At 42.5% G+C, this 115,343-nt stretch carries 122 protein-coding genes, 1 tRNA gene and 4 pseudogenes (1 of these 127 running past the window's edge); 85 read left to right on the forward strand and 42 right to left on the reverse strand.

The window, feature by feature from the left end; all coding sequences use genetic code 11:
• The coding region (locus V7K36_RS04250; RefSeq protein WP_335113492.1) for a hypothetical protein at positions 1-181 on the forward strand (181 nt) is incomplete at its 5' end.
• Between the two features lie 385 nt (positions 182-566).
• Here V7K36_RS04250 and V7K36_RS04255 read toward each other — a convergent pair.
• Positions 567-2,324 carry an RluA family pseudouridine synthase gene (locus V7K36_RS04255; RefSeq protein ID WP_335113804.1) on the reverse strand — a complete coding sequence of 586 codons (1,758 nt, stop codon included), beginning with the start codon at positions 2,322-2,324 and terminating at the stop codon, positions 567-569.
• A 146-nt stretch (positions 2,325-2,470) separates the two neighbouring features.
• On the opposite strand from V7K36_RS04255, the gene V7K36_RS04260 reads away from it, so the two are divergent.
• Positions 2,471-3,499 (forward strand): AAA family ATPase, encoded by a 1,029-nt coding sequence (locus tag V7K36_RS04260; RefSeq protein WP_335113494.1) that lies wholly within the window; start codon positions 2,471-2,473, stop codon positions 3,497-3,499.
• A gap of 418 nt (positions 3,500-3,917) precedes the next feature.
• Here V7K36_RS04260 and V7K36_RS04265 read toward each other — a convergent pair whose 3' ends face one another.
• Both V7K36_RS04265 and V7K36_RS04270 read right to left on the reverse strand, forming a co-directional pair.
• On the reverse strand, positions 3,918-5,057 hold the full coding sequence (locus V7K36_RS04265) for a PepSY-associated TM helix domain-containing protein (RefSeq protein WP_335113496.1): 1,140 nt from the start codon (positions 5,055-5,057) through the stop codon (positions 3,918-3,920).
• A gap of 114 nt (positions 5,058-5,171) precedes the next feature.
• Positions 5,172-7,880, reverse strand: coding sequence for a TonB-dependent siderophore receptor (locus V7K36_RS04270; RefSeq protein WP_335113497.1), 2,709 nt, complete (start codon positions 7,878-7,880; stop codon positions 5,172-5,174).
• Between the two features lie 1,077 nt (positions 7,881-8,957).
• Here V7K36_RS04270 and pnuC point away from each other — a divergent pair.
• Together pnuC and V7K36_RS04280 are read left to right on the forward strand one after the other, a co-directional pair.
• Positions 8,958-9,545 (forward strand): nicotinamide riboside transporter PnuC, encoded by a 588-nt coding sequence (gene pnuC / locus V7K36_RS04275; RefSeq protein WP_335113499.1) that lies wholly within the window; start codon positions 8,958-8,960, stop codon positions 9,543-9,545.
• Positions 9,546-10,146: 601 nt separating this feature from the next.
• The gene (locus tag V7K36_RS04280) at positions 10,147-10,347 is read left to right on the forward strand and encodes a hypothetical protein (protein WP_334825686.1); all 201 of its coding nucleotides are present in this window, start codon (positions 10,147-10,149) and stop codon (positions 10,345-10,347) included.
• Positions 10,348-10,467: 120 nt separating this feature from the next.
• Here the strand turns inward: V7K36_RS04280 and glnA are convergent, their stop codons facing one another.
• A complete protein-coding gene (gene glnA / locus V7K36_RS04285; protein WP_335113501.1) occupies positions 10,468-11,892 on the reverse strand; it encodes a type I glutamate--ammonia ligase in 1,425 nt (474 codons plus the stop codon).
• Between the two features lie 358 nt (positions 11,893-12,250).
• Between glnA and apcB the strand changes: the two genes are divergently transcribed.
• A complete protein-coding gene (apcB, locus tag V7K36_RS04290) occupies positions 12,251-12,760 on the forward strand; it encodes an allophycocyanin subunit beta (RefSeq protein WP_334825682.1) in 510 nt (169 codons plus the stop codon).
• A gap of 212 nt (positions 12,761-12,972) precedes the next feature.
• On the opposite strand, the gene V7K36_RS04295 is transcribed toward apcB, so the two are convergent.
• The 3 genes from V7K36_RS04295 to V7K36_RS04305 all read right to left on the reverse strand — a co-directional run bounded on the left by V7K36_RS04295 (position 12,973) and on the right by V7K36_RS04305 (position 15,027).
• Complete coding sequence (locus V7K36_RS04295) at positions 12,973-13,149, reverse strand: hypothetical protein (protein ID WP_335113503.1); 177 nt, start codon at positions 13,147-13,149, stop codon at positions 12,973-12,975.
• A gap of 175 nt (positions 13,150-13,324) precedes the next feature.
• Positions 13,325-14,023, reverse strand: coding sequence for an aquaporin Z (gene aqpZ, locus V7K36_RS04300; protein WP_335113505.1), 699 nt, complete (start codon positions 14,021-14,023; stop codon positions 13,325-13,327).
• A gap of 356 nt (positions 14,024-14,379) precedes the next feature.
• Positions 14,380-15,027 carry a hypothetical protein gene (locus V7K36_RS04305; protein ID WP_335113507.1) on the reverse strand — a complete coding sequence of 216 codons (648 nt, stop codon included), beginning with the start codon at positions 15,025-15,027 and terminating at the stop codon, positions 14,380-14,382.
• Positions 15,028-15,829: 802 nt separating this feature from the next.
• Here V7K36_RS04305 and V7K36_RS04310 point away from each other — a divergent pair.
• Entirely contained in the window at positions 15,830-16,486 is a 657-nt protein-coding gene (locus tag V7K36_RS04310) for a hypothetical protein (RefSeq protein WP_335113509.1), read from the forward strand.
• A gap of 260 nt (positions 16,487-16,746) precedes the next feature.
• Here V7K36_RS04310 and V7K36_RS04315 read toward each other — a convergent pair whose 3' ends face one another.
• From V7K36_RS04315 to V7K36_RS04325, 3 genes and pseudogenes are all read right to left on the reverse strand, one after another.
• Positions 16,747-19,905 (reverse strand): MFS transporter, encoded by a 3,159-nt coding sequence (locus V7K36_RS04315; RefSeq protein WP_335113511.1) that lies wholly within the window; start codon positions 19,903-19,905, stop codon positions 16,747-16,749.
• Positions 19,906-20,123: 218 nt separating this feature from the next.
• Positions 20,124-20,486: pseudogene (locus V7K36_RS04320) on the reverse strand (hypothetical protein); the annotation flags it as partial.
• 21 nt (positions 20,487-20,507) lie between these two features.
• Positions 20,508-21,395: a DUF2382 domain-containing protein gene (locus V7K36_RS04325; protein WP_335113513.1), complete on the reverse strand. Its 888-nt coding sequence runs from the start codon at positions 21,393-21,395 to the stop codon at positions 20,508-20,510.
• A gap of 258 nt (positions 21,396-21,653) precedes the next feature.
• On the opposite strand from V7K36_RS04325, the gene V7K36_RS04330 reads away from it, so the two are divergent.
• The 3 genes from V7K36_RS04330 (at position 21,654) to V7K36_RS04340 (ending at position 23,518) form a co-directional block, all read left to right on the forward strand.
• The gene (locus tag V7K36_RS04330; RefSeq protein WP_335113515.1) at positions 21,654-21,950 is read left to right on the forward strand and encodes a CAAD domain-containing protein; all 297 of its coding nucleotides are present in this window, start codon (positions 21,654-21,656) and stop codon (positions 21,948-21,950) included.
• A gap of 314 nt (positions 21,951-22,264) precedes the next feature.
• A complete protein-coding gene (locus V7K36_RS04335) occupies positions 22,265-22,699 on the forward strand; it encodes a DUF29 family protein (RefSeq protein WP_335113517.1) in 435 nt (144 codons plus the stop codon).
• Complete coding sequence (locus V7K36_RS04340) at positions 22,700-23,518, forward strand: TlyA family RNA methyltransferase (RefSeq protein WP_335113519.1); 819 nt, start codon at positions 22,700-22,702, stop codon at positions 23,516-23,518. It abuts the gene before it with no gap.
• A 7-nt stretch (positions 23,519-23,525) separates the two neighbouring features.
• Here V7K36_RS04340 and V7K36_RS04345 read toward each other — a convergent pair whose 3' ends face one another.
• The 3 genes from V7K36_RS04345 to V7K36_RS04355 form a co-directional block, all read right to left on the reverse strand.
• Positions 23,526-24,062: a hypothetical protein gene (locus V7K36_RS04345; protein ID WP_335113521.1), complete on the reverse strand. Its 537-nt coding sequence runs from the start codon at positions 24,060-24,062 to the stop codon at positions 23,526-23,528.
• 8 nt (positions 24,063-24,070) lie between these two features.
• Positions 24,071-25,354: an AAA family ATPase gene (locus V7K36_RS04350; RefSeq protein ID WP_442948437.1), complete on the reverse strand. Its 1,284-nt coding sequence runs from the start codon at positions 25,352-25,354 to the stop codon at positions 24,071-24,073.
• Between the two features lie 230 nt (positions 25,355-25,584).
• Positions 25,585-27,186 carry an alkaline phosphatase D family protein gene (locus V7K36_RS04355; protein ID WP_335113525.1) on the reverse strand — a complete coding sequence of 534 codons (1,602 nt, stop codon included), beginning with the start codon at positions 27,184-27,186 and terminating at the stop codon, positions 25,585-25,587.
• 271 nt (positions 27,187-27,457) lie between these two features.
• Between V7K36_RS04355 and V7K36_RS04360 the strand changes: the two are divergent.
• Positions 27,458-28,831: pseudogene (locus tag V7K36_RS04360) on the forward strand (sensor histidine kinase).
• Between the two features lie 88 nt (positions 28,832-28,919).
• Here the strand turns inward: V7K36_RS04360 and V7K36_RS04365 are convergent.
• The 5 genes from V7K36_RS04365 to V7K36_RS04385 all read right to left on the reverse strand — a co-directional run bounded on the left by V7K36_RS04365 (position 28,920) and on the right by V7K36_RS04385 (position 31,837).
• Positions 28,920-30,023: an AI-2E family transporter gene (locus tag V7K36_RS04365; protein WP_335113527.1), complete on the reverse strand. Its 1,104-nt coding sequence runs from the start codon at positions 30,021-30,023 to the stop codon at positions 28,920-28,922.
• Positions 30,024-30,215: 192 nt separating this feature from the next.
• Positions 30,216-30,530 (reverse strand): aspartyl protease, encoded by a 315-nt coding sequence (locus V7K36_RS04370; protein WP_335113529.1) that lies wholly within the window; start codon positions 30,528-30,530, stop codon positions 30,216-30,218.
• A complete protein-coding gene (locus V7K36_RS04375; protein WP_335113531.1) occupies positions 30,515-30,832 on the reverse strand; it encodes a hypothetical protein in 318 nt (105 codons plus the stop codon). The genes V7K36_RS04370 and V7K36_RS04375 overlap by 16 nt, the downstream gene beginning before the upstream one ends.
• 82 nt (positions 30,833-30,914) lie before the next feature.
• On the reverse strand, positions 30,915-31,352 hold the full coding sequence (locus V7K36_RS04380) for an NUDIX hydrolase (RefSeq protein WP_335113533.1): 438 nt from the start codon (positions 31,350-31,352) through the stop codon (positions 30,915-30,917).
• A 35-nt stretch (positions 31,353-31,387) separates the two neighbouring features.
• Positions 31,388-31,837 carry a hypothetical protein gene (locus V7K36_RS04385; RefSeq protein ID WP_335113535.1) on the reverse strand — a complete coding sequence of 150 codons (450 nt, stop codon included), beginning with the start codon at positions 31,835-31,837 and terminating at the stop codon, positions 31,388-31,390.
• Between the two features lie 621 nt (positions 31,838-32,458).
• Between V7K36_RS04385 and V7K36_RS04390 the strand changes: the two genes are divergently transcribed.
• Positions 32,459-33,124 carry a hypothetical protein gene (locus V7K36_RS04390; protein WP_335113537.1) on the forward strand — a complete coding sequence of 222 codons (666 nt, stop codon included), beginning with the start codon at positions 32,459-32,461 and terminating at the stop codon, positions 33,122-33,124.
• 144 nt (positions 33,125-33,268) lie between these two features.
• On the opposite strand, the gene V7K36_RS04395 is transcribed toward V7K36_RS04390, so the two are convergent.
• The 3 genes from V7K36_RS04395 to folD form a co-directional block, all read right to left on the reverse strand.
• Positions 33,269-33,724, reverse strand: a complete 456-nt coding sequence (locus V7K36_RS04395; RefSeq protein WP_334825639.1) for a divergent PAP2 family protein — start codon at positions 33,722-33,724, stop codon at positions 33,269-33,271.
• Positions 33,725-34,000: 276 nt separating this feature from the next.
• Positions 34,001-34,933, reverse strand: coding sequence for a geranylgeranyl diphosphate synthase CrtE (crtE, locus tag V7K36_RS04400; RefSeq protein ID WP_335113539.1), 933 nt, complete (start codon positions 34,931-34,933; stop codon positions 34,001-34,003).
• A gap of 166 nt (positions 34,934-35,099) precedes the next feature.
• Positions 35,100-35,987, reverse strand: a complete 888-nt coding sequence (gene folD / locus V7K36_RS04405) for a bifunctional methylenetetrahydrofolate dehydrogenase/methenyltetrahydrofolate cyclohydrolase FolD (protein ID WP_335113541.1) — start codon at positions 35,985-35,987, stop codon at positions 35,100-35,102.
• 295 nt (positions 35,988-36,282) lie between these two features.
• Between folD and V7K36_RS04410 the strand changes: the two genes are divergently transcribed.
• Complete coding sequence (locus V7K36_RS04410) at positions 36,283-36,939, forward strand: pentapeptide repeat-containing protein (protein WP_335113543.1); 657 nt, start codon at positions 36,283-36,285, stop codon at positions 36,937-36,939.
• Positions 36,940-37,051: 112 nt separating this feature from the next.
• Here the strand turns inward: V7K36_RS04410 and V7K36_RS04415 are convergent, their stop codons facing one another.
• The 3 genes from V7K36_RS04415 to fraC all read right to left on the reverse strand — a co-directional run bounded on the left by V7K36_RS04415 (position 37,052) and on the right by fraC (position 39,553).
• Positions 37,052-37,831 carry an ABC transporter permease gene (locus V7K36_RS04415; protein ID WP_335113806.1) on the reverse strand — a complete coding sequence of 260 codons (780 nt, stop codon included), beginning with the start codon at positions 37,829-37,831 and terminating at the stop codon, positions 37,052-37,054.
• Positions 37,832-37,941: 110 nt separating this feature from the next.
• Entirely contained in the window at positions 37,942-38,949 is a 1,008-nt protein-coding gene (gene fraD, locus V7K36_RS04420) for a septal junction protein FraD (RefSeq protein ID WP_335113545.1), read from the reverse strand.
• Between the two features lie 64 nt (positions 38,950-39,013).
• Entirely contained in the window at positions 39,014-39,553 is a 540-nt protein-coding gene (gene fraC, locus V7K36_RS04425; RefSeq protein ID WP_335092682.1) for a filament integrity protein FraC, read from the reverse strand.
• A 223-nt stretch (positions 39,554-39,776) separates the two neighbouring features.
• On the opposite strand from fraC, the gene V7K36_RS04430 reads away from it, so the two are divergent.
• From V7K36_RS04430 to V7K36_RS04440, 3 genes are all read left to right on the forward strand, one after another.
• Positions 39,777-40,913, forward strand: coding sequence for a cob(I)yrinic acid a,c-diamide adenosyltransferase (locus tag V7K36_RS04430; protein WP_334825628.1), 1,137 nt, complete (start codon positions 39,777-39,779; stop codon positions 40,911-40,913).
• An 89-nt stretch (positions 40,914-41,002) separates the two neighbouring features.
• Complete coding sequence (locus V7K36_RS04435; protein WP_335113547.1) at positions 41,003-41,332, forward strand: type II toxin-antitoxin system RelE/ParE family toxin; 330 nt, start codon at positions 41,003-41,005, stop codon at positions 41,330-41,332.
• A complete protein-coding gene (locus V7K36_RS04440; RefSeq protein WP_335113549.1) occupies positions 41,325-42,431 on the forward strand; it encodes a HigA family addiction module antitoxin in 1,107 nt (368 codons plus the stop codon). The genes V7K36_RS04435 and V7K36_RS04440 overlap by 8 nt, the downstream gene beginning before the upstream one ends.
• Positions 42,432-42,968: 537 nt before the next feature.
• On the opposite strand, the gene V7K36_RS04445 is transcribed toward V7K36_RS04440, so the two are convergent.
• Positions 42,969-43,268 (reverse strand): microviridin/marinostatin family tricyclic proteinase inhibitor, encoded by a 300-nt coding sequence (locus V7K36_RS04445; protein WP_335113551.1) that lies wholly within the window; start codon positions 43,266-43,268, stop codon positions 42,969-42,971.
• Positions 43,269-43,628: 360 nt separating this feature from the next.
• Between V7K36_RS04445 and V7K36_RS04450 the strand changes: the two genes are divergently transcribed.
• Complete coding sequence (locus V7K36_RS04450; protein WP_335113553.1) at positions 43,629-43,964, forward strand: hypothetical protein; 336 nt, start codon at positions 43,629-43,631, stop codon at positions 43,962-43,964.
• A 170-nt stretch (positions 43,965-44,134) separates the two neighbouring features.
• Here V7K36_RS04450 and V7K36_RS04455 read toward each other — a convergent pair whose 3' ends face one another.
• From V7K36_RS04455 to V7K36_RS04470, 4 genes are all read right to left on the reverse strand, one after another.
• Entirely contained in the window at positions 44,135-45,139 is a 1,005-nt protein-coding gene (locus V7K36_RS04455) for a transaldolase (protein ID WP_335113555.1), read from the reverse strand.
• 148 nt (positions 45,140-45,287) lie between these two features.
• On the reverse strand, positions 45,288-46,718 hold the full coding sequence (pyk, locus tag V7K36_RS04460) for a pyruvate kinase (RefSeq protein WP_335113557.1): 1,431 nt from the start codon (positions 46,716-46,718) through the stop codon (positions 45,288-45,290).
• Positions 46,719-47,067: 349 nt separating this feature from the next.
• Complete coding sequence (gene gap, locus V7K36_RS04465; RefSeq protein ID WP_335113559.1) at positions 47,068-48,111, reverse strand: type I glyceraldehyde-3-phosphate dehydrogenase; 1,044 nt, start codon at positions 48,109-48,111, stop codon at positions 47,068-47,070.
• A 259-nt stretch (positions 48,112-48,370) separates the two neighbouring features.
• On the reverse strand, positions 48,371-49,414 hold the full coding sequence (locus V7K36_RS04470; RefSeq protein WP_335113561.1) for a DUF2891 domain-containing protein: 1,044 nt from the start codon (positions 49,412-49,414) through the stop codon (positions 48,371-48,373).
• 569 nt (positions 49,415-49,983) lie between these two features.
• Here V7K36_RS04470 and V7K36_RS04475 point away from each other — a divergent pair.
• Positions 49,984-50,361 (forward strand): nuclear transport factor 2 family protein, encoded by a 378-nt coding sequence (locus V7K36_RS04475; RefSeq protein ID WP_335113563.1) that lies wholly within the window; start codon positions 49,984-49,986, stop codon positions 50,359-50,361.
• A 111-nt stretch (positions 50,362-50,472) separates the two neighbouring features.
• Here the strand turns inward: V7K36_RS04475 and V7K36_RS04480 are convergent, their stop codons facing one another.
• Together V7K36_RS04480 and V7K36_RS04485 are read right to left on the reverse strand one after the other, a co-directional pair.
• The gene (locus V7K36_RS04480) at positions 50,473-52,071 is read right to left on the reverse strand and encodes a B12-binding domain-containing radical SAM protein (protein WP_335113565.1); all 1,599 of its coding nucleotides are present in this window, start codon (positions 52,069-52,071) and stop codon (positions 50,473-50,475) included.
• Positions 52,072-52,994: 923 nt separating this feature from the next.
• Positions 52,995-53,978, reverse strand: coding sequence for a CHAD domain-containing protein (locus V7K36_RS04485; RefSeq protein ID WP_335113567.1), 984 nt, complete (start codon positions 53,976-53,978; stop codon positions 52,995-52,997).
• A gap of 468 nt (positions 53,979-54,446) precedes the next feature.
• On the opposite strand from V7K36_RS04485, the gene V7K36_RS04490 reads away from it, so the two are divergent.
• Complete coding sequence (locus V7K36_RS04490) at positions 54,447-56,324, forward strand: serine/threonine-protein kinase (RefSeq protein WP_335113569.1); 1,878 nt, start codon at positions 54,447-54,449, stop codon at positions 56,322-56,324.
• Positions 56,325-56,334: 10 nt separating this feature from the next.
• On the opposite strand, the gene V7K36_RS04495 is transcribed toward V7K36_RS04490, so the two are convergent.
• Positions 56,335-56,634, reverse strand: coding sequence for a 30S ribosomal protein PSRP-3 (locus V7K36_RS04495; protein WP_334787598.1), 300 nt, complete (start codon positions 56,632-56,634; stop codon positions 56,335-56,337).
• Positions 56,635-56,821: 187 nt separating this feature from the next.
• On the opposite strand from V7K36_RS04495, the gene V7K36_RS04500 reads away from it, so the two are divergent.
• The 6 genes and pseudogenes from V7K36_RS04500 to V7K36_RS04525 all read left to right on the forward strand — a co-directional run bounded on the left by V7K36_RS04500 (position 56,822) and on the right by V7K36_RS04525 (position 61,944).
• The gene (locus V7K36_RS04500) at positions 56,822-57,295 is read left to right on the forward strand and encodes a DUF29 domain-containing protein (protein ID WP_335113571.1); all 474 of its coding nucleotides are present in this window, start codon (positions 56,822-56,824) and stop codon (positions 57,293-57,295) included.
• A 112-nt stretch (positions 57,296-57,407) separates the two neighbouring features.
• Positions 57,408-57,878 (forward strand): DUF29 domain-containing protein, encoded by a 471-nt coding sequence (locus V7K36_RS04505; protein WP_335113573.1) that lies wholly within the window; start codon positions 57,408-57,410, stop codon positions 57,876-57,878.
• A 44-nt stretch (positions 57,879-57,922) separates the two neighbouring features.
• Positions 57,923-58,726 carry a TIGR01548 family HAD-type hydrolase gene (locus V7K36_RS04510; RefSeq protein ID WP_335113575.1) on the forward strand — a complete coding sequence of 268 codons (804 nt, stop codon included), beginning with the start codon at positions 57,923-57,925 and terminating at the stop codon, positions 58,724-58,726.
• 85 nt (positions 58,727-58,811) lie between these two features.
• Positions 58,812-60,206, forward strand: coding sequence for a cytochrome P450 (locus V7K36_RS04515; protein WP_335113577.1), 1,395 nt, complete (start codon positions 58,812-58,814; stop codon positions 60,204-60,206).
• Between the two features lie 177 nt (positions 60,207-60,383).
• Positions 60,384-60,635, forward strand: a pseudogene (locus V7K36_RS04520) (IS982 family transposase); the annotation flags it as partial.
• Positions 60,636-60,837: 202 nt separating this feature from the next.
• Positions 60,838-61,944, forward strand: a complete 1,107-nt coding sequence (locus V7K36_RS04525) for a methyltransferase domain-containing protein (protein WP_335113581.1) — start codon at positions 60,838-60,840, stop codon at positions 61,942-61,944.
• Between the two features lie 733 nt (positions 61,945-62,677).
• Here the strand turns inward: V7K36_RS04525 and V7K36_RS04530 are convergent.
• From V7K36_RS04530 to ruvB, 4 genes are all read right to left on the reverse strand, one after another.
• Complete coding sequence (locus V7K36_RS04530) at positions 62,678-63,430, reverse strand: FkbM family methyltransferase (protein ID WP_335113583.1); 753 nt, start codon at positions 63,428-63,430, stop codon at positions 62,678-62,680.
• Positions 63,431-63,567: 137 nt separating this feature from the next.
• Positions 63,568-64,839: a glycosyltransferase gene (locus V7K36_RS04535; protein WP_335113585.1), complete on the reverse strand. Its 1,272-nt coding sequence runs from the start codon at positions 64,837-64,839 to the stop codon at positions 63,568-63,570.
• An 88-nt stretch (positions 64,840-64,927) separates the two neighbouring features.
• Complete coding sequence (locus tag V7K36_RS04540) at positions 64,928-65,731, reverse strand: tetratricopeptide repeat protein (RefSeq protein WP_334944728.1); 804 nt, start codon at positions 65,729-65,731, stop codon at positions 64,928-64,930.
• Positions 65,732-65,862: 131 nt separating this feature from the next.
• Complete coding sequence (gene ruvB / locus V7K36_RS04545) at positions 65,863-66,963, reverse strand: Holliday junction branch migration DNA helicase RuvB (RefSeq protein WP_335113587.1); 1,101 nt, start codon at positions 66,961-66,963, stop codon at positions 65,863-65,865.
• A gap of 214 nt (positions 66,964-67,177) precedes the next feature.
• On the opposite strand from ruvB, the gene hisF reads away from it, so the two are divergent.
• The 13 genes and pseudogenes from hisF (at position 67,178) to V7K36_RS04610 (ending at position 75,351) form a co-directional block, all read left to right on the forward strand.
• Entirely contained in the window at positions 67,178-67,951 is a 774-nt protein-coding gene (gene hisF / locus V7K36_RS04550; protein ID WP_335113589.1) for an imidazole glycerol phosphate synthase subunit HisF, read from the forward strand.
• Between the two features lie 99 nt (positions 67,952-68,050).
• The gene (locus V7K36_RS04555; protein ID WP_196518307.1) at positions 68,051-68,242 is read left to right on the forward strand and encodes a hypothetical protein; all 192 of its coding nucleotides are present in this window, start codon (positions 68,051-68,053) and stop codon (positions 68,240-68,242) included.
• A 98-nt stretch (positions 68,243-68,340) separates the two neighbouring features.
• Positions 68,341-68,413 (forward strand) — tRNA-Ala (locus V7K36_RS04560).
• Between the two features lie 124 nt (positions 68,414-68,537).
• Positions 68,538-68,705 (forward strand): annotated as a pseudogene (locus V7K36_RS04565) (Uma2 family endonuclease); the annotation flags it as partial.
• On the forward strand, positions 68,695-68,835 hold the full coding sequence (locus V7K36_RS04570; protein ID WP_335113591.1) for a hypothetical protein: 141 nt from the start codon (positions 68,695-68,697) through the stop codon (positions 68,833-68,835). The pseudogene V7K36_RS04565 and the gene V7K36_RS04570, both read left to right, overlap by 11 nt.
• Before the next feature lie 113 nt (positions 68,836-68,948).
• Entirely contained in the window at positions 68,949-69,695 is a 747-nt protein-coding gene (locus V7K36_RS04575) for a GDSL-type esterase/lipase family protein (RefSeq protein WP_335113593.1), read from the forward strand.
• Between the two features lie 27 nt (positions 69,696-69,722).
• A complete protein-coding gene (locus V7K36_RS04580) occupies positions 69,723-69,878 on the forward strand; it encodes a hypothetical protein (protein WP_335113595.1) in 156 nt (51 codons plus the stop codon).
• Positions 69,879-70,157: 279 nt separating this feature from the next.
• Entirely contained in the window at positions 70,158-70,592 is a 435-nt protein-coding gene (locus tag V7K36_RS04585) for a hypothetical protein (protein ID WP_335113597.1), read from the forward strand.
• Between the two features lie 294 nt (positions 70,593-70,886).
• The gene (locus tag V7K36_RS04590; RefSeq protein ID WP_442948436.1) at positions 70,887-71,132 is read left to right on the forward strand and encodes a cation:proton antiporter domain-containing protein; all 246 of its coding nucleotides are present in this window, start codon (positions 70,887-70,889) and stop codon (positions 71,130-71,132) included.
• A gap of 181 nt (positions 71,133-71,313) precedes the next feature.
• Complete coding sequence (locus V7K36_RS04595) at positions 71,314-73,524, forward strand: cation:proton antiporter (protein ID WP_335113599.1); 2,211 nt, start codon at positions 71,314-71,316, stop codon at positions 73,522-73,524.
• Between the two features lie 4 nt (positions 73,525-73,528).
• Positions 73,529-74,038 carry a hypothetical protein gene (locus V7K36_RS04600; RefSeq protein ID WP_335113601.1) on the forward strand — a complete coding sequence of 170 codons (510 nt, stop codon included), beginning with the start codon at positions 73,529-73,531 and terminating at the stop codon, positions 74,036-74,038.
• An 85-nt stretch (positions 74,039-74,123) separates the two neighbouring features.
• Positions 74,124-74,969 carry an AMIN domain-containing protein gene (locus V7K36_RS04605; RefSeq protein WP_335113603.1) on the forward strand — a complete coding sequence of 282 codons (846 nt, stop codon included), beginning with the start codon at positions 74,124-74,126 and terminating at the stop codon, positions 74,967-74,969.
• 202 nt (positions 74,970-75,171) lie between these two features.
• The gene (locus tag V7K36_RS04610; protein ID WP_335113605.1) at positions 75,172-75,351 is read left to right on the forward strand and encodes a hypothetical protein; all 180 of its coding nucleotides are present in this window, start codon (positions 75,172-75,174) and stop codon (positions 75,349-75,351) included.
• Between the two features lie 163 nt (positions 75,352-75,514).
• Here the strand turns inward: V7K36_RS04610 and V7K36_RS04615 are convergent, their stop codons facing one another.
• Positions 75,515-77,434 carry a transketolase C-terminal domain-containing protein gene (locus V7K36_RS04615; RefSeq protein ID WP_335113607.1) on the reverse strand — a complete coding sequence of 640 codons (1,920 nt, stop codon included), beginning with the start codon at positions 77,432-77,434 and terminating at the stop codon, positions 75,515-75,517.
• Positions 77,435-77,741: 307 nt separating this feature from the next.
• Between V7K36_RS04615 and V7K36_RS04620 the strand changes: the two genes are divergently transcribed.
• Complete coding sequence (locus tag V7K36_RS04620; protein WP_334998699.1) at positions 77,742-78,506, forward strand: DeoR/GlpR family DNA-binding transcription regulator; 765 nt, start codon at positions 77,742-77,744, stop codon at positions 78,504-78,506.
• Positions 78,493-78,645 carry a hypothetical protein gene (locus tag V7K36_RS04625; protein ID WP_335113609.1) on the forward strand — a complete coding sequence of 51 codons (153 nt, stop codon included), beginning with the start codon at positions 78,493-78,495 and terminating at the stop codon, positions 78,643-78,645. The genes V7K36_RS04620 and V7K36_RS04625 overlap by 14 nt, the downstream gene beginning before the upstream one ends.
• Here the strand turns inward: V7K36_RS04625 and V7K36_RS04630 are convergent.
• Positions 78,642-79,181 (reverse strand): DUF3172 domain-containing protein, encoded by a 540-nt coding sequence (locus V7K36_RS04630; protein ID WP_335113611.1) that lies wholly within the window; start codon positions 79,179-79,181, stop codon positions 78,642-78,644. The two genes, V7K36_RS04625 and V7K36_RS04630, sit on opposite strands and share 4 nt — an antisense overlap.
• Positions 79,182-79,774: 593 nt before the next feature.
• Here V7K36_RS04630 and V7K36_RS04635 point away from each other — a divergent pair.
• Positions 79,775-80,602 carry an ABC transporter permease gene (locus V7K36_RS04635; protein WP_335113613.1) on the forward strand — a complete coding sequence of 276 codons (828 nt, stop codon included), beginning with the start codon at positions 79,775-79,777 and terminating at the stop codon, positions 80,600-80,602.
• Between the two features lie 70 nt (positions 80,603-80,672).
• On the opposite strand, the gene V7K36_RS04640 is transcribed toward V7K36_RS04635, so the two are convergent.
• Complete coding sequence (locus tag V7K36_RS04640; protein WP_335113615.1) at positions 80,673-80,972, reverse strand: hypothetical protein; 300 nt, start codon at positions 80,970-80,972, stop codon at positions 80,673-80,675.
• A 276-nt stretch (positions 80,973-81,248) separates the two neighbouring features.
• Between V7K36_RS04640 and V7K36_RS04645 the strand changes: the two genes are divergently transcribed.
• Together V7K36_RS04645 and V7K36_RS04650 are read left to right on the forward strand one after the other, a co-directional pair.
• Positions 81,249-81,449 carry a hypothetical protein gene (locus V7K36_RS04645; RefSeq protein WP_335113617.1) on the forward strand — a complete coding sequence of 67 codons (201 nt, stop codon included), beginning with the start codon at positions 81,249-81,251 and terminating at the stop codon, positions 81,447-81,449.
• A gap of 35 nt (positions 81,450-81,484) precedes the next feature.
• Entirely contained in the window at positions 81,485-81,745 is a 261-nt protein-coding gene (locus tag V7K36_RS04650) for a GNAT family N-acetyltransferase (protein WP_335113618.1), read from the forward strand.
• A 35-nt stretch (positions 81,746-81,780) separates the two neighbouring features.
• Here V7K36_RS04650 and V7K36_RS04655 read toward each other — a convergent pair whose 3' ends face one another.
• Positions 81,781-82,257, reverse strand: coding sequence for an NAD(P)H-quinone oxidoreductase subunit N (locus tag V7K36_RS04655; protein ID WP_335113620.1), 477 nt, complete (start codon positions 82,255-82,257; stop codon positions 81,781-81,783).
• Positions 82,258-83,172: 915 nt separating this feature from the next.
• On the opposite strand from V7K36_RS04655, the gene rplC reads away from it, so the two are divergent.
• The 31 genes from rplC to prfA all read left to right on the forward strand — a co-directional run bounded on the left by rplC (position 83,173) and on the right by prfA (position 101,353).
• A complete protein-coding gene (rplC, locus tag V7K36_RS04660) occupies positions 83,173-83,805 on the forward strand; it encodes a 50S ribosomal protein L3 (protein ID WP_334825536.1) in 633 nt (210 codons plus the stop codon).
• Positions 83,806-83,955: 150 nt separating this feature from the next.
• Positions 83,956-84,594, forward strand: coding sequence for a 50S ribosomal protein L4 (gene rplD / locus V7K36_RS04665; protein ID WP_335113808.1), 639 nt, complete (start codon positions 83,956-83,958; stop codon positions 84,592-84,594).
• Positions 84,587-84,901, forward strand: a complete 315-nt coding sequence (locus V7K36_RS04670) for a 50S ribosomal protein L23 (RefSeq protein ID WP_179068331.1) — start codon at positions 84,587-84,589, stop codon at positions 84,899-84,901. The genes rplD and V7K36_RS04670 overlap by 8 nt, the downstream gene beginning before the upstream one ends.
• 106 nt (positions 84,902-85,007) lie before the next feature.
• On the forward strand, positions 85,008-85,871 hold the full coding sequence (gene rplB / locus V7K36_RS04675; RefSeq protein ID WP_335092732.1) for a 50S ribosomal protein L2: 864 nt from the start codon (positions 85,008-85,010) through the stop codon (positions 85,869-85,871).
• A gap of 143 nt (positions 85,872-86,014) precedes the next feature.
• Positions 86,015-86,293 carry a 30S ribosomal protein S19 gene (gene rpsS, locus V7K36_RS04680; protein WP_012410721.1) on the forward strand — a complete coding sequence of 93 codons (279 nt, stop codon included), beginning with the start codon at positions 86,015-86,017 and terminating at the stop codon, positions 86,291-86,293.
• A gap of 80 nt (positions 86,294-86,373) precedes the next feature.
• Positions 86,374-86,730, forward strand: coding sequence for a 50S ribosomal protein L22 (rplV, locus tag V7K36_RS04685; RefSeq protein ID WP_069070777.1), 357 nt, complete (start codon positions 86,374-86,376; stop codon positions 86,728-86,730).
• Positions 86,731-86,783: 53 nt separating this feature from the next.
• Positions 86,784-87,563, forward strand: a complete 780-nt coding sequence (rpsC, locus tag V7K36_RS04690; RefSeq protein WP_334825531.1) for a 30S ribosomal protein S3 — start codon at positions 86,784-86,786, stop codon at positions 87,561-87,563.
• Positions 87,564-87,636: 73 nt separating this feature from the next.
• Positions 87,637-88,062, forward strand: a complete 426-nt coding sequence (gene rplP, locus V7K36_RS04695) for a 50S ribosomal protein L16 (protein WP_273765839.1) — start codon at positions 87,637-87,639, stop codon at positions 88,060-88,062.
• Positions 88,063-88,065: 3 nt separating this feature from the next.
• Positions 88,066-88,293: a 50S ribosomal protein L29 gene (gene rpmC / locus V7K36_RS04700; RefSeq protein ID WP_300420121.1), complete on the forward strand. Its 228-nt coding sequence runs from the start codon at positions 88,066-88,068 to the stop codon at positions 88,291-88,293.
• 6 nt (positions 88,294-88,299) lie between these two features.
• Positions 88,300-88,548: a 30S ribosomal protein S17 gene (gene rpsQ, locus V7K36_RS04705; protein WP_100901244.1), complete on the forward strand. Its 249-nt coding sequence runs from the start codon at positions 88,300-88,302 to the stop codon at positions 88,546-88,548.
• 46 nt (positions 88,549-88,594) lie between these two features.
• Entirely contained in the window at positions 88,595-88,963 is a 369-nt protein-coding gene (gene rplN, locus V7K36_RS04710; protein WP_334825529.1) for a 50S ribosomal protein L14, read from the forward strand.
• Complete coding sequence (gene rplX, locus V7K36_RS04715; protein ID WP_196518358.1) at positions 88,963-89,316, forward strand: 50S ribosomal protein L24; 354 nt, start codon at positions 88,963-88,965, stop codon at positions 89,314-89,316. Before rplN ends, rplX begins: the two co-directional genes overlap by 1 nt.
• A 116-nt stretch (positions 89,317-89,432) precedes the next feature.
• Positions 89,433-89,993, forward strand: a complete 561-nt coding sequence (gene rplE, locus V7K36_RS04720) for a 50S ribosomal protein L5 (RefSeq protein ID WP_335113622.1) — start codon at positions 89,433-89,435, stop codon at positions 89,991-89,993.
• Between the two features lie 8 nt (positions 89,994-90,001).
• Positions 90,002-90,403: a 30S ribosomal protein S8 gene (rpsH, locus tag V7K36_RS04725; RefSeq protein WP_012410712.1), complete on the forward strand. Its 402-nt coding sequence runs from the start codon at positions 90,002-90,004 to the stop codon at positions 90,401-90,403.
• 79 nt (positions 90,404-90,482) lie between these two features.
• A complete protein-coding gene (rplF, locus tag V7K36_RS04730) occupies positions 90,483-91,031 on the forward strand; it encodes a 50S ribosomal protein L6 (RefSeq protein ID WP_292759691.1) in 549 nt (182 codons plus the stop codon).
• A 2-nt stretch (positions 91,032-91,033) separates the two neighbouring features.
• The gene (gene rplR / locus V7K36_RS04735; protein ID WP_334825525.1) at positions 91,034-91,396 is read left to right on the forward strand and encodes a 50S ribosomal protein L18; all 363 of its coding nucleotides are present in this window, start codon (positions 91,034-91,036) and stop codon (positions 91,394-91,396) included.
• Positions 91,397-91,502: 106 nt separating this feature from the next.
• On the forward strand, positions 91,503-92,030 hold the full coding sequence (gene rpsE, locus V7K36_RS04740) for a 30S ribosomal protein S5 (protein WP_069070766.1): 528 nt from the start codon (positions 91,503-91,505) through the stop codon (positions 92,028-92,030).
• A gap of 200 nt (positions 92,031-92,230) precedes the next feature.
• The gene (rplO, locus tag V7K36_RS04745) at positions 92,231-92,674 is read left to right on the forward strand and encodes a 50S ribosomal protein L15 (RefSeq protein ID WP_334825521.1); all 444 of its coding nucleotides are present in this window, start codon (positions 92,231-92,233) and stop codon (positions 92,672-92,674) included.
• A 74-nt stretch (positions 92,675-92,748) separates the two neighbouring features.
• Complete coding sequence (gene secY, locus V7K36_RS04750; RefSeq protein WP_335113624.1) at positions 92,749-94,062, forward strand: preprotein translocase subunit SecY; 1,314 nt, start codon at positions 92,749-92,751, stop codon at positions 94,060-94,062.
• A complete protein-coding gene (locus V7K36_RS04755) occupies positions 94,062-94,616 on the forward strand; it encodes an adenylate kinase (RefSeq protein ID WP_334825517.1) in 555 nt (184 codons plus the stop codon). The genes secY and V7K36_RS04755 overlap by 1 nt, the downstream gene beginning before the upstream one ends.
• 177 nt (positions 94,617-94,793) lie before the next feature.
• Positions 94,794-95,018: a translation initiation factor IF-1 gene (gene infA, locus V7K36_RS04760; protein WP_006276978.1), complete on the forward strand. Its 225-nt coding sequence runs from the start codon at positions 94,794-94,796 to the stop codon at positions 95,016-95,018.
• 117 nt (positions 95,019-95,135) lie between these two features.
• The gene (gene rpmJ, locus V7K36_RS04765; RefSeq protein WP_015129703.1) at positions 95,136-95,249 is read left to right on the forward strand and encodes a 50S ribosomal protein L36; all 114 of its coding nucleotides are present in this window, start codon (positions 95,136-95,138) and stop codon (positions 95,247-95,249) included.
• 115 nt (positions 95,250-95,364) lie between these two features.
• Complete coding sequence (gene rpsM, locus V7K36_RS04770) at positions 95,365-95,745, forward strand: 30S ribosomal protein S13 (protein WP_334825515.1); 381 nt, start codon at positions 95,365-95,367, stop codon at positions 95,743-95,745.
• A gap of 54 nt (positions 95,746-95,799) precedes the next feature.
• A complete protein-coding gene (rpsK, locus tag V7K36_RS04775; protein WP_010998331.1) occupies positions 95,800-96,195 on the forward strand; it encodes a 30S ribosomal protein S11 in 396 nt (131 codons plus the stop codon).
• A gap of 390 nt (positions 96,196-96,585) precedes the next feature.
• Positions 96,586-97,533, forward strand: coding sequence for a DNA-directed RNA polymerase subunit alpha (locus V7K36_RS04780; RefSeq protein WP_300420148.1), 948 nt, complete (start codon positions 96,586-96,588; stop codon positions 97,531-97,533).
• Between the two features lie 32 nt (positions 97,534-97,565).
• Complete coding sequence (rplQ, locus tag V7K36_RS04785; protein WP_300420150.1) at positions 97,566-97,916, forward strand: 50S ribosomal protein L17; 351 nt, start codon at positions 97,566-97,568, stop codon at positions 97,914-97,916.
• A gap of 81 nt (positions 97,917-97,997) precedes the next feature.
• Entirely contained in the window at positions 97,998-98,846 is an 849-nt protein-coding gene (truA, locus tag V7K36_RS04790) for a tRNA pseudouridine(38-40) synthase TruA (RefSeq protein ID WP_335113626.1), read from the forward strand.
• Positions 98,847-98,904: 58 nt separating this feature from the next.
• A complete protein-coding gene (gene rplM, locus V7K36_RS04795; RefSeq protein ID WP_335113628.1) occupies positions 98,905-99,366 on the forward strand; it encodes a 50S ribosomal protein L13 in 462 nt (153 codons plus the stop codon).
• Complete coding sequence (gene rpsI / locus V7K36_RS04800; RefSeq protein ID WP_300420156.1) at positions 99,366-99,782, forward strand: 30S ribosomal protein S9; 417 nt, start codon at positions 99,366-99,368, stop codon at positions 99,780-99,782. The genes rplM and rpsI overlap by 1 nt, the downstream gene beginning before the upstream one ends.
• A 126-nt stretch (positions 99,783-99,908) precedes the next feature.
• On the forward strand, positions 99,909-100,151 hold the full coding sequence (rpmE, locus tag V7K36_RS04805) for a 50S ribosomal protein L31 (protein ID WP_334825508.1): 243 nt from the start codon (positions 99,909-99,911) through the stop codon (positions 100,149-100,151).
• A gap of 104 nt (positions 100,152-100,255) precedes the next feature.
• Positions 100,256-101,353: a peptide chain release factor 1 gene (gene prfA / locus V7K36_RS04810; RefSeq protein ID WP_335113630.1), complete on the forward strand. Its 1,098-nt coding sequence runs from the start codon at positions 100,256-100,258 to the stop codon at positions 101,351-101,353.
• A gap of 9 nt (positions 101,354-101,362) precedes the next feature.
• Here prfA and V7K36_RS04815 read toward each other — a convergent pair whose 3' ends face one another.
• Positions 101,363-101,809, reverse strand: a complete 447-nt coding sequence (locus tag V7K36_RS04815; protein WP_335113632.1) for a hypothetical protein — start codon at positions 101,807-101,809, stop codon at positions 101,363-101,365.
• Between the two features lie 193 nt (positions 101,810-102,002).
• Between V7K36_RS04815 and V7K36_RS04820 the strand changes: the two genes are divergently transcribed.
• Complete coding sequence (locus V7K36_RS04820) at positions 102,003-102,365, forward strand: helix-turn-helix domain-containing protein (protein WP_335113634.1); 363 nt, start codon at positions 102,003-102,005, stop codon at positions 102,363-102,365.
• Between the two features lie 422 nt (positions 102,366-102,787).
• The gene (locus V7K36_RS04825; RefSeq protein ID WP_335113636.1) at positions 102,788-103,249 is read left to right on the forward strand and encodes a DUF29 domain-containing protein; all 462 of its coding nucleotides are present in this window, start codon (positions 102,788-102,790) and stop codon (positions 103,247-103,249) included.
• Positions 103,250-103,442: 193 nt separating this feature from the next.
• Here the strand turns inward: V7K36_RS04825 and V7K36_RS04830 are convergent, their stop codons facing one another.
• Positions 103,443-103,976, reverse strand: a complete 534-nt coding sequence (locus V7K36_RS04830) for a hypothetical protein (RefSeq protein WP_335113638.1) — start codon at positions 103,974-103,976, stop codon at positions 103,443-103,445.
• A 496-nt stretch (positions 103,977-104,472) separates the two neighbouring features.
• Here V7K36_RS04830 and V7K36_RS04835 point away from each other — a divergent pair, with 496 nt between their 5' ends.
• The 10 genes from V7K36_RS04835 to V7K36_RS04880 all read left to right on the forward strand — a co-directional run.
• Positions 104,473-104,970 (forward strand): hypothetical protein, encoded by a 498-nt coding sequence (locus V7K36_RS04835; protein ID WP_335113640.1) that lies wholly within the window; start codon positions 104,473-104,475, stop codon positions 104,968-104,970.
• A gap of 34 nt (positions 104,971-105,004) precedes the next feature.
• Entirely contained in the window at positions 105,005-105,811 is an 807-nt protein-coding gene (locus V7K36_RS04840) for an Rpn family recombination-promoting nuclease/putative transposase (RefSeq protein WP_335113642.1), read from the forward strand.
• Positions 105,812-105,967: 156 nt separating this feature from the next.
• Positions 105,968-107,653, forward strand: coding sequence for an ABC-F family ATP-binding cassette domain-containing protein (locus tag V7K36_RS04845; RefSeq protein WP_335113644.1), 1,686 nt, complete (start codon positions 105,968-105,970; stop codon positions 107,651-107,653).
• A 220-nt stretch (positions 107,654-107,873) separates the two neighbouring features.
• A complete protein-coding gene (gene gpmI, locus V7K36_RS04850; protein WP_334942912.1) occupies positions 107,874-109,472 on the forward strand; it encodes a 2,3-bisphosphoglycerate-independent phosphoglycerate mutase in 1,599 nt (532 codons plus the stop codon).
• A gap of 197 nt (positions 109,473-109,669) precedes the next feature.
• Positions 109,670-109,903 (forward strand): preprotein translocase subunit SecG, encoded by a 234-nt coding sequence (gene secG, locus V7K36_RS04855; RefSeq protein ID WP_334825494.1) that lies wholly within the window; start codon positions 109,670-109,672, stop codon positions 109,901-109,903.
• Between the two features lie 10 nt (positions 109,904-109,913).
• Positions 109,914-110,729 carry a peptidase gene (locus V7K36_RS04860; RefSeq protein WP_335113646.1) on the forward strand — a complete coding sequence of 272 codons (816 nt, stop codon included), beginning with the start codon at positions 109,914-109,916 and terminating at the stop codon, positions 110,727-110,729.
• 689 nt (positions 110,730-111,418) lie between these two features.
• The gene (gene deoC / locus V7K36_RS04865; protein WP_335113648.1) at positions 111,419-112,099 is read left to right on the forward strand and encodes a deoxyribose-phosphate aldolase; all 681 of its coding nucleotides are present in this window, start codon (positions 111,419-111,421) and stop codon (positions 112,097-112,099) included.
• Positions 112,100-112,182: 83 nt separating this feature from the next.
• The gene (gene recO / locus V7K36_RS04870; protein WP_335113650.1) at positions 112,183-113,088 is read left to right on the forward strand and encodes a DNA repair protein RecO; all 906 of its coding nucleotides are present in this window, start codon (positions 112,183-112,185) and stop codon (positions 113,086-113,088) included.
• Positions 113,075-114,727: an MFS transporter gene (locus V7K36_RS04875; RefSeq protein ID WP_335113810.1), complete on the forward strand. Its 1,653-nt coding sequence runs from the start codon at positions 113,075-113,077 to the stop codon at positions 114,725-114,727. Before recO ends, V7K36_RS04875 begins: the two co-directional genes overlap by 14 nt.
• A gap of 340 nt (positions 114,728-115,067) precedes the next feature.
• Positions 115,068-115,343, forward strand: the start of a protein-coding gene (locus tag V7K36_RS04880) for a glycosyltransferase family 4 protein (protein ID WP_335092751.1). 873 nt of this gene lie beyond the right edge of the window; only the first 276 of its 1,149 coding nucleotides appear in the window; the start codon lies at positions 115,068-115,070; the stop codon falls past the right edge of the window.

Here is a 115,343-nt window from a genome sequence, read left to right on the forward strand (position 1 = left end):
TTGGCTTTCTCTATTTTCACTGCGATATCATTGTCCTAATCACAAATGGTCAAACTTTTCATTGTACCACAAAAGACTTTTGCAAGAGTTCTATATTGGCGTGGGTTGCGACGATTACACGATATTGCTGCTACCTGGAAACTTCTCCACTCTGATTCCTGATCTCAAGAAAAGTAGTTAACGATCGCCCAATACAGTTCAGTTAAGGATAATTGTAGGTTGGGTTGAACGAAGTGAAACCCAACCTACGCTGGTTTTGGTTTTTGGCTCTAACCCAAGCGTATTGAACGATCGCCTCCGATGCCACCTCCACCCATATCTATCCCTTGCATTTTCTGTTGATTTTGTCAACTATTCTGCTATTGTTTACGCAATGTTAATAAATATGTGACTAATGGATAGTTAATAAGGGGAGAGGTCAATCCATGCGATCGCTATAAACTCTTAAAGTCTAATTACCTGACAGGTAAACACCAATGGATCTTTACTTCTACGCAAGAATTTCACGAATTTTTTAGATTAGAATAAAACAACAATATTCATAGCGGTCACTAAAATACTTGATGTCAAAAGGGCGTAATTGCTTGTAAATGCAGGGTTTTTTCTAACTGCGGATGCTCGAAGCGAAGTTCTCTGGCGTGCAGATGTAACCGACTGCTAACTGCACAGCATCCATAAAGGCGATCGCCTAAAATAGTTACCCCAAGTCCTCGCACATCAGCCGCATGAACTCTCAACTGATGAGTGCGTCCTGTTAGCGGCGTAAATTCTACGCGGGTGTAGTCTCCTTCTCTCGCCATTACCTGGAAGTGTGTCAAGCTAGGTTTACCCTGCTGCCAATCAACTTTTTGCTCAGGGCGATTTTCCGGATCTCCCCACAGTGGCAGTTCAATCACACCTTGCTCAACTGTCACAGCACCAGAAAGTATGGCTTCATAAACCTTATGAACCTGCCGTTGCTGAAACTGCTGGCTGAGTTGGCGATGGGTTTGGCGATCGCGTGCCAACAATAGAATACCAGATGTTTCCTGATCTAGACGATGCACAGATACAAGTGCCATGCCATCAGCTAACAGATGACGTAAACGACTCAAAACACTATCTTGGCGATCGCGATAACGACCAGATACCGAAAGTAGCCCAGCAGGTTTGTTTACAGCAATCAGCCATTCGTCTTCATAAAGAATGGGTATCTCTCCCTTAATAGAAAAGGCTGGAAAATTACAACGTTTTTCATTGGAGTCAAACACATTGGAGCTAGGCAAATGTGTTAATGTATTTAGCAAAAGTGGGCTTGTTGTGTAAAAATCCCTATTAGGGATTGAAATAGGTCTTAAGCCAGAGAGCAAAAACCCCATCAATGGCTGACATCGCTCGGCACATGCTCCATAAAATTCTCCCTGGATTTTATCCTGATTTACCAAAGACGCACCCCACCAAAATTCCGCCATTGCCAATGGTTTTAGATTATGTGTTGCCGCATAATGGAGCAGCTTTGGGGCACAACAGTCTCCTGTGCCAGTGGGCGAGCCTCCTGGCATCAATTCTTGCAATGATCGCGATCGCCCGGAAAAATTAGTCAGGCTGTAACTAGCGTGCATCTGAGCTTGTAATTGACGGGACAGTGCTTTACGCTGTTGTTTGAGTTCGCTAATTCGCGCATCTGTTGCTGCAATTAACTCCTGAAGGGGCTGTAATACCGCATTTTGCTGGCGTTTCAGTTGTCGTCGTTCAATTCCCTGCTGACGACTCTCTTCGTCGAGTTGTTCCAGGGCAATAGTCAGTGCTTCTGGAGTGAGTGTATTGCAGATTTGCTGACGTTTTTCCTGTCGTTGATGTTTGCAATGGCGATGGCGATCGCTCATTACTTGCAATTGTTGCTCAAACTCATCAAACAGGGTTTGGTACTCCTGACGTTCGCTCAGTTGCTTCAAGGTCAGGAGTTCTTGCTTGAGCGCGTCCAACTGTGCCAAAGTGCGGGCTTCCTCTAAAGCAACTTCGTCTCGTCCTGGAATTGGCGGCACCCAGCCCTCAACCACACTGCAACCATTCAAAAGACCGGAGAAGGCTTTGAGTACCCTTTGTTCGCCATTAGGCAGTTCAACCAATAGTATTCCATACATCTTGCCTTCACGAGAATAACAGTCATTGTTGATAAGATATTGCATTAGTCCGTGGGTGATCGCTTCCGACATTGAGGTGCGGGGTAATTTCAGGCGAGCGCCACTTTCGAGACAACGCCCTTCGTAGTAATAACTACAAGATGAATCGCTAACAGCAAAATCGCTGTCAATAAAATCTGAAAGTGTGTGCAGAACTTCCATAGAAAGTATGATTGCAAATCTAGCTAATCCTAATATCTGACATAGTAGCAAGGTAGTGCGATCGCCTAAATTGGGCGGGTATGCGATCGCCGTTTTATAAACAGACATTAGTGTAATTTAAATAAAAGCTAAAGAAAATAAAAATTATGAGTTGTAAATGCGGACTCATGCTAGGCAAATATGCTCCTCTCCACAAAGGGCATCAATTGGTGATTGAAACTGCCTTAGCAGAGATGGATGAATTGCTTGTGATGATTTATGATTCTCCAGAGGTGACTGCGATTCCCTTAACAGTACGAGCTAACTGGCTGCGGAAAATTTATCCCCAAATTCAGGTAATTGAAGCGTGGGATGGCCCAACTGAGATTGGTTACACTTCTGAGATTAAGAAAAAGCATGAAGATTACATCCTTAAGCAATTAGAATCAAAAAAAATTACCCACTTTTACTCTAGTGAATTTTACGGGGAACACGTAAGTCAGGCATTGGGAGCAGTTAATCGGCTCGTAGATTGCGATCGCCAAACGTTTCCGATTTCTGGAACGCAAGTAAGAAGAGACGCTTACGCATTTCGGGAGTATTTACATCCTTATGTGTACCGTGATCTCATCACTCACGTTGTTTTTCTGGGCGCTCCTTCAACTGGTAAAACTACCATTGCATCACAATTAGCTAAAGAGTACAACACTGTATGGATGCCGGAGTATGGGCGCGAGTATTGGGAAAAACATCAAATTAACAGACGACTTTCGCTCTCTCAACTTGTGGAGCTTGCCAAAGGGCATTTAGAACGTGAAGAAGCCTTATTATTGCAAGCAAACCAATACTTATTTACAGATACCAATACATTGACAACTTATCAATTCTCGTTATACTACCACAAAACTGTTGCTCCAGAGTTAGCAGAACTTGCCCATCAAGCCATTTTCCGCTATGATTTATTATTTATTTGTGATTCAGATATACCCTATGATGATACCTGGGATCGCTCTGAAGAGGCAAACCGGAGCATATTTAAAAAACAGATTCAGAGCGATTTAATTATTAGGAAAATTCCATTTTTTCGCTTGTCTGGCGACCTAAATACACGCATTAGTATTGTTAAAAAAGTATTATCTCGTTACCAAAAGTATGGCAACCTGGGAAAGTTATTTTTCTCTGAAATTGTTTTATAACAGAATTCAGGAGTCAGGTGTGAGAATTCAGTATGAATTCTGTAAGCCTGGTGAGGCAGTCGCTCAGAGGGGGTTTCCTCCATGAGCGACTGCCGATAGCGCCACGGAGAGCGAGTCCGCGTACTCCTGCGTCCAAGCAAGCTACGCCTTGGTCTTGTAGAGAGCGTCTGAATAAGTGGGTTTAAGAAATATGCTAAATCGTTCGCGCAACCTCCCTGAAAGAAAAGATTTAGCGGTCTACAATTAATGGCGGGTCTGAATCGGCTAATGCCGTAGCCTGACACCCAGATAGTGAAAGCAAATCTGGTCATGCCACTGTCAATCATAGAAACAGCCTGACCGAGACAGACAATAATAAAAGTACGCACTTATATCAATTTTGGATTATGGATTTGCGGTAGTCAGTTCTCAGTTAAGTTCAAAGCTTCTCTGATAGTTCTATTGCATGACCACGTTTACTAAGTTTTGTCCGATAGCGATATGAGTACATCACAATACCAGTGACAAACAGAATTAACGGTGCAAGTCCTACAAAAACGTAGAGTATGCGGGTGGGTAAGCCACCAAATGTGCCGTAGTGCAGGGGTACAAAAAAATTGAGGAGGCGATCGCCCAATGGCATCTTTAAAGCATTATCAACTCGCAAAACATCACCACTGTACTGGTCGAGATAAACATTACTATTAGCGTCATATGAACTTTCCTGCGGTAGCTTCATGTTAATTCGTAGAGCCTCTTCTGGTTTACTAGGAAAATAAATGCTTTTGGTAACAGCACCAGGTAAGGCAGCATCGGCAATTTTCAGTTGTTCTGTCAATCCTAAGGTTGATTTACTAGGAATTGGCTTGGATACTGGCTCCGATGGTTTTTGGGTGAATGTAACAGCGTAAATGATTGGCTCAGTCAAATCGTTGAAGTTCCAGCAAAAGCCCGTAAAGCCAGTAAAGAATAAAAAAACCACAGTGATAATGCCAGCCACTTTGTGAATGTCAAAGTTCATCCGCTTGGGATGAGCATCAAACTTGATTTTGAAGCCTGCAATCAATCTGCGCCAACCAGGCCAGAGAACTAAACCTGTGATGGTAAGTATACACATTAGAAAGGCAGCAATACCAACAATTGCAGTTCCGATTTCGCCTGCCATCAAGCTGTAGTGCAAATTAAGTATTAGACCAATGAGGGTTTTATCCGTTATCCGCTCACCGATAATTTTGCCTGTATAAGGGTTGATAAAAACCTCTTTCCTTTCCACATCAGTTGATGACAACTGCCCCACATAGGGAGAAGAAAGAGTATCTGGCAAATAAATCCGAAAAAGATGGAAATCACCTCGCACGGGATACTTCGCCTCAATTGTATTCACTACAGACTCTGGAGATAACTGCATCTGTTGGGGAGTAATGTGTCCATACTGTTGACTAATCATAAAGTGGTCAAAATCTTGCTCGAACACTAACAAGCTACCTGTTACCCCAATCACAATTAGCAATACTCCAACAAAAAAACCGATATATCTGTGCAGGTAAAAAACGATAGAGCGCAGTTTTTTCCGATTCATAATCGCCACGAAAGTAAGTTGGATTTTTTACTCCCCTCAATCCTCCCAATCATTGGGGGGAAGAATTAGACTCCCTGCCCAACTCCCCAATGCATCGGTGAGGTTAGGGTGGAATCAAAACTGTACGGAAATCGTCGCCAGAACAGTCAAGGGATCTCCGGGACGCAGAAAGTAACCTTGAGAATAGTAATACGTGGTGTCGAAAATATTCTTGAAGTTGAGACCCACTCGCCAATTTTCTTTTTTATAGAAAATAGAGGCATCAGTTCTGACGTAGGAAGGAAGGACAACTCCATCGTTTGGTAGATTGGCTTCGGTATCGCCAACAAAAAACAGTCCTCCACCAAATCCCAATCCTTTGAAGGAACCACTTTGAATTTCATAGCTTGTCCAGAAGCTAGCAGTATCCCTTGACACACCAACCAATCTGTCACCCACAGGTAGGTTATTATCCTCGCTGACATAGGTATCGTTATGGGCAAAGGATGCAATTACATTCCACCCAGGTAAAATTCGCCCAGAAATATCGAATTCAATACCTTGACTCTTGACTTCTCCAGCTGCAATTGAGTAATCATTATTATTTGGATCGGTTGTAGGTACGTTGGTTTTTGTAATCTCGTATGCTGCAAGTGTTGCCGAAAGCTTACCATCAAATAGCTCGGTTTTAATTCCGGCTTCATACTGGGTTCCACGAGAAGGTTGTAATGCGACTAGGCTAGCTGTTCTGGTATTGTTAGGTACAAAAGACTCGCTATAACTGGCGTATAGGGAGATTGGTTTTATCGGTTGGTAAACCAGTCCCACACGGGGTGAAAAAGCTTCATCGTAAAAGTTATTTCTATAAGCCAGTGCACCATTGTTATTCAAGTCTGTGCCTCTATCGTTGTAGCTGACAAAATCATATCTTCCACCAACCAGTAGCTTCAAATTAGAAAGTAATGTCACCTGGTCTTGCAAGTAAATACCTACAGTGTCGGTATAAGCTTCCGTTTGCTGAGCTGTATCGACGAAACTGGTTGGCAGTGGCGCACCATATACTGGATTGAAAAGATTAATCCCAGGAGCAGCAGTGCGAAGGAAATCATAAAAAACGTTTTGCCAACCTAACTCTAAACCCAGGAGCAGCTGATGATTAATAGAACCAGTTTTGAACTTGCTGATTAATTCATTTTGCAGATCAAATGTTTGATTGGAACCGGCGCCTCCAGCAAGCGTTCGCGATACTGTCTGACCATCCGCTTCAAGTGAGTCTGGTCGGACAACGTTATTATTATCAGAAGTAGTAAAGTATGCTGAAAAGGCACTACGCAGCCGTAAATTTTCACTGAAGGTATGATCTAAAGTCAAGTAAAATGCATTAGAGTCAACATTGTACTTATCGGCACTTGGTTCTCCTAAAAAACGACTGGTGGGAACTTGAAAAGATTCACGAACAGGTAGCAACCCATCATAAAATGTTCGATTTTGATCAGTATGCTCATATTCCAAAGTCAAATTTGTATTGTCGCTGATCTTATAGGACAATACCGGCGATATTGAGAAATATTGCCCGTGAACAAAATCTATAAAACTCCCAAAATTTTCATAGCTAGCATTCAACCGATACAACAACTTGTGGTCAGGGGTAAGTGGTCCAGAAATATCGATTGAGGATTTGTAATCACTGTAACTTCCTACTGTAAATTCACTTGCATAATAGGGAGTTGCAAGCGGTTGTTTGGTGACATAATTGACCACACCACCTGGTTCAAACTGACCATATAGCACTGAAGCCGGACCTTTGAGAACTTCAACTCGTTCAATGCTGTTAGCATCGATGTAGTTATCTCCAGCTTGGAAACCATTTCTCAGGCTATTGTACTGTTTAAATCCCCGGATGACATAGTTATCTGTACCAGCACCATAACCACCTTGTAGTGAGACACCACTAACATTGCGTGCAGCATCGGTAATCCGGGTGATTTGCTGATCTTTGATAACTTGTTGGGGAATAACTTGAATTGACTGAGGGATATCGCGCAGTGGTGTGTCGGTTTTGGTAGCAGTTGTTGCATTTGGTACACTATATTCGTCTTGTTCACCCGTGACTACCAACTCAATCGGCTGATCACCCGAAGCTGATGGTTGAGTTGGCTGTGCTTGATTCCCTAGCTTTTGTTGTTCAGGAGTTGGTTGGGTTTGCGGTTGTTGTTGCGCGGACGATGCGGCACCAGCCACAGAGAAAATAAGACCCTCATTCGGACTATCAAACAACTCGACTGTTGGTACACTCCCCTCACCAATCACTGTGACTCGGATAGTATTGGCATCAAAGTTAGTAACTGTTATCTGTGTAACACCCGCAATTGGTTTTTCAGAGCGGAATGTGAATGCTTCGCCCGATGCTAGGCGTAGTTGAGCATTGGGAATGTCAGTGATGAAATTGCTACCAGCAGTGCGATTGACTAGTTGCAACTGTTCCCCTTTAGTTGTTTGTAAAATAATCTCCAAACCTTTGGCAGTGGGATTTGCCTTCACTGAGGTAACTTGCACAACTTCACTTGGTGGGGTGTTAGGTGGTGTTGGCGACTGCACTAACATTCTGGCGCTCTGGGCTGGATGCTCTATCTGACTTACTAGCCGAATCTGGCGGATTGGTTCAACAGTCTCGCCTTTGGTAATCAGATGTGTTGATTGAGTCGAACTCGCGTCAGCGTCACCAGATGTCGTATTCTTGTAAACTCTAATTGATGGTATTTCCTCGCTTCTAGTACGACTTGTGACCAACATGATAATAAGACCTGTCAGCAATAGACTAGGAACAAGCTGCTTAGACTTCATTAGACATATCCAGAAATTAATTATGCGTTGCCCAAAATTCTTAGTAGGTACAATTGATGAATTGTGCCTACGTCATTTTCACTCCTATGTCTATTGTTTTTCTCTCACCAGAACCTCCATACCTTGGAGAACCAACACATTCATGTATGGGGGTAAGGAAAAGAGCTAATTTTACGAGGTTCGCTTGTGGGGTACGGAGCAATATGATTTTGTGAGATGGGCAAGGAGGGGAGACAGGGGAAGTTAAAGAAAAAACTCCTTGTCCATACGGTTTCAACAAGAGTCAATTCATTTATGTATGCAGAAGAAAAATTGTTCACTTGATTGCTTGCAATAGCGATCGCTACGTCCAAGTTTTCAGAGCCAATAGATTTATCTATAGGGTTTTCTCTTTGTCCGCCCATCCCCTTGTTCCCTTTGTCTTTTTCGCTGACACTACCGTAGAAATATTATTAAAAGTTATTTGCATTAAGAAAGCAAGCTTAATAAAACAACAAAAAATAAAAATTTACATATATGAGGAAAATCTGCATGAAATTACTAGTATTAATTAACACTAAATAAGTAATAAAATTTTATTATCTAAAGTTTAGATTTAGAAAATTTTCATCGTATATGTTCATTTATACACCATACTATTCTCTGTATTAGCAGAGACAGTATCGACCAGCAAAGGTTTTTGGGCGAGTTATCATCAGTAAACTAGGCTACATATAATTATAAAGCGAGATGAATTAAAGATAATTGTTTGGTACTTTAATAGGCATAAGATATTTTTAGCATCTATCAAAAGGAAGAAAAATATTCACCTATATACAATGAATCTTAAAAGGTTATTGATAACTATTCTCTATTGATTTATAGTTGCTAAGTACCTTATCTTCAAACACAGATTGCTCACGTACTAAAAGTTGCACCATCTCAAGTAAAGGAAGAGGTCTCACTAAGGTCTGAATCCCCTACTTTCTTGTTCTGAATTCTGGATTCTGGATTCTGAATTCTTTTTCAAAAAGTGCATTTAAAATGATTGATTTTTGGAGTGTAAATACTATCGCTTTCAATCTTATGGGATATCCCATGAGCTACATAGAACTCTTGGGAACGGTCTTTTATCTATGGTCAGTGTGGCTAATTTCTCAGAGAAAAATTCTGACTTGGCCTATTGGGATAGTCAGCGTATTGCTATACATGGCGCTTTTTTATCAAATCCGTTTGTATTCGGATATGTTAGAACAAGTATACTACTTAATTGTTAGTGTGTATGGTTGGTGGCGATGGAGTACACCTGATTCTGGTAAAGTTTTGGAAGTTCGATATAATCCACCGCGTAAAATTGTTTTGATTGCGGCAATCACAATAGCAGTTTCGTTCGCAACGGGAGCTTTGATGAGTCAAATTCACCTGTTACTCCCTGTAATATTTCTAGAGAAAGCTTCTTTTCCTTATTTAGATGCACTCACAACAATCATGAGTTTTACTGTTATGTGGCTCATGGCACAAAAAAGGATTGAAAGCTGGTATTACTGGATCATCGTTGATGTTATTAGTATTTGGTTGTACTACGTTAAAGAAGTTAAATTTATTGCTTTTCTTTATGTAATTCTGCTGTTCATAGCAATTAACGGTTCAATATCCTGGCTCAAGACAGCTAAAATGCAGGACTGAGAACTCCTGTATCTCTTTAAGAAATCCCCAGATTGACTAATACTAGCAATACTTTAGTAATAATGCTGTTATTTAGGGGTTGTCAGTGTAAGGTCTTTCAAAACGAATACCTTCTTTTAAGGATATGAATCCATCCTTCATAATAAGTAAATTCTTTATACTAACAACTGAGTCCAGACCGTCTGTGACGTTTGCTCAAAAAAAAATTGGAGATGGAAACGCACTCGTCATAGTCATAAAGGAAAACAACATCCAGAGAAACAACAGCGCAAAACTTGCAGACTTAGATACCTTGATCTTGCGGCAGTAGATGGTTATATCGAACTCAAGTATCTTGATGAATCCGGGTGTAGTCGTTGGAGTCCAGTCAGCTACACTTACAGCCGTGTCGGTAGCTAAAAATAAATGACACAAGTCGGTTGTCGTGGTGGTGCAAACTCTTGTTTATGATGATGCACCTCAGTTCAAGTTACTAACTGCTGATTTGGCTTTATGCTGTATAAATTTTTGTAAAAAGTAGCTATTGTTACAGAATTTTTGCTATATTTGTTTATAAGAAAATCCAAAATTATATATTCACAAAATAGAGAGGACTATGGTTATGTCTATTGCAGATAAATCTCGTGCGTTAATGGTGCGTGAACATCAGCAAGTCAAGAATCGCCAACAATCAATGCTGATGCGGGCTGCACAAGAACTTGGTCTTCCTGAAGAAGCATCCTACTACTGGAACCCGATTCAAGGGAAGGTAGATGCTAGCGCTCGGATGATTTATGCTTCCAGCCATGCTTCCATGAGCTAAGTTTCAATAGTTTTAAGGTTGATTTTTGAGTGAATGTCTCAACTAACAACTCTGGAAAAAAAAGCCACCCTCTACTCTAGGGTGGCAAAACTTATACATTTAGATAGATACGGTACTTAATTAAGCATCGTAGTAGAGGTAAAACTCGTAGGGATGAGGACGTAGCTGTAACTGCTTAACTTCGTTACTTAGCTTGTAATCAATCCAATTTTCGATAAAGTCTTCCGTGAAGACGCCTGATTCTGTTAAGAAGGTGTGATCTTTTTCCAGTGCTTGCAACGCCAATTCTAAAGAACCTGGAGTTGAAGGAACCTTCGCCAGTTCTTCTGGAGAGAGTTCATAGATGTTCTTATCTAAGGGTTCACCAGGATGGATTTTGTTCTTGATGCCATCAAGACCAGCACAAAGCATTGCAGCAAATGCCAAGTAGGGGTTAGAAGTCGCATCTGGACAACGGAATTCTAAACGCTTGGCTTTGGGGTTAGTGCCAGATAGAGGAATACGGATAGAAGCAGAACGGTTCCCTTGGGAGTAAGCCAAGTTCACAGGAGCTTCATAACCAGGTACTAGGCGCTTGTATGAGTTGGTACTGGGGTTGGTAATTGCCAATAGCGCTGGTGCATGTTTGAGAAGACCACCAATGTAGTACAACGCCATTTCACTCAAACCAGCATACTTATCACCTGCAAACAGAGGTTTGCCGTCTTTCCAGATAGACTGGTGACAGTGCATTCCCGAACCGTTATCGCCAAAAATCGGTTTTGGCATGAAGGTAACGGTTTTGCCGTGTTTCTTGGCAACGTTCTTGATGACATATTTATAAATCATCAACCAGTCAGCCGCTTCGATCAACTTGCCAAACTGGAAACCCAGTTCACACTGACCACCAGTGGCAACTTCGTGGTGATGCTTTTCAATGGGCACACCTAATTGTGCCATCGTCAACAGCATTTCTGTACGGATATCTTGGAAAGAATCCGTCGGTGAAACTGGGAAATAACCTTCTTTAAAGCGTGGTTTGTAAGCCAAGTTGGGTTTTTCATCGGTACCGGCTTTACCGGAATCCCAAGCACCTTCTGCGGAGTCTATGAAGTAGTAGCCTTCGTTGGCAGTTTGGGCAAACCTAGCACTGTCAAAGATGAAGAACTCAGCTTCAGGGCCAAAGAAGGCTGTATCACCAAGACCAGTGGAAACTAAGTAGTCTACTGCTTTTTGGGCAATAACCCGTGGGCAACGATTGTACCATTCACCAGTGCGAGGTTCCTTGATACTACAAATTATACTTAGCGTTGGGACTTCCATGAATGGATCGATCCAAGCAGTGTTGGCGTCGAGTACCATCGTCATGTCCGATTCGTTGATCGCTTTCCAACCCCGGATGCTGGAACCGTCAAAAGGTACGCCATCAGTGAATGCAGTCTCATCGATTTGGTTTTGGTACAGTGTGAGGTGCTGCCAAGTCCCTACTGTATCGATGAATTTGAGATCAATCAGCTGAATTTTTTCATCTTGAATTCTCTTCAAGACTTCTTGTGCTGTTGTCATTGTTACTCCTTCTCTACCAATTTCCTAAAGTAATACCAGAATCTTCCAAAGCATCCTAACCCTGCTGATCTCAATCAAATCGTGACACACCTGAAATATCTTAAATACTAGACATTAGCAGATTTTGTAGTCTATGTTACAGATATCTGGATTATCAGGTTATATTAACCTTTCAGCGATCATGTGTACAAAACTGGAAAGTTCATCATATAGGGGTCAACTTTGGCATAAAATCCTTAAATAGCGGATAAATTGTTTTTGTGCCAAATCTATTTTAAATAGCACAAAAATTTACTGGTGCATAAGTGCAGCCAAATAAATATCAAACCATAAATAGCAAGGATTGGGAGAAAAAGGAATGCGCGATGCGGTAACAAGTTTAATTAAGAATTATGATCTAGCTGGTCGGTATTTTGATCGGAATGCGATCGATAGCCTGAAATCTTACTTTGACAGTGGTACAGCAAGAGTACAAGCAGCGGCGGCGATAAATTCTAATGCGGCTGCACTTGTCAAGCAAGCTGGTTTGAAGTTATATGAAGAACTGCCAGAATTGATTCGTCCTGGTGGAAATTCCTATACGACTCGTCGTTATGCGGCTTGTCTGCGGGATATGGACTACTACCTGCGCTACGCCACCTATGCGCTGGTTGCTGGAAACACGAATGTGTTGGATGAGCGTGTGCTGCAAGGGCTACGGGAAACTTACAATTCTCTAGGAGTGCCGATTGGGCCTACGGTTCGCGGTATCCAGATTCTCAAGGATCTGATTAAGGAGCAAGTAGCAGCAGCAGGTGTGATTAATACTGCTTTTGTGGATGAACCGTTTGATCACATCACACGCGAGTTGAGCGAACAGGATATTTAGTTATTCAACAACAAGTATAAAATATAGCGATCGCACTTTGGTTTTATGGAGCGATCGCTTTTTTATAAACGCTACCAGGCGTTGAAAAGGGTTTATCGAAGTTTTCGCCGCCAAAGGGCAACAGCGCGCCTATTCCCAAGCGAGTTTACGAAGGTATATTTTCCGAACGCTTTGGTCAGCTAATTCTCAATAGCATAGGAATAAGCATTTGCTCAATCCATTCCCAATAAGCCAAAGTTTTGACTCTGGAAGCCGGGTTTAGTCTGGCTACATTTAATCTTCAGATGCATTGACCGCGATCGCTTATTAGGCATCACCGTGCCCAATACGAAAGTTTTCTTTGACATACCTCCTCGTGCAGCATGAGCGAGGATTCCTTGACGCTTCACAGAAACTCGCACTCAAGCATTAGTCTTACAGTCTCTCGACGTCCGTTTAAAGAACGGCGCATAGCCGTATTTATATGAGTTGGTAATTTGGGATAGTAAGTATTTATCATAATTCGTAATTACTAATTCGTAATTCGTAATTAAATAGGGGTTGATACCTTCGCTTAATTTACGGCTAGATATCTGGTTTTTGCAGCCATCGAGCAAGCATACCTGCCAAAACTCCACCGAAAATTGGGAACACTATGAAAATCCAAAGGTCAGCCAATGCCCAACCGCGAGTAAAGATAGCTGTGGCTAGCGATCGCACGGGATTGACACTGGCATTTGTCACCGGAATAAGGATAAGATGCGCCAAGGTCAGCCCTAAACCGATGGGGATGGGTGCAGACCGCTTGAAAGCGGGAGAAGATGTGACGCTCAAGATCAGTAGCACAAAGCCACAGGTAACAATAAATTCGGCTAACGCACAAGCCCACCAGCTATAGTTACCAGGGGAGTGAATTCCTACCCCATTAGAACCAAAGTTGGCTGTTGTAAACTCAGGCTTCCCCATACAAATCAAAAACAGGATACTAGTCCCCCAAATTCCGCCGAGAACCTGACTTCCTATATAGGGCAAAACCTCTTTGGAAGAAAACTGCTTGGCTACCCAAAAACCAATTGTGACTGCGGGGTTGATGTGACATCCGCTTATAGAACCAAAAGTATAGGCAGCAGTCAACAAACTTAAGCCAAAAGCGATCGCTACCCCAGTAACTCCAACCCAAGGTACTGCACCAGAGATCACCGCAGTACCCACGCCCATCAGAACCAACCAAGCTGTACCTAAAGCTTCCGCCAAACATCGTTTTGCTAATGAGTAACGATTCATGATTTATGCTCTAACTAGCTAGTAATTCGCTATTTATACCAAGACTATCGTCAATCGGAGATAGCCCAGTATTTTGATTACCTTTGCCGCAGCTATTAAGCAGCCGGACTGTTAGCAATGTTAAAAGAAATACTGCTGCGATCAGCGAAGCTAGTCCCGCAAAAGTTGGTTTTTTTTGTACTTTTTAGATGGCTGAGTCATAACATTTATCTTAACTGCTCCAGATGTATAAGTTGGTAAGTTCCGATGGATTTTTATTTGTGAACAGCGAGATAGAATAGCACAAACACTTGATGAAATTCCGGTAATAATTTCTCGCCCAATGCTTAAATCTGCTCAGAACCAAGATACATGGTTTATTGACTATTACCAATAGGATAATTAAGTTTAAGTTTAATGTTTGTACCTTTTTTGAGAGCAACTTCTCCACCAGGGCTAGATAAAACAAAAGCAGCCGCAGCTGTACCACCTGCTAGTCCACCATGCTTGAATTTGGCTTGATTACCAAGAAAATGTCCGGCAACTGTACCGCCTAAAAGAATGCCTGCATTTTGAATGAACTTACCTTTGGTTTTTGTTTCTAAGAGAGTGTTTGTTAAAGTAGCATCAATGGGATAAGACGCTCCATTTTTTAGCGAAATATCATCAAAAACCAAATGTAAACTCGCTTTTTTACCTTTGGCAGCTTTAACTACATCTTCCAGATGTCCTTGAATTTGACCATCTTTAAGAACTTTATTCTCTCCTTTCAAGGAATTCTTAATTTTTAAGATAAAGCTGTCATTATTTTGATTTTTTCCTGTAGATATATTTTCTTGAAGAACAGTATCAAAACTTGTTCCAGTTGGTACGGATATTTGATTGTTAGACTGATTAGATATACTATCATTTATTGCAGTTTTATTATTAGTAGGAGTGCTGTTGCTTTGGCTACTAGTTTTATTACAAGCGACTGTGCTACTCAAGAGAATAGCACTCAATAATAGTGGAAACAAGTTTTTCATGGCGACGGTATTGATGAAATGAATAATAAGAAGACAAGCTTTTCAGAAAAACAAAAACTACATCAGCTAAAACTTGGTGATCCAAATCTGCTCACTTTCCAGATTATACTCCTAAAAATCATCAAAAATTAACACAGAAAATCTGATAGTTGAGAAGAAATAACTGACAGCGTTTTTAAAGTAAACCACAGACTAGGGATATAGCAATGCCGTGTCCCTACAAAAATCTGTGGTTCAATTAACTGAAAATACCTGTAAACCAAAGCGCAATAATTCTAAATGGCAGGGCTGAGGGAATCCCTAAAATCAAAAATCCAAACATTGCTCCAGCACCCAGAAATATCATTGCTATCCCTGTCCTAAAAATCCAACCCCGTAATTTAGTCAATCAAGGGGTGGCTTACCTAATATTTGCTGTTTGGTGGATTACAAACTTTCAATTCATGACCCACTAAACATCAAGACGAAAATTTCTAATTAAATTTAGTTTATCACTTCCAAAAATAATTATTAATTTAAATAAGAGGGTTAACTTCTTTGGAATAATTACAAGCTAACTTACAGAAAGTTTATGAATATGAAATTTGAGATAATCTAAACTTTACCCAAAAGCTACAGAAAAACTTAAAATTTTGATGATTGATTCAATCTTGAAAGATATATAATAAAGAGTAAAGCTTCTGATCATGATTACAAGGAACAGTGGAGAGGAAATCAGAAATACTTAATTGGTCTACTTCACTGAAGAATGTTTGATAAAGAAACTTTAAAAATAAGCAAAAAAGTAAAGGACGGATAGGCTATGTCATACGTAGATCGAACTGGGGATGATATCATTCATGAACCAGTTGTTACTAATCAATTAGTCGATTATCATGACCGTGTTCGTTGGGGTCCCATAATATCTGGACTATTAATTGCTGTAGCAACTCAGTTAGTTTTGAGCGCGTTGTTTGGTGCAATCGGTGCAGGTTCTGTAGCAGAATCAGGTAGACCTAGAACAATTGCATCTGACGTTGCTGGTCATGTGGGAATTTGGTCAATTATTGGTTTATTGATTTCTCTATTAACTGGGGGCTGGGTAACAGCCCGTGCTTGTGGTCCAATGAACCGCAACACAGCTCTTCTCAATGGGGCAATTCTTTGGGCGACAACTTTGGCTTTAAGCTCTTGGCTTTTAGCAAGTGGCGTATCAGGTGCTTTTGGGATTGCTGCTTCAAATGCTGGGCAAGTTATTAACCAGGTGCAACAGTCAGGTGGTCTGAATATACCGCAAAACACACCGAATGTATCTGCCCAAGAAACTCGTGATATTGCATCAAATGTACGTCAAGGATTGTGGTCGTTTGTATTCGGTTCCTTATTAGGCTTAGTCGCCTCAATGATTGGAGCTGCTGTTGGAGCTCGTAGCCCCCGCGTACATAGGAGCGAAGTGTACAGAAGTGAAAGAGTAAGCTAACTGCCTAAGAATTGGGTAGCCAGCCGTTAGGAGTCAGAAAAGTTTTTGCTCTTAAGCTTCTGACTCCAAAACTTCAAAGCAGGAGCGAATTAATTGGTTTTAATGCTCTAAATTGTCCAGTTAGGCTAAAGAATGTTTTTAATATTAGTAGTGTGTTGATTTAAACTGCAATTTAATAGTAGATGAACAAAAATGTGGTTTATGTTATTGGATAAAAAAGCCTCTCAATAGAGAGGCTTAACTATGAACTCGTAGAACTTTTAACCAAATAGGTCAAAACCTGATACAGCCAAAGCTCCAGCTATTGCTGAAGCCGCCAAAGAGACAAAAGCTGTGTTAAACAGCCACCAAGCAGCACCTGCAACAGCTTTTTTAGTTTCAACTGCTTGTTTTTGTGCTTGCTCTTTGATTGCAGTCAGGCGTTTTTGAGTTTCTTGCTGAATGCGTTCGGCTCGGTGTAGTACAGTATCCCGTGCGCCTTCGATTTTGTCGATAATTTTGTTAGCTTGGGCTTCGGAAATATCCTCACGCGAACTGAGGACAGCAACTAGAGTATCACGGTCGAAAGAAGAAAGGCGATCGCGCAAAGCCTCAAATCCTGTTTGTGGATCATCAAACAATTGAGCAAAATCTTGCTGGATGCCTTCATAATTGAGTTCAGGACGATCGAGTGAGTTGAGAGAGTTGCGAATGTTCCCAAAAACACCATCAAGCACCGATTGTACTCTTTGCTGAATCTGCTGATATTGTTCAACAATCGAGTTTCGCACAGAATCGATTTGATCCACAATGCGGTTAGCTTCCTCTTCTGAGATATCCTCACGCTGGGACAGCAAAGCCACAAGTGTAGAACGGTCAAATTTAGAAACACGCTCACCTAAAGAAGACACACCAGCGCGGGGAGAAGACAGCAACAATTGCAAATCACGTTTGATACTATCCGGGTTAAGTTCTTCTTTATTGGTATTCCGCAGATAGTTTTCTAGATAAGCTTCAAACTCCTGCGCTTTCTCAGTAGCACGGTTTGCCAAGCGTTGTGGTGCTTTGACAATGTTATTAATGGCTTGTTGTGTTGAGTCAATGGTGCGGTTGACTTGCTCCTGGCTCAAGTCTCCCCGTTGCGTCAGCAGCTTAACTAAAGTTTCCCTATCTACTTGTGAGAGACGCTCTCTGAGTGCATCAGCACCCTCTTTGGGGTCAGCTAGTAATTTTTGCAAATCTTGTTGAATACCTTCTGGATTGAGTTCTTCCAGGTTGGTATTACGGAGATATTCACTAATCGTACTCGTGGTTTTTTCGTACTGCTGTTTCGCTGTCTCGGCGGCTTTTTGCGGAGCTTGCAAAACATTATCCCGGACTGATAACAAAGAGTCGATGCTTTGATTAATCTGTTCCTCGCTCAAATCTTGGCGCTGACTTAATAATTTAACCAAAGTATCACGATCAAATTGTGATAATCTTCCTCCTAAAGCAGAAAGTCCTGCTTGCGGGTCTTCCAGCAAAGTCTTAAAATCGCGCTTGATACCTTCAGGATTGAGTTCTTCTTTGTTGGTATTTCGCAGATATTCTTCTACCCTTTGCCGCACTTCATCAGCTTTAGCTTTTGCTTGCTCTTGAAGTTCTTGTGTCCGATTTAAGACGTTATCACGAGTACGTTCAAATTGACCAACAATATTGTTAGCTTCTTCTTCGTTAATATCTTCGCGTGAGGCTAGTAGCTTAACTAAAGTATCGCGGTCAACTTCCGAAAATCGCTGACTCAAATCTTCAATGCCAGCTTCTGGATCTTCCAGCAATTTTGTCAAGTCTTTCTCAATACCTTCTGGGTTGAGTTCTGCTTTTCCGGTTGAACGCAGGTAGTCTTCTAGGCGGGTGCGGAGGTCTTGTGATTTTTCTGTTGCATTCGCCTGCTTAACAGTTTCTAAAACTTCCGTGCGAATGCTTTCCATCTGCTCGGAAATCTCTTTGACTTTTGCTTCGTTGATATCTCCCCGTTGCTTGAGTAAGTTGGTGAAATATTCTAAGTTTAATTCCTCCAATTGCCGTTTGACAGTTCCGGCGTTAGCATTCGGATCATATAAAACTTCTGGGAATTCATCTTTAATTGTGATGCGATTAAAATGCCAAGGGAAGGAATTCAGAATGTATTCTTCTATATCTGCCTTGACAGTATTATTCGGAAGTGCAGGCAATTTTCCAGCTACAGAACTACCAAGCTTATTAGCTTGTTGTGTTGCTTGATCTTTAAATTGTTGCAACTGCTGTGTAATTTTATCAACATCTACTTGCTGAACTTTTCCAGATAATTGTTGTAGCTGTTGAGTAACTTTTTCTACATCTATTTCTGCAAAGTTTATCCGCTTCAACGCCGCAGGTAAAGCCGCACCTAAGCCCACTTCAATAGCTTGGTTAATTATGCTATTGCCTTGCTTACCATTTCCACCCCCGACTGTCGCCAATTGTTGAATTTTTTCAACTAATTTTTCTGGTTGCAATTCTTCTGGAGAGGCTTGTTGCAGCAAATTAATTACTTGCTCAGTAGAATTTTGCCCTTGAGTAACTTGGTTCCAAGCACCTTGTAACTGTTCGGCGATCCCATTGATATCTGCTTTTGATAAGTCTGTACGAGAGCTAATTAAATCGACAAAAGTCTGACGATTAACATTTTTTAGTAAATCACTATCAGCGATCGATTGTAAGTTTCCCTCTTTGAGCAGTTTCTCAAATTGAGAGCGAATTTGTTTGGTATCGAGTTGGGGTAACTGTACAGCAGATAAAGAACTTTGTAATGTATTTTTGATACTATCTGGGTCAAAACCTGATGTGAGTTCGTTACGGACAGCGGCGGTAATTTCTTCAGCTGTAGAAACCAGTTGATTTTTAGCAGCATTCGCACCTAAAGCCGCGCTTGCTGTACCCATGATTCCTTGCATACCGGTAGTAACGGTACTAGCAACAGAACCAATTAAGGAACCGACTGCACTCGAACCTAGCCACATGATGACTGTGAAAAAGGCAGACCAGATAACTACACCAATAATTGCTCCTAAAAACGCACTTTCAATTAAGCTGAGTTTCACTGCTAAGAAGCTGGCGCTAAATAATGCAATAGTTGCGGTAACAAGCACCCAAAGACCAGCGGCTGTTTCAACTTTGCGAATTGTTCCGCCCAAGCTTTCAGATTCATCAGAACTTGAGCTACCGCCTAAAGCTGAAATTCCTACAGCGACTGAGAAGTTTGTTAATAGTAATTGAAAGGCAAATGCCATCAATACACCAGCAAGCAATGCTACCAAAAATTTCGGACCAGAAAAAACAAGTGATGCTTGTTCTTGAGTTAAAACATCACTTGATATTGGAATTTGTGCTATTTCCGGGAAATTCCACAATCTAATTGCAGTAATCACGTTATGAAACATAAGATTTTTCTCACTTTGAGCTTTGTTTACAATCTTTGTCCGTAAGCTCTCGCATTCCTAATCAAAGTCACTTAAATTGGTGTTGAGTTTATCTCAAAATTGGAATACAAAGAGCTTGATAAGGACAATTCCTCAAAGTATGACTTTTTGAGAATTGTCCTTAATCTGTTGAGTATCCATTTAGGGGGTATATGCTTAAGACGATCGCTTATTGTATGACCACCAAACCATTTAGCCGCGATCGCTCCTAAAGCTGCTCCTACCACTGGATTACTGAGAAACTTAATCAACACTGGTTGTTCAGCCATGACTTCTTGGAAAATGTCAGGATGGCTATGATATCTGAAAGATGCCAACTTGCTCAGGTCATCTGCATTCATGTGGTTAGCGTTGTGGGTAGAAAGTCCCAAATCTCGCTCTAGATGGCGCTCGTCTAGACCTCTTTGCTTTAAATGCTTGAAAAATGACCGGGCTACATCATCCCGTTCGTTAGGCTTAATCTGAGCGATCGCCTTCTGCAATTCTGGCTCCATCTGGGTAGGAGGAATGCTGTCATGGTTGAAAGACCGACCAAATAATTGACAAGGCTAAAAGCAGTCTTCTTAAATACGGTCTTTGGGCAACTTACCAGTTTTTTCCTCAATAGTACTACCCTCAGCATCAACATCTAACTCTTCACGTCGAATAGTCTCTTCAACTTCAACGGTTTCTCTGTCTACAACTTTCTGCACTCTAACTTCTTCCCGTAAAAAAGCTTCTTTGTGGACATTAGCAACTTCTTCATAGAGTTCCACACGGACTACTTCGCCCTCACCGAAGTTAGCTGTTTCAGCAGACACAACTTTACCTGCATCTTTAGGAGTAACTCGCTCAATCACAACTCGCTCTCTTTCCACTGGAACAGCAACAGTTACTGTTTCAGTTTCAACGTGCTTACCAATTGCTACTTCTCCAGTTTTCCGGCGCTGTTTATTAGCAACTAGTCTTTCTTCGTAGAGTTTGAACGTTTGGTCTTCGTGAGCGTTGATATCGTAAAGATCCGGCTCTTGCGCGTAGTTGTAGGCGTTGCGATCGTAAGTGGGAGTCGTAAGCCCAGCTGTCGATATTGCATCAAGAGGCGCTGAACTTTCTACAGATGGCGTGCGATATACTCCGCGCACCTTTTCTTCATAGTCATAATCAAGCGCTGTATTCTCTTGATATTCAGGTAAATTTTCCGCTTGCTCTCTTGTCATACTAACGACATATACTCGGTCTGCTGTAGAGTCAATACGCGATTTACCTATTGGTAGCAATACTTTCTTACCAAAAATCAAAAATCCTAAGTCAAGAATTAAATACCGGAATGCTCCTTGATCATCTACTACAGCATCACTTACTGTGCCAATCTTTTCATCAGTTCCCTGAACATACACACCCATCCCTTTGATGTCTTTGCCAAGAGTATTATGGTAATCTGTATCAAATTCACTTATTTTTTGGAGTGGCATTATCTGATCTTTTTTATTCTTCAAATTATCCTATTCACTTTAGCCAATCCAAGTTAGATAAATCTTCCCTCTAAAGATTTAATTTAATTTATTTGGATGTGTATCGAAAGTAGTATTTAAATATAGTTCAATAACGATAAAAATATTACTTCCAGATATTTATAGTACTATCGTACCTCTTTTTCTAGACCAATTTTTACCAACAGCTTTATTGTTTTTGTGACTAGTTTCTAGCCTTTTTGACAGATTTCTATATTTTTGGCAAAACTACTTAAGTACATAGGTAGGTTCTACCAAGAATATAAACTACCGATTATCAGCTTTGCTTTGCTTGTGATAACGGTTACGGCACTGAGAATTTTTCTAGCGGTACTGAACGCAATCAATGATATTCCACTAGTTTCTCCAATTCTAGAGTTAATTGGACTTGGTTACACAATTTTGTTTACTTTCCGCTATTTGCTCAAAGATTCCACTCGGCAAGAATTAGCAGGAGAAATTCATTTGCTTCAAAAACAAATTCTAGGTAGACAAGAATCACAGACTTTGAGCTAACCGCACCATAATATAGTGAATAAAAAAGTTTGTTTTTTTGCCAATATAGCAATCGAATTTAATTCCTGAATCACTTTTAGAGACAGGAGTGGGGAAGAAGTAATAAAGGTGTACTGAGATTTATGCAAAAATTAATAATATTTCCTCCGTAGTCTTAGACCACTGGTTAGGAAGGATAAAACTCCTTTAGTATTTATTGTAAGCTGGACAGTTGAATTAGACTGGCTAAGGAATGCGATCGCTCATAAATTACTAGAGTGGACTAGAACCGCCATAAGCCACAATAGAAGTTGCCGATGTTTGAGGCGCTGATTATGGAAGAATTATTAACTTTGAAAGGCTTGCTTGTTAAGGGCGATGTTCAAGGAGCATTGCTTATCGTGGAAGAATTAGAGGAAATGAGCCGAAATGACATCATCAAAACGATTCGTAGCTATGCAGTGATTCTATTGTTGCATCTGATTAAACAACAAGCTGAAAATCGCACGATTCGTTCTTGGGAAGTCTCTATTCGGAATTCGGTTCGGGAAATTCAGAGGGAAAATAAGGCTCGTAAAGCGGGGGGTTATTATCTCACGCCAGAAGAATTGTTAGAAATATTAGCAGAAGCCTATTTAAATGCCATTGATGAGGCTTCCTTAGAAGTAGAAGAAGGTCGTTATGAGCCTGAAGAATTAGAAAAAGTTGTTAACCAAGAAGAAATTATCAATCGTGCTTTGGGTTTAATTTTACCAGGAGAGTCTAATTAATTGGCTAAACAGCGACTCGACACACTATTAGTAGAGTTAAATTTATGTTCTTCTCGCGCCTTAGCACAACGGCTAATTCAGGCGGGGGAAGTCACTGTTAATCAGCAGTTAGTTGATAAAGCGGGTACAGAAGTTGATATTTCAGCCCAAATAAATATTAAGGTGCGATCGCCTTTTGTTTCTAGAGGGGGTGAAAAACTCTCCAAAGCTTTGTCAGTATTTGCCATTCCCGTAGCAGAGCGCATTTGTTTAGATGGTGGCATTTCTACTGGTGGTTTTACTGATTGTCTCTTGCAAGCTGGAGCAAAACAAGTTTACGGGATTGATGTCGGTTACGGACAAGTTGACTGGCGGTTGCGAAATGATTCGCGGGTGATTTTGCGGGAACGTACCAATTTACGACAACTACGACCAGATGAATTATATGGCGAGGATGACTCGATTCCTGATTTGGCGGTGGTCGATGTATCGTTTATTTCTTTAACTAAGATTCTGCCTGCTTTGTGGCAACTAACTCAAGCTAACCGCGAAGCTGTGCTGTTAGTCAAGCCACAGTTTGAAGTCGGTAGATCGCGTGTGGGTAAAAAAGGCGTTGTGCGAGATCCAAACGACCAAGCTGATGCTATTTTCCAGGTGTTGCAAGCAGCCCACGAATTAGGATGGAAATACAAAGGCTTAACTTGGTCGCCTCTCACTGGCCCGGCTGGGAATATTGAATATCTTTTGTGGTTGGGAATGGAAAGTGAAACACCACCACCTGATTTAGAGGGAATTAAACAAATAACGCAATCAGCAACAACTGATTTACGGAAGAGTTAAACGTGGCTCAAGGATATTTTACGCTTTTGGTGCGATCGCTTCGGCGTCTAGGTGCTGAGGTAGCTGGTTCATAAGCCTTCAGTCCCCCATCGCCCGTAAAAATTTCTACTTGGAAAGTGCTACTGGTTTTAGCATAATATTCAGCTACAGTCTTAATTGTCGCATCTCCGATGGAAATCTTTCTAGATGCTAGAGTCGGCCATTCCGTAGCTAACTGTTTTAATTGTTCTGAATTCCAAAGTTCACCTACTTGAGTTTCAAAAACTCCCCAAGGTATCAATCCATCTGCTACTTTAACTAAAATATCAGCGAAAGCTTGAGCAATTTCATATCGCCTAGAGTTAGCTTGTGCAATGTGATTACCAGTTTCTATAATTGTCGCTAGTGGTAGTATAAACTTTGCACTTTGTTTTTCTTCTTCTGTAAAACGGGCTTTAACTCTTTTCTGATCCCATTTATCATTATCAGAGCCACAAGTTTCTTTACCAGGTACACCCAGATATACACATAGTATTGATGTGTCAATAATCAGAACCTTTCTCATATTGCGTTTTACTTATTATCAGAAAGACTCTTTTCAATTGCACCTTTAGTTGCTAGTCTGCCTAAAGTCCCTGATGCTAGTAAAAGAGGAAGATTTTCAATATCTTCTAAAAGAGTAAGTTTGCTTTCTCCAGTTTCAGAATCGCGGTGTGCGACAACCACAAAAGGAACTATCTCTGGGCCTAAAGCATCAAGTAAAGCGGGGTTATGGGTAGTAAGTAAAATATCAATTTTTCTTTCGCTGCCAATCTCTCGCAGTATTTTTACTAGTAATTCTGCACGCGAGGGGTGAAGACCGTTATCTATTTCTTCAATTACTAGTTGACTACCTTCTGGTCGGGTAAGCAGGGCTGTGAGAATTGCTATAAAACGTAAGGTTCCATCGGACATAGTTTTAGCATCTATTAGTATTATTTCCCCAGGTTTCCATTCTTCTTCACAATAAAGCATTGCATCAGTTTTAAGTCTACCAACTGGTTCTGCAAATATTTTTTTAATATCACCTTCTGGTAAATCTTTGATATATGCTGATAGAGTTGATTCAACTTTGGTTTTTTGTTCACTATCCAATGCTGCTAGTACACCAGCAATATTAGAACCATCACTCTCTAGATTTTCAGAAAGACGTGAATAATCACGCATTTTAGAAGGAATGGGATTAAAGATTAGAATATTTTCTAGATTGTGTATTATACAATCTTTGAACTGCTGCCTTATTGGTAGATATTTATTATATATTTTTTCAACTTCCTCACTTTTAATTTCTAATACTGGAAGAATTTCATCTTTATTTAAAAAATCATTAAATTGTCGAAATTCATCTATATTAATACGAGAGTCTATTTGTTTTAATCCACTTCTATTAGAGGAAATATAACTTTTCGTAAAAATTTTATTGACATAATTAGAGATACTAGTTTTACTAAGTGATTGAAATTCAATATATTCTTCTCTAACTTGGACTATATGTAATGTACTTATATTAATCACATACAAATAATCTGTTTGTTCATCCTCACTCTGAACTAATATCTTTAATGTAAACTCAGTTTCCTTCTTTTCTGATTTTCTTACAGCCCATTCTACACCACCGCGAATAGAAGTAAGCGTTTTATCTCCTGCTAAAGCTGCTTCAATATTCTCACCTTTAGCTATTCTTTGTAAAAACTCCAGCGCTTCAACCACATTAGACTTACCACTCGCATTTGTACCAATGAGAACAGTCAACGGATCAAGTGGAAGCTCTGCGTAACAGAAACTTTTCCAATTTTCAAGGATGAGTTGCTTAAGCATCATCAACTCCAAAAATACTAGGATTTTACTTCTACTATAATGTTTTTGGCATTGCTTAACTGCAAGCTTCTCTCTATGCCTCTGCGTGATTAAATCATAGCTTCATTCAGCAACGTCAAAGTTTTTTCTTCTTCAAGATATCAGCAAAAAACAGCAAAGCCAGCAGACAGAGTAAAAAATTGCGTAATTACTCTATCCAACTGGCTCAATTTCCCTGTGCTTTTAGAGATTTATGCTTCTGGTGGCAAATCTACACTGTAAAGAGTTTTCCCTACTAAGTTACGTAGTGTCACCGTCATCACCTTTGTATTAGCATCAATCTTGATTCCTCCAAAGAATTGCAAACCTTCACTTGGCGGTCGATTTGCTTTTGTACCTGGAGGAAGACTTTGAAATATTAATTGTGGACCAAAGGTATTATCCAACTCGTTTGGCCCAAATGTGCCAGAGTTAAGAGGCCCAGCAACGAACTCCCAAAAAGGCTTAAAGTCGGTAAACTGCGCTTTGCTGGGGTCGTAATAGTGGGCTGCTGCATAATGTACATCAGCAGTTAACCAAACAACATTCTGGATATTCTTGTTTTTGATAAATCGCAGTAAATCTGCAAGTTCTAGTTCTCTTCCTAAAGGCGGTCTGTCTCCATTAGCCCAAGCTTCAAAGTCTGTGGTACCATCTCTAACTATCAGCCCCAAAGGCATATCACTAGCAATCACTTTCCATGTTGCCTTTGATGAAAGCAATTGCCTTTTTAACCATTGTATTTGTGTTCTGCCCGCGAATTCTGTTTTTTTACTTGGTACTGGCTGATTATTGGGGCTATTTGGCCCCCGATAGGTGCGCTCATCTAGCATGAAAATGTCTACTAATGGCCCATGCTTAAAGGAGCGATAAATTTTCGTTTTGTCTGGATTATCGCTTGTATATCCAATAGGCAGATATTCTAAAAACGCTTGTCTTGACCTTTCGGCTAGCAAGTTAACATCCTTAACTGTATAACGGTCATCGTTGAGGATAATTTGCCCAGGATACCAGTTGTTCCTTGTTTCGTGGTCGTCCCACTGTGCCAATATGGGAACTTCAGCGTTGAAACGCTTAATGTTTTCATCCAGCAAATTGTAAATATAGTTGCCACGAAATTCTGTGAGAGTCTCTGCTACTTTGGATTTTTCTGGTGTAGTGATGTTTTTCCAAATAGTGCCGTCGTCTAAAGTTACTTCTGCTTGAATGGGGCCATCAGCATAAATATTATCGCCAGAATGGATGAAAAAGTCGGGATTAAGTTGACGCATACTTTCGTAAATTTTCATACCACCGAACTCAGGATTAATCCCCCATCCCTGACCAGCAGTGTCTCCACCCCAAACAAAGAATACATCTCGCCCAGATTTAGAGGGAGTTCGGAAAGTGCCATAAACAGGAGCACTGTAGGTACCTTGATAATCTAAATCTTGGAAAATCACCCGATAAAATAATTTTTGGTCTGGTGGGAGGTTCCTCAGATAAAGTCGGGCTGTAAAGTCGCTATTTTTTAAAGCATTCGGCCCCACAACTCGCTGCACATTGCGAAAAGATTCGCTGGTGGAATATTCTACGATCATTTTGGCAGGGCGATCGCTCCGACTCCAAATGACAATGCTATCATTGCAGATATCTCCGCTAGCTACACCATAAGGTATGGCAGGACGCATTTTATCAGAGGTGATAATTCCAGGTGCTTGAGCAAAAACTTGTGATTTGGATACAAGATTTGTGGCAATAATTCCACCTGCTGTGATCGTTGAACGCATCAAAAACTGGCGGCGGTTTAGCTTCAATGAGTGATTAGATTCCATACTAAATAATGGCAAACTTAAGAAGTGTTACAGGATAAGTGTTTAACACATTCTGTTAGAAAAATAAGTAAAGAGTAAGTTATCTAACGGTTAATAAAAAATTAAAATATTCGATTCGCTGAAGTACTCTATATTCCCACATCTACACTGTGAATTTTGGCTAGCAATCTGGGAAAGATAAGTTTGTAACGATTGATAAACTTTGAAATTATAGGCACGGATATCCAAGATGTTACCAGAAATATTATCTCAGCACCCAAGGCTTGAGAGTATGCTGACTATGGATGGCATGACAAATGGTAATGAATCCAACCTGCGATTAAAGTCAACTTTGCAAGAATTACCATTTTGGCAGGTTGACATCGAAGTAGAGTGTCCGAGCAATGATTTAGCTATACTCTTTAACCAAGAACCTTTACTACCGGGGATTATCCTAAATAATAATCAACAGTATGTGGGGATAATTTCGCGGCGGAAATTTTTTGAGCAGATGACCCACCCTTATAGTTTGGCACTATTTTCTAAAAGACCGATTAGAATTCTTTACAAGTTTTTCCAGCCAAAGATATTAGCCTTTTCTGAGGATATGCTCATTGTCAATGCGACTCAGGCAATTTTGGAACGATCGCCTGAAGTTGCTTATGAGCCGATTTTAGTTAAAACTATGTCTGGAAAATATAAGCTGGTTGATTTTCATCAATTACTTTTAGCCTACTCCAAAATTCATGTTTTAACACTTATTGATCTACAGCAGGTAGAGGAACAATCTAAAGTCGCTAAAGCAGGCTTTAATGATCTTCAACATAACTATACGCGATTAGTTCAGAATGAAAAAATGGCTGCATTAGGACAACTTGTTGCTGGTATTGCCCACGAAATCAATAACCCCATCAACTTTATTGCTGGCAACCTTGTCCACGCCATCAAATACAGTCAAAATTTACTCGATCTGATTAGATTGTATCAAGAATGTTATCCTGAACCAAAAGCGGAAATTAAAACTGCGATCGCAGAAATTGAACTAGATTTTTTAAGCACCGATCTTCCCCGTCTTCTCACCTCTATGCAGGTTGGTACCAAGCGAATCGAGCAAATCATTCTTTCCTTACGAAATTTTTCTCGTCTCGATGAATCTGAGAAAAAATCAGTTGATATCCATGAAGGTATTGATAGTACCCTGGTAATTTTACAAAGTCGTCTCAAAAATCACGAAACCAATGGAAGTATAAACATAGTTAAGGAATACTGTGATCTTCCCAAAATTCAGTGCTACGCTGGGTTACTCAATCAGGTATTTATGAATATTTTGGCGAATGCTATTGATGCTCTAGAAGAGTCATTCGTCATTCGTCATTCGTCATTGGTAAGGGATAAAGGAAAAATTTGCATTCAGACTTAAATCACTAATGACAAGCAAGTAATTATTCGCATTTCCGATAATGGGCCAGGAATTCCAGAGAGTTTCCAAAAGCAGTTGTTTGATCCATTTTTCACCACTAAACCCGTTGGTAAAGGAACTGGATTAGGTCTATCTATTAGCCATCAAATTGTTGTGGAAAAATACGGTGGTCAACTGCAATGTATATCAGCTGTTGGCGAAGGGACTGAGTTTATGATTAGAATTCCAGTTCCCCTTAATTCTTAACAAGTTCAGAAAAACCAAGCAATAACAATTCAAAATTCCAAAATAGATAGTCAACATTATTAGTTTTCGTTCACTTACATATTAAACTTTAACTATAAGTTCGTGCTGGCTCACTAGCGATCGTAACAGGTTCTGACTCGATATCATCTAGCTTCTTAAACTCTCCAGCCCGCCAGCTATCTGTTATATCCTTGATAAAACTGGCAATAGGGATCGCGATTAATAAACCCAGCACTCCTCCCAACTTTGCCCCCAACAGTAAAGAAATCACCACCCACACGGGATTTAAACCAGTCAAATTACCAAGAATTCGAGGTGCAATAAAATTAGAATTAACTTGGTCGATCGCAACAGCTACACCTAAGACTTCAACTCCTAACCAAAAGTTTTGCAGCGCTACCAACAAACTTACTATGGCGATACCTACTCCTGTACCAAAGGGGAAGAGAGAAAACAAACCAATACCGATGCCAAAAAGTAAAGCCAAGGGAACTTGCAGCGCCAAAAACGCCAGTATAATTGTCACTCCTAACACAGCTCCCAATGTTGCTTGACCGATGAAGTAATTGTGGAAATCCTCTCGCAATAATTCCCGCACTTTTAACCCAATGTTAGGGGGAAACCACAGAAAAATTCCGTCCCAAAGACGTTCGCCATTTAATATTAAGTAGATAGTCAGTACTACTGTCAACAACACGTTAAGGACAATACCAATGGTATCGACGGCAAAACCAAGAATTCTACCAGTGAAAGACTGGAGTTGGTTAGATAATCGTTCCAGAACTTGGGTAAATAAACCACTTAAATTAATCGGAAGCTGTTGTTGACTTAATGCCCAATCCTGGAAAGCTTGCAGCTGCTGAGTACCAGAATCAATCCAGCTGGGCAAAATATTAGCTAGCTCTACGATCTGTTGAATAATCAGGGGAACTAAGGTGATGCCTAAAGCTCCTAAAACCACCACAGTCAAAAGCAACACTCCAGCGATCGCTAGGTTGCGTTTTACCCTTTGTTCCTGGAGAAACTGGATTGGATAGTTCAAGACAAAAGCCAGTAAGATGGCGGCGGCAATAATACTCACCAACGGTTGAAAATACTGCACAACTTGGAGCAATAGCCAGCCGTTGAGAATGGCAATGGGAAATGCCAATCCTATAGTTAACCATCGCGGCAGTTTGTTTGCTGATTGCATTAGTGATGACTCCACAAGAGTTATAACTTTATTTTGGCTTCTGGGAACTGGGGAATAATCGTAGTGGTGGCATTTGCACCTTTATTGATTGCAGTCAGTAATGCAGCGATTTCAGGCAACGTTGCTTAACTATTATCCCAGCATTAACACTTTAAATGGCACATCTACTACTAACCGTCGATTTTTTAACCACTAGCGACCAAGTAAAACTTCTGTTAGTCCTTGTGCCATATACACAGGAATATGAAAATCTTCTCGATTAATTCGCACTTTTCCTAAATAAATGTCAAATTCTGCATCTCCTTGAGCCGTAAGCATTGTTTGCTGTTCGACATAAATCCAATCAAGTGCTTCTAAATCTTGATTATTAATTGCCAGCCACCAAGAAAAACCTGTATCAAAAAGTGCTTCTACTTGTATTTTTAATCCGTTACCAGCCATCAATTCTATCTCAAAAAATAATTCATCCTCATCACCAAAGTTGCCATAAATCATACACTGCCGCATACTCCAGTTTCATTGATGCGGAAAACGTGCAGCCTAGCATTTGGGTATTTTTCATGTGCTTTGTGTGCAACTCCTAATGCATTCTTATTAATAAAATATTCTCCACTTTCTGGCTCAACTGCCATGTACCAGTTATAGTAAGTTTTAATTAATGACTGTTGTACCTGATCAAAAATTGGTTGACAGCGCTCTTTAAATGCTTTATGTTCAGCTTTCCATTGGGCTTTCTGTTCTTGAGTCCACTGAATTTGTGGGAAGATTCTCCCCCAGCATACTGTACGATTAGATTTTGCTTCAGTCATAGTTGGTTCTCAAATCTATATTTTCCACACTACTTCAAACTGGGCAACTAATAGCTGTTTAGCAAACAGTAATTCTCTTTGATTAGGCTTGTTGATTTGTCTCGATAAAATCCAACATAATTCGCTGATGCATACTCCCTAAAGGTCGTACTTCGCCAGCCTTTTGCGAATAACAGTTACCTTGGCGAATATCTTCTGGGGTCAATAACCCCATATCCCAGCCTTCATTCAAAACCAGTTGATTTAATTCCATCAAGAGTGGTGCATGAAAGACATGACGGACAACTCTTTCGCCGGGATAATAGCCAAATTCAACAAAAGGTGGTAATATGTAGCCGATTTCTTCTAAAATTTCTCGCTTCACTGCTACCTTTGGGGTTTCACCAGGTTCGATATGACCGCCAAATAGCGCCCAGTAACCAGGGTAGAGAATACTGGGGATGTTGTCGCGCAGTTGCATGAGAAACTTGTTTTTTTGGTAGAGAATTGCGATCGCTACATGCACCGGTTGATTGTTCATATCTTCATTTTTATATGTTAATTTTTAATTGCTGATTACTCTTCTTCTAGATAAACTTCCCCCAATTCTTTACCAGCTAAGGGGACACTTCGGTAGCGAACTTTACCCTTAATCACCACTTGTGCTCCCTCGGCGAGATTCTTTTGATGGGTGACAACCCAAATTTTGCCAGTCGAGTCATTAATTTGATAAGCCCACTGCTTCATCAGAGGAGCTTGCTTTTCTACCTGACCTTGGATATAAACTATAGCCTGATTGTCTTGTTTTGGTTTAATTTCTCTAATTGGGGTGACATTAGTGCCAATTTTTAAGTTAGCCCCATTCAAGCCAGACGAAGGCAAACTACCACAACTACAAAGTCCCACCACCAAGAAAAAAATCAACCCCAGGCGGTAGGAAACAATGCTGTGTCCGCATAAGAACGAAAGGGACAAATTTCTCGCTTGTTCCATCAAAGCCACCGATTGAGCAAATTTTTGCGTCATTGCTTGCTTTGTCTCTAGTTTTATTAAGTCAGTAGAAAATAAACATTATGGATTTACTGTGAGAAAAACGCCACGACATCAAACAGAATCACAATAATAGCTAAAAGTCAAGAACCAATATTTTCACTCTGGCTGGATTTTTGACTGTTGACTCCGCTAGACCATCGATTCAGTAATCAAAAACCTAACCCCCTGCCTTCCCCACTCCCTAATCAATACGGTTCGCTTAAGGTGTTTATTCCTCGAAGATCCCCCCAACCCCCCCTTAAAAAGCAGGGTGGTTTCATACGAAGAAAGAAAAATACATAAGTCTTGATTCTCGTTTTGTAACATGGCTTTTTACCCCACTTCCATTCCTCTCCCCGCTTCGGGGAGAGGCTTTGAAACTCAGTTTGATTTTTTCTCTGCTTGTATGAAACCACCCTGCCAACCCCCCCTTAAAAAGGGGGTCGCCGCAGGCGTGGGGATCTTAACCGAACCGTATTGACTCCCTAATTTTATTTTTGAGTAACAAAATATATTTTTTAACACTCCTTTAATCCCCATACTGAAGTAGCTGGGTTTTCAGCTTTTTTCTTATAAAATCTTCTAGGACACCTTGATTTACATAATCTAACTTTTGTGCATAGATTTCAGACTTTACCAAGTGTTTTAGGATTAGCGATATCTACGACGAGCTTCGCTTACACAGGGTTGATTGGTGGCATGAGTTCTGTCTTTGCCCAACAAGCCATTCCCGTTTGTCAACCACCAAATGCAGGTGAGTATCTTTTATTAGTAGTCAGTCCCACAGCAAATAATCAAAAGCAGTTGCGTAGTGCCTTACCGTCTGAACTTAAGACCATCACCTGCAAATATCTCAACGAAACTGTGACGCGAGTCGGGGGCTTTAATAAAATTGACGATGCCAATCGTTGGGCGAGATATGTCAGCAATATTGTTGGGTTGTCTGCCATAATTACCACTCGACCAACAACGCCAGATGTGCAGCCACAGTTACAGCCACCTCAGCAGACAGTCAGCTATAATCCTCAAGCCTTAGGAGAGGGTTATGCAGTGCTGGTAGATTATTACAACCGTCCAGAACTAGTAAATAGTGTGCAGCAATTAGTGGGAGGTAAGGTAGGTTTTGTTTCTTATGGACAACGCCCTTACTTGTTGGCAGTTTATACCACCAACCAAACTGAAGCATACAACACATTGCAGAAGCTGAACGATCGCGGTTTTATTGCCAGCATAGTAGATAGTCGTAAGGTGATTCTGCTGCGCTCAACTGTGCGGTTGTAGTGATATTAAGTTTTCTGGAATACTGATGCGATCTACCAGGGTGGTAATTTGTCAACTAGCCGAAGTCCAAAATTCCAAATTGGTTGACAAGTTACCACTTAGTAATTATTAATAGCCGCTCAAACAAAGATTCATTGCCCTAGCTTAATAAGCAGACCTAGCTAACCAATAGATAGTTATACCCAAAGCCGACCCAGCTATTACCTGAACTGGTGTATGTCCGAGTAATTCCTTTAGACGGTCTTGGCTAAAGTCTGGTTTTTCATCAAATAATTCATCAATCATTTGATTCAGGATACGAGCTTGCTTACCAGCCGCTTGGCGAACTCCGGCTGCATCATACATGACGATGATTGCAAAAATCATCGCAACGGCAAAATCAGGAGATGCCCAACCAAGTGTTTGCCCGACACCAGCCGCAAGAGCTGTAACTAAAGCTGAATGGGCACTGGGCATCCCTCCGGTTGTCACCAAAACACGCACATTCAGTTTGTGATGTTTGACGATCTCGATTACAAGCTTTAGTGCTTGAGCAATTAAACAAGCGACCAGAGCAACCAGCAGCACCCGGTTGTCTAAAATGTTGCCTATGTCCTGCATGGTATTTTGGTTAGGTTAGTAAATATTAGCAGCAGTTGTTGGTTGAGGAAACATTTAGATTCAACCCAAAATCCAAAATTAATCTAGTACATCACGGCGGAAACAGATCAATTATTCAAAATAGCCAAAAAGCTTACTTGATAAGCTTTTTTAATTTTGAATGAGTGAATTCCTCTGGGCGGTATAGTACAGCATAGCGTGAATAAACCACCCATTCCAAATCAATCAAACGCTTGTGATATAGGAATTACGATTTACGAATTCCGCAAAGCGGTACTAGTTACTGCGACTGGTAATAAAATGAGCGATCGCTTGGAGTGGTTTGGCTCTGTCTCCAAATGGTTCTAATTCCACACAAGCTGTTTTCACTAGCTCTTGGGCTTTTGAGCGCGATTCCTCAAGCCCCCAAAGGCTGGGATAGGTCACTTTCTTCGCTTTTTGGTCTTTACCAGCTGTTTTGCCTAATTGCTCTTGAGTAGCAGTGATATCCAGAATATCATCGATGATTTGGAATGCTAGCCCAATATTTTCAGCATAACGGGTCAGTCGCTGCACATCTTCAGGTGATGCCCCAGTTATGATCCCGCCACAAACTACGCAAGCTTCCAAAAGAGCGGCTGTTTTGTGTTTATGAATGAAATTTAGCGTTTCTAGGGAAATATCTGATTTACCTTCCGATTCTAAATCGACAACTTGACCGCCGACCAAACCAGCTGCCCCCAGCGCCCGACCAAGACGGGCAATTACCTGCAAGACTAGCTCTCTCTTAACGCTTTCGGGGGTTTGAATGGCAACAAACTCAAAAGCGAGAGCCAACAAGCCATCCCCAGCCAAAATCGCCACATCTTCGCCATAAACTTTATGATTCGTCAGCTTGCCACGACGGTAATCGTCATTATCCATCGCTGGGAGGTCGTCATGAATCAACGACATTGTGTGGATCATCTCCACAGCACAAGCCGTTGGCATGGCCATTTCGATAGTTCCACCTATCATTTCACAGGTAGCAAGGCAAAGAATGGGACGTACACGCTTGCCTCCAGCTAATAACGAGTAGCGCATCGCCTCATAAATCTTTTCTGGATAAATGATCGGGATAGCCTGATCTAAAGCAGTATCACAAAGCTTTTGTCGCTCTTTCAGATAGACTGCTAAGTTAAACGTGGCTTCCTCTGGTGGTGTCTTTTGAACGTTATCAGTTGCTACCATTCTTTAATTCCTGACATTTTGGGATTTTTGTCTTATACGTCACAATTTTAAGATGCTGTGGCGCTGAAAAAATGAGGAGACGCGATTAATCGCGTCTGTACAGGAGAGACGCGATTAATCGCGTCTGTACAGGAGTTAGGATTAATAATTCTTAACTTTTAACTCCTCACTCTCTTTCTTCTTTTGCTGCCTTGGAATAGCTGACAAATGTATTTTGCAACAAGATGGCGACAGTCATCGGACCAACACCACCAGGAACGGGGGTAATAAATCCTGCTACTTTAGCGGTTGATTCAAAGTTGACATCGCCAATTAAGCGACTGTTGCCACTAGCATCGGTGACACGATTCATCCCCACATCTACCACAACAGCGCCCGGTTTCACCATGTCAGCAGAGATCAACCCGGGACGACCTACTGCTGCAATTAGAATATCAGCATTTTGGGTGATGGTTTTCAGGTCATGCGATCGCGAGTGAGCAATCGTGACTGTGGCATCAGCTTCTAATAGCATCAGCGCCATTGGTTTACCCACTAAAATACTGCGTCCCACCACTACTGCCTGTTTTCCCTGCAAAGGAATCTCATACTCTTGTAAAAGCCGCATCACACCAGCCGGGGTGCAACTGCGTAAACCAGTTTCTCCCCGTACCAGTCGCCCCAAGTTAACTGGGTGCAATCCATCAGCATCTTTATCGGGATCAATTTGATGTAGCAGAGCCACAGCATCCAAGTGGTTAGGTAAGGGCAACTGCACAAGAATGCCATCCACTCGTTCATCGTGGTTGAGTGCAGCAATCGCTTGTTCTAACTCCTCAAGGGTAGTTTGGACGGGAAAATGCTTACCAAAAGAGGCGATACCAACTTTAGCGCAGGCTTTTTCTTTATTACGTACATAAGCGGCTGACGCTGGATTATCGCCAACCATCAGCACTGCTAAACCAGGAGGTCGGACAATTTTTGGTTGTAATTGTGTAATGGCAACAGAAAGTTCTTGCTGAATTTTTGCAGCTAGTGCTTTACCATCAAGGAGTTTGGCAGTTTTTGTTTCCATGAGAATTCCCAGCTATATTCGCCTTCTATCAAAACTCAGCCGTTTCTGGTCTAGAATACCAATTCAGTTTTAATAAAACTGACTCCCGATTCCTGTTGTATGAACATTTCCTGACTTATGTCAGCATTTTTTGTTTTAAAGATTACTGAAAAAGCGTAGTTTTAGGTGATTGACGATTTTTGAGAAATTTATTTTTGATTATTTACTGAGCTTATCTCTATTTGGGGTGTACTCTCAATATACGGTAACTATCACGCTCGACCTTTGAGATAAATTACACCCAGAGGTGAATACGATGAAAAATTATGCCCAACAACAGGAATTTATATTAAATCAAATCACAAATAAATATTTGAAGCGCCGAGATTTCAGTGGATGTGACTTGAGGGGAATTGACCTAAAAGGAATTGATTTAAGTGGTGTTAACTTCATCGGAGCGGATTTGTGTGGTGCAAATTTGTCTGGCTGTGTTCTGACTCGTGCTAATTTAAGTGGGGCAAATTTGATCCAAGCTAATTTGTGTGAAGCTAATTTGTATGAAGCATCTTTGTGTGAAGCCAATTTGATTAATGCTGATTTAACACGAACAAATTTGTGCGGAACTTTCTTATGGCGGGTGAAACTCACAGGTAGTAATCTTTGGGGTGCTTCTTTGTGTGATGTGGATTTGAGAGAAGCAAACTTAAGTGAAGCCAAATTAATTGAAGCATCGCTGATTGAAGCTAACTTAAGTTTTGCAAATCTCGCAGGAGCAAAGCTATGTGGAGCAAAATTACTAGAAGCTAATTTGACTGGGGCTAACTTAACTGGTGCAGACCTGACATGGGCAAATTTAACTAAGGCAAACTTGAGTAAGGCAAACCTTTGGAAGACAAACCTGATTTATGCTAAGTTCCGGGATACTATCATGCCTGATGGCACAATTGAGCAACCTCAGATAGTGATTTATTAGTTATTAGTCATTAGAGACGCGATTAATCGCGTCTGTACAGGAGTTAGGAGTAGAGACGCGATTAATCGCGTCTGTTATATGTAATTCCTAATTGCTCATTCTGAGTTTTGAATTAAAATTCGCGTTGTGAGAAGATAAGACTAGCGATCGCTAACAACATGACACTATAAAGTAAGCCATAGCCAGCATTTGTAATCAGTGCAGTTGTGTCAGGTAGTGCTTGCAGACCGTAAACAGCATCATTTTTCAAATCTAATCGAGATAAATCTGGCAAGATGAGAAACAAACCTTGAGTTAGATGTTCCATACCAGGGTTGCGGCTAAGACGCCCAAGTTGTACTAAATCTGGAGTAATATTTCCGATTAAATATACCGCAAAGGTTAAAATAGTCGCTAGGAGAGAAGCCGTAAAAACACCGAAGGTAATAGCCACGGCGGTAATTAATGACAACTGCAAAAATAAGAAAATTGCCGCAATTAGAATGCTCATCGTTGGATGAGGAATGTTACTAAATTGCAGAAATACCAGATAAATTACTGTCATCGTGGTGATAAGTACAGCTAGGACTGCGGATAAACCCAAGTATTTGCCGATGATAATTTCGGTGCGACTGACAGGTTTAGCAATTAACATTAAGATAGTGCGTTTTTCAATTTCTTTATTAACCAGTCCCGTACCAACAAATATTGTCACAATTAACCCGATAGCATTCATCGCCGCCATGCCAAAGTCTAAAAACATTTTGTCTTCAGTCGTAGCTGCAAATTCAGGAAGGACGCGGAAGGCGGTGGCGAGTATTAGCGCATAAAAACCAATAATATATAGGATGTGATCGCGAACCACTTCCTGAAACACATTCTTTGCCAATACAAAAATTCTGTTAATAGTCATTTTTCTTTGGGCATTGGGCATTGGGCATTGGGCATTGGGCATTGGGCATTGGGCATTGGGCATTGGGCATTGGGCATTGGTTCTTCTTCCCTACTCCCTACTCCCCATCTTCACTGCTGCGGCGGCGGTGATCCAGGAATAAATTTATTGAGGCGATCGCATTCAATTTCTGCAACTGTAATCTTATTCCCAGAATTATTGGTTGCTGCAACTGGTTCAATGCGACAAGATTTTTTCAAGTAATAGCCCCGTGGGTTAGAACTCGGGCCTATCCAAATACTTAATAAATCTAATATATATCCAGACTTAGTATTAGCTACACGCGGTTCAACCCGCCATAGTTCCTTCTCTTCATATTGACCCAGGTTGATTTTAATTACTTCCCTACCGATAGTTCCTACACGCTGTTTCGCATCTAGCAACCATTTCTCTACTTCTGACCAAGGTCTTTGGGCTATTTGTTCTACTACTATTGGTTGAAGTTTTTCTAGAATTATAACGCCGTTTTGGGGGATTTTTACTGGTTCTTCTGTTCTCACTACAAAGGTACTACGTTTAAAAGTATCTGCCTGTAAACTAGGATATTGTCGTGACCAATTATCCATCACAAAGTAAAACTGAATCCAACAACTTAGCAGCATACTACTAGCAACTAAAATTATGATTCTTTGGCGGTCTTCTGGCTTAGGAATCCGAGCTTTAGCGTCGGTGTCATTTCCTTCAATAAATTCTGGTATTGCCGTAATTATTGCTGAAATTGTCGGCCAAAAAACTATTGTTCTTGGTGTAATTACATCCTCTTGATTTCCAAATGCAAAAACACTTACTAAAAATCCAGTGATCACTGCCCCGACTGGCATAAAAGTACCAGGAACCCTCAAAGGATCTTCAGTTGTATACCAAGATGTGCCGGCAATTAAAAATAACCAACCAAAAAAGGCAATAATATCTTTGATATAACCTATAGCAAAATATGAAAGTACCCAAGAGAAAACACTCAAATAAATAAATGTTTGCCAAGAATAAGCTTTGGGTGGAACTAATACCTTTCTAATTCCCGCATAAAGCCCTTCAGTAAATTTAAAAATCCCAAATACATCTTTAAATAGCGTATTCATGTTCTTTCCTTCACCTGATTAATTAATCACTATTTTTCCTCTGAATCCAACAAGTCCATTCTTGTTATTTTGAACGAAATAATAAAATAATTGTGATCACAGTATAACTCAGAGAATTCGCTATTAATGTAGTAGTAACTAAACTGGTACTTTGGAATTTAAGATTGGTAAAACTACGCCATCGCCGCCGTTGAGAAGTTTGAGGCTCCTCTTCTTTTTTAGTAACTGGTTCATTCAATGATAGTAGTAATACCCTTAATAGGAAAAACTTCATCAAAAAAGTAGCAAAAAAAATTATAAAGGCAGCTAAGATAATTAAAGTTTGGGACTTGGGTGATTTAAAGTTATTAAAAAACATATAATTAATTAATTCTGATTTTACTTCTATCGGCAACATTGGTTCTGATACAAAAAATATGAACCAACCAATTACACTAGAAAACAGATTGATAGAAATGGCATAAAAAGTACTGGATTTTTTGTCAAATTTTAGTCGATAGTGCAAAACATAGGCTTCGATGGGGATGGCAATTAGTACAAATAAAAAGTCAAACAGAATTCCACCAATGGGAAAAATCCTGGGAAGCATCCAATTTTCGGGCATAAATGGTCAACGGTAAGGGTTAACTGTAGTGAGTATAACTGGGATAGTGAGGGTGATGGGGGAAATTATTCCATTGTTCTTGTCCTTTAGCATGCTGGTGTACCAGTATTCCTCTATTGATATTATTAATACTTGTACGGACGCGCTAGAGGGGCAGTTTCTAAGATGAGAGTACAAGAGGTTAGGTAAGATTAAAGACTGCCACGTTATAGCTTTTCGAGAGATGACAAGGAACGGTATCGGGATTCGCACGGCGCAAGTGCGCCAAGAACGGCTCATTGGTCAAATTCACGTCTATGATGGCGTGGGTAAAGGTAAGTCCCAAGCGGCTTTAGGGGTGGTTTTGCGCTCCATTGGCTTGGGGATAAATATGCCTAGCAATTCTAACCGCGTTTTACTGCTGCGGTTTTTAAAAGGGCCGGGGCGTGATTATGACGAAGATGGCGCGATCGCAGCTTTACAGCGCGGTTTTCCGCATTTAATTGACCAGGTTCGCACTGGGAGAGCCGAATTTTTTGGGCCAGAAGAAATTACCACCTTTGATCGAGATGAAGCGGAACGGGGTTGGGATGTAGCCAAAGGTGCGATCGCCAGTGGTTTATATTCAGTTGTGGTCTTGGATGAAATTAACCCCGTTCTGGATTTGGGTTTGCTACCAGTGGATGAAGTCGTACAGACATTAAAATCCAAACCTCAAGAATTGGAAATCATTGCTACCGGACGCGCTGCACCGCAAAAGTTGCTTGATATTGCAGATTTGCACTCAGAAATGAAACCTCATCACCATCCAACAGCCAAAGCCCTCTTACTTGAAGGGATTGAAATTTATACTGGTGCTGGGAAAGGCAAGTCTACTAGTGCTTTGGGCAAAGCCTTACAGGCCATTGGTAGGGGAATCAATCATCCAGGGTCTACCCGTGTGTTGATTATGCAGTGGCTTAAAGGTGGTAGTGGCTACACAGAAGATGCAGCGATCGCCGCCTTGCAGCAGTCATATCCAGAAGTGGTAGATCATCAGCGCTGCGGTGGAGATGCCATCGTTTGGCGAAATTCCCGGCAAGAATTAGACTACGTAGAAGCCGAACGGGGTTGGGAAATTGCAAAAGTTGCGATCGCCTCTGGACTGTATAAAACTATTATTCTCGATGAACTAAATCCCACCGTTGACTTAGAACTACTCCCCGTTGAACCCATTGTCCAAGCTTTACTCCGCAAACCCCGCGATACCGAAATCATCATCACTGGTCGCTGTCAAAATCCACCGGCGTACTTCGACTTAGCTAGCGTCCACTCAGAGGTTTATTGTCACAAACACTATGCAAATCAAGGTGTAGAACTTAAACGAGGGGTAGATTTTTAGGCGTTGCTGATTAGTTGATATGCTAGATTTTCTAGAAACATAATGAATTTGTTTACCAAAATGGTAAACTTATATTAGTCGAGTCACGCATGGAAATCACCTTCGCTAACGGCAAACTGCAAAACCTATGCGAAAAACAAGACTTAGCGCAAAAAAAATTGGGTGCAAACTGTGCCAAGAAATTGACAACCCAGTTGGCTATTCTTGGTGCTGCTAGTTGTGTCGCCGAATTAGTTATAGGTCATCCCCACCCCTTAAAAGGAGATAGGGCAGGTGAATTTGCAGTAAACCTAGAAGGTGGTAAACGACTTGTATTTAAGCCAGATAATGACCCCATCCTTCTTAGCGAGGATGGAAGCATTGATTGGTCAAAAGTTACTGCTGTTTGTATTGTTTTCATTGGAGATTACCATGACTAAGACAACCCGACCATTCACTCCAGATTGGGTATCTTCTCCCGGTGATGCCATCGCTGATTTATTAGAAGAGCGTGATTGGACACAAGCACAATTAGCAGAGCGTTTAGGGTACACCACAAAACATATTAGCCAGTTAATCAACGGCAAAGCGCCGATCAATGAAGAAACAGCCCTGAAGCTAGAACGAGTTATGGGTAGTACAGCAGCATTCTGGCTCAGATATGAAGCTCAATATCGCGCGGCTTTGGCAAGGAAAGAGGAAGAAAACCGCTTAAAGGAGTGGACATCTTGGTTAGATCAGTTACCAGTCAAAGACTTGATGAACCAAGGTGTAATTCCTAAGTGCCGTTTAATTGGCAAGAATAAGCCTGGTTTGGTAAAAAAGTTACTGCAATTTTTCGGTGTTGCCTCGCCGTCAGATTGGCAGAATTATTATGCAGGTATGGAAGTTGCTTTTCGTCGGACACGCGAAGAGCAAAGTGATGTTGGTGCTATTTCCACTTGGTTACGGTTGGGGGAAATAAGAGCAGAACAATTAAACTCTCCCAAGTACAGTAAACCAAAATTTGAAAAGGCGGTGCGGGAAATTCGCACTTTGACGGTGTTACCGCCAGAGGAATTTGAACCACAGATGCAAAAGTTGTGCTGGGAAGCAGGGGTTGTGCTTGTTTTAGTACCATCAATTAAGAAAGCGCACGTCAGTGGTGTTGCCCGGTGGTTAAACCCGCATAAGGCACTGATTCAACTTTCACTTTACGGTAAAACCAATGACCGCTTCTGGTTTAATTTTTTCCATGAAGCAGCACATATTTTGCTACATGATAAGGAAAATATTTTTCTCGATGAATGGGATAGTGGGGAAAGTTTAAAATCGGAGCAGGAACGCCAAGCAGATCAATGGTCGCAGGAATTTTTGATCCCACCTGAGTATGAGGGGGAATTAGCAAAGCTTAAATATGAAACTGATGCGATCGATTTTGCCGAACGTATCGGTATTCATTCTGCTATTGTTATGGGTCGCCTGCAACACGATCATCTAATTGATCCGTCTTGGATGAATGGTTTAAAGGTGAGTTTGAATTTTCAAGGGATAAAATAAGCAGGCGATAATATAAGTCGGTATGTTGAAAATAGAGTGGAAATATGTGAAGTTTGGCGATGTGGTGCGCCAGCAATATTTATTAATTTCAATAATAAATATTGCTGTGTACTAGCGGAAATTTTTACTTTTGGGTAGTAGTATATTTTGCTGAAAGCGATCGTTCCGATCACGCATTAACACAGAGTGTAAAAGCTTTAGAGACAAGTGATTAGGGACTTCCAAAAAATAAAATATTCTCTAACAAATAATGATCAATCACTATCAGGAGCAATCAGGGGTAGCCGTTGGCTGTCCCTGATTCCCTATTTTGTTATATTTCTCGATATTCTTCAAAAGTGCAGAGCAGAGATCGCATTTTGTTTTTGCTAGTTTTCAAAATCACATCTCTGGTGTAAGTAAGTGGGTCAAATTAAATATAAAACCTCACCCTGCCTCCGGCTTCGCTCTCCTTAACAAGGAGAGGGATTGAGGGTGAGGTTTGATCTTATGTTTAATTACGCCTACCTACTTACTAGAAAATAGACAGTACAGTTATTATGAGGCCGAAGAATCTTCATTATCGGAAGGGAACTTCAAAGTTACTGCACCCTCATGTTTATTATCAGAATGACAGTTGTGAGTAACAGCCTGTTGATGACTACCAGAAGGGGGCGTGTTTGGTACTACACCGCCGTCTTCATTATCAGAAGGGTACTTCTTAGTCATGAGTGTCTGTCCGCCGCTAATTGCTTCTGATTCTTGATCAGAAAGGTCTTCACCGTTTTGTCCTTCTAGGAATCGGGCGAAGAATGGTACTGCTTGTAAATTCAAATCTTCTGGTTTGATCTCAGACACAATCTTTACTCCTATGAAAAGTGAATTTAAATTTATACCATATTTCATGATACTACATAATACTTAAGTAGAGCAAGTGTTAATTGATTGTTAACCTAATATTTACTTATGTAAAAATGCTTGTATAAAGTTGAAAGTATAATAATTTTTCTCAAGCAGTTAATTAGGAAAAATTACATTTTGCTAGACACTGACTATTTATTTGCACAGTTTAATCCGATTTACAATTATTCATAAGGGTGAAATTGCAATACAGAATTTCATACCAAATTAAGTTTAAAAAAAAGTCTGTGAGCGATAATTTGCCGACTTTAGAGTGTTTAATAAAGTTATTGCCAAAAGTCTAGTAGAAGCAAAAACATGAAAGGTTTCAAGAAGCTATCCTCAATAGCAATGTTGCTATGTGCCTTTGTGTATCCGCCCTCATTAGCTGAAGCGAAGGATATTTCTCTAAATAATGCTCGCAATCAACAGAGCGCTGCGCCAGAGGCTAACCTAGTTGGAGATAAAACTGGAGAGCTTTTAATTGCTCAATGGCGGCCAAGACGATACCAAATGATCCGACGACGGCAGATTATCCGACGCCGGGAGCCTTTCGGACGATACGAAAATATCCGACGCCGGCCTTTTGAACGATACGAAAATAACCGACGGCAGCCCTTTGAACGAGAGCGGATTATCCGACGCCGCTATTGATGACTGCTGATACAACGAACAAATGGTTAGTGGTTGTTTTATTAACCACTAACCATTTGTTCGTTATGTTGTAAGGGAATACCAAAAAATAAATTATCCATAACCTGGCGTGCGTTACCGCTTTAGCCTAACGCACCCTACCGCTTGGATATTTTTTTAATTGTCAGTCCCTAATGGCTTGCTACTACCTCTGATTCTAGGCGAACCAGTCGGTCTGCCAAAAGTTTCTCAAGGTCTTCTAATGCCTTGGTAAAACCTTTGATGCCCTCGTCTAGTTTGTCAGTTGCCATGCGGTCAGCCGCGTGTAATTTGTCATAGGTAGCTTTGTCAATGGATATCTTTTCAATTTCCAAGTTTGCTACTTTAGCAGGGTCGAGTTTGCGTGGTAGTTCCCCAATGGTTGCATGTAATTCAGCTAAAAGTGACGGTGAAATGGTTAATAAATCACTACCTGCAAGTTCAGTAATTTCACCAATATTACGGAAACTAGCTCCCATAACTTCGGTTTTATAGCCGAATTTCTTGTAGTAGTTGTAGATTTTGGTGACAGACAAAACTCCAGGATCTTCGGCTGCTGGGTAGCTATCGCGTCCGGTATCTTTTTTGTGCCAGTCGAGAATCCGACCGACGAAGGGAGAAATTAAGGTGACACCAGCTTCTGCACAGGCGATCGCTTGGTGAAGCCCAAACAACAAGGTAAGGTTACAGTGAATACCTTCTTTTTCGAGAATTTCCGCAGCCCGAATGCCTTCCCAGGTGGTGGCAATTTTTATTAACACGCGATCGCGGCCAATTCCGGCGGCTTTATACTGGGCAATTAATTCCCGTGCCTTAGTCAGGGTAGCTTCGGTATCGTAGGACAAGCGAGCATCCACTTCCGTAGACACGCGACCAGGAATAATTTGTAAAATCTTTAATCCAAAGGCAACTGCCAAACGGTCAAAAGCTAGAGAAACTATCTGTGCTTGGGTGGCTCCGGCTCCAGCATCTTTCTTGGCCTGGAGTAAAGTTTGATCGACAATTCCCTGATATTCTGGCATCTGCGCCGCAGCAGTAATCAGAGAAGGATTGGTGGTGGCGTCTTGGGGTTTGAACTTTTCAATTGCCTGAATATCCCCTGTATCTGAGACTACAACAGTCACTTCTCGCAATTGTTCCAGTAAATTCTTAGACATAAAATACTCCGTAATGTTTGTTTAGGATTTACTTATTCCCCAGTTCTTTACACTCTTTACTGTTCCTTCAATTCTGATTCTGGCAATTTTTCTTAATCATTGCCCAAGTTTGCTTACTATCCACAGCCACAGCCCTATTCTAAGTGGGTTATGCCGAAATTGGCTGTCCAATGGAATGCACTTTGATTAAACTAGTTGTGCCCGATTTACCAATAGGGACACCAGAGGTAATTACCACCTTATCGCCCTTATTCGCTAGACCCATGTCTACAACTGTGTTCACCACATTGGTAAACATCTCTTCGGCATTGTGAACTGGTGGGATCAGCAAAGCTTCCACACCCCAAGAAAGCGCTAGCTGGCGATAAGTGCTGATGTCAGAGGTTAGGGCAATAATGGGAGAAGTAGTCCGATATTTAGACACCATTCTCGCCGTATTTCCTGATGAAGTATTACAGAGAATTGCCCGTGAGTCTGTTTCATAGGCGATGCGACACACGGATTCTGCCACAGATTCGGTAACGCTGAGACTGCCTGCTTCATGACACCAGGCATGTCTGCTACCTTCATCTAGAGCCTGTTCTGTCCGCACGGCGATATTGTGCATCATCTCAACGGCGGCGATGGGATATTGTCCGACGGCTGTTTCACCAGAAAGCATTACTGCATCTGTACCGTCTAAGATGGAGTTGGCAACATCGGTTGCTTCGGCGCGGGTGGGGTCGGGGGCGCTAATCATCGACTCTAGCATTTGCGTGGCTGTAATCACCGGCTTGCCAGCCCGATTGCAACGGCGAATAATATCTTTTTGAATTAGGGGTACTTCGTGAATTGGCACTTCCACCCCTAAATCACCACGAGCAATCATAATTGCGTCGGCAACTTTCAAAATAGAGTCAAAGTTCTCTACTGCCTCTGCTCTTTCGATTTTGGCAATTAAGCGGATGGAAGCGCCAGCTGCTTCAATCATCCGCTTGGCAGGTTCTAAGTCTTGTGGCGATCGCACGAAGGACACTGCCACCCAGTCTACACCCAACTGAATCCCAAAGCGCAGATCCAGCAAGTCTTTTTCGGTGATCGAACTGACAGGTAAAGGAGTTTGTGGTAGGTTCACTCCCTTGTGCGTGGAAATTAACCCGCCAATTTTCACTTCTGCCCGAATGCGATCGGCATCGCGATCGGTGACAATCAACTTAACGCGACCATCATTAATCAAAATCGGTTCGCCTGGTCGCACCATTGCAAACAAAGTCGGCAATGGTAGAGGTATTTCGTCAATACTCTCACCCTTTTGTTGCAAAACAAAGGTAACTTCACTACCAGCTTCCAGATTTAACCCTTCTGGTGGTAAAATTCCTAAGCGAATCTTGGGACCACAGAGGTCTTGCATAATTGCGATCGGCTTTTGCTGCTCAGTACTAATCTGCCTGAGATACTGAGCCGTTTGGGCGTGGAATTCATAAGCCCCGTGGGAGAAATTCAACCGTGCCACATTCATTCCAGCTTCTACTAAAGCTTGCAGCTTTTCAGACGCAGATGAAGCCGGCCCAACAGTACAAATGATTTTGGTTCGACGCATAGGGATTGGGGGTTGAGGAATAACCTGCAAATTTGGATGCCTCATACCAATTCGTAATTCGTAATTAAGAGACTTCAGATTTAATCTGGGTTTTCCGGTTTAAATCTTGAGGTTTCTTTTAGAGAATTGGTATTATGCGATGCGACGCCGAACAGTCCGTCGTAAACATCGCCCAAAGCATCCAAATTCACATGTGCTTCATATCACTGTTTTGCTAAAAAAGTTACTTTATTTAGTCTTGTTTTCAGGGTATTTACCATCCCAAATCCCAAAAGTCCCTAGTCAAAAGTCAGAAGTTAGCATTCAAAAGCTAATGACTAATGACTAATGACTAATGACCAATGACTAATCAAACCACAGCTGCTGTCGGTGCGAGTTTTTCCTTTTGTGACATAGACAACATCAGCTCAATCACGCGATTCGAGTAGCCCCACTCGTTGTCATACCAAGCAATTACCTTGAAGAAGTTGGAGTTCAACTCAATCCCAGCACCTGCGTCGAAGATACTGGAATGAGTATCGCCTTGAAAATCTGTGGAAACTACTTCTTCATCTGTGTATTCCAAAATACCCGCTAGAGAACCTGCGGCAGCCTCCTTCATGGCAGCACAGATTTCCTTATAACTGGTGGCTTTGGCAGTTTTGAAAGTTAAATCAACTACAGAGACATCGGGAGTCGGAACTCGTAATGCCATACCAGTCAACCTACCCTTCAATTCTGGTAAAACCAGTGCTACGGCTTTAGCTGCGCCTGTGGAGGAGGGAATAATATTCTGGCTTGCACCTCGACCACCCCGCCAGTCTTTCTTGCTGGGGCCGTCTACAGTTGGCTGAGTGGCAGTCATGGCATGAACTGTGGTCATCAACCCTTCAGTTAACCCAAAGTTGTCATTGATCACCTTAGCTATGGGAGCTAGACAGTTTGTAGTGCAGCTAGCATTGGAGACAATGATATCCTTGCTGGGGTCAAATAGGTGATGATTGACACCCATTAGCAGAGTAGAAACTCTATCTGGATCTTTGGTGGGAGCGGAAATTACCACTCGCTTTGCACCTGCCTTCAGGTGGTTTGCGGCTCCTTCGTAGTCAGTGAAGAGTCCTGTAGATTCCACGACATAATCTGCACCTAATTTTGCCCAAGGTAATTCTGCTGGATTCCTCACAGACACACAAGGAATGAAATGCCCGTCAATGACGATGCCATCTTCCTTAGCTTCAATCTTGTGTTTTAATTTACCGTGGGTTGAGTCGTACTTTAATAGGTAAGCGAGGTTATCTGGTGGTACTAGGTCGTTAATGCCCACAAACTCAATGTTGGGGTTATCGATGCCAGCGCGAAGCACAAGTCGCCCGATTCGACCGAAGCCATTGATACCAATTTTTAATTTAGTCAAGATTAAACCTCCCGTTGTGGAAAGTTGAACAAAAGGAGAAAGTTAAAAGTCAAAATAGATTGCCTTTTACTCTTTACTTTCTGATCCTGACAGTCTCAGTCGGTTAAGCCATGTTTACTTGGCATCTTTTAAGGTTTGGGGCATTGGGCATTGGGTATTGGGTATTGGGCATTGGGTATTGGGCATGGGGGATTGGGCATAGGGTATTGGGAAAACCCAGATTAAACAGTTTGATAAATTGTTACATCGCCCAGACTGTTCAAATAATTTGCCCTTGCAATCCACGATTTGTTAGAAGGTAAACGGCAAAAGTTCCTAGCCAGTGACTAGCTGCATAATGTTCAATTACAACATCTGTTAGTCCATGCTGACGATGGTGAAGGGCAGTAGAGCGAAGTGTTTCTATGCGGCGATCGCTATTTGCCAATCCAGAGATGATACCATCAAGCATCCAAGCACGACTGAGATTAAGACCCCAGAAGTGGGATTGCATATAATCTTGAGGATTATCTACTCTGGCAGGTTCTAACCAATTTGCTGAATTCTCAATGGGTATTTGTGGAAGAAAATCGGTGAGCCAGTCAGTGAAAGCTGTGGTTGGGAGGATTCGCCGCATCAGGTCTGCTTCAGCAAGGCCAGGAGACAGAAAATCGTAGCCAAGCGGCTCAAATTGTAAGGAGTAGTTGCGATCGCTAAAATAGAATTGGCGTGCTTTGTTCTCCACTAACTGAGTAAAGTCAGTATTTTCGGTAATCCTTGCCCAATCTAGCATCAAACCAAATGCAAAAGCTGTTTGGCTATGCATCCCTGTGCGATTGGGGAGTTTTAGTCGGTCAATCCAGCGCTGTAAGTTACCTGCAATCAATTTTTCTAGCGGTTCCAATACAATCCGCCATTCTTTCGCTTGAGGATGATTCCACTCGTGAAGTTCCGCAGCCAGTTGCAGAAGCCATGCCACACCATAAGGAAATTCATAAAAGGGTAGCCGTTGAAAATGGGCAATCTCTCCTTCAATCTTCTCAGGTGTTAGGCTCTGCTCAAGTGCTTGCTTTGACGCGGCATTGAAAGAGGCTTCAGGAAAGTGACGCATAAGACGTACCAGCAACCAGTGACCATGTACGGCTGAATGCCAATCTAAGCAGCCATAAAAAGCAGGAGTCAATTTACGCGGTGGTTTTATATCCTCGTCGCTATCAGCCCAATACAGATTACTGTTGGGATACTCCCGCCCGATACAATCCAGCACTAATTGAGCAAATTGTGCTGCGATCGTTTCATTTATCTCCAAATTATCGGCTGGCATGGTCACTTAGTACAGTTTTACGTAAAAGCGTAGCGTTTTTAATGCAGGGGAACGCGTTAACATTATATTGCGACGCATTGGCATTGTCAGGGGACGCATTAACATTGTATCGGGATGTATTGGTATTGTAAGGAGACGCATTAACAATGCGGCCGACGCATTAACATTAGTATCGGGATGCATTGGCATTGTAGGGGAACGCGTTAACAATGCAGCCGATGCATTGGCATTGCAGAATAGAAATATGAATTAGAGCGATCGCTATGAAATGTCCAAGATGTGCATCAGATCACATTTGTAGTTCTGTAGCGCTACGGGCGTTAAGCTTGAAGCGATGTCTACGACGGGCTACGCCTACGCCTAATTCATATTTTGATTCAGCAACACCAAAGGGCGTGGGTGATTTTCTTGTAAACTCAAATAAATATCTTAACTAGTATGTTACAGCTATTTTCAGGTAAATAGACCACGCAGTAAGGGCACAGCATTGCTGTGCCCCTACAACAGATGTGGTTCAAATACTTGAATTCTGCTGTAAGCCCTGCTGCATGTCCTTCACCACACCTCTTATGCCAGATAAATCTGCACCAGAAATTGAACTGATACGCGCGGCGTACGCTGCCTTCAACGCGCGAGATATTGATGCCGCCCTCGCCACAACGACTCCTGACGTGGCTTGGCCGAAAGCGTTTGAAGGCGGTTATGTCGATGGACATCAAGTAGTCCGCGCTTACTGGATGAGGCAATGGTCCTGCATCAATCCGCACATTGAGCCGATTTCCTTTCACCGAGAGGATTCCGGGCGTATTTTAGTCGATGTGCATCAGGTCGTGCGCGACCTAGCTGGAACAGTTCTTTCCGATCAGCACGTTGGTCATCGTTATACCATTGAGCATGGCTTGATTCAAACTATGGAAATCTGTCCACCTCCATTGTCCGGCCACTGAGCCTAACAAGGCGCTGCAACGAACGGCGGGGTAGTGTCTGACGCAAAGAGGTTGCTTTTCCTAACACACCCAACAATTTGTCTTAACCCAAGGGTATTGTGATATGAGTTATTATTTTAAAATTCCTAACACTTCCATCACTTCTACTTCAGGTTTCACCCTCGCTTCTGCTTCCAGAAATCCGGCCACTTGAGCCTCTATTTCATCCCGAACAATTTGGCGATACTCCACGAAATGCTCAATTTGGGCACAAACGGCTAAGTAGCTACTCACTCCACCCGGATTATGCTGATACATACTCCACAAGTTGCGCCAGAATTGCCAGCGCGTTTGACGAAGTAGACCTTGGCGCCAGCAAATCACCAGCAACGCTCGGATTACTTTCCAGTTCAATGGTTTCTTAGCAGCTTTGCCCTTTTTCGGATAGGTTGCTTCGCCCAAAAGACGGAAGTGTTTGTATGTACGCTCCAAAAACTGCTCTGGCTCATACAAATCCCAGAACGCCTGCACATATTCGTGAGCGATGTCTTCTAAAGGTCGAGTTGGGACAAAGTTCATCAACGTAGTTTGGTTGATGTTGGCTGATTTGTTGCGGAGTCGTCCTTCCTTTTCTAATCTATGCCAGAGGGCTGTATCTGGAAGCGCTTGCAGCATACTAAATAAAGCTGTGGGAATTGCTGTTTGCTCAACAAATTTAACAATTCGTGCGCCTGCTCCTACCTTCTCGCCATCAAACCCAATGATAAAGCCTGCCATGACTCGCAGCCCTGAGCGAGTAATCTTATGCACCGCTTCAGTGAGCGAGTCTCTAGTATTCTGGTATTTCTGAGTGAAAGTGAGACTTTCTTCGTCGGGGGTTTCAATTCCCAGAAAAACAGCTCCGAAATTACACACTACCATCAAATCCATCAATTCTTGATCTTGGGCTAAATCAACTGAAGCCTCTGTGGCGAAGGAAAAGGGATAGTTATGTTCCACCATCCAGGGCAAAAGAGACTTCAAAAATAATTTGACATTCCGTTTATTACCAATGAAGTTGTCATCCACCATAAAAATACTGCGCCGCCAACCCAGTTTGTAGAGATAATCAAGTTCTGCTAACAGTTGTTCTGGGTTCTTGGTGCGGGGTTTGCGACCGTATAGCACAATAATGTCGCAGAATTCACACTGGAAGGGACATCCACGGGAAAATTGTACCGACATCTCTGCATAAGCATCAAACTCTAGCAAGTCAAAGCGAGGAATCGGAGTATTGGTAACATCTGGTTTTTCACCACCAGAGCGAAAGATACCTGTGCGATCGCCGCGTGCGATCGCTGCTACAAATAAAGGTAGGGTGATTTCCCCTTCGTCTAATATCAAATAATCTGCTCCGGCGGATGTCATTTCATTCGGTAATGCTGTCGGGAACGGCCCACCCACAGCGACTTGTTTACCTCTGGAATTTGCTTCCAATATCTGAGAGAGCAAATCCTCTTTTTGCACAATCATTGCCGACATAATAACCAAATCTGCCCAAGCCCATTCTGCTTCTGTACAGACGCGAACATTTCGATCTACTAGCTTGAATTCCCATTCTTGGGGTAGAATTGCCGCTACAGTTACCAAGCCTAAAGGCGGTAGCATTGCTTTCCGGTCTAATAAAGCCAGTGTCTTTTCAAAAGACCAAAAACTTTTTGGAAAACGGGGGTATAGAAGTAAAATGTTCATATTCGATACTTATAACCCTTGATGTTTGCTGCTGGTTGAGTTGATGTCAAGCTAAACTAGTCTGACAACAGATTAGAGGAAATTCTATATACAGTAGTTGTAACCTCTACTATGACTGATTTAGACAAAGCAATATTTTGTCATAGCAATTATTACTGTAGACATCGCAATTTCCCGAAATCCTCAAACATCTATGGCTAAAAGATTTAGCCAGAAATACCAGAACTTGTGAGACGGTTCTAATATCTGTTCTTTTTATCGAAAAGTTGGGTTTAAAACCCCGTGCTTCTAGCACCGCTTTATATTTACGAGTGTTGCATTTGCCACTAATATATTAAGATACTAATTAGTACCGATGGACAGTCGGGAATCCAAAACGCCTATGCAGACGGTTTGCTCTTGTACTGAGATATCTCAGTCTAGGTCAAAGTCGAAATCCCGTAAGGGAGTAACTAGGAAGTCTTTGAAGTGATTCTTTAGTTGCCTCCCTACCTTCAGGAAAGGAGTCATGTCACAACTTGGCAAATTGGCAACTCTGAGAAAGTTAACTGTGTTATTTTCAATGCTATACAAGGTGTATTTGCACTTTCAAGCTATTTAGGCGGGTTTCAACCCGTCTTTATTTATCAAACAGAATTCTTCTTCAACGCCAATTCCGTTTAATTCTCCTAAATTCTCGTTTTCAGGTTCTAGCTGGAAATGCTCTTTCATTCAGGAGGCGGAGCCTCAAAATAGGCATTCCCAGCCGGAGACTGGGAACGAGGTAAGAAATTAAATATTTTTCTGATACAAGGCTATGTGTGGCATCCATAGTAGACACGTAGAGGCTTAAGACCGGGTACGAAAACTGCTATATTACCCTCAAACCCACTGATGGAGGCGCTAAAATTATTGTGGTGCGGTGATTGAACAAAGAGTAACTTTTAATTTATTACTCCTGAAAGTGGGTGCAGTATTGTTAAATGAAAACTATGCCTGGTTTCAGCTTTCAAATACCGTTCTTGCAAGGGTTGCCACTGCTGCCATGACTGGTAACGATTTTCAGTTAATAAAGTAGCAAGGGTGGGCAACTGAGTCTGAATTTCAGACTTGAAGACATCTGCAAGCCAGTCACTCAAGACTGCACTATCTTGCATCGTACCCAAAATTTCTTGGATACTTTTCACTTCTGTAAGATAAGCTCCGTAAGACTCACCATATAAATCACTAAATAACTCCATCTGGTAGCGTATACGTTTAGCTTCTTTTCGCAAACTATGAAGAATTTCACCTTCAATTGTCAATTGTTTTTCTATCTTTTCTGGTTCCCAATTTTTCTGGATTTTCACTTCTGAGTCCACAAATTGGGTGCCAACTAACCAACCCGGATGCAGTAAAAAATTACTCACTTCTGGTAAAAGTAAGTCTGGTAGCACCTGCTGAATGCTAAAAGATGCCAAAGGTTGATAAGTGGGTTTCTCTAACCACTTGTCTAAGGCATCTTTTAGAGACTTGTAAGATTCATCCTTTAACGTTTTCTGCACACTCGATTCTACATCTTCACGTTGTTTAGCCAAGGCTGTGAAAGCTGTTTGCAGAGATTCCTGCTCTTTGCGGGGTAAGTTTGGTTTATAATTGTTTTCCAAACTTTCTTTGAGTACGTCTAAATCTCGCAGATTACCAAGACGACGGGCTATTTTACCGATATTTTTATCGCTGACTGGTTTCGACACATCCACCGCTAGCCCAAACCCAATTACAGCCGTGCGTAGACGCCGCATTCCCACTCGCATTTGGTGCAACGCTTCTGGATCTTCATCTTTCTTCACTGATTTTTCCCACTTAAAGGTTTTCTTAAAGTGTTTTTGAATCGCTTGGTAGGCGTAGTCCCCTAGAGTTTTGACCGTGGCTTCTGTGACTAATTTCATAACTGATCTTAATGACAATACCTCATAATATTATTGCATAATAACATTAGTTAAAAAGTTGCATTCAATTTTGATATTTTTTTTTACAATCAGGATTATCAAGTATGCTTATGACTATTGATAGTTACATACTCTTTGATAAATATGCAATATCTATCAAAGGTCTAAATAAGAGATTCATCCTAGCGATTTTATCTGAGCTATAGTTTTTTGAGATACAATGTCTGTGAAAGAAGCAGACTTTTTTTAAGGTTTTCCTCACTTGAGAACCACTTAATTTTAGACCTGTTTCTTTCTTTGAATATGTTGATAATCTTTCTGTCGTCCATCTGCCAAACTTATTAAAATCTCTTTACGTCCCCGCGTCAGCCCTAATGATAAGTTTTCAACCGGACATGATATGAAACTGAAGTTCTAAGTCACTAAAAACAACTATATTTTATTGTGGATGCGCTGTAGGCAAAAAATTTGCTTTTACAAGAACGTTATCGTTTACTCAAGCAGATTGATCAAGGGGGATTCTGTAGAACCTTCCTCGCCGTCGATGAGGGTCAGTTTCCTCCAATTCCTTGTGTAGTTCAAGAATTATCGCTGGAATCCGAAACTTCTATTACTTTTGATCAAAAGGGGCAACAGTTAGAAAAATTAGGAAAGCATGCGCAAATTCCGGCTTTGTTGGCTTATTTTCAGCAGAAAGGGCATTTTTATTTAGTGCAGGAGTTTATTGCAGGCACTAATTTAGCTCAGGTGATTGAAGAGGAAGGCGCTTTTAATGAAACTCATATTTGGCAACTGTTAGAAGATTTGTTGCCAGTCTTTCAGTTTATTAGCGATCGCAACATCATCCACCGCGATATTAAACCCCAAAATATCATCCGTAGATCCCCAATTACCAAGAAGGGGGATTTAGTCATAGTCGATTTTACCACTGTGAAAATCGTTACAGAAATTGATCGGCTAACATCTGAAACCAGTATCGGCAGTCCAGAATACGCTGCACCCGAACAAGCGAGGGGAAAAGCGGTTTTTGCTAGTGACTTATATAGCTTAGGTGTAACTTGCATTTACTTACTTACTCAGATTCCTCCCTTTGATTTATTTGATATTGCTAACGATTGTTGGGTTTGGCGAGATTATCTTACTAGTAGGATAAGCGATCGCTTGGCGCAAATCCTCGACAAGCTGCTACAAAATGTTGTTAACCGCCGTTTTCAATCAGCTGATGCAGTTATGCAAGCAATGGGTATGGAATGTAAAACTCAAAATTTTAAATTACCAAATCCTCCTTGGCGATGCTTACATACCCTAACTGGACATTCTGGGACATTAAGTAGTGTAAATGCCCTTGCCATCAGTCCTGACGGTTACACCTTAGCCAGTGCTAGTGATGACAAAATTGTTAAATTGTGGGATTTAAATACCCAAAAAGTCCTAGCTAGCTTATCAGGACATTCCCAAGCTGTAAAATCAGTTAGCTTCAGTCCTGATGGTCAAATTCTGGCAACTGCTAGCGATGATAAAACTATCAAATTGTGGCAAGTTGAGACATTAAAGGAAATCTCCACCCTATTGGGACATTCGCACGCTGTAAAATCACTTGCTTTCAGTCCAGATGGGCAGATTCTCGCTAGTGGTAGTTGGGATAAGACAATTAAACTCTGGGATGTAAATACTGGCACAGAAATTTGCACCATAACTGGACACCAATTACAGGTAAATTCAGTAGCATTTAGTCGCCAAGGACAGCTTTTAGCCAGCGCTAGTTATGACAGAACAATTCGCCTGTGGCAAATATCTGCATTAGAAAGTTCAAAAAGAGGCGGGGGAGCAGGGAGCAGGGAGCAGGGGGATATGAATAGTGCTGAGTTAAAAGACCATCCACAAGGGGCGGAGGACATTCCCCCTTTCTCCCTGCCCCCTGCCCCCTTGCCTCTTGTTAAAAATCGCCCATGCTATAGCTTGTTAGCCACCCTTTCGGGTCATGCATGGGCGGTTTTAACAGTCGCTTTTAGTCCCGATGGTCAAATTTTGGCGACGGGTAGTGATGATAACACTATTAAATTGTGGAAGGTAAACACTGGTCAGCTAATTTGCACACTTGTAGGCCATTCTTGGTCTGTGGTGGCTGTGGCTTTTACTGCCGATGGCGAAACACTCCTAAGTGCAAGTTGCGACAAAACAGTTAAACTTTGGAGGGTAAGCACAGCAGAAGAGATTGTTACTCTCTCTGGTCATGTAGACTCAGTATCTGCTGTTGCTGTAAGCAAAGTTACACAATTAATTGCAAGTGGCAGCAGGGACAAGACTATCAAACTGTGGCAGCTTGTAGAACAGCGCGATCGCTAATATTGTAATATCAGGCGCTACCTGTGAAGGCAACTTCCGGAAATTTCAACTGAGCTTCTGCCATTGGACGGTTTCTGCCTTCCTCTTGCCAGTAGTTAATCACTTCTGTCGCTTTGTTAAGCAACTCGACACGATCAAGGTCAGCAATCCAATGTTTGGACTCTAGTTCCTTTTTTAACTCTTCCCAGGCATCATTTCGGGGCCAAAAAAAGTACTTCGTTAAAGGACTGGTGCCTTTGCCGACAATTTGATCGACTGCTAGAGCAACGTTTTCGTCTAACCACAGGATTTTCAAAATAAACTTGGTCAATCACACCTCCGGGAATTTCCGGGCATTACTTAACTAGGATAGCGATCGTTTATTTTAACGCAATACTCTATCAAATGACCAAACATTCAGGAGTGGGAAGTGGGGAGTGGGGAATCTTACCCAGGACAGTTTCAGTGATTGAGAATGGGCTAGCATAAGGTGTAGTCGGCGCTAACTACAGATGCTTATGACTGCCCAATTGCCCCAATCTCAAACGACATCTAGTTCAGATTTGTATGAGCAAGACTTTTATCTGTGGATTCAAACCACAGTAGATCTGCTCAAGCAAGGTCGGCTCACAGAACTGGATTTAGAGAATTTGATTGATGAAATTGAAACAATGGGTAGGAGTGAAAAGAAAGCAGTAAGAAGCAATTTGGAAGTGGTGCTAATGCATCTATTGAAGTATAACTATCAAGCCGAGAAGCGCTCTGGTGGTTTGCGAGCAACAATTCGGGAGCATCGTAAATGCCTCAGACAAGCTCTAGAAGAGAGTTCTAGCCTCAAACCCTATTTTTATGAGGTTTTTGGGCTGTGTTATGATGATGCTAGACTCTTGGCTACCGATGAAACTGAATTGCATCTGGCTACCTTCTCGGAACAATCTCCCTTCACGCCACAGCAAGCCCTCGACCCCGATTTTTTACCTGAGCCAATATAATTCGTAATTCGTAATTCCTATACTGTAAAGGTTTTAGAGATTTCAAATGGATCGCTGATTTTTGCCATTGTGTACTAGCATAAGGTGTAGTCGGCGCTAACTACAGAGGCTTATGACTGCTCAACTGCCCCAATCTCAAGCAACATCTAGTTCAGATTTGTATGAGCAAGATTTTTACCTGTGGATTCAAACCACGGCAGAATTGCTCAAGCAAAAGAATTTCACACAACTGGACTTAGATAATCTGATTGAAGAAATTGAAACGATGGGGAGAAGTGAAAGGCGGGCATTGGAGAGCAATCTGGAAGTGTTGCTGATGCATCTGCTCAAATACCAAATTCAAACTGATAAACGCTCAAAAAGTTGGCAGTACACTATTTTTGAACACCGTAGGCGAATTCAAAAGGCACTCAAGGAAAGTCCGAGTTTGAAGCCTCACTTTGATCAGGTTTTCGACGAAAGCTATCAAACCGCTAGACGACTGGCTGTGATTGAAACTGGATTAGCGATCGCTATCTTCCCTGAACAATCTCCCTTTACACTAGAGCAAGTCCTCGACTCTGATTTTTTACCTGAGTCATGATCTCACGTTTTATGATGATTTAAAACTCTTTTGCTTGCTACTCCATGACTCAACAAACTTCTGCAAAAGCGATTGTTGTTTTCGATATTGATGGCGTTGTGCGCGATGTTAGCGGTTCCTATCGCCGCGCGATCGCAGATACCGTAGAATATTTTACTACCCAAGCATATCGTCCAACACCACTAGATATTGACCAACTCAAGTCTGAAGGTGTGTGGAATAATGATTGGGAAGCATCACGGGAATTAATTTACCGCTACTTTGAAACCCAAGGACAGAGCCGTGAGCAACTGCAACTAGATTACAGTGCGATCGTGGCTTTTTTTCAATCCCGCTACCGAGGCCCAGACCCAAATAATTTTACTGGGTATATCTGTAATGAACCTTTATTATTACAACCTAGCTATTTAGAGCAACTTACCCAAGCGGGGATTGCTTGGGGATTTTTTAGCGGTGCAACTCGTGCTTCCGCTAACTATATATTGGAAAAACGCCTGGGCTTGCAATCTCCAGTGTTGATTGCGATGGAAGATGCACCAGGTAAACCTGACCCCACTGGACTTTTTGCCACAGTTCATCAGTTAGAAAAGGGAATTGAGCAAAAATTAGCGATCGTGTATGTGGGAGATACAGTAGCAGATATGTATACCGTCGAGAAAGCGCGGGGTCTAGATTCTGATCACGCTTGGCTTGGTGTAGGAGTTTTACCGCCCCATGTGCAGGAAACAGCAGCCCGTAGTAATGCTTATGGTGAGACACTAATAGCAGCAGGAGCATCAGTAGTTTTGCGTAATGTCCAGGAATTGACCCCAAAGCAGATTCAAAAATTGGTCAGTTCATCTGCCTGATCTGTGTTCTAAGATCAATCAAGCTACGCGTGAATGAATGACTAGCTGATAATAATCTTGCTCGAATAATTGGGAGATTAAAAAAATGTCTGCACTAAAACAGCCTAACGGACCTCAAACTCACCCTTGGGTACAAACGTATCAGTGGCTTACTAATCCCTTAGAATACATGGAAGCCTGTGCTAAACGCTATGGTGATGTCTTCACTCTTCGGATTGGCCCAGTTTTTACTCCTCAAGTATTCTTTAGTAATCCCCAAGCAATTCAGCAGATTTTTACCACCGATCCAAAACAGTTAGACTCTGGTGAGCCAGCAGGGATTAAATCGCCTTTATTAGGACGGCAATCACTACTAGCTCTAGAAGGTAAGCCTCACCAGCGCCAACGAAAGTTGTTGACACCCCCTTTACATGGAGAAAGAATGCTGGCTTATGGTCAGTTAAGCCGTGACATCACAGAGCAAGTGATTAGTCAATGGCAAGTTGGGGAATCTTTTTCAGTGTTGCCATCTATGCAAGCAATCTCCTTAGAGGTGATTTTAAAGGCTGTATTTGGTCTAGCAGATGGGCCACGTTATGAAAAACTCAAGGAAGTGCTGCTGAAAATCCTGAATCCAAAGCCACCTTTCGTTACAGCAATAATGCTTGTTTTCCCATCACTGCAACGAGATTTAGGTTCTTGGAGTCCTTGGGGAGTATTCCTGAATTTACGACAGCAAATTGACGAACTTATCTATGCTGAGATTAGCGATCGCAAAGAGCAACCTGACCCATCTCGGACTGATATCCTATCTTTGATGATGGCAGCTCGTGATGAAGAGGGGCAGTCGATGACTGATGTAGAGTTACGCGATGAGTTAATTACCCTCTTGGCGGCGGGTCACGAAACTACGGCGAATTCCTTAGCATGGGCTTTCTACTGGATTCACCATTTGCCACAGGTGCGTGAAAAACTACTGCAAGAACTAGATAGCCTGGGTGAAAACCCTGATCCAAATGCTATTTTGCGAGCGCCCTATTTGAGTGCTGTTTGTTCGGAAACTCTGCGCCTCTATCCAGTGGTAATGTTGGCATTAAATCGCTTGGTAAAATCCCCGCTAGAAATCATGGGGTATCAGTTAAATCCTGGAACTCTGGTGATTCCTTGCATTTATCTAACCCATCATCGGGAAGATTTATATCCCCAGTCGAAGCAATTTAAACCAGAGCGTTTTCTAGAACGGCAGTTTTCCCCTTCTGAGTATTTGCCCTTTGGTGGCGGGAACCGTCGCTGTATTGGGATGGCGTTTGCGCTGTTTGAGATGAAGGTGGTTTTGGCAACAGTGCTGTCTCGCTGGCAAATGGAACTGGCTGATGGCAAACCAGTGCAGCCAGTGCGTAAGGGTTTCCTACTTAGCCCCGCAGATGCTGTGCAGATGGTGGTGAGAGGGAGGCGTGAACAAAATCAGGCAGTTCGGGAGATTAGCTCTAGTTTATTGTGAATCGTTTTTGAATGCGATCGCCAGGGAGGCATTTACCATGAAAGAAAGACGTTGCAAATCTAGTAACCCAAGTTGCTAGTTATGCAGATAGGCGATTGCAACAGGGTCAAAAAAGCAATAAAATCCCCTCCAGAGTCAAAACAGGAGGGGTTTATGCTAAATGAAATAATTACGATCTATGCTATCGATGATTTGGAAGAATCGAGTCAAATATCTCTCAAAGTCATGCGTAAAAAGAATTCCAAACGCCAAGATCCCCTATGGGAAAAATACATCAAGCAATGTACGCGACATTATATTGAAACCGTTTTTAGCAGTATTACTTGTGTTTTCCCAAAATCAATACATGCAGTCACTTATCAAGGGTTTTTACTGAAGCTAGAAGCATTTATTTTTGCTTTCACCATCAGACAAGCTTTTATTGAATGAATAATTTATAAAACTTAAAATCATTTAAGTAACTCAATACTTTATTAAGCCTAAAAGCGGTTGCACGTAGCGCAACCGCTACTTTGTTGTATGTAAGTGCCTGAATTTACGGGTGAAAAGCGCCCAAGGATTGATAACCCGCAACTTGGGTTAGTATGTTAAATTACAATACCATAGACTACAAATTGCGGGATAACTCACGATGAAAAAATCTTATGTTGCTAGTGCATTTTTGACATTCAAGGATTCTCAAGTCTTGGCATTAGTTGACTTTAAACAGAATAAAACACTGACTATAGACAACAAATATTGGTTGACTATCCTAGAAATTTTTATCCATGAACAATCATTGGAGGAAGCTTACCAGAAATTCCAGGAAACCAATTCTACAAACATTTCAGAGAAACAACTGAGGCAGTGTACAAAAGCTCGCAGTGATTGTGATGATTTAGTGGTTATGTTAGCCAATAAATCATTGAAAGTTCTTAAAAAAGGATTAATGAGTCTGCTTAATCCAGAGTATACTATCGATTTAACGGCTATTAGTCAAGAAAATTTTCAGGTAATTACTTGCCTATTTAACTCGGAAAATTTTTCTGCACATGAACCTGAAATTAACAGTTTTGAAACTTTTAGACAATCATCAGAATATCTAGAGACACTAGGTTTGCTCTCGCCAGCGATAAATACTATAGATTGGGGGGATTTAAGACGAAGATTTCCCTTATGTAATTTGTTCGGGTTTACCAGGGGTATTCCTATTGATCGATATTATTTGGATAAATTTATTAGTGAGATTCGACCCCAAGTTGCAGGAACTGTATTGGAAGTAGGCGGAGTCTTACAAAATCGAGAATTTTATCAGTTTTCTAAGGCAACTGAATATCATACCCTCGATATAGCAGCAAATCCTGGCGTTACGCAGGTTGGAGATGTACACGATCGAGCGATGTTTAAACCAGACTCTCTAGATACAGTAGTAATCTTTAATGTTTTAGAACATTGTCATAATCCTTGGGTGGTTGTTGAAAATATTTACATTTGGCTGAAAGTGGGAGGCAAGTGTTTTTGTATGGTACCTAGCGTGCAAAGATTACATGACTTTCCAGGGGATTATTGGCGACCACTTCCAGATGGTATGCAACAGTTATTTCAAAATTTCTGCCACCAAAAGTTATATGTTTACGGGAATCCTATAACAGTTATAGCCAGTTTTATGGGAATTTCAGCAAAAGAGTTATCGCCTGACGAACTTGATAATTTTCATCCAGATTATCCGGTGACAACTTGTATAGTTGCAATGAAGTAATCCCTAAAATTTTTTCTGAGATGACCACTAATACCAGAATCCAAGCAACTCTTAACAAATAGGCGGCGCATAACTCAATACTTTATTAAGCCTAAGAGCGCTTGTACGTAGTGTAATTTTTACTTTATATACGTAAATAGCTGAATTTACGGGTGAAAAGCGCTCAAGGATTGATAAGCTGTTCCACTTTTAACTTGCATAATTGTCCAAAGCTTAAACAGCTACTTGGGTACGAATTTAAATCAGCCCTTTACAAGGATGCCAAAAAAATCCCTGCTGGAAATTGGAACGACTAGTCAGCTCCAACTCTTGGAGACGCTACGCGAACGGGGAAGTCAAAAGTCAAGGCTTCGGCTTCGCTCAGCCTTGACCCTGAGCGCAGTCGAAGGGTCAAAAGTCAAAAGTAACAACCCCATAAATAAATTTAGGGGCTTGTAACAAGGACGCCGTATTTCTTGCGTTGCACGTCTCGAAATACATTTTTTCTTTTTCCATAAATAAATTTAGGGGCTTGTACCTTTTTATTTCTGGTCAAAAGGGAAGTGATTATAGCGTTTCCTAGTCTACTAAGCTACAGTAGCAACAATGAGTAAACCAGCTTTGGATATCTTTTAAAGACACTTTATTAAAAGCTTCTTCAATTACTTTCGCTAAAGAAGGATAATTTCTGGCACTAATAAAACGTACTATGCTCTTGATTTTTTACCCCTCTGTTTTCGCTATAATTTATTCCTCAACCACGTATAGCATATAAGTTGAAATTCTTGAGTGTAGAAGGTATTAAACTATTTTTTTCAACTTTAATATTAAATCCATTACTTTTAAGAAGTACTTGGATTTTATCTATTCTACCTTCGATATCATGCACTTCAGCCACGATTTGTTTAATTTTACTCCACTCATTCGGGTTTATACCATTCAATACTTCATATTCCTCACCTTCTACATCTATTTTTAACAAATCTATAGACTTAATATCTAATTCATTAATCACAGATGATAAAGTTCTGATTTCACCTCTAACTTCTTCGCTTTTAAATAAGTAATCCACCATATCTTTATTCAATACTGCATTCATTACCTCTCGCTGCTCTAATTTTTCTAAAGGTTTCGTTGTTGAGTTTCCGGCCATATTTGGATAAAAAGTAAATAATTTTACAGAGTTATTTTCTGAACTCAAACCATAATTTAAAAGTGTTATATTTGAAAGAGAATGCAAAATCGTATTAGCTTGCAATACCTCAAAGATGGGCTTTATTGGTTCAAAAGCAAATATTTTTACCTGCTTCTGCAATTGGCTGACAAAGAGAGCGAACAATCCAATATTTGCCCCTACGTCAAAAATGCAGTCTCCTTCATGAAGCGTGATGCCATGTCTAAAATATTGCTGTTCAGTAAATACTTCCGAGAATATATATTCTGTTTCCTCCTTGCTAAGATAGTAGCATTCTAAATTATTTGGTAAAACCATTTTTTCCATGTTCATTTATGAATCCCTCCTTTAATTTTTTTATGGTGTGTTTCTATGCAAAGAATCATTTTATGTTTAATGTATACTTACAATTGAAATGAAAATTTTGCATACGCTAATTAATTAGCCTTAAAAATCGTTTTAGGGATTTTCTAAGCTAAAACAGGCTTCCCTGTAGCAACAACCTGTTCCACAATATCAATAGCTCGACTTACACCCCCTGCTTTCTGAATCGCCTCTTGTAACCTGACTGCATTCTGTTTATAAGAATCTTCCGTCAACACCTTTTGGATAGCAGTTCGCAGTTTAGGAACATTTACACGACTCAGGGGTATAGCCTCACCAGCACCAGCCCAAGCTACACGCGCTGCTATCCCTGGTTGGTCGTTAGCAACGGGAATAGCAACCATTGGTACCCCATTATTCAGTGATTCCAAAGTAGTATTCATCCCCGCGTGGGTAATGGTGAGAGTTGCTTTTTGCAGCAATGCCAATTGGGGTGCATAACCAACAACTAGGGGATTTCCAGGCAAACTACCCAAAGCCTCTGGAGTTGCAGAACCACCTAATGAAATCACTAGTTGGGCATCCAAATCATTACAAGCTTCGGCAATAGATTTGAAAACTCCCAATAAGCGATTTTGAACAGTCCCCATTGAAGCGTAAATCAATGGTTGTCCGGTCAATTTTTCATCAGGAAAATCAGGAATTTCCCGACCAGTTGGACTATGATAAGGGCCTGTAAAATGAAACCATTGGGGCAAATACTGCCTGGGGAATTCCAATTCGGCAGGCTGTTGACTAATTTGAGCTAGTGGGGAATAGTCTTCATTGGCACTGAAGTGTGGGGGTAACTTCCACTCTCGGCGATAGTCAGCTATTACCTCTCTAATTGGTTTGCCGATGCGATTTAACAACCCATAACCCACTCTGTTACGCAGTTGCGCCCACCAAGCTCGGTTATAGCCCCAGTTTGTGATAATTGGGGGAACACTCTCTTCTCGATTAAGTACTACAGCACTGCAAATGGTAATAAAGGGAAGTCCTAAAAATTCTGCAACAGTTCCGCCCTCTGGCATCACCTGATCTACTAAAAGTGCATCCACACCCGCTTCTTTAATTGCTGGTGGTGCATCCCTGAGCATAACATCTGCCCCTTCCTTGAGTAGATTGACGGTATATCGGAATGCAGCGAGTCCACTCAACTTCCCCAACTTAGCCAAGGATTCTGACATTACCCCAGAAGGAAACTGAGATTCGCCAATTGCCCTAAATTCTAGTCCTGCGGCTAGTGTCTTCGGTTGAGCATCGGAAAAGCCGAACAGGGTAACTTGATGACCCCGATTTTGCAGTTCTTTTCCCAAGGGAAGCATAGTGTTGAGATGACCAGTTGATGCTGGACAAATCAGTCCAAAATGAGTCATATTTCTTGCTTCTGCTTATTTACAATGATGTATACCAGAAAATAGGTAGATAGGCAAAGAAAAGAAATTTTTGCTGAGTTTGAAGTGCCTATTGGAGTTTCAAAAATTTATCTAAAGCCACTACCATGCTTGGAGGCCAACGGCGGATATTTGTTACCCAGTTAATGTCCTTATAACGGCTGTCTAGTCCATAAGCTGCTACCCAGTTACTTTCGGCTTCCCCTTGTTCTCCATTTACCCAGTAGGCAGCTGTGAGGGCGGCACGCACATCAGCAAACCTGGGATATTTACGGACAATATTTCGCATCTCGCGGATTGCTTGCTCTTTTTGACCTGTTTCATACAGAGCGAGGGCGTAGTTAGCACGGGCGAAGGCAAAATTTGGGGCTATCTCATTAGATTTTTTGTAGTCTGCGATCGCATCTGACCATTTTCCTAAACCGGCTGTGGCATTACCGCGATTATTATACGCCATCGCATCCTTAGGATCGAGTTCTAAGACATGATTATAATCTGCGATCGCATCGTCCCATTTTCCCAACCCTTCCAACGCCGCACCCCGATTTAAATATGGATCAGTGACATTCGGCGCTAGTTCTATGGCTTTGTTATAATCTGTCAGCGCCTCTGGCAATTTATTCTGACTCACCCGCGAATTTCCCCGGTTACTCCACGCCCCCGCATTAGTAGGAAATTGCTCAATAATCTTTGTCCAGTAAGTTTCAGCCGTAGCAAAGTCACCTTGATTTGTCGCTGTAAACGCTTGATTTGCCCACTCATCACCTTGTTTTAACTGTTCTTGAGTAATGGGCGGTTGAGATTGTGCCATGACTGGCGTACTCCAGCCAAACACAAGTAACAAACTGAGAAAAATACCAATCAACTTAATCATCTAGATTTACCTGTGTCTATCTTGAAAATGGGAAGTGGGGGAGCAAGAATTTTAGATTTGAGATTTTGGATTTTAGATTGAAATTTAATCCAAAATCCAAAATCCAAAATTGAATTGCCCAATGCCCATAATTACAATAATGACAATTGTTCATTTGGCGGCGTGAATCCCAAATGCTTGTATGCTGCCTTAGTCGCCATCCTCCCGCGATGAGTTCTAGTTAAATACCCAATCTGCATGAGGTAAGGTTCGTACACCTCTTCAATGGTCTGGGTATCTTCACCCGTCGTTGCTGCCATTGTTTCCAACCCCACTGGACCACCATTAAATTGTTCAATTATCACACTCAGCATCTGGCGGTCTGTCCAATCTAAACCGCAAGGATCTACTTGGAATAGTTGTAATGCCTCGGATGCAACGCTTTCATTAATCTCACCAGATAATTTTACCTCCGCATAATCACGGACTCGTTTAAGTAGCCTATTAGCAATACGCGGCGTTCCGCGTGAGCGACGGGCAATTTCTGTGGCACCATCTTCTGTAACGGGGGTTTTGAGTAATTGAGCGGTTCGCAGTACAATTTTAGTCAGTTCGTCAACTTCGTAAAATCGGAGTTTTTGAATCAAACCGAAGCGATCGCGCAGTGGTGAAGTTAAACCACCCACACGGGTTGTAGCCCCTACGAGCGTAAACTTTGACAGTGGCAAACTTCTGATGCGAGCGCTCGAACCCTTACCAATAGTAATATCTAAGCGATAATCTTCCATCGCCGGATAGAGAATTTCCTCCGTCATCCGCGAGAGACGATGGATTTCATCCACAAATAAGATATCCCCTGGTTTCATGTTCACCAGTAGCCCGACAATATCCCGTGGACGTTCTAAGGCTGGCGCACTGGTAATTTTGTAATTTACTCCCATTTCCGATGCTAAAATCATTGCCATTGTGGTTTTGCCCAATCCCGGCGGCCCATACAGCAGCAAGTGATCTAGCACCTCACCACGAGACTTGGCTGCTTTGATGGCAATATCTAGCACATCCTTTAAATCTTTTTGTCCAATGTAATCGGCAAATCGCTGCGGACGGATACCTTCTTCTTGCTGTTCTTGTTCATCAATGGCAGCTTCAGGCTTCAAAATATTGTCTGTGGATGGTGCTTTCGCAGACTCACGACGCTGCTTTGGTTCTCCGTTGGGTTCTGGAGGCTGTTTTTTCGAGGAGATTATCGCCATAATTCAGCTAGCTACTTTTAAGGGAACAGAATAATTCGTAATTCGTAATTCGTAATTAGGAGTGGGGGGAGACAGGAGGAGAAAGAATAACCAATGCCCCATGCCCAATGCCCCATGCCCCATGAATAATACCCATGAAAATTTTTGTTTGAGAATACCCGCCTCAATTTAAAATTTAAATTCCGGTCAATTACCCAGAAGTGCAAAAGTTATTATGTTATCTAAAAGAATCTTACCGTGCTTAGATGTGAAGGCGGGACGGGTTGTAAAAGGAGTTAACTTTGTCAATCTCCAAGATGCAGGCGATCCGGTAGAACTGGCCAAGGTTTACAATGAAGCCGGTGCTGATGAGTTAGTATTTCTGGATATTACAGCTACTCATGAAGACCGAGCTACTATTTTAGATGTCGTCTACCGAACTGCTGAACAGGTCTTTATTCCATTGACTGTGGGTGGTGGCATTCAATCCTTAGAAAATATTAAAGCTTTGTTACGAGCCGGCGCAGATAAGGTTAGTATTAATTCGGCGGCGGTGCGGGAACCAGACTTGATTAATCGGGCTAGCGATCGCTTTGGTAATCAGTGCATAGTTGTTGCAATTGATGCCAGACGCAGAAATAACCCGGAGAATCCAGGTTGGGATGTGTATGTGCGGGGTGGCAGGGAAAATACAGGCTTAGATGCCCTACTTTGGGCACAAGAAGTTGAAAAACGGGGGGCCGGTGAACTGCTAGTGACAAGTATGGATGCTGATGGAACCCAAACCGGGTATGATATTGAGATAACACGGGCAATTGCCGATGCTGTAGAAATTCCAGTCATTGCTTCTGGTGGTGCAGGTAATTGTGAACATATCTACACAGCCCTAACTGAAGGCAAAGCTGAAGCCGCATTACTCGCATCCCTATTACATTACGGTCAATTAAGCGTAGCAGAAATCAAAAATTATTTGCGCGATCGCAACGTACCAGTACGCTTGCTCTGCTAAATGCTTATTTATTAATCAATGGCATCCATCTTAGGTTAGACACACTTCCTTAAAAGGGTGTTAAGATTATTTTACAAGTATTAACAAATATTAAAAAATATGTTGCTTCCTATTTTACTTTTTGATGTCGCCCTGGTGGCGTGGTCGCTGCACTTAATGGAAAGAGCCTACGAGAGTAAAGAATTTTCTCTAATGTTGGCTGGTACATTGGTTGCTCTGGCTGCTGCCGCCATGTTGGTAGTTTACTTTTTGATGGGACACTGTATGACCTATTTGTTGAAAGTGTCGTAGAAAGTGCTGAGTGCTAGAGGAGATAATTTCAAATTTAGTTTCCATAAAAAGCTTGACAAAACACTAATAATGAAGCCATTATGTATAATGGATTTTAAGGGGTTATAGCGCAGTTGGTAGCGCACCTCAATGGCATTGAGGGGGTCAGCGGTTCGAATCCGCTTAGCTCCATTCTTAAAACCCTAACCCTCTCCGTTAATGGAGAGGGTTAGGAAAATTTTTGAGAGAGTTTTATCACATTTGTGCGATGTTCCATCCGTTGTTCGGGTGGAATCATTTTGTGTAAATGCTGCTGATAATTGAAGTTTGGTTAGTAGATATTAACGAGCAAATTGTCGAAGTTTATCAACAACCAACAGCCGCAGGATATCAGCTGATGCAAAAGTTCGCTAGCGGTCAAACTTTATCAATTCAAGCCTTCCCCGACGTAAATATTAGCGTCAACGAAATCTTTGGCAGATAAAATTACTTCCCCGCTAATCTCCTCAAGACGCAAAAACGGAAATCAGCTGCTGTCCATTGGGGTGACGGCGGCATTTACCGAGTCATTAGCTCAACATTCACCCTCAGAAGCTCAACTGCGGCAATATTAACCTTGCAACCATATCAACAAGTAGAAACCCCATAGATGCTTGGACACTAAAGATAGCCATCTATGGTATAGAAATGTATAGAATCTTGTCAAAATATAAAATATAGTTGTTAAATGCACACATTTCTAGTTTCTTCCTCAATGCAGGTGTCTGTACCACCAAATCACTTTCAGCCTATGAAGATTGTCGCACTGGGGGACAGCTTAATTTATGGATTCGGTGATCCGGAAAAAGGAGGCTGGATTGAGCAACTACGGCGATGGTGGATGTTACCGGATAGTGCCGGTCATGTTCTTTATAATTTAGGGGTAAGAGGCGATCGCACGCAACAAGTAGCACAAAGGCTAGAAGTTGAATTTCGCCATCGGGGTGAACTGCGAAATCGTGTTCCCGACTTGATTATTCTATCAGTAGGCGTGAATGACTCAGCGCGGTTGGCGCGTCCTGATGGCCGAAGTTACACAGATTTTACCGTGTTTGAAAAGGAAATTGCTTCTCTGCTAGATTTAGCACAGCAACTTTGTCCTGTGTTATTCGTGGGCATGGTGCCAGTAGATGAAGCCAAAATGCCATTTTTAGATTGTTTTTACTATAATCATACCGATCAGTACCGCTACAAAGAAGCAACTCGAATTGCTTGTAATAAACGGCAGATTCCTTATTTGGATATTTTTGAACAATGGATGGAACGCGGTGAAAGTTGGCGGCTCAAACGCTTGAGTAAAGATGGACTTCATCCCAATACACTAGGTTATCAAGCTTTGTTAGAGGATGCAACCAATTGGGATGCGATACATTCAGTGGGCTTTACGAATGCAGCTTACCATTCTCAATTTGATTATCACCTTAAACCATTCTAATAATATATTAGGAATCCGGTTTGATTTATGAAAAGATACGTAGGGGAGCCAGTGCGTTGCAGAGGTTCGCTCCGTTGTAGCAACTGGCATTGTGTTAGAGGAGAGTACGGCACCAAACCCTCGATAATGGTGCGAATGGTGCGTTACGAACTTCCTTCTAACGAACGCTACTACAATACCTAATTTTGTTCAAAAATCAAATAGTAATCCTATAGATGTGTTGGTGCTTTGGGGTTAGTCGATATTCTCGTATTTACTATCCTCGCAAAAGCACCACAATCTTGCTGAATTATCAATTAAGGTTAGGTGTAACATCCATTTCAAAATCCATTTATAAAAACTCTAATTTCTCTCTTCTTCATTACTCAGCACTCCAAACTCCTATACAGACGCGATTAATCGCGTCTCTACTCCAAACTCCTGTACAGACGCGATTAATCGTGTCTCTAACTCCAAACTCCTATGACACCAACTTTATTTGGTCGTTGGCAAACTCGATTATTATTACTTGCAACTATCGGCGTACTCGTATCTTTGCCATTTGCAATTGGTTGGATTGGTTTTAGTGCTAACTCAGTTTATTTTTGGCTACTTGGTTATGTTGCCATCTTTGGCCTCGGCTGGGATGTGCTTTATGACTATCTGCAAAAATCCCGATGGGATAGAGATTGGCCTGCAGTTTATCAACTCTTAGCTGGTATATGGGAATTGGTGTTTGTGTTTTGTGGAGTTAAGTTGTTTGGCTTCTTACCAATACCTTTACCGAAAGAAGAACTTTCGCCAGCAGCTTTTTTATTGCACTATAGCGTCGTGTGGCTATCAGTTTTTATTAGTTCACAAAGCCTGATGCGAATTATCTTTCCCCGTTGGCGTTTCCAGGGTGGCGAGTGGTTGTAAAACCTCAAATTATCGAAATATTCAATTTGTTTTCACCTAGTTAATTACAGCCTTTTTCATCTATTTGAGCCACAATTTTCTGTAGGAGCGCCAATAATCAATATAGCGGTTATCGGCCCTTGTGAGGTACAAGAACCCCACCCCCAACCCCCTCCCCGCAAGCGATGAGGGGACTATGATGTACCTCATGTGATTAGGAAACGCTATAATTAATCTTTTTGCTTTTATCACAATGCCGATTTCTTTCAACCAAAGGTAACACCTTGGTCAGCCGCTTTGTATCTAGGTGCGTCGATGACAATTACGGCTTTTCCGATATTAGCTCGTATTCTTTACGAACGCGGTCTTGCACAAACCCGCTTCGGTACTTTGGCTTTAGGTGGTGCATCGGTAGATGATGCAGTTGCTTGGTGTTTGCTGGCGATCGTGCTTGCTAGCGTGAAAAATTCTCTGAGCATCGCCATATTAGCAATTGGTGGTGGCATTTGCTACGTGCTATTTACGATTTTTCTCGGGCAACCTCCAATACTATTCAGTTAAGCATTTTTAACTTGGAATTGGGTTTTGGGAAAAGGTTACTGGGTTTGGGTTAAAGGTTTTTTTTTCCCCTTTCATTTTCCCCCTTAACCGAAAGGTATTGGGGTATATTTAACAAGCTTGACATTTTCCAGTCTTTTAAAGAATCATTTAGAGAAACCAGATAGTTAATTGTGAGGAAACCATGCACATAGTTATTCTCGTTCTGGTTGAGGTACTGATTGTTATTGGACTTTCACGGTTAGTAGGGCTAGCATTCCGTTCCATTAAGCAACCTCTGGTAATTGGTGAGATTGTCGCCGGGATTATGCTCGGTCCATCTTTATTTGGTTTAGTTGCTCCCCATTTAGCAGTTACCTTGTTTCCACCAGAAACTTTTCCTTTTCTAAATGTTTTGTCTCAGGTGGGACTAATATTTTTCATGTTCCTGATTGGGCTAGAACTAAATCCAAAATACCTGAGCGGACAATTAGAAGTAGCAGTTTTAACTTCTCATGTCAGCATTTTGGTGCCGTTTTCCTTAGGAACATTGCTAGCGGTGCTACTTTATCCCCTAGTTTCTAATGCAAGTGTATCCTTTACCGCCTTCGCCTTGTTTTTGGGGGCGGCGATGTCAATTACTGCCTTTCCAGTGTTGGCGCGAATCATTACTGAAAACAATTTACAAGGAACGCGTTTAGGAACGTTGGCGTTAACTTGTGCAGCAGTGGATGATGTGACAGCTTGGTGTCTCTTGGCAGTAGCGATCGCTGTAGCTCGAACTGGTGATTTTGCTAGTGCAATACCCACAGTTATTGCCAGCATAGTCTACATCGGCTTGATGTTGACGGCAGGACGTTGGTTCCTCCAACGCCTTGCCAAACACTACCTCCGTGCGGGACGCCTCAGCCAATTGCTGCTAGCTGGGATTTATATGGCAGTAGTTGCATCAGCACTAATCACCGAACTAATTGGTATTCACTTAATTTTTGGGGCATTTTTACTGGGAGCAGCCATGCCCAAAAATGAAGATTTAGTGCGGGAATTGGCAGTAAAAACCGAAGATTTTGTCCTGATATTCTTGCTGCCAATATTTTTTGCCTACAGTGGTTTAAAGACGCAGATTGGCTTACTCAACCGTCCAGAATTGTGGCTTTTGTGTGCCTTGGTTTTAGGAGTGGCGATCGCAGGTAAATATGTTGGCACCTATGTCGCAGCCCGTGTTAGTGGCATTAATAAACGGGAAGCCTCGGCACTCGGTTGGTTAATGAATACTCGCGGCTTAACCGAACTGATAGTGCTAAACATTGGTCTAGAGTTAGGGGTAATTTCTCCCTTAATATTTACCATGCTGGTAATTATGGCATTGGTAACTACATTCATGACCTCGCCACTGCTGGAATGGACATATCCGAAGAAGCTGATCAGGTTAGATATGGTAGAACCGGAATCGGAAGCAGAAACAGGTATAGGCATCTCTGCTGGAAGTGAAGCTTCCCCTCATCCTTTCCGAATTTTGGTGCCAGTGGCTAATCCAAGTACGCAAAAAGGTTTAGTACAGTTGGCAGTAGCGTTGGCGCAGCCCGCCGTAGGTATAGCTCTCAATTACCGACATCCTGCCGTTGTCAACCCCCTCAGCCTGATTGAATTTGAAGAAGATTATGCCTTTGAAAGTACGCCAGTTGAAGCAGACAGATTAATCGCCCAGCGCCGTCACCAGCTACAAGAATTGATTAATACTCTCGAACCGCCAGAAACTCGTTCTTGTGTGCATCCTATCGTTCGCATATCCAGTAATGTTGCCCGCGAAACAGCACAGATTGCCACATCAGAACAAGCTGATTTAATTCTCGTGGGCTGGCATCGGCCAGCTTTTAGTAGTAATCGTTTGGGTGGACGAGTCGGACAAATGCTTACCACTGCACCAGTGGATGTAGCAGTGTTTGTAGATAAAGGCCAAGAGCGATTAGAGAGTTTATTAGTACCTTATTCTGCAAATATCCATGATGATTTAGCACTAATACTAGCTTTGAGACTGTTAATCAATCGTGAGACTTGTATGTTGCGGCTATTGCAGATAGTAGCAAATCATACCAAAGAAGAATTGAATTACGAACTACACACGATGATGGAGCAATTACCCAGGAGTGTACGCGATCGCATTGAAATCAAAATTATCGAAGCCCCAGAACCAATCCAAGCCGTAATTAAAGCCTCAGAAGGTGTTGACTTAACTATTGCTGGCACCAGCCGCGCTTGGGGTATCGAGCGCCAAACCCTGGGAAGATATACAGATCAACTGGCCATCCAATGTCGTTCCTCCCTGCTGATTACCCGCCGCTACAGTCAAGTCACCGCTCACCTTGCCTCTATGCTTCCTGAGGTTAGTAGTCAAGAGCCAACATTGAGGAATTGAAATTATGAATCATTTCAAGTTCAAATCTTTGGCTTTTTACGGAGTAGCAATAATTTCAGTGCTACTTTTGTTTAAAACTGTCAGCGTTTATGGGGAAAACAATCTCAAGGCTCCTCCTCCACTTAACGGGCGGTATCGTCTAACCCTAGCGGAGAATTTGCCGAACTGTGAAAAATCAGATACCCTGACTTTAAACATTGAGCAATCGGGTATTTACTTAAATGCCTCTGTATTACCAGCGATGGCCAACGCCGATATTGACGAAAAGCACTCGCTCACAGGCATCTTGAGAAATCAACAATTAAATTTATCTGGAAAAGTTGGCAGATCAATCCTTTGTAATATTCCTCGCCCCCAAAATGATCCTCTAAACTCAGTCACAATTCAAATGCAACTTGTGGACAAAGGTAGTATGACAGGGCAATTAACCGTTATTGGCATACCCCAAACTCTAAAATTTACGGCTGTGCCAGAAAAAGTTCCCGAAAAATCTCAGAAGTCCAACAATCATTGATTTGGGGAGTGAGGATAGCAATTGAAAGCGCCAACTAAACAGCAATGTTCACCATTGTATGGGTTTTATGGAGCAGATAAAAAGAATGAATCAGAGACTAAAGACTAGGCAATTTTGCCAAAGGCGCAAGCAGGTATTTAGCATCAGTGTATTAGGCTTTTATGCAGCGATCGCCCTCGAAACTTGCACAACTGCTGCTACACCAGTGGCAAAGCTAGATAATTGGCGTTTTTCCCCCAAAACACACCAACTCGAAATCACCCTCTCAGCAGGCACAACCCCCCGTTATTTCTACTTAGCCCAACCCCCTCGTCTGGTGGTAGATATACCGAATACTAAGTTGGGCAAAGTTACCACGCAACAAAATTATTCTGGAGCAATCAAAAGTATTCGCGTTTCTCAACTGAACGCAAACGCCACACGCATTGTCCTAGATTTAGCACCAGGGACTGTTTTAAATCCCAAACAGGTACAACTGCAACCTGTTTCCCGAAAAAATCCCACTCGCTGGGTATTACGTCCGGTTATTTCTGGTAAAATTACTGCCGTGAAACCAGAAAATTCCCCACCTTCACCCAAAAAACAGCCTCAAACACCTTATAAATCACAGCTGCCTAGTAACCTACCTGTAACCACTACTAATCTACAACCGCCCTTACTCACAGTTCCGCCTCCATCCAATGAACTGCCTTCAACAATTACTAATAACTCAGGGCAGCCTTTTGTCACTGTACCTCCCCTAACTCCGAATACACCCTCTCAACAAATTGATTCAACTCTTCCCCCTGCTACTTTTCCAAATCAATCAGGCAATTTGAATAGTGTTCCTCCTTTGGTTAGGTCTGACTTTCCAGTTCCAACAGTCCCTAATGTTCCCGATCCCCAGGTGATCGAGTTTGGTCAACCTTTACCCAAAACCAAATTCAAATAGGGCATGGGGCATTGGGGATTGGGCATGGAAAATTGAATCAATGCCCCATCCGCTATGCGCCATACCCTAATAATGTTGTGCCTCTAGCTATATAGCGGTTATCGTTTGGATGCAATACACTCTGACCTCTCTCCTAAAAGGCTGCGGTGTACACACAAGTCCTAAAAACTTAGCTTGATTAGGCCTTCCTCATTCTCATGCAATGGCATTGTCGGTCGATGCAATAGCATTGTCAGTCGATGCAATAGCATTGTCAATCGATGCATTGGCATTGCCAGTTGATGCATTGGCATTGCGAGTCGATGCATTGGCATTGTCAGTCGATGCATTGGCATTGCAGGTCAACAGACTAAAGGAAGAGAAGGAAGAAATGCTTAACTGAACTGTATTGGACTTAACTGAGAACCGATATATATAGCGTTTCCTAATGACATGAAGTACATCATAGCCCCCTCTCGAAGAGCGGGGAGGGGGTTGGGGGTGGGGTTCTTGTACTTCACTCAACTGAGAACCGCTATATGTAGCTTGATGAAAGCAAAATGATATTACCTTCCTCCAACTAACGCCTTCACCTTGTTAATAATGCTGACTGGATCGATACCTTGATATGGGTACTGTTCCCACAAACCACCGCAACCTTCTTTATGAGTTCCAAGATGGGCATATTTGGGAGTCAACCCGCGCTCTAGCAGCCAAGAACCGAAACGGCTGCCTAAGCCTGTCCGACGATTGAAGGCTTCTACTACAAGGACAAAAGGAGCGTTACCAATTTTGGTAATCATTTCTTCATCAATGATATTTAAAGTTGGTTTGTTAATTAAACCAACGTCTAGCCCTTCTTGCTTAAGACGCTCTACAGCGTCAACGGCACGGTAGAGAGCATCACCAAAACTGATGATATAGCCTTGCGTTCCCTCTCTTACAACCTCATCTTTACCAGGAACAAACTTGTAGCCACTTCCAAATAAATCATTGCCGTTGCTGTCCTGAATATTGGGAACCTTGGAACGGGTGGAGAAAATAAACCGCAATCCAGGCTCAAAGAACACAGCTTCTACACAAGCTGTCATTTGATTAACATCTGCCGGGAAGTACAATTGTGTTTCGTAGCCATCATCCAAGCCATTGTCGGCAAACATATTGTTTAAACCGAAGTGGCAGGTGTTATCTGCCATGTCATCTATACCCGCGTGAGAAAAGTGGCAGAGGACATTGGAATAGTTCAGCCGTGCCATTGTGATTTCTGAAATACACATTTCTAAGAAGGCGCTGAAGGTCGCAAAAATACCTTGTTTACCCTTCTCCATCCCAAATCCAGCAGCAGCAGAAAAGTTGCTCCGTTCCATGATGCCCGAGGAAATAAATATCTCTGGGTATGTATCGTGAATTTTCTTCAAACCGCAGGAGCCTTCTAAATCACTATCAATGACCTTGACTTTTTCTTTACGCTCCGCCTCAGTCATGCGACTGAGGACAGCCACCACGGCTTCACCAAACACACTACGGTTAGCGCCCCATTTGTCACTGCTACCCAGAAATGTATATGTTTGCTTGGGTTTCTGAATACTCTTCAGGTATTCGATCGCCGCAGTTTGTCCACGAGATTCTAGATATTTAATTGCTAAATCTAGAGGAATTACATCATGACCATGAATGGAACCTTCTAAACCTTCAATACCAGGACACATCGGGCGTTTATTGATGAGAGCGATCGCTCCAGGAGTATTCACAGCTTCGCTCATGCGACGGTATAAATCGTCTAAGTCTTCCCCGTCTCCCTGAAGCACCTTCAACCCGTGGCCTTCTAAGGTTTTAGCGACACTGAAACCAGGTAAATATTTAGAAGGATGTCCGGCGATCGTTACATCATTGTCATCAATGATCAACTTGACGTTGAGATGTTGAGCAACAGCCAAACGAGCAGCTTCAGCGTCGTTACCTTCCTGCTGTGAGCCATCAGAACCGAGACAGAAAACAACCTTGCCTGGATTTGCGATCGCCACACCATTGATGTAAGGCCAAACATGCCCCAGCCGTCCAGAACTAAATTTCACACCAGGAGTTAGCCCTAGTTCGGGGTGTCCTGGCAAATGGGAATGTGCTTGGCGATAACGTAAAAGTTGCTCGGCAGGTAACTCACCATGCAACGTTGACATCAGGTATTGGGTGGCGACTCGATGTCCTGCCTCATCAAAGAAAATCGGCACAAATTGCTCCGATGCCCCCCGAAAGAAGGCATCGAGGATCATCACCTCTGGTACTGTATCGTATGGCCCACCAGTATGACCACCCACTCCGCTAGCAGCGCCAGTCGCTGTAAAAAAGACGATCGCATCTCGACAGAGTTGAATATTCGCTTTTAGAGTCTCTCGCTGTTCAGCGGTGAGGCTCGAATTTGCTGGATTAAGCGCTAAAAATTGGTAAGCACCGAGATCAATTGGAAATTCGGTATTCATAATAGTCATGGTTTATTGATTGAATAAAAAACAATTTGAACAGACGGGACACATCAGCGCACTACAAAAAAAATTGTTAAAACCCTAATTGGGCAACAATTATCCAAGCATTTCTCAACCTCAAGCCAACCACTCGGAACCATTATGGAACCGTATGGTTTCATCAAGTGCCAAAATTAATACATTCAATTTTGCATGAATATGCTTGAATTCAATTGAAGTTACGCATTACCGTACAAAGACTTGCATATTAATAAGTATAAACTCACAAACGTGCAATTTCAAGCTCAAAAACGCATTTTCAGGAAAATTAACTATGCTAACTGCTGAACGACGACAATTCATCTTAGAAATTCTGCGTCGTGATAAAAAGGTACTTTCGACAGAACTTAGTGCTGTTCTGAAGGTTTCTGAGGATACGATTCGGCGGGACTTGCGAGAACTGGCAGAAACTGGACTATTGCAACGCGTTCATGGGGGAGCGCTCCTCAAATCTCCAGCCACCGCTAGTTATGCCGATCGCCAAAAGCAAGCGCCAAAAGAAAAGGAAGCGATCGCTCGGACAGCAGCAAAATTAGTATGTACAGGACAAGTGGTAATTTTAGATGGAGGTACGACAACTCTCCAGGTAACACGTCATTTGCCCCTAGATTTGCAAGCAACAGTCATCACAAATAGTCCGCCAATCGCCCTTGCTTTAGCAGAACATCCCCATATAGAGGTTGTGATGTTAGGTGGACAACTCTACAAAAAAGCCTTGGTGAACGTAGGTACTGTCACGATTGAGACATTACGGATGATTCGTGCAGATTTGTGTATGTTGGGAGTTTGCAGTTTGCATCCAGAGATTGGGATTAGTGTACCTAACCTAGATGAAGCGCACGTCAAACGAGCCATGATTGCTGGATCGGCTGAGGTAGTAGGATTAGTGACAGCAGAAAAATTGGACACGGCTGCTCCTTATCTAGTGGAGTCCATTCGTGCCCTGACTTACCTAGTAACAGCACCTACAGTATCTAATAATATGCTGAGTGCTTACAAAGCTTTAGGTTTGACCATTATACGTGATGAGTACGCATGATCTGATTTGGCAAATGCGATCGCTGGGGACTGGGGAGAAAAGGAGAATAACTCCTAACTCCTGTACAGACGCGATTAATCGCGTCTCTAACTCCCAACTCCTAACTCCCAACTCCTCACTCCCCATTGCCCAAATCTAAAATCTGTCCGTTTGCTGAGGTGTTCCAACTGCTCCGGGTTGAGCGGTGAAGAAGTTTTGAGCAGCTTCGTTCTGATATATGCATCTAATATCAGGTTTCTCACTGTCTAAGTTACCTGTAAAGCCAAAAGTGTTCAGGCGATTTTTGCACTCATTTACCTGCTCGGATGTCACCAGCTTACGTTGCTCTAAAATTGCCCAGTCATTTTGTCGAATTACACATCCAGGACGCATACTCGGCTGGGCAACATAAACATTAAAAGGGTTGAGAGTAACGAATAATCTAGCGTCCATCACCATAGCGCTAGCTCCATACTGCACACAAATTTCAGGGTTTGGTGCTTTGAGATCAATAAATTCACGGGAAGCCACATTTGATGGAGCCAACGTCGTTGTAGAACTAAAAGCAATGCCAATCCCAATTCCCAAAATCAACACCCCTCCCATAATTGCGATGGTGAAGAGGTTAAACATCGGGGATTGGAAAATAGAGGGTTTAGAAGTAGTTGTCGATTTACCAGTGGGTTTACGTCTCATTGTTGCTTAATCACCTTCACGCCGATTTGGGAGGGAGTAGTCTAAAGTTGTCTCCCTTTTTCAGTATGCCTATTCTTGACTGTAATTGCCTGTGACTTTCTGGACGATATTCTTGTTAAATAAGAAAAATAGGAACTTATCTAGATATCTGGACAGAATTTCAACATAGTACACTGTGGAGAAAATTTGCCTACATTTAATCAGTTGCTCTGAGCAACTTGTCTGGCTAATTGAAATGATAGCTGAATTTATGCCAAGCCCTACTAGTCGCTTATTGTTTCTATCTGGAATATATTGGTGAGTATTTTTTATTTATTTGGTCATTAACCAATTGCTATTAGTTATGACCTTTCTGCTACTTGACTTGTTAATTACTTAGGGATTCTATTTATGGATTATACCATATTTTTGATTGTTATCAGACATTCTTAATTGAATTTTCACAATTAATCCAGTCAGAATGCTTAGATTATCTACCTTTTGTTGTTAATTTTCAACTTTTAGGTTCAGAGATTTTTGTTACCCCTAGTAATTCATGTGTCAAACAATGTAAATTAAAAATTAATGAAATTCTGATAAGTAATTGAAAGCACGTGACATCTCAAAGAGCGCTACTTTCGGGCAAGAGGTTCAAAACTTCGCAACTTCAAATCCTCCTAGCTGATAGCCTAACTATTTTTTGGGGAGATTGGTTAGATTTACGTGTGAGACTTGTACAAGTTGCTGCATCAGGCTTAATATCTCCACTGATATATATTTTAGCTTTTGGCTTGGGTTTGGGTAGTTCCATCAAACCTGGCTCAGGAATTAGTGGTAACTATAACAACTATTTAGAATTCATATTACCGGGGATGGTGGCGCTATCGTCGATGACGATTAGCTTTGGTGGAACGACATTTTCGATTTGTGGAGACAGATTATTTACCAAAACCTTCGAGGAATTGTTGTTAACTCCCATACACCCCTTAGCGTTGCACATCGGTAAAATGCTGGCGGGAGTAGTGCGGGGGTTGATGACATCCGGTTCCGTGATTTTGGTAGCGCTGCTGTTGACTGGAAACTGGAATTTTCTCAACCCACTATTTCTACTGTTGGTAGTGTTGAATTGTTCAGTATTTGCTGGGTTAGGGGTAATTGTGGGGTTAAGTGTGCGATCGCTCGAATCAGTTGGACTCTACAACAATTTTATAATTATCCCCATGTCATTCTTAGGAGCGACCTTCTTTGACCCTGGTACATTACCAGTTGCCCTGAAAGTCGTAGTTTACCTGTTACCGTTGACCTACGCCAGCATTGGATTGCGTGCAGCTGCCCATTTACCCTTGTCCCAGTTTCCTTGGTATAGCATACCGATTTTGCTGGTAATTGCGATCGCTCTTTCTCTGTGGGGTGGTTATAAATTTGCTCACCAACAGGATTAAAATAATTCGTAATTCGTAATTCGTAATTCGTAATTCGTAATTCGTAATTCGTAATTCGTTAAAGCTTTCATTACAACGTCTGCTTTAACTGTTGAATTTTCTGTAAAACTTTTTCCCGATGCTGCGTCAGCTTGATCCATCGGGGCAGGCGGCTGGCAAGACTGCCATTGTGCCAGCCTAATGTGTCATCTGGCAAACGTTCTCGCAACCTTGATTGAACATAGCTTTCCAAGAAGTTCAAATGTGCTTCATTATACGCCCAAAGCATCTGACCGCAACAAGAGGTTTGTAACCACAGGGGCAAGCCAAAAAAATGGTCTAATATTCCATAGCTGGAATTGCTTTTAGCTATGTAATTCTTTTGCCACAAAAATAATGTGGCTTTTCGCTTCCTATCCTTTGACTGTTGCTTTGTATAGCTACAGTACTGACAGATAATTCTTTTAATTAAACTGAGACTTGATTGGTCAGAGTTTACAGTCAATATTTTGGCAGTACGTAGGCGCTGGCCAACCTAGGCATCGCATTGTGGACAACGAACTAAAATTTCTTCCTCAAAATCAGCCAGCCTTTTACCATAGTCTCTAAATCTTGTAACCATTCCAGATACCCGCTTATACCGTTTCTGCAACAAATTCCAGAACTTATGCTGATCCGCACCGCTACAACAGCTAACGTACCCGCAGTTTTACCAATGGTTGCCAAAATTTGTGCTTTCCATGAGTCTTGGGATTCCGCCAAGTATGCTTTTCTGGCGCATCCAGAACAGCGTTATGAACAATGGTTGATACGTTTGCAAATAGCGATGGCTTTGCCGACGCTTCCAGCGTACGCAGTGTATTTCTAGTATGCGAGAATGAAGGGCAACTTGTAGCTTTTCTCGTGGCAACAGTTGAGCGAGAAATACCAATTTATCGGTTACAGGAATTTGCTTTTATTCATGATATCTGGGTTGAGCCGGAATATCGCCAAAACGGAATTGGGCGGCAGATGGTAATGCTAAGTGTTGAACGCTTTCATCAGATGGGCATCAAGCAAATTCGTCTAGATACAGCAGTTGCTAACGAGGCTTCACGGCGGTTATTTGCATCTTGTGGTTTTCGACTCAGCATTATTGAAATGCTGATTGAATTGAGTCATTAGTCATTAGTCATTTGCTAATAACTAATGACTAATGACTAACTAGCTAACAGAGTTTTTTCTAGAGAAGTCCAACGGAAGGCGCGATCGCCACCTCTCTCAATTACTACTCTGACTCGTGGTTCTAGCTGAGGCAAATTCGCTAAATATTCAAGTTCCTCATTGGAAAGAATATGCCCTTCAATAATCCACAAGACCAGCCCCTTTGACTTTGGTGGTAGTTGTTCTAAGTGAGAACCGATAATTGGTGGCAGATAGTATACATAACCTACTGCCGCACCACTACCAGTACTTTTTTTACCAAGATGAGGAGGTCTGATTCCATGAACTCTTGTGAGATACGCAGCTACGTCGCCTAGTCCTTTAGCGGTAATGTGGAGGATGGTATAACCAGCTGCGCGTAGTCGGCGCTGATATCGACCTTCATAACCCCCTTCCAGAGGTATATATACCCCAAGAGCGCCAAATTTTTCCAGATCGCGGATTAAACCGTTGCCAGTGGTAATTAGTGCCATAGATTTTCGTCTTATCCCACTTAGATATCTCTATTATTTACCCTGAACCGATAGATTAAGTTAAAGCATTTGGGACAGAATGGCCATTTCTTTAGTCCCCAGTCCCTACTCTCCAAAAATAACTCTATAAATTACTGGACAAATATAAATAAATAATTTATATTATTGGATTGTGACCAAGCACGCAAATTAGACAGCCTTCTTACTGTCATTCTGAGGTAGTGTTAGCTTCAATTGCTGATCGCTTAATCCAAATAGGATAATCTAACTCAGATTGATCATAGACTGGTAAACTAAGAAAGCTTTCAGGTCAAAATTGGAGCTTATGGACGAACAACCAAAGCTAATCCTAAGCTCCAGATTACATTTACTCCTGTGCCTCTGAAAAAGTAGGCAAAATCTTAAACAATAGTTTAAGGTGTTTAAGGAAGTAAAAACTGAGCAGCAATGTTGGTTTATGGCATTACGTTAGTCTCAGTTAACGGATACTGGGCGGTAAGAATCGCTTAAGTCCAACTGCAACACGGCAGTAGCCAACCTCCGGGAATCCGTTTTATGGACGTATATAAATCGGAAAACCCGCCGACAGCACTGCCTCCAGAAAGTGCCAGAGCAATTGCTTGGACGAAAGCATTGCTGCACACAGCCGAAAGCTGTAGCGCCTTGCATTGATTCCAGAAGTTACTCTTCCCAATGGGAAGAGACTTGTGGCTGTTCTGGTGATCTAGTAAGTGAAGCTAAACAGATTCACCAAGCAGTACGGACACGGTTTGTTGTGTCCCAAAGCATTTGGAGCGGTTTATATTTAAGCCATTCCAAATTTCGCAGGCTAACCCAGCCGAAACTGATGCGTACAAAGCGTGTCCTCTAGAGTCCAATTCCAAGGTCAGCAAGTAGAAAGGAGAACCAGTTACTGTGTCTGTAGGTATTCTCGGCACCAAGCTGGGCATGACCCAAATATTTGACGAAGCAGGAGTAGCCATTCCTGTGACTGTCATTCAAGCAGGTCCATGCACCGTTACACAAGTTAAAACGAAACAAACCGACGGTTACTTTGCCATTCAACTTGGTTATGGCGAAGTCAAACCAAAGGCACTGAACAGACCACTATTGGGTCATTTGGCTAAATCATCTGCCCCAGCATTGCGTCACCTAAATGAGTATCACACTGATAGCTCTAGTGATTATGCTTTAGGTCAACAGATTAAAGCAGATATTTTTAGTGAAGGTCAAATTGTCGATGTAGTCGGCACAAGCATCGGTCGTGGCTTTGCGGGAAACCAGAAGCGTAACAACTTTGCTCGAGGACCCATGTCACACGGTTCCAAAAACCACAAAGCGCCCGGTTCTATTGGTGCTGGGACAACACCAGGTCGTGTCTATCCAGGTAAGCGGATGGCAGGGCGTTTAGGTGGGAAACGCATCACAATTCGCAAGCTGACCATAGTGCGAGTTGACCCAGAACGCAACTTATTACTAGTTAAGGGAGCCATTCCTGGTAAACCGGGCGCTCTAGTGAGTGTTGTGCCTGCAAAAATAGTGGGATAGTCAAAAGTCATTAGTCAAAAGTCATTAGTCAAAAGTCGTTGGCTAAGGACAAATGGCAAAAGACCAATGACAAATGACGCCACCTGCTTCACCTCTCCCCTTGGGAGAAAACCGCAGTGGCTCACAAATGACAAAGGACAGATAACAAAGATGGTTGAAAGCGTAGTTAAAAATTGGCAAGGAGAACAGGTCGGCGAGACGACCTTCGAGTTGCGCGTTGCCAAGGAAGAAACAGCGTCTCATATTGTGCACCGCGCCTTAGTACGGCAATTGACCAATGCTCGTCAAGGAAACGCCAGTACAAAAACTCGTGCTGAAGTCAGAGGTGGTGGCCGTAAACCTTGGCGACAAAAAGGTACTGGTCGCGCTCGTGCCGGGTCGATTCGTTCACCACTATGGCGTGGTGGTGGTGTGATCTTTGGGCCAAAGCCCAGAGACTTCAACCTGAAGTTGAACCGCAAAGAGCGACGTTTGGCACTGCGGACAGCATTTGTCGGTCGCATTGACGATTTGATTGTGGTAGAAGAATTTAGCACTGAGCTATCTCGCCCGAAGACAAAAGACTTAGTGGCAGCACTTGCCCGTTGGGGAGTAGTGCCAGAAAGCAAGGCACTGTTAATTTTGTCTGAAATTGCGGATACAGATAACGTTTATTTGTCAGCCCGCAACATTGAAAATTTAAAACTAATTGCAGCCGACCAGTTAAATGTTTTTGATTTACTGCACGCTGACAAAATTGTAGTTACGGCATCAGCCCTAGACAAAATTCAGGAGGTCTACAGTGCCTAGCTTTGACCCCCGCGACCTTGCTGACTTAGTGCGTCGCCCAATAGTCACCGAGAAGGCGACTATCTTGATGGAGCAGAATAAGTACACCTTTGAAGTAATTCCAAAGGCATCTAAGCCTGAAATCAAGGCTGCGATCGAAGACTTATTCCAGGTCAAGGTTGTAAAAGTCAACACCATCCTACCACCGCGTAAAAAGCGGCGCGTTGGTAAATTTATTGGTTATAAACCCCAATATAAGCGAGCCATTATTACCGTCGCACCTGGGGATGAAGACAAGATTAGACAAGTTCTATTCCCAGAAGTTTAACAAAGTTATGAGTTAGGAGTTAAGAGTTAAGAGTTAATACGCTCAAAACTCAGCACTCAAAATTTCAAACTCAGCACTCAGCACTCAGCACTCAGCACTTAAAAATATGGGTACTCGTTCTTATCGCCCTTATACCCCCAGCACTCGCCAAGTTACAATCTCTGACTTTGCGGAAATTACCAAAACCGAGCCAGAGAAATCCCTAACAACCTCGAAGCATCGCGCCAAAGGTCGGAATAATCGCGGGCGGATTACTAGTCGTCGTCGGGGTGGCGGACACAAACAGCTTTATCGGATCATCGATTTTAAAAGGGATAAACATAATATTCCTGCCAAAGTCGCAGCGATTGAATACGATCCTAACCGCAATGCCCGAATTGCCCTTTTGTATTACCAAGACGGCGAAAAACGGTACATCCTCCATCCCAATGGGTTGAAAGTTGGAACAATAGTTATTTCTGGATCTGAGGCTCCCTTTGAAGATGGTAATGCCTTACCGCTCTGGAAGATTCCCTTGGGTACTAGTGTTCACAACGTAGAATTCACTCCTGGTAAAGGTGGTCAAATTGTCCGTGCTGCTGGTGCTAGCGCCCAAGTCGTGGCAAAAGAAGGTAATTATGTAACTCTCAAGTTGCCTTCAGGAGAAGTCCGCTTGATTCGACGCGAGTGCTACGCCACCATTGGGCAAGTAGGCAACACAGATGCTAGAAACCTGAGTGCAGGTAAAGCTGGACGAAATCGCTGGAAAGGTCGCCGTCCTAAGGTGAGAGGTAGCGTCATGAACCCAGTGGATCACCCACATGGTGGTGGTGAAGGTAGGGCACCTATCGGTAGATCAGGTCCTGTTACACCTTGGGGTAAACCCACATTGGGTGCGAAGACACGCAATCGCAAGAAACTCAGCAGCAAATTGATTATACGTCGTCGCCGTAAGTCTTCCAAACGCGGTCGTGGTGGTCGTGAATCATAGAATTTTAGATTTTAGATTTTGGATTTTAAATTGGGGTCTACTTGTGAACATTGAAAATTTGTGAAACTTGATTAAGACACCTAATTATCCAAAATCGGAAATTCTAAATCCTAAATCCTAAATCCTAAATCCAAAATTGAACTATGGGTCGTTCTCTAAAAAAAGGTCCTTTCGTTGCGGATCATCTCCTAAAGAAAATTGAAAAGCTCAACGACAACAACAGAAAAGAAGTTATTAAAACTTGGTCACGAGCTTCGACGATTTTGCCCCTAATGGTAGGTCATACCATAGCTGTTCATAACGGACGCCAACACGTTCCAGTTTTTGTAAATGAACAGATGGTGGGGCACAAGTTGGGGGAATTTGCCCCGACACGCACCTACAGGGGTCATGGAAAAAGCGACAAAAAAGCAGGTAGGTAGTCATTAGTTATTAGTCATTAGTCATTAGCTAAAGACAAGTGACAAATGACAGATGACAAATGACAAAATTGGAGAAAATTATGGCTACTAATACTACTGAAGTAAAAGCGATCGCTCGTTTTATCCGCATCTCGGCCTACAAAGTGCGTCGCGTACTCGATCAAATTCGGGGGCGATCGTACCGAGAAGCGCTAATCATCCTGGAATTCATGCCCTATCGCGCCACTGAACCCATATTGAAGGTTCTCAGAAGCGCTGCTGCCAATGCCGAACACAACGCTGGGTTAGATCGGACTCAACTAGTAATTACTCAGGCTTATGCCGATCAAGGTCCGCCGTTGAAGCGGTTCCAACCAAGGGCGCAAGGTCGAGCTTACCAAATTCGCAAGCCTACGTGTCATATTACTGTGGCTGTTGCAGCCGCCCCAGAAAAATAAGCACGCTTACACGAATAAATTGCGTAAAGTAAGAAATTTTAGAGGAAGTATTCGTGGGACAGAAGATTCATCCAGTTGGTTTTCGCCTGGGTATTACACATGAACATCAATCCCGTTGGTTTGCTGTTCCTCATCGCTATCCAGAACTTTTACAAGAAGACTACAAACTCCGTCAATACATAGAACAAAAGCTGGGTAGACTGGCTCAAAACAACGCCGGAATTTCTGAGGTGCGGATTGAGCGCAAAGCTGACCAAATCGACTTAGAAGTACGCACAGCCAGACCAGGTGTAGTAGTGGGGCGTGGTGGGCAAGGTATCGAATCCTTGCGTACCGGACTCCAAGGACTCTTGGGTAGTAATCGCCAAATTCGCATTAACGTAGTTGAAGTCCAACGAGTTGATGCTGATGCCTATCTGATTGCCGAATACATTGCTCAACAATTGGAACGCCGGGTTTCCTTTCGCCGGGTAGTGCGGCAATCGATTCAGCGTGCCCAACGCGCTGGTGTCCAAGGTATTAAAATCCAAGTCAGTGGTCGGCTCAACGGTGCGGAAATTGCCCGGACAGAGTGGACTCGTGAAGGTAGAGTGCCTTTACATACCTTACGGGCTGACATTGACTACTCTTATTGCACGGCAAAAACTGTTTACGGCATTCTGGGCATCAAAGTGTGGGTGTTTAAGGGAGAAATTATCCCTGGACAGGAAGAAACTCCGCTACCACCCGCAACCCGCGATCCTCGCGATCGCGGCGATCGCGATCGTGAACCCCGTCGCCGTCAACAACAACGTCGTCGCCAGCAATTTGAAGACCGCTCAAATGAAGGATAAATCTTCATTAGTCATTAGTCGTTAGTAAATGGCAGATGACAAATGACAAATGACAAATGACAAGTGACAAACCATGTTAAGTCCTAGAAGAACTAAATTCCGCAAACAACAACGCGGACGGATGGAGGGACTAGCCACCCGTGGTAGCACCCTCAACTTCGGTGATTTTGCACTCCAAGCTCAAGAACCTGCTTGGATTACCTCCCGGCAAATCGAGGCTTCCCGTCGCGCAATGACCCGTTATATTCGTCGGGGTGGACAAATCTGGATTCGGATTTTCCCTGATAAACCCGTAACCATGCGTCCTGCTGAAACCCGGATGGGTTCAGGTAAAGGTTCGCCAGAGTTTTGGGTAGCGGTAGTCAAGCCAGGGCGAATTTTGTTTGAAATCGGTGGGGTTTCTGAAGAAATCGCCCGTGAAGCTATGCGCTTGGCTTCATTTAAACTGCCCATAAAAACTAAGTTTATTGTGCGCTCTCAACCACAGGAGCAGGAGTAGCTGATGCCTCTTCCCAAGATTTCAGAAGCTAGAGAATTAAGTGATGAGAAGCTCTCTGATGAAATTGTCGCGATCAAAAGACAACTATTTCAGTTGCGCTTGCAAAAAGCCACCAGACAACTAGAAAAGCCCCACCAATTCCGACAAATCCGACACCGCCTAGCCCAATTGCTGACGGTAGAAACAGAACGCAAACGGGCAGCAAGTCAATCGGCTAAAGAAGAAAAGTAGAAGATTATGGCAGTCAAAGAACGAGTTGGCTTGGTAGTGAGCGATAAAATGCAAAAAACTGTGGTAGTCGCCATAGAAAACCGCGCTCCTCACCCCAAGTACGGCAAGATTGTAGTTAACACTCAACGATATAAAGTTCACGACGAAGAAAATAAGTGTAAAGTAGGCGATCGCGTTCGCATTCAGGAAACTAGACCCCTGAGTAAAACCAAGCGCTGGAAAATCACAGAAGTCCTGAACGTCAAACCCACTTAAACCTCATCGTTGTTAGAAACTAACAACATTACAAGGGAGAATAATTGTGATTCAACCCCAGACTTACCTAAATGTTGCAGATAATAGCGGTGCCCGTAAACTAATGTGCATCCGCATTTTAGGTGGAGGCAACCGCCGTTATGGTTTTATCGGTGATAAAATTATCGCCGTCGTCAAAGATGCTACACCCAATATGGGTGTAAAAAAGTCTGATGTCGTGGAAGCAGTAATTGTCCGAACTCGGAAAGCTGTATCTCGTGACAGTGGCATGAGTATTCGCTTTGATGATAACGCTGCTGTGATCATCAACAAAGACGGTAATCCCAGAGGCACACGGGTTTTTGGCCCAGTTGCACGGGAACTGCGCGATAAAAACTTTACTAAAATTGTTTCTCTGGCTCCGGAGGTGCTTTAATGGCAACCAAACAGGGTACGCCCAAAGTATTCCACAAAATGCACGTCAAAACTGGCGACACCGTACAAGTGATTGCTGGCAAAGACAAAGGAAAAGTTGGCGAAATTACTCAGGCACTTCCCCAACTGAGTAAAGTTATTGTCAAAGGTGTCAACATTAAAACCAAGCACGTCAAACCCCAGCAAGAAGGGGAATCAGGGAGGATTATTACCCAAGAATTCCCGATTCATAGCTCCAACGTAATGCTTTATTCCACCAAGCAAAACGTTGCCAGTCGTGTTTGTTATACCTTTACTTCAGAAGGCAAAAAAGTCAGGAAACTCAAGAAAACTGGCGAGATTCTGGATAAATAGTTAGAAGTTAGGAATTGAGAGTTAGGAATTAAATTTAACTCATAACTCATAACTCATAACTCATAACTCATAACTTTGTTCCCTGACCAAGCCCAGGGATATCAGGACAAAAAACTATGCCGACAACAAGACTCAAAAGCTTATATCAAGAGACAATCGTCCCCAAACTGATCAATCAGTTTCAATATACCAACGTTCATCAAGTACCGAAGTTGGTAAAGGTTACGATTAACCGAGGTTTGGGTGAAGCAGCTCAAAATGCGAAGTCACTAGAGGCATCGATCAACGAAATTGCCTTGGTAACAGGTCAAAAACCAGTGGTGACACGGGCGAAAAAGGCGATCGCTGGCTTTAAGATTCGTCAAGGGATGCCTGTGGGGATCATGGTTACTCTCAGAGCCGAACGGATGTATGCCTTTTTCGACCGACTAGTTAGCTTGTCACTACCCAGAATTCGAGATTTTCGTGGCGTTAGCCCTAAAAGCTTTGACGGACGCGGGAATTATACTTTGGGTGTGAGAGAACAGCTAATTTTTCCAGAAGTCGAGTACGACAGCGTTGATCAAGTGCGTGGGATGGATATTTCCATCATCACCACAGCAAAAAACGACGAAGAGGGTCGCGCCTTACTTAAAGAATTAGGAATGCCCTTTCGCGATCAAGAAGTTCATCAATAGAGGGAACGATGGCGGCTAACGACACAATTGCAGATATGCTGACGCGCATCCGCAATGCCAACCTGGCGCGGCATCAAACTACACAAGTGCCAGCTACAAAAATGACCCGGAGTATTGCCAAAGTACTACGGGAGGAAGGCTTTATTGCTGAAATAGAAGAAGCAGAAGAAGGGGTAAAACACAATCTGGTGATTTCCCTGAAATACAAGGGTAAAAATCGTCAGCCACTGATCACCGCCTTAAAGCGAGTGAGTAAGCCTGGCTTGCGTGTTTACTCTAATAGAAAAGAATTACCAAGGGTACTAGGTGGCATTGGCATTGCCATTATTTCTACATCCAGTGGCATTATGACTGACCGCGAAGCGCGGCGTCAGAACTTGGGTGGCGAAGTGCTTTGTTACGTTTGGTAGTCATTGGTCATTAGTCATTTGTCATTAGTGAAAGACAAAGGACAAAGGACAAAGGACAAATAACAAAGGACAAAAAGTCATGTCTCGTATTGGTAAACGTCCAATTACCATTCCCGCCAAAGTGCAAGTGGCGATCGATGGTGCAAATGTTGTGGTGAAAGGTCCGAAAGGAGAACTTTCTCGCACTCTAACAGCTAATGTCTCAGTCTCTCAAGAGGGAGAAATATTACACGTAACCCGTCGGGATGAAACTCGTACCTCAAAGCAACTGCACGGCTTAAGCCGCACTTTAGTTGCCAACATGGTTGAGGGAGTTTCCCAAGGTTTTCAGCGCCGTCTGGAAATTCAAGGTGTTGGTTACAGGGCACAACTTCAAGGGCGTAACCTAGTTTTAAATATGGGTTACAGCCATCAGGTGCAAATTGTTCCCCCAGATGGAATTCAGTTTGCCGTAGAAGGTACTACTAACGTCATTGTCAGTGGCTATGACAAAGAAATCGTCGGTAATACAGCCGCAAAAATTCGTGCCGTTCGTCCACCAGAACCTTACAAAGGTAAAGGCATTCGCTATGCCGGTGAAGTGGTCAGACGGAAAGCTGGTAAGACTGGTAAGGGTGGTAAGAAGTAGAAATGAAACTTACTCGTAGAGAATCAAAAAACCGTCGTCATCGACGCGTTCGGGGCAAAGTTATTGGCTCCCCAGAACGTCCGCGTTTAGCGGTGTTCCGTTCTAATGAGCATATTTATGCCCAATTAATTGATGATACTCAGCATCAAACCATAGTGGCAGCATCGACTTTAGAACCAGAGTTGAAATCTAGTTTAGCGTCATGTGCAAACCGCGACGCATCGGTGCAAGTTGGTAAGTTGATCGCAGTGCGATCGCTAGAAAAAGGCATCACCAAAGTAGTCTTTGATCGCGGTGGTAACTTATATCATGGTCGTGTGAAAGCACTAGCTGATGCAGCACGCGAGGCTGGTTTAGATTTCTAAAGTCATTGGTCATTAGTCATTGGTCATTAGTCATTGGACAAATGACAAAAGACAAATGACAACTGACAAATGACAACTGACAAATGACATTAACAGAGTATTGATTATGGCAACAGAGCGTAAAAGTAAAACAAAGCGTGCCAAAAAAGAAGAAACCACTTGGCAAGAACGGGTAATCCAAATCCGACGCGTGAGCAAAGTGGTCAAAGGAGGTAAAAAACTCAGCTTCCGAGCGATCGTTGTCGTCGGTAACGAACGCGGTCAAGTTGGTGTTGGAGTAGGTAAAGCCTCAGATGTAATTGGTGCCGTCAAAAAAGGCGTAGCCGACGGCAAAAAACACCTGATTGATATCCCAATCACCAAATCCAATTCCATCCCCCATCCCATTGATGGTGTCGGTGGCGGTGCAAAGGTGATTATGCGTCCAGCCGCACCTGGTACTGGGGTAATTGCGGGTGGTGCTGTGCGGACTGTGTTGGAATTGGCAGGAGTTCGTAATGTCCTAGCCAAGCAACTTGGCTCTAACAATCCGCTCAATAATGCTAGAGCCGCAGTTAACGCCTTATCAACACTGCGTACCCTTTCTGAGGTCGCCGAAGATCGCGGTATTCCTATTCAAAATCTCTACATCTAAGTGGTCATTTGTCTGTAGTCCCTAGTCTTTTGCTCTTAGCTATGACAAACGACCTTTGGGTTCGCCAGTTGCTCATGAGGAAAACCCCCAAGACCGCACTGGCTCACAAACGACAAATGATGCCACTTGCTACAAGCCGGGAAACCCGTCCAAGGCAATGGCTTATAAATGACAAACGACAAATGACAACTTGATAACTTATGAGACTCCATGATGTTAAGCCGCAAAAAGGCTCAAAGAAACGCAAAAAGCGTGTAGCCAGAGGTATTTCTGCTGGTCAAGGTGCCAGTGCTGGTCTAGGTATGCGAGGTCAAAAATCTCGTTCTGGTAGTGGTACCAGACCAGGTTTTGAAGGTGGTCAACAGCCATTGTACCGCCGCTTGCCTAAATTGAAGGGCTTTCCGATTGTGAATCAGAAGATTTACACTACGATTAATGTAGAGAAGCTAGCCTCCCTTCCCGCTAATACGGAAGTAACTTTGATTTCCTTGAAAGCCGCAGGTATCCTGACTGCTGTCAAAGGACCATTGAAAATTTTAGGTAACGGGGAATTGAGCATTCCGCTCAAAGTACAAGCGGCAGCTTTCACAGGTTCAGCTCGTAGCAAAATTGAGGCAGCTGGGGGGAGTTGTGAAGTCTTATGAGTGAGCCGGAACAGCGCACTTAAATGCAAGCCAACTCGCTGTCAGCGCCTGGTTCACTATAAAGGTAGCACTCTATGATCAGTCGAGATAAATCCCCAACGGCTCAAGAAACTTTTATGCAGATGGCACAGGCAGCTGGGCTGAGAGGTAGGCTGCTTGTCACTGTCGGTATTTTAATTTTAGTTCGCCTGGGCATCTTCTTGCCCGTACCAGGGATTAATAGAGAGCGGTTTCACGAAGCCATATCGGGAAATAATTCCGTATTCGGTTTATTGGATATATTTTCAGGACGCGGACTTTCGACTTTGGGCGTCTTTGCTTTAGGGATTTTGCCCTTCATTAATGCGTCTATTATCATCCAATTGCTCACCGCTGCGATTCCATCTTTAGAAAATTTACAGAAAAATGAAGGCGAAGCGGGGCGGCGGAAAATATCGCAAATTACCCGCTATGTCACTGTATGTTGGGCGATTCTTCAAAGTACAGCTTTTTCGGCATTATTCCTCCAGCAATTCGCCTTAAAGCCAGGTCCGATCTTTGTAGCTGAAACGGCGATCGCTCTGACTGCTGGTTCCATGTTCGTAATGTGGACATCAGAACTAATTACAGAACGTGGAATTGGAAATGGAGCATCCTTGTTGATTTTTGTCAACATTGTCGCATCATTACCAAAAGCTTTAGGGGATACTATCGATTTGGTGCAAGTCGGCGGTCGGGAAACAGTGGGTCGTGTGATAGTACTGATCTTAGTTTTCCTAGCAACCATTGTTGGTATTGTGGTTGTGCAGGAAGGAATGCGCCGCATCCCGATTATTTCGGCTCGTCGCCAAGTAGGTCGTCGAGTTTTGGCAGAGCAACGTAGCTTTTTACCCTTGCGGCTAAATCAAGGCGGCGTAATGCCAATTATTTTTGCCGCGGCCATCCTCAGTTTGCCACTGCTGATAGCCAATTTCGCCAAGAATGCCGAATTGGCAAATATAATTAACACTTATCTGAGTCCGAGCGGTTCTAGCTCCTGGGTCTATGCCTTGGTGTACATGATTTCCATCGTTTTCTTCAGCTACTTCTATTCTTCGTTGATTCTCAACCCAGTAGATGTTGCACAAAACTTGAAAAAAATGGGTTCTAGCATTCCTGGCATTCGTCCCGGTAAGGCGACTAGTGAGTATATTGAGCGCGTATCAAACCGACTCACTTTTTTGGGTGCGATCTTTTTGGGACTGGTCGCTATTATTCCAACCGGTGTGGAAAGTGCTTTAGGAGTACCCACCTTTAAAGGATTGGGTGCTACCTCTCTGTTAATTCTAGTTGGTGTGGCGATTGATACGGCAAGACAAATCCAAACCTACGTGATATCTCAGCGCTATGAAGGAATGGTGAAACAATAGTGACGCGACTAATCTTCTTGGGACCACCTGGAGCTGGTAAAGGAACACAAGCTCAAACCTTGGCTGAACACTTGAATATTCCCCATGTTTCTACAGGTGAAATATTAAGGCAAGCCATGAAAGAGCAAACTCTTTTGGGAATCAAGGCTCAAAACTATGTAAATAGCGGTGAGTTAGTACCCGATCAGCTAGTGCAGGACTTGGTACAGGAGCGCCTCAGTCAACCAGATGCAGGAAATGGTTGGATTCTTGATGGTTTTCCCCGCAAAGTGACGCAAGCGGCTTTTCTAGAAGAATTGCTGGAAACAATACATCAGAGTGGCGAAAGGGTAGTCAATCTAGATGCACCAGATGAAGTTGTGATCGCACGTTTGCTAGCTAGAGGACGAAAAGATGATACCGAAGAGGTGATTCGTCGTCGGTTAGAAGTGTACCGCACTGAAACTGCACCTTTAATTGATTATTACGGCGATCGCCAAAAACTTTTAACAGTAAATGGCGATCAGTCCCAAGAAGATGTGACTGGTGAACTCCAAAAGGTAATCGCTTCCTGAAAAGTAGGGGGAGTAGAGAGATCACTACTCCCCACTCACTACTCCCCTCTACCAAGGAGCAGAGCAATTTTAGCTAAGATATATTAATAAACTGTTGATATATTTCTTAAAATGTGTTTCTTTGCAGATGAAGCGCTGCAACTGAACACGAAATTGTTGAGTTGAGGAAAAAACAAATTGTCTAAACAAGATTTGATTGAGATGGAAGGCACGGTTACAGAGTCCTTGCCCAATGCGATGTTTCGCGTTGACTTGGACAATGGCTTTAACGTGCTAGCACACATTTCCGGTAAGATTCGCCGAAATTATATCAAGATTTTGCCCGGTGATCGCGTCAAGGTAGAGTTAACTCCTTACGACTTGACCAAAGGCAGAATTACCTATCGACTACGAAAGAAGTAACTATATGTAGAGAATTTTACCATAAAACCATTTTTTCGACTGTTTATTAGTCAATTAACTCGATTAATTTCCCTAGAAATGCTATAATTTACTATTTGGAGTCAAAGAATAAAAGGCATGAAAGTTAGAGCCTCAGTCAAGAAAATCTGTGAAAAGTGTAACGTGATCAAACGTCGTGGTCGCGTTATGGTGATCTGCGTGAACCCCAAGCACAAGCAACGTCAAGGATAGCGCTCTTACCAACAGAGTGAGTTGTAACACGCATATCATCATTAAAACGAAAAGACGCGATTAATCACGTTTTTCCAACCAACAGTAATTGCGAGAACAATAGGGAGAGTTCATTGTGGCACGTATTGCCGGAGTAGACCTTCCACGCGATAAGCGCGTCGAGATCGGTCTGACTTACATCTACGGAATTGGATTATCGCGCTCTCAAGAAATTATAGCGGCTAGTGGTGTGAACCCAGACACCCGCGTTAAGGACTTAAGTGATGCCGATGTGACAGCCCTGCGAGGGGAAATAGAAAGTAACTATCAAGTTGAAGGGGACTTGCGGCGCTGGGAATCTCTGAACATCAAGCGCCTAGTTGACATTGGTACCTACAGAGGGCGTCGTCATCGCATGGGCTTACCAGTCAGAGGACAAAGAACCCGCACAAATGCCAGAACCCGTCGGGGGAGAAGGCAGACAGTGGCTGGAAAGAAGAAGGCTCCAGGGAAATAATTTTGCAACGCTTGCTAATCCGAGCAGGTTTTACCTTAAATCAACTAAACAAGTATGGCGAGACAACCAACTAAAAAATCCGGGAGCAAGAAGCAGAAACGGAATGTACCCAATGGGATGGCCTACATCCAGTCTACTTTCAACAATAGCATTGTCACCATTACCGATCAAAATGGAGATGTCATCTCCTGGGCTAGCGCTGGTTCTAGCGGTTTTAAGGGAGCAAAAAAGGGAACTCCCTTTGCAGCGCAAACTGCTGCTGAAAGTGCAGCCCGTCGAGCCATTGATCAAGGAATGCGCCAAATTGAGGTAATGGTCAGTGGGCCAGGAGCAGGTAGAGAAACCGCTATTCGGGCACTTCAAGGGGCAGGACTGGAAATTACACTCATTCGGGATATTACGCCGATTCCTCACAATGGTTGTCGTCCACCCAAGCGCCGTCGAGTTTAAACACCAAGACTTGTACGGTGAGGACGAGAAGTTACTTGCAATGACCGGTTGGGCGTTTAACGTGCAAACTGTCATTGAGTCAAAGCTTGGGCGACCAGAAGCCTGTCAGATTTTCCCGCCGGGAAAGCTGTTAAACTTCGGGCTACCCAAAATATTATCAATCAATTTTGGATTTTAGATTTGCGATTTTAGATTGATCCCGACCACAAGGATGGATAGCTTCGTGGATTTTAAGTTGATGATTTAAGATTTGTTCCGCCGACAAGAGGTGGAGCATAAACCAAACAAGCACAATCCAAAATCCCAAATTCAAAATCGAAAATTGACAGTCAATTCAGGAGGCAATTGATTTGTCTGCTAGCAGCACCTTAGAAAAAGGGAGGCTCATCCGTGGCGCAGTTTCAAATTGAATGTGTAGAGTCGAATACCGAAGAAAGTCGGAACCATTACAGTAAATTTGTTTTGGAACCTCTAGAACGCGGACAAGGAACAACTGTTGGCAACGCACTGCGGCGGGTTTTACTCTCTAATCTAGAGGGTACGGCAGTTACAGCAGTGAGGATTGAAAAAGTTTCACATGAGTTTGCCACAGTTCCGGGTGTGCGGGAAGATGTGCTGGAAATCCTCATGAAAATGAAGGAAGTCATCCTGAAAAACTATTCTTCGCAACCCCAGATTGGTAGATTACTTGTAAACGGCCCAGCAACAATCACTGCGGCGCATTTTGATTTGCCCAGTGAAGTAGAAGTCATCGATCCGACCCAGTATGTAGCCACCGTCGCTGAGGGAGGAAAACTGGAAATGGAATTTCGGATCGAGAAAGGCAAAGGCTATCGCACCGTAGAGCGAGGACGTGAGGAAGCCACATCGTTGGATTTTCTCCAAATTGACTCGATATTTATGCCGGTGCGAAAAGTCAACTATAGTGTTGAAGAATCTCGTGGGGAAGGCTTGATTCCAAAAGACCGACTGCTGTTGGAAGTTTGGACAAATGGTAGTATTTCCCCTCAAGAAGCACTATCTTCGGCCGCTGGGATCTTGGTAGATTTATTCAACCCGTTGAAAGACATCTCCCTGGAACCAACAGATACAGGTTCCGACATTCCAGACGACCCAACTGCCCAGATACCCATCGAAGAGTTGCAACTTTCTGTGCGGGCATATAACTGTCTCAAACGGGCACAAGTTAACTCTGTGGCAGATTTGTTGGATTATACCCAAGAAGACCTCTTAGAAATTAAGAACTTTGGGCAGAAGTCAGCAGAAGAGGTTGTGGAAGCTTTGCAGCGACGCTTGGGCATCACCCTGCCAATGGAAAGAGGCTCTAAACACCCTTAATAAAAACCGTTCATAATTCATAGTGCATAATTATGCGTCACCGTTGCCGCGTCAAAAAACTCAGTAAACCAGCCGATCAACGCCGTGCTTTACTGCGATCGCTCGCCACCGAGCTGATCCGTCATGGTAAAATCACCACCACTTTAATTAGAGCGAAAGTTCTGCGAAGTAAAGTGGAAAAAATGATTACCCTAGCCAAAAACGGCTCCTTGGCAGCACGCCGCGAAGCCCTTGGCTATATCTTCGACAAACAACTGGTTCACGCTCTATTTGAGCAAGCTCCGACTCGATATGGCGATCGCCAGGGGGGTTATACCCGCATCCTGCATACCGTACCACGTCGGGGTGATAATGCCAAAATGGCAATAATTGAATTGGTTTAAGTCATTAGTCATTGGTCATTAGTCATTGGTTATTCACAAATGACACAGGACAAATGACAAAAGACAAAGGACAAAATCTGTATGTTAGAAAGCCACCAGCCTACACAAATTCATCGAGTAGCCTTGGTAATCCAATACCTGGGCACTCATTTTCATGGCTGGCAACGGCAAAAAAAACAGCGGACAGTTCAAGAAGAGATCGAAACAGCGATCGCTACTATTCTTGGGCATCATGTAACATTACACGGTGCCGGGCGAACTGATTCAGGGGTTCACGCTGCTGCTCAAGTCGCCCATTTTGAAGCTACAAGTCTGATTCCGGCTCACAAGTGGGCAACAATCCTCAACAGCTATCTGCCGTCAGATATATTAATCAGGGCTTCAGCGAGTGTAGATAACCGTTGGCACGCTCGCTTTAGTGCAGCCTATCGACGGTATCGCTACACAATATATACTGAAGATCGTCTTAACTTGTTTGTAAGACCCTTCAGTTGGCATTATTATTATGCACCCCTGGATGAATCCTTAATCCAAGCTGCCCTGAAACCTCTCTTGGGAAAGCATCACTTAGCTGCTTTTCACCGTGCAGGCTCCAAGCGATCGCATTCCTGGGTAGAGGTACAAGCAGCAGAGTGTCGTCGCAGTGGGCCATTTATCCATATTGAAATACAGGCAGATGGATTTTTGTATGGCATGGTACGGCTGTTGGTAGGGATGCTGGTACAAGTAGGTTCTGGACAACGGACACTTTCTAGCTTCACCGAACTCTGGAAAGAACAACGCCGGGAAGAAGTGAAATATGCCGCACCGCCCCAAGGCTTATGCTTGTTGCGAGTCGGCTATCCAGATTTTCCTTTTCCCAAAGAGATTTGGTACGACACCTTGCCAAAGTTCGTCACTAGTCAAGAGTCATTAGTCATTGATTCTTAGTAACGACAAATGACAAATTAAAAATGACAAATTAAAAATGACAAAGGATAAATGACAAATGACAACGAGTAAAACATACCTTCCTTCTCAAGCATCCCTTGAGCATGAGTGGTACATAGTAGATGCCACCGATCAACGCCTTGGTCGCCTTGCCAGCGAAATCGCCCAGATATTGAGAGGCAAAAAGAAACCGGAATATACACCCCACCTAGATACAGGTGACTTCGTAATCGTCATCAATGCCGAGAAAGTCGCAGTCACAGGCAAAAAGCGTACTCAAAAGCTTTACCGTCGCCATTCTGGTCGTCCCGGTGGGATGAAAACGGAAACTTTCGCTAAACTGCAACAGCGCATACCAGAGCGGATTTTAGAACAAGCTGTTAAAGGTATGCTACCTAAAAATAGCCTGGGTAAGCAGTTGTTCACCAAGCTGAAAGTCTACGCTGGATCCACGCATCCCCACGATGCTCAAAAACCTAAAGAATTACAAATTAGTACAATTCCTGGAGAAGAAAATTAATGGTAGTAGCAGACGCCAATAGCGGTCGCGCCGTATACTGGGGTACTGGTCGTCGTAAGACCTCAGTAGCTCGGGTACGCCTGGTTCCAGGTACGGGTCAACTGACAGTGAACGGTAAAGATGGAAACTTGTATTTCCAATTTAACGCCAACTACCTGGGAGTCATCAAAGCACCCCTGGAAACTCTGGGACTAGAAAACGAATATGACATTTTGGTGAAAGCAGAAGGCGGCGGCTTGACCGGACAGGCTGATTCTGTTCGCTTGGGAGTTGCTCGTGCTTTGTGCCAACTAGACCCAGACAACCGCCCACCTTTAAAAACCGAAGGTTATTTGACTCGCGATCCGAGGGCAAAAGAACGGAAGAAATATGGTTTACATAAAGCCCGGAAAGCACCTCAGTATTCCAAGCGTTAGGGCATTGGGCATTGGGCATGGGGCATTAATTAATAGTTATTCTTCCCCTGCTCCACACTCACTAGTCCCGAGCTTCAATTGAACGCTGAAAGTTATAATTTATATAGATTCATCACACAAAGAACAATGGCTAAATCTGATATTCACCCCAAGTGGTATCCAGACGCTAAAGTTTACTGCAATGGTCAAGTTGTTATGACCATTGGCTCTACCAAGCCAGAATTGCACGTAGATGTTTGGTCTGGAAATCACCCATTTTACACAGGTACTCAGAAGATTATTGACACTGAGGGTCGAGTGGAGCGTTTCCTCCGCAAGTACGGCATGAGCAGCACTCAAACATCTGGCGACGAACAAAACAAAAAGTAGCGGGTTGGCTCTGCTGTTAACGACGGCCCTGCATCAGCTGGGTCGATTGTCATTTATATGCTCGAGCCAATTTGTTATTTTTTTAAGGAGCGATCGCACTGGTCATGGCTGAATCATACTTACTGGACAAACTAAAATCCGTTGAACAAACTTTTAATGAATTAACACGTCGTCTTGGTGACCCCGATACCGCTAGCAACCCTGATGAATATCAAGAAATTGCTAAGTCTCGTTCTTCTTTGGAAGAGGTAGTTGATACCTATGAAATTTGGAAAACAGCCCAAGAAGACTTGATAGGAGCGCGTCAGGTTCACAAAGAATCTGCGAGTGATCCAGAGTTGCAAGAAATGGCAACACTGGAAGTAAAGGAACTTGAGGCAAAAATAGAATATTTAGAGACTCGCTTGAAAGTCTTGCTGCTACCACGCGACCCCAATGATGAAAAGAATATCATGTTGGAAATTCGCGCTGGCACTGGTGGCGATGAAGCAAGTATTTGGGCTGGCGATTTGATGCAGATGTACACCCGCTACGCCCAGACTCAAGGTTGGAAAGTTTCTCTAGTGAGCGAATCTCGAGGAGAAATGGGTGGCTGGAAAGAGGTCATTCTAGAAATTAAAGGTAATGACGTTTACAGCCAGTTAAAGTTTGAAGCTGGAGTGCATCGTGTGCAGCGCGTGCCGGCAACTGAATCTGGAGGACGGGTTCATACTTCCACAGCTACCGTGGCGATTATGCCAGAGGTGGATGAAGTGGAAATTCACATTGACCCGAAAGATATTGAAATGACTACAGCTCGTTCTGGCGGTGCTGGTGGGCAAAACGTCAACAAGGTGGAAACAGCCGCCGACTTGATGCACAAACCAACAGGGATTCGGATTTTCTGTACAGAAGAACGCAGCCAGTTGCAGAACAAAGAACGGGCGATGCAAATTCTGCGGGCGAAGTTGTATGAGATCAAGTTACGCGAACAACAAGAAGTTGTAACTTCCATGCGGCGATCGCAGGTTGGGACAGGATCGCGATCGGAAAAAATTCGCACTTACAATTATAAAGATAACCGCGCTACTGATCATCGGTTAGGTCAGAATTATTCCCTTAACCCTGTTTTGGAAGGTGATTTAGAGACGCTTATCCAATCTTGTATATCTCTAGACCAACAGGAACGTCTCGCGGAGTTAGCGACTTCTGCCACTAACTAATTTTTGCTGTTAATATTCCTGTAAAACCACTTGCTGTAATGTTCCTTTTAACACACACAGGTGGTTTTCTAATATCGCGTGGAGTGTATCTTCTATTTCACTGGGATAATGGTAATAGGCAAATTCGTACTTCATAATGTAATTTAGCCTCGCCCATTCCTTCAGGGTTTGACAGGTATAAATTAGCTTTTCTGCTTCTTCTTGCCAACGCGCAAAAATCCGGTAGCTAAAAAAGCTGCTGCATATATTGCCTTTTGCATCCCAGTAGGAAATACACACTTGATGCTTTAGACGGTGGATTTTTTTGATTTGCTTAACATCGTAGCCTTTGGCTTTCAGAGCTTCTTTTACCTCCGCGTCAGAAATGTGCCACTGTTCTGGTTTAATTTTATTAGTGGCTATAAGATTTCGACCCTTGCGGCGATATTGATTAGTTTTGCGTGGATTGCCAAACATGATGCACCCTTTATATTGTCGGCATTACTACCGATAACCTAATTAAAATTGTTATATCAATATTGCAAGTTTGATTGCAATCTTACAATAATCATTTTAAATTACCATTAACAATGAAGCTTGTCAAGCTAAAAGTAAAGTTTTAGATTTTCCTCACTAAACTTGTAAATACAGTTGGCTAGCTATATAAGCAGTGAAAATCGAAAGCAGAGAAAAACTGATTGAAATCATCAAGTTAGCTCGTGGTTCAATGAGCCAGCGAGCGTTTGGCAAGCTTTTAGGAGTTTCTGCTACTGCTGTTCAGTTGTGGGAAAAGGGTGTGAATGTGCCAGATACTGAATATTTAGCAAAAATCGCAGCGAGAGCGGGTTACACACTCCAGGAGTTACTTAGCTGTCTGGATGGCAAGCCAATTCCAGAAACTTCCGATTTGAGTCTGATTCTGAGACAAATCCAGCACATGCCTCTGGCACAAGTGGCTCAAATTGTGCAAGCTGCGGCAGATAGATTGGCGGCTGTGGCTGAAGCGTCTGGGGATGAAGTAAAAGCAAGTTGAATATTTGTTCAGGATTGAATTTAAATCATTAAATTAGCTGACAATTCAGATCATGTAGTAAAACCCACGAAAAACCTAACCCCCTAACCCCCTTCCCGACGCGGGAAGGGGGAAAATTCAAAGTCTCTCTCCTTTTAAGCTACGATGTCCACACAAGTCTTTGGTGAGGCAATTTACGGTTAAGTTTCATAGCCCCTAAGAAACCTCACCCTGGTTTTGCTATGCAAAACCTGTCCCTCTCCTTAGTAAGGAGAGGGATTAAAGATAGGACAGGGTGAGGTTTTTCTTCTGTTTTGGGTAATCGGATAACTTGTGTGTACACCGTAGCCTTTTAGGTGAGAGATTTAAAGAGAGGTTTTCCAGATACTGTGAAAAGTCAGATCAAACTAGCTTGTGGTCTGTTGCTGTCAAGATTCAACTCTATGGACGACAAACCTTTTTTGTATGATCAAGACTTCTATGGCTGGACACAGCAGCAGGCTAAAGCATTAGAGCAGAGGCTAGTTATGGAACTAGACTGGCAACACCTGCAAGAGGAAATTCAAGCTTTGGGGAGACAGGAGTATCGGGAACTCGTAAGTCATTTGAGTGTATTACTCGGTCATCTCTTGAAGTGGGAGTATCAACCCGAACAACGCTCTCGCAGTTGGTTTTTAACAATTCGAGAACAGCGTCGCGCCATCCCCAGACATTTGCGACAGAACGCTAGCTTAAAGTCTGGAATAGAAGAAGCCTTGTTAGATGGCTTTGAAGCGGGCGTCGATTTGGCGCTACGAGAAACTAACTTACAATTACGAACTTTTCCAGAGCATTGCCTTTATTTATTTGATGATCCGATCTCAGACAATTTTCTCTGCGATACTCGTCAAGACTGGGAAGGATAATTATTGCCATTTTTTTACGCTCATTTGTTATTTGGAGACACGTTATCGCTTTATCTAAGAGATGATGCCCAATATTTGTAAGTAAGTAAGTAGGTGGGCTGAATTAAATATATAAATAGATTGACATGAAACCGTTGTAGTGACTGAAAAGCTACTAAAAGTTAATTGCACACATCTACTTAGTCAAACTTCCTCAGTTTGGGAAAGGAACATTGCGAAACTCAATATTGTTCCCCCCATTATTAGCAAACACTGGAAGCTTTAAAACCGGAGCTTGTGTGATGTTTTCTGGTATATTCTCAAAGGTGATATCTGTAACATAATTAATTCCTGGGGATATTCTTATAGATACTGAGTTTCCACTTTTACCACCAATTTCTACTGAAGATCCATTATAAGATTTTCCGACAGAATCAACGATTGTTAATTGAGATGCGTCTATTCCAAAATTATCTTCTGTGCTTTCTCTTGTGATTAAAAAATTACATTTTATGGTTGTATCTGACCTTCTACAGCCTTTTAATAAAAAGACATATCCATTGATCAATTTTCGTTGTTCAGAATGTGAATTAGTGTTCTTAGGTTGTTTCGTCGGTCTACCGCACACAGTCGCACCTTCGTCGGTAATGACACAAGCTCGTTGTTGCGATTGCGCTGGAAAACTGTATATCAAAAGACTAGTCAGAACCATACTAGCTAAAACACTAGTCCGTCGAACATTTGACATTAGATTCATGCCATTAAATACTTCAATCTAGATTTGCATCTAAATACTACCTTACTTAATCGTGAATTGTCTACAGAGACTAGGCTGGGGCTATCTTTCTAGCAACAGCCTGATAACACCACCAAAGGCCCTTCTGGGAACCCTTTAGTCACTTGGTGATGAGGAAGGCGATCGCTAATTTTGGTTGAGTTCGAGATTCCGGTAGAAATACATAACGGCTACACAAGCGTAGGCATAGCCTTTTCGCAGGGAAGTCCGCGTAGGTGGACTTACGTATAGATCCCGTGGTTAAGGCTTTATATGTGAGTCAGTGATTTCCAGTCTAAGGACAATTTGCCAAAGTGAGATGCTTCCAAATAACCTCTGCTTCTATGGAGAAATTACAGTTACTTGATCAATTTAAATTTTTAGATATCTGACCAAAATCTAACCACTGGCAATTAAGGAATAAATGGTTTTAAAATAGTGAAATCTTAAATGATTTAGGGGTGCAGCTATGTCGCTACGCAACGAGCCTTTAGATTGGCATTTTGAATCAAATGATCCTTATATACCAGTTTACCATCAAGGTGATTTGGTGGGATTTTTTAAACCAGAATATGCCAGTGAAGTTATTAAGTTTTTAAATGAGCAAGAAGTTTTAAAGAAAGCACTAAAAATGGCTTGTACTGATTTAATTAAAAAAATGGGCGGCGATACGAATAAAGTCAATTATTTAATGGAAAAATATGTAAAACCTAGCGAACGCCCGAAGCATGGAACTAGAGCGATCGCAGTTTTACTTCATGATAGACAAAAAGAACTTGACTTGAGTAACCAGGAGTTTGCTAAATTCTGCGATACTTTTAAATTATCCCCCACTGAACTGAATAATATTTATGCTGGAGAAGCATTTGATGATAGTTTATTAGCGCCACTTTCACGTATATTAGGGATGGCAAAAGAGCAATTGCTGAAAGTGCGAGATGGTTCTGAAGAACAAAGTAACACATGAACAGCAAATCAAAATCTTCAAGTGATATAAAAATGTGAAAACAGACATCATCTTTTATCGCCTGTTTCAAGAATTCCCTGATATCTTCTTTGAACTTATTGGTAATCCGCCGGAAGTAGCTAGTCTTTATCAATTTTCATCAGTTGAAATCAAACAAACAGCTTTCAGAATCGATGGTGTATTTCTACCTACACAAGGAAGTGAGAACCAGATTTACTTTGTTGAAGTACAATTTCAAGCCGATGGAGAAATTTATTCACGGCTATTTGCAGAAATATGTTTATATCTGCGTCATAATCAACCACAAAATAACTGGAGTGCTGTAGTTTTATACGCAAACAGGAATATAGATACAGGCGATATCAAACATTACCATGAGTTTTTCACAAGTGGGCGCGTCAGACGCATTTATTTGGATGAATTAGGTGAGGCGGCATCGCTTCCACTTGGCATTGCAACTGCTAAATTAGTAATTGCAACCGACGACATAGCGATCGCACAAGCAAGGGAGTTGATAGACAGAACTAAATCAGAGATCAGCTCACCACGAAAACAGCAGCAATTTTTACAATTTATAGAGATTATCTTGTTTTATAAGTTTCCCACAATGAGTCGAGAGGAGGTAGAGGCAATGTTTGGCTTAAGCGAGTTAAAGCAAACCAGATTTTATCAGGAAGCTTTTCAGGAAGGTATTGAACAAGGTGAGATTAGAGGTGAGCTTAAAGGTAAACTAAAAGCAGTACCAGCAATGTTGGCAGCAGGGTTGACTGTAGAACAAGTAGCAAAGGCTTTAGATTTGAGTGTCGAAGAAGTCAGACAAGTAACACAAAGTCAGCTTTGAGAGGGATGTGGTAAGTTTTATGCGTGACTCAAGCCAAATTTGGTTTGCGGCTCCCTGGACTTGATCACGACGAATTTATAGTTAATTTTTGTTAATATTAGAAGCGGTGTTAGTACTTCGTCCTCAACCACCCACTCCCTACCTGAGAGAAACTTAATGCTGCGACTAGAACATATAAGTAAAATTTATCCCACAGGCGAAGTTCTCAAAGATATCAACTGGGAAGTTAAACCAGGCGATCGCATTGGCTTAGTCGGTGTCAACGGTGCTGGAAAATCCACTCAACTCAAAATCATCTCTGGGGAAATTGAACCCACTGCTGGCGAAATCATCCGTCCTAATAGCTTACACATAGCCTACCTCAACCAAGAATTTGAAGTAGACCCCACCCGCACCGTTAGAGAAGAATTTTGGACTGTCTTCAAAGAAGCCAACGAAGTACAGTTATCTCTGGCGCATGTGCCACAAGAGATGGAAACGGCTAACCCAGAGGAACTTGATCGACTGATCGACAAGTTGGATCGCTTGCAGCGCAAATTTGAAGCCTTGGATGGCTACAACTTAGATGCACGCATCGGGAAAATCTTACCAGAGATGGGGTTTGGGCTAGAAGATGGCGATCGCCTCGTGAGCGCCTTTAGTGGTGGTTGGCAAATGCGGATGAGTTTAGGTAAAATTCTGCTGCAAAAACCCGACTTGTTATTACTGGATGAACCGACTAACCACTTGGATTTAGAAACCATTGAGTGGTTGGAAAATTACCTCAAAGGGCTAATTACGCCGATGGTAATAGTCTCCCATGATCGGGAGTTCCTTGACCGCCTCTGCACCCAAGTTGTGGAAACTGAACGTGGCGTTTCCGCAACCTACCTTGGTAACTACTCAGCATATTTGTCACAAAAAGCCGAAAATCAATCAGCACAACTTAGCGCTTACGAACGCCAGCAAAAAGAATTAGAGAAACAGCAAACTTTTGTTGATAGATTTCGCGCCAGTGCTACCCGTAGTACCCAGGCAAAAAGCCGGGAAAAGCAACTCGACAAAATCGAGCGCATTGAAGCACCCATTGCTGGTATGAGAACTCTACACTTCCGTTTTCCCCCTGCACCCCGCAGTGGACGCGAGGTAGTGGACATTAAAGATTTAACTCATCTTTATGGTGATAAAATCCTGTTTTTGGCAGCAAATCTCCTGATTGAAAGGGGCGATCGCATTGCATTTCTTGGCCCAAACGGTGCTGGGAAATCCACCCTTCTGCGCGTAATTATGGGTATGGAACCACCCACAGAAGGTAGCGTTAAATTAGGCGATCACAATGTTCTTCCTGGCTACTTTGAGCAAAATCAAGCTGAAGCCTTGGATTTGAAGAAAACTGTCATGGAAACTATCCATGATGAAGTTCCCGACTGGGATAATCAAGAAGTCCGCACACTTTTGGGACGCTTCTTATTTACTGGTGATACTGTATTTAAAGCAGTTGGGGCATTAAGTGGAGGAGAAAAAGCTCGTCTGGCGTTGGCAAAAATGCTTTTACGTCCCGCGAACTTACTAATTTTAGATGAGCCGACAAACCACCTAGATATTCCAGCTAAAGAAATGCTGGAAGAAGCGCTCAAAAATTATGATGGTACAGCAATTGTAGTTTCCCACGATCGCTACTTTATTTCTGAGGTAGCTAACAAAATCGTAGAAATTCGTGATGGTGAATTCCGCGTTTACTTAGGAGATTATCATTACTATCTCCAGAAAATTGCCGAAGAAAAAGAACAAGCGAAATTAGCTGCAATAGAAGCCGAAAAAGCTGCTAAAAAAGCCGCAAAAGCTTCTACAAAAAGGAAATGAGGAGTTGGATACTGTCTTAGTAGTAGTGCTGAAGCACTACTACTAAGTAATCACTCCTTATTAGCTTTCAAAAACATCACAGGAAAATTACTAAAATTTAAAAATATTTCAAAAAACTGTAAGTCCTTAATAAAAGAAGTTAATAAGCAAAAATTCACTTGCGGCGTGGATTAGCAGTGGTATCATTCGGGTATTACAAACAGTAAAGGGCAATTTTACTATGACCAAAGCACCTGTTGCTCCTGTGGTGCTAGTCATTTTAGACGGATGGGGCTACTGCGACCAAACGCGAGGAAACGCTATTATTGCTGCTAAAACTCCCATCATGGACAGTTTATGGGCAGCTTACCCGCATACCCTCATCCACACATCAGGAAAAGCCGTAGGATTGCCAGAGGGTCAAATGGGCAACTCGGAAGTTGGTCATTTGAACATTGGTGCTGGGCGAGTGGTACCGCAAGAACTTGTACGCATCTCTGATGCGGTCGAAGACGGTTCTATTGCCTTAAACCCAGCACTTGTCAAAATTTGCCAGGAAGTTCGTTCTCGGAATAGCAAGCTGCATCTAGTCGGGCTTTGTTCTGAGGGAGGGGTACATTCGCATATCACCCATCTATTCGGACTACTTGACTTAGCCAAAAACCAGCGAATTCCAGAAGTTTGTATCCACGCTATCACTGATGGTCGTGACACCGCCCCAACTGACGGTGTAAGAGCAATCACACTGCTCCAAGATTATATAGACCGCACAGGAATTGGGCGCATAGTCACCCTTAGCGGTCGCTACTACGCAATGGATCGCGATCACCGTTGGGATCGGGTCAAACGCGCCTACGACATGATGATACAAGATAGTGTTGGTAATGGTCTCAAGGCTGTGGAAGTCTTGCAAGCATCTTACGACCAAGGGATAAAAGATGAATTTGTCAACCCAATCCGAATTGCTCCCGGCGCAATCGAACCAGGGGATGGGGTGATATTTTTCAACTTCCGCCCCGATCGCGCCAGACAACTAACTCAAGCTTTGGTCAGTCCCAAATTTAACGGTTTTGAAAGACAGCAAATCACACCGCTATCTTTTGTCACCTTTACGCAGTATGATTCAGATTTACGCGTGGCTGTAGCCTTTGAGCCTCAGAATCTCAGTAACATTCTGGGAGAAGTCATAGCCAATCATAGTCTGAATCAGTTCCGCACCGCCGAAACAGAAAAATACGCCCACGTCACCTATTTCTTTAATGGGGGATTGGAGGAACCTTTTGCTGGAGAAGATCGGGAACTGGTAAGTAGCCCAATGGTAGCGACTTACGATCACGCCCCAGCGATGTCAGCAGCAGCAGTTACAGATGTAGCGATCGCTGGAATTCAAAAGGGTACGTATTCCCTAGTTGTGATTAACTATGCCAACCCAGACATGGTAGGGCATACTGGTCAAATCGAAGCTACGATTACAGCAGTTGAAATAGTTGATCGCTGTTTGGGACGCTTGTTAGAGAGCGTGATCAAAGCCGGCGGTACAACAATTATTACTGCCGATCACGGCAACGCTGAGTATATGCTAGATAATGGGGGTAATCCCTGGACAGCCCATACCACTAATCCAGTCCCCTTCATCTTGGTGGAAGGAGAGAAAGTCAAAATCCCTGGATATGGCACAAATGTCGAACTGCGAAGCGGTGGCAAACTATCCGATATCGCCCCCACAATTCTAGAGATTTTACAGCTGCCTCAGCCACCAGAAATGACAGGGCGATCGCTGCTGAAAACAGCAGAATATGATCTGCAACGCACTCGCACCCCCGTGCAAATAGGGCTGTAAAAGAGTTAGGAGTGAAAAAGAGTTAGGAGTTAAGAGTGAGAAGTGATCAATTAAAACTTTCCTAACTCCTAACTCCTGTACAGACGCGATTAATCCCGTCTCTCCTAACTAGACGAGATTAATCGCGTCTCTAACTCCTAACTCCCGACCCTAATTCTCTGTTTTAAAATTTGTTTGTTATAAATGAGATTTCTACCATGACAGCTACTAATATCGTGCAAGGCATTTGGGCATTTTCCGCTACTGGTTTGATTATCTTAGTTTTGCTCCATAGCCCCAAAGGTGATGGCATTGGAGCTATTGGCGGACAAGCCCAGCTATTTAGCAGCGCCAAGAGTGCAGAAAACACTTTAAACCGAATTACTTGGGCATTGACAGTAATTTTTCTCGGTTTAACAGTAGTTTTAAGTGCTGGTTGGCTGCCTAAATAAGGATAGGTTAATGGGGAAAACAACCCAACACCCAATACTTAACACCCTAATAAATTTAATTTCACGACGGTTAATTACAGCTCTTGCCTTATTTCTTGGCACAGGGCTGTTAATCATTTTTACTAATCTCCAGTCGAGTCATGGGTTTACAATAGTACCAAAATATGCATATTCCGGCTTAATAATTTCTCTCCCCACCTCATCTCCCCCAAAACCCCATCCCTTACCGCCCACACTCGCACGCTGGCAAGATACTACCAACAGTGGTGACTACTTTTCTCAAGTCAGAACAACCCAAGTTGGTTATTTAGTCTGGTCACAATTTCCGGTTCGAGTTTACGTAGAACCACCAAAAGCCGTCAGTGAAAAACAAGCTCAAGCATGGGTTAACGGTGTCTTGCAGGGTGTACAAGAGTGGAATACTTATTTACCTTTGACAATAGTCGAACAGCCAGAAGTTGCTGATATTACGATTGTGCGAAAAGCCCCACCTCTACAAATTTCCCCTGGTAGTAATATACCTCGTGCGCGATCGGCACAAACTACTTACGAGTTATATACCAGCAACAAAGTTTTATCCCACCGCTTCAGCATCTTGCTAAGTCCCAGTCAAACAGGTGAGTATATCCAAGCAGCAGCCCGCCACGAATTCGGACACGCTTTGGGAATTTGGGGTCATAGTCCGCTACAAACTGATGCTTTATACTTTTCCCAAGTTCGTAACCCGTCGCCTATTTCTGCAAGAGATGTAAATACCCTAAAGCGGGTTTATGAACAGCCAACCACTTTAGGATGGTCTTTAGTGGATAATTCAAAGATGAATTAAGCAATATAAGCTCGTCACTACGCTACGGCAAAAATGCTACTAATAGCGAAATAATCACAAATCTGTACTAAGTTGTACTTAATACTAATGTTGTACTGTTTACTGCTTTATGATCTAACCGTGGTGCATCTGAGAAACTGTTAACAATTCTTAATGATATGCGTTGGCAGTTAAATGTCTCTACAACCTTAGTATTGGAGTATGAAGAAATTCTCAAACGAGAAAAAGAGCAGCTTAGATTGAGCGATGAAGATATTGACAACCTTATTGAAGCTATTTGTAGAATCGCTAATAGATGTAGCATTTTCTATTTATAGCGGCCAGTAGCGCGCGATCCTGATGATGATTTCCTCATCGATTTAGCTGTTGAATGCCATCTTCTAGTTCTTCTATTAAGTTTTCGTAGTCAACTTCTGCTAACTGACGTTTACAAAGATTTGAGACATTTAATAGTCTCCTGTAACCATTGCAAGGTAATTGGATTTATATAATGTTTTCATCTTTCAAGCGTCTTGACGGATGGACTTAAATACTTACAGTAATTCCGCAAAATCTACAAAGCCGACATCCAAGAGAAGTCAGCAGCTTGTTTTCCAGGATAAACTAGTAATAAATATGGTTTAATACATATATAAGAAGTGTTTTAATTTTTTATAAAGTTTAATAATCAATTACCGGCAGAAGACACGATGGCAGCAGACTATCCAGACATTGATATTGCGCCATTTATCGATCACGCCCTACTAACGCCAACGGCTACTCCAGAGCAGGTTGAGCAATGGTGTGAAGAAGCATACAGATTCAATTTTGCGGCGGTTTGCTTGTACCCCGCCTATGTCAAACAAGCAGTCGAACTCCTCCACGGCAAGAACCCGAAAGTCTGTACGGTGATTGGCTTTCCGGCTGGCGCGACGACTTCAGCAGTGAAACTATATGAGGCTCAAGAAGCGGCGGATAGTGGGGCTACTGAGTTGGATGTGGTAATGAACTTGGGCTGGTTGAAAGCTGGTAAAACTGAAGAAGTCCACCGAGAAATTGCCGAAATTTGTGAAGAGACTGGGCAAACTGTCAAGGTAATTTTGGAAACCAACCTGTTGACAGATGCGGAGAAAAGAATAGCTGCTGAAATAGCTATGGAGGCGGGAGCGGCATTCTTAAAAACTAGTACGGGTTGGAATGGTGGTGCAACAGTGGCAGATGTGCGACTTTTGCAGGAACTGGCCAAAGAAAGGGTGGGAATTAAAGCTGCTGGTGGTATCCGTACTATCAATCAAGCCCTAGACTTAATCGTAGCGGGTGCTACTAGATTAGGCACATCTCGCGGCATGGATTTGATCCGCCAGCGCGATAACCTGGGAAAGGGTGAATAATCATTTGTCGTTTGTCATTAGTCATTTGTCCTAACCTAATGACCAATGACTAATCACTAATGACTAATAACTACTAGTGACTAATGAGTAGAACCTACAAAGCAACCGGAATTAATCTCAAAACCCAGGTGCTGGGAGAATCGGATAAAATAGTGACGATTTTAACACGCGAATTCGGTCTAATTCGAGCAGTGGCTCCAGGGGCACGTAAGCACAATTCCAGCCTGGGCGGCAGGAGTGGGATGTTTGTTGTGAATGAACTATTGATTGCGAAAGGGCGATCGCTTGATAAAATTACTCAAGCACAGACGTTAAAAACTTATCCTGGTTTAGCTAAAGATTTGGGAAAATTGGCTGCCGGCCAGTATTTAGCAGAAATAGTCCTGTGTCAAGCTTTGAGCGAACAACCCCAAGAAGAACTTTATGAGTTGTTCAATGAACATCTCCATCGGTTGGAGGCGGCCTCTAGTGCAAATCCATCTGGGGTTTTGGCTCATCTGGCTCATGGGGTGTTTCACCTTTTAGCTTTAGCAGGACTAACGCCGCAAGTACAAGTTTGCTGCTTATCTGGGCGTCCCCTCAAACCAGACTTTACAGACCCCAACTGTCAAATAGGATTTAGCATCCCTGCGGGTGGAACGGTTTGCTTAGAAGCTTGGAAACGTTTACGAAAAGAGGGGCAGAGGGGCAGGGGAGCAGGGGAGCAGGGGGAGATTAATAACCAATTCCCAATGCCCAATGCCCAAACAGTTGTTGTGCATCGGCAAGAAATACCTGTGATTTCTAGTCGTCTGGGTGCTATGGAACTGGCTTTGCTTCAACACCTGTCACAACCAGAGATAATGCAAATTGATGGTGCTAAAGATCATCACTGGTTATCTGTTGAGCAGATTTTGCGCCAGTATGCTCAATATCAATTAGGTCGCCCTATTCGCTCTGCTACCTTGATCGACTCTTATTTTGCTGCCAACCATGATGCAACCGTCTGATTTGGATAAAAAAATCCTGCCTTTGTCACCAAGCCTGGTCAAAAAACCGAATAGGGCATTAGATCCTACAGTCAGGAATCACTTGAGTGCCGTTTCCAAGTGTACACCTGATCAAATTAATGGCCAAGAAATATCCCCAAAAGACGTTTCTAAAAACGATCAAAGTTGCACAGAGGAGATCCCAAAAACTGATGTTCCAAGTCAATCGGAAACACAATCTGAGGACAAATTAACCGTTGCTGAGGTAGATAGTAAGGGCACTCGCAACGGGCAGAGTTTGCCAGTAGCCACTATCCCAGAAAAAGAACCACCGAAATTAGATGGGTCTGGTTCAGGTGGAGAAACTGTTTCGGGCAATGTAACACAGCAGGGGTTTTTACCTGTATTAAAAAACCCTAATTTCCTGGCTCTTTGGGGCGGTCAAGTTTTCTCCCAACTAGCAGATAAAGTTTATTTGGTGCTGATGATTGCTTTGATTAATACTCAGTTTCAAGCTAGTAATCAGAGTATTAGTGGTTGGGTATCAGTCTTGATGATGGCTTTTACTATTCCAGCAGTATTGTTTGGTTCCGTTGCTGGCGTGTTTGTCGATCGCTGGTCGAAAAAAGCTGTGCTGGTGGCAACTAATGTTTGGCGCGGCATCCTGGTTTTTTCAATTCCTTTCCTGCTGTGGTTGACTCATGATTGGAAACCCATAGGAGTGCTGCCAGTAGGTTTTATAATCATCCTGGGTGTAACTTTTTTAGTTTCGACTTTGACGCAGTTTTTTGCCCCGGCAGAACAGGCAGCAATTCCTTTGATCGTAGAAGAACAACATTTGCTCTCGGCAAATTCGCTTTACACGACAACGATGATGGCATCGGTGATTGTTGGATTTGCCGTCGGAGAACCGTTGTTAGCGATCGCCGATGGACTTTGGCTGCAAATTGGTGGTAATGGTAGTTTGGGTAAGGAACTTTTAGTCGGTGGCAGTTATGCGATCGCTGGACTAATTTTATTCCTCCTGGCGACTAAGGAAAAACACCACGACCCCGATACAGAATTTCCTCACGTATTCTCTGACTTACGGGATGGTTTTGCCTACCTCAAAGCAAATCATCGCATCCGTAATGCTTTGCTTCAGCTGATTATCTTGTTTTCTGTCTTTGCAGCATTAACAGTTCTAGCCGTTCGCATGGCAGAAATAATTCCCAACATGAAAGCCTCACAGTTCGGCTTTTTACTAGCAGCAGGCGGTGTTGGCATCGCTGCGGGAGCAACAATTCTCGGTCAATTTGGTCAACGCTTCTCCTATACCCAATTAAGTCTGTATGGTTCTATGGGCATGGCAGCATCCCTGATTGGTCTATCAGTATTTACAACCCAACTGTGGCTAGTCTTGTTACTTGTGGCGCTATTAGGTATCTTTGGGGCGCTAGTGGGAATTCCCATGCAAACCGCAATCCAAACAGAAACACCTCCAGAAATGCGTGGTAAAGTCTTTGGCTTGCAGAACAATGTAATTAATATTGCCCTCTCCTTACCTTTAGCATTAGCTGGTGTAGCAGAAACCTTTCTGGGATTACGGGTAGTTTTTTTGGGATTAGCAGCGATCGTCTTTTCAGGAGGTATATTAACCTGGTATAACTCACATAAGTAGTTAGTTATTATTCATTACCTGGAAGTAATTACTAATTTCTTTAAAGCTTTTGTGTTCATGGTAAACTGTCGTCAGTGAAAATTTATCACATACTTGGGGGATATCAATCTGACATTAGTCAGAATAAGTTGTTTAAATATCAGAAATAAACAGCTTATAAGTAAAATAAATAAATCCATAAATCCACTGGTTTAATCAGCTGAAAATAGGCTTTTTAAACTGCATCGTGGTGGGAATCTTTAATAACTAAAAAACCAGCAAGTATAGCTAGATAAAATAAAAATCACAAAAAATACACAAGTAATATATCAAACCCGCTTTTCTTACAGCTAAATAAAGAATGCGTATAGCCTGGATTGGAAAAAAATCGCCCTTTTGCGGCAATGTCACCTACAGTCGAGAAATTACAAATGCCTTGCTAGATAGGGGACATCAAGTGAGCTTTCTTCACTTCGCCCAAGAAGAGTCTGAACCTGACAATTGGCCAAATCTTCGAGAGGTTTCCCTGCCTTTCATTTACAAGTCCCAGGTTTACACAATTCCTACTTTTAAAGCGACCAAAGTTTTAACCGATTCGCTGCGGAAAATCAAGCCAGATATAGTCCATGCTTCCTTG

Origin of the sequence: Nostoc sp., from assembly GCF_036919555.1 — a bacterium.
Lineage (GTDB): Bacteria > Cyanobacteriota > Cyanobacteriia > Cyanobacteriales > Nostocaceae > Nostoc.

Coding starts and splice junctions, on each gene's coding strand:
- V7K36_RS04255 (WP_335113804.1), bottom strand. CDS start 2,324: ATGGAAGTTCTGCACACACTTTCAGATTTTATTGACAGCGATTTTGCT.
- V7K36_RS04260 (WP_335113494.1), top strand. CDS start 2,471: ATGAGTTGTAAATGCGGACTCATGCTAGGCAAATATGCTCCTCTCCAC.
- V7K36_RS04265 (WP_335113496.1), bottom strand. CDS start 5,057: ATGAATCGGAAAAAACTGCGCTCTATCGTTTTTTACCTGCACAGATAT.
- V7K36_RS04270 (WP_335113497.1), bottom strand. CDS start 7,880: ATGAAGTCTAAGCAGCTTGTTCCTAGTCTATTGCTGACAGGTCTTATT.
- pnuC (WP_335113499.1), top strand. CDS start 8,958: ATGAGCTACATAGAACTCTTGGGAACGGTCTTTTATCTATGGTCAGTG.
- V7K36_RS04280 (WP_334825686.1), top strand. CDS start 10,147: ATGTCTATTGCAGATAAATCTCGTGCGTTAATGGTGCGTGAACATCAG.
- glnA (WP_335113501.1), bottom strand. CDS start 11,892: ATGACAACAGCACAAGAAGTCTTGAAGAGAATTCAAGATGAAAAAATT.
- apcB (WP_334825682.1), top strand. CDS start 12,251: ATGCGCGATGCGGTAACAAGTTTAATTAAGAATTATGATCTAGCTGGT.
- aqpZ (WP_335113505.1), bottom strand. CDS start 14,023: ATGAATCGTTACTCATTAGCAAAACGATGTTTGGCGGAAGCTTTAGGT.
- V7K36_RS04305 (WP_335113507.1), bottom strand. CDS start 15,027: ATGAAAAACTTGTTTCCACTATTATTGAGTGCTATTCTCTTGAGTAGC.
- V7K36_RS04310 (WP_335113509.1), top strand. CDS start 15,830: ATGTCATACGTAGATCGAACTGGGGATGATATCATTCATGAACCAGTT.
- V7K36_RS04315 (WP_335113511.1), bottom strand. CDS start 19,905: ATGTTTCATAACGTGATTACTGCAATTAGATTGTGGAATTTCCCGGAA.
- V7K36_RS04325 (WP_335113513.1), bottom strand. CDS start 21,395: ATGCCACTCCAAAAAATAAGTGAATTTGATACAGATTACCATAATACT.
- V7K36_RS04335 (WP_335113517.1), top strand. CDS start 22,265: ATGGAAGAATTATTAACTTTGAAAGGCTTGCTTGTTAAGGGCGATGTT.
- V7K36_RS04345 (WP_335113521.1), bottom strand. CDS start 24,062: ATGAGAAAGGTTCTGATTATTGACACATCAATACTATGTGTATATCTG.
- V7K36_RS04350 (WP_442948437.1), bottom strand. CDS start 25,354: ATGCTTAAGCAACTCATCCTTGAAAATTGGAAAAGTTTCTGTTACGCA.
- V7K36_RS04355 (WP_335113525.1), bottom strand. CDS start 27,186: ATGGAATCTAATCACTCATTGAAGCTAAACCGCCGCCAGTTTTTGATG.
- V7K36_RS04365 (WP_335113527.1), bottom strand. CDS start 30,023: ATGCAATCAGCAAACAAACTGCCGCGATGGTTAACTATAGGATTGGCA.
- V7K36_RS04370 (WP_335113529.1), bottom strand. CDS start 30,530: ATGCGGCAGTGTATGATTTATGGCAACTTTGGTGATGAGGATGAATTA.
- V7K36_RS04375 (WP_335113531.1), bottom strand. CDS start 30,832: ATGACTGAAGCAAAATCTAATCGTACAGTATGCTGGGGGAGAATCTTC.
- V7K36_RS04380 (WP_335113533.1), bottom strand. CDS start 31,352: ATGAACAATCAACCGGTGCATGTAGCGATCGCAATTCTCTACCAAAAA.
- V7K36_RS04385 (WP_335113535.1), bottom strand. CDS start 31,837: ATGACGCAAAAATTTGCTCAATCGGTGGCTTTGATGGAACAAGCGAGA.
- V7K36_RS04395 (WP_334825639.1), bottom strand. CDS start 33,724: ATGCAGGACATAGGCAACATTTTAGACAACCGGGTGCTGCTGGTTGCT.
- crtE (WP_335113539.1), bottom strand. CDS start 34,933: ATGGTAGCAACTGATAACGTTCAAAAGACACCACCAGAGGAAGCCACG.
- folD (WP_335113541.1), bottom strand. CDS start 35,987: ATGGAAACAAAAACTGCCAAACTCCTTGATGGTAAAGCACTAGCTGCA.
- V7K36_RS04410 (WP_335113543.1), top strand. CDS start 36,283: ATGAAAAATTATGCCCAACAACAGGAATTTATATTAAATCAAATCACA.
- V7K36_RS04415 (WP_335113806.1), bottom strand. CDS start 37,831: ATGACTATTAACAGAATTTTTGTATTGGCAAAGAATGTGTTTCAGGAA.
- fraD (WP_335113545.1), bottom strand. CDS start 38,949: ATGAATACGCTATTTAAAGATGTATTTGGGATTTTTAAATTTACTGAA.
- fraC (WP_335092682.1), bottom strand. CDS start 39,553: ATGCCCGAAAATTGGATGCTTCCCAGGATTTTTCCCATTGGTGGAATT.
- V7K36_RS04430 (WP_334825628.1), top strand. CDS start 39,777: ATGACAAGGAACGGTATCGGGATTCGCACGGCGCAAGTGCGCCAAGAA.
- V7K36_RS04435 (WP_335113547.1), top strand. CDS start 41,003: ATGGAAATCACCTTCGCTAACGGCAAACTGCAAAACCTATGCGAAAAA.
- V7K36_RS04440 (WP_335113549.1), top strand. CDS start 41,325: ATGACTAAGACAACCCGACCATTCACTCCAGATTGGGTATCTTCTCCC.
- V7K36_RS04450 (WP_335113553.1), top strand. CDS start 43,629: ATGAAAGGTTTCAAGAAGCTATCCTCAATAGCAATGTTGCTATGTGCC.
- V7K36_RS04455 (WP_335113555.1), bottom strand. CDS start 45,139: ATGTCTAAGAATTTACTGGAACAATTGCGAGAAGTGACTGTTGTAGTC.
- pyk (WP_335113557.1), bottom strand. CDS start 46,718: ATGCGTCGAACCAAAATCATTTGTACTGTTGGGCCGGCTTCATCTGCG.
- V7K36_RS04470 (WP_335113561.1), bottom strand. CDS start 49,414: ATGCCAGCCGATAATTTGGAGATAAATGAAACGATCGCAGCACAATTT.
- V7K36_RS04475 (WP_335113563.1), top strand. CDS start 49,984: ATGCCAGATAAATCTGCACCAGAAATTGAACTGATACGCGCGGCGTAC.
- V7K36_RS04480 (WP_335113565.1), bottom strand. CDS start 52,071: ATGAACATTTTACTTCTATACCCCCGTTTTCCAAAAAGTTTTTGGTCT.
- V7K36_RS04485 (WP_335113567.1), bottom strand. CDS start 53,978: ATGAAATTAGTCACAGAAGCCACGGTCAAAACTCTAGGGGACTACGCC.
- V7K36_RS04500 (WP_335113571.1), top strand. CDS start 56,822: ATGACTGCCCAATTGCCCCAATCTCAAACGACATCTAGTTCAGATTTG.
- V7K36_RS04505 (WP_335113573.1), top strand. CDS start 57,408: ATGACTGCTCAACTGCCCCAATCTCAAGCAACATCTAGTTCAGATTTG.
- V7K36_RS04510 (WP_335113575.1), top strand. CDS start 57,923: ATGACTCAACAAACTTCTGCAAAAGCGATTGTTGTTTTCGATATTGAT.
- V7K36_RS04515 (WP_335113577.1), top strand. CDS start 58,812: ATGTCTGCACTAAAACAGCCTAACGGACCTCAAACTCACCCTTGGGTA.
- V7K36_RS04525 (WP_335113581.1), top strand. CDS start 60,838: ATGAAAAAATCTTATGTTGCTAGTGCATTTTTGACATTCAAGGATTCT.
- V7K36_RS04530 (WP_335113583.1), bottom strand. CDS start 63,430: ATGAACATGGAAAAAATGGTTTTACCAAATAATTTAGAATGCTACTAT.
- V7K36_RS04535 (WP_335113585.1), bottom strand. CDS start 64,839: ATGACTCATTTTGGACTGATTTGTCCAGCATCAACTGGTCATCTCAAC.
- V7K36_RS04540 (WP_334944728.1), bottom strand. CDS start 65,731: ATGATTAAGTTGATTGGTATTTTTCTCAGTTTGTTACTTGTGTTTGGC.
- ruvB (WP_335113587.1), bottom strand. CDS start 66,963: ATGGCGATAATCTCCTCGAAAAAACAGCCTCCAGAACCCAACGGAGAA.
- hisF (WP_335113589.1), top strand. CDS start 67,178: ATGTTATCTAAAAGAATCTTACCGTGCTTAGATGTGAAGGCGGGACGG.
- V7K36_RS04555 (WP_196518307.1), top strand. CDS start 68,051: ATGTTGCTTCCTATTTTACTTTTTGATGTCGCCCTGGTGGCGTGGTCG.
- V7K36_RS04575 (WP_335113593.1), top strand. CDS start 68,949: ATGCACACATTTCTAGTTTCTTCCTCAATGCAGGTGTCTGTACCACCA.
- V7K36_RS04580 (WP_335113595.1), top strand. CDS start 69,723: ATGAAAAGATACGTAGGGGAGCCAGTGCGTTGCAGAGGTTCGCTCCGT.
- V7K36_RS04585 (WP_335113597.1), top strand. CDS start 70,158: ATGACACCAACTTTATTTGGTCGTTGGCAAACTCGATTATTATTACTT.
- V7K36_RS04590 (WP_442948436.1), top strand. CDS start 70,887: ATGACAATTACGGCTTTTCCGATATTAGCTCGTATTCTTTACGAACGC.
- V7K36_RS04595 (WP_335113599.1), top strand. CDS start 71,314: ATGCACATAGTTATTCTCGTTCTGGTTGAGGTACTGATTGTTATTGGA.
- V7K36_RS04600 (WP_335113601.1), top strand. CDS start 73,529: ATGAATCATTTCAAGTTCAAATCTTTGGCTTTTTACGGAGTAGCAATA.
- V7K36_RS04605 (WP_335113603.1), top strand. CDS start 74,124: ATGAATCAGAGACTAAAGACTAGGCAATTTTGCCAAAGGCGCAAGCAG.
- V7K36_RS04610 (WP_335113605.1), top strand. CDS start 75,172: ATGGCATTGTCGGTCGATGCAATAGCATTGTCAGTCGATGCAATAGCA.
- V7K36_RS04615 (WP_335113607.1), bottom strand. CDS start 77,434: ATGACTATTATGAATACCGAATTTCCAATTGATCTCGGTGCTTACCAA.
- V7K36_RS04620 (WP_334998699.1), top strand. CDS start 77,742: ATGCTAACTGCTGAACGACGACAATTCATCTTAGAAATTCTGCGTCGT.
- V7K36_RS04625 (WP_335113609.1), top strand. CDS start 78,493: ATGAGTACGCATGATCTGATTTGGCAAATGCGATCGCTGGGGACTGGG.
- V7K36_RS04630 (WP_335113611.1), bottom strand. CDS start 79,181: ATGAGACGTAAACCCACTGGTAAATCGACAACTACTTCTAAACCCTCT.
- V7K36_RS04645 (WP_335113617.1), top strand. CDS start 81,249: ATGCTGATCCGCACCGCTACAACAGCTAACGTACCCGCAGTTTTACCA.
- V7K36_RS04655 (WP_335113620.1), bottom strand. CDS start 82,257: ATGGCACTAATTACCACTGGCAACGGTTTAATCCGCGATCTGGAAAAA.
- rplD (WP_335113808.1), top strand. CDS start 83,956: ATGGTTGAAAGCGTAGTTAAAAATTGGCAAGGAGAACAGGTCGGCGAG.
- rplB (WP_335092732.1), top strand. CDS start 85,008: ATGGGTACTCGTTCTTATCGCCCTTATACCCCCAGCACTCGCCAAGTT.
- rpsS (WP_012410721.1), top strand. CDS start 86,015: ATGGGTCGTTCTCTAAAAAAAGGTCCTTTCGTTGCGGATCATCTCCTA.
- rplV (WP_069070777.1), top strand. CDS start 86,374: ATGGCTACTAATACTACTGAAGTAAAAGCGATCGCTCGTTTTATCCGC.
- rplP (WP_273765839.1), top strand. CDS start 87,637: ATGTTAAGTCCTAGAAGAACTAAATTCCGCAAACAACAACGCGGACGG.
- rpmC (WP_300420121.1), top strand. CDS start 88,066: ATGCCTCTTCCCAAGATTTCAGAAGCTAGAGAATTAAGTGATGAGAAG.
- rpsQ (WP_100901244.1), top strand. CDS start 88,300: ATGGCAGTCAAAGAACGAGTTGGCTTGGTAGTGAGCGATAAAATGCAA.
- rplX (WP_196518358.1), top strand. CDS start 88,963: ATGGCAACCAAACAGGGTACGCCCAAAGTATTCCACAAAATGCACGTC.
- rplE (WP_335113622.1), top strand. CDS start 89,433: ATGCCGACAACAAGACTCAAAAGCTTATATCAAGAGACAATCGTCCCC.
- rpsH (WP_012410712.1), top strand. CDS start 90,002: ATGGCGGCTAACGACACAATTGCAGATATGCTGACGCGCATCCGCAAT.
- rplF (WP_292759691.1), top strand. CDS start 90,483: ATGTCTCGTATTGGTAAACGTCCAATTACCATTCCCGCCAAAGTGCAA.
- rplR (WP_334825525.1), top strand. CDS start 91,034: ATGAAACTTACTCGTAGAGAATCAAAAAACCGTCGTCATCGACGCGTT.
- rpsE (WP_069070766.1), top strand. CDS start 91,503: ATGGCAACAGAGCGTAAAAGTAAAACAAAGCGTGCCAAAAAAGAAGAA.
- rplO (WP_334825521.1), top strand. CDS start 92,231: ATGAGACTCCATGATGTTAAGCCGCAAAAAGGCTCAAAGAAACGCAAA.
- secY (WP_335113624.1), top strand. CDS start 92,749: ATGATCAGTCGAGATAAATCCCCAACGGCTCAAGAAACTTTTATGCAG.
- rpmJ (WP_015129703.1), top strand. CDS start 95,136: ATGAAAGTTAGAGCCTCAGTCAAGAAAATCTGTGAAAAGTGTAACGTG.
- rpsK (WP_010998331.1), top strand. CDS start 95,800: ATGGCGAGACAACCAACTAAAAAATCCGGGAGCAAGAAGCAGAAACGG.
- rplQ (WP_300420150.1), top strand. CDS start 97,566: ATGCGTCACCGTTGCCGCGTCAAAAAACTCAGTAAACCAGCCGATCAA.
- truA (WP_335113626.1), top strand. CDS start 97,998: ATGTTAGAAAGCCACCAGCCTACACAAATTCATCGAGTAGCCTTGGTA.
- rplM (WP_335113628.1), top strand. CDS start 98,905: ATGACAACGAGTAAAACATACCTTCCTTCTCAAGCATCCCTTGAGCAT.
- rpsI (WP_300420156.1), top strand. CDS start 99,366: ATGGTAGTAGCAGACGCCAATAGCGGTCGCGCCGTATACTGGGGTACT.
- rpmE (WP_334825508.1), top strand. CDS start 99,909: ATGGCTAAATCTGATATTCACCCCAAGTGGTATCCAGACGCTAAAGTT.
- prfA (WP_335113630.1), top strand. CDS start 100,256: ATGGCTGAATCATACTTACTGGACAAACTAAAATCCGTTGAACAAACT.
- V7K36_RS04815 (WP_335113632.1), bottom strand. CDS start 101,809: ATGTTTGGCAATCCACGCAAAACTAATCAATATCGCCGCAAGGGTCGA.
- V7K36_RS04825 (WP_335113636.1), top strand. CDS start 102,788: ATGGACGACAAACCTTTTTTGTATGATCAAGACTTCTATGGCTGGACA.
- V7K36_RS04830 (WP_335113638.1), bottom strand. CDS start 103,976: ATGTCAAATGTTCGACGGACTAGTGTTTTAGCTAGTATGGTTCTGACT.
- V7K36_RS04835 (WP_335113640.1), top strand. CDS start 104,473: ATGTCGCTACGCAACGAGCCTTTAGATTGGCATTTTGAATCAAATGAT.
- V7K36_RS04845 (WP_335113644.1), top strand. CDS start 105,968: ATGCTGCGACTAGAACATATAAGTAAAATTTATCCCACAGGCGAAGTT.
- gpmI (WP_334942912.1), top strand. CDS start 107,874: ATGACCAAAGCACCTGTTGCTCCTGTGGTGCTAGTCATTTTAGACGGA.
- secG (WP_334825494.1), top strand. CDS start 109,670: ATGACAGCTACTAATATCGTGCAAGGCATTTGGGCATTTTCCGCTACT.
- V7K36_RS04860 (WP_335113646.1), top strand. CDS start 109,914: ATGGGGAAAACAACCCAACACCCAATACTTAACACCCTAATAAATTTA.
- deoC (WP_335113648.1), top strand. CDS start 111,419: ATGGCAGCAGACTATCCAGACATTGATATTGCGCCATTTATCGATCAC.
- recO (WP_335113650.1), top strand. CDS start 112,183: ATGAGTAGAACCTACAAAGCAACCGGAATTAATCTCAAAACCCAGGTG.
- V7K36_RS04875 (WP_335113810.1), top strand. CDS start 113,075: ATGCAACCGTCTGATTTGGATAAAAAAATCCTGCCTTTGTCACCAAGC.